This is a genomic window from Pseudomonas sp. GL-B-19 (assembly GCF_019956415.1).
GTDB lineage: Bacteria > Pseudomonadota > Gammaproteobacteria > Pseudomonadales > Pseudomonadaceae > Aquipseudomonas.
This window is the reverse complement of the sequence record NZ_JAHBDK010000075.1, coordinates 57,672-173,014: the sequence shown is the minus strand read 5'-3', so window position 1 is coordinate 173,014 and position 115,343 is coordinate 57,672. Positions and strand designations below refer to the sequence as shown.

The 115,343-nt window shown below is 59.8% G+C and carries 92 protein-coding genes (2 of these 92 cut by a window edge); 43 read left to right on the top strand and 49 right to left on the bottom strand.

Going from position 1 to position 115,343, the window contains the following annotated elements; genetic code table 11:
• The 3 genes from KGB06_RS25830 to gloB all read right to left on the bottom strand — a co-directional run.
• Positions 1-800 carry the beginning of an extracellular solute-binding protein gene (locus KGB06_RS25830; RefSeq protein WP_223520833.1) on the bottom strand. The gene continues 1,033 nt to the left of window position 1, outside the view, so 800 of the gene's 1,833 nt are visible here — the first part of the coding sequence; it begins with the start codon at positions 798-800; its stop codon lies beyond the left edge, outside the window.
• Between the two features lie 298 nt (positions 801-1,098).
• The gene (locus KGB06_RS25825; RefSeq protein WP_223520831.1) at positions 1,099-2,541 is read right to left on the bottom strand and encodes a transglycosylase SLT domain-containing protein; all 1,443 of its coding nucleotides are present in this window, start codon (positions 2,539-2,541) and stop codon (positions 1,099-1,101) included.
• 99 nt (positions 2,542-2,640) lie between these two features.
• Entirely contained in the window at positions 2,641-3,408 is a 768-nt protein-coding gene (gloB, locus tag KGB06_RS25820) for a hydroxyacylglutathione hydrolase (protein ID WP_223520828.1), read from the bottom strand.
• A 65-nt stretch (positions 3,409-3,473) separates the two neighbouring features.
• Here gloB and KGB06_RS25815 point away from each other — a divergent pair, with 65 nt between their 5' ends.
• The 5 genes from KGB06_RS25815 (at position 3,474) to KGB06_RS25795 (ending at position 8,918) form a co-directional block, all read left to right on the top strand.
• A complete protein-coding gene (locus KGB06_RS25815; protein WP_223520826.1) occupies positions 3,474-4,232 on the top strand; it encodes a methyltransferase domain-containing protein in 759 nt (252 codons plus the stop codon).
• 92 nt (positions 4,233-4,324) lie between these two features.
• Positions 4,325-4,777: a ribonuclease HI gene (gene rnhA / locus KGB06_RS25810; protein ID WP_008028618.1), complete on the top strand. Its 453-nt coding sequence runs from the start codon at positions 4,325-4,327 to the stop codon at positions 4,775-4,777.
• Between the two features lie 211 nt (positions 4,778-4,988).
• Positions 4,989-5,747 carry a DNA polymerase III subunit epsilon gene (gene dnaQ / locus KGB06_RS25805; protein ID WP_007944584.1) on the top strand — a complete coding sequence of 253 codons (759 nt, stop codon included), beginning with the start codon at positions 4,989-4,991 and terminating at the stop codon, positions 5,745-5,747.
• A gap of 286 nt (positions 5,748-6,033) precedes the next feature.
• A complete protein-coding gene (locus KGB06_RS25800) occupies positions 6,034-8,289 on the top strand; it encodes an arginine/lysine/ornithine decarboxylase (RefSeq protein ID WP_223520824.1) in 2,256 nt (751 codons plus the stop codon).
• Between the two features lie 14 nt (positions 8,290-8,303).
• Positions 8,304-8,918, top strand: coding sequence for a GNAT family N-acetyltransferase (locus KGB06_RS25795; RefSeq protein WP_223520821.1), 615 nt, complete (start codon positions 8,304-8,306; stop codon positions 8,916-8,918).
• Here the strand turns inward: KGB06_RS25795 and KGB06_RS25790 are convergent.
• A complete protein-coding gene (locus tag KGB06_RS25790; protein ID WP_223520819.1) occupies positions 8,884-9,777 on the bottom strand; it encodes a LysR family transcriptional regulator in 894 nt (297 codons plus the stop codon). The two genes, KGB06_RS25795 and KGB06_RS25790, sit on opposite strands and share 35 nt — an antisense overlap.
• An 88-nt stretch (positions 9,778-9,865) precedes the next feature.
• Positions 9,866-10,126: a hypothetical protein gene (locus KGB06_RS25785; protein WP_223520817.1), complete on the bottom strand. Its 261-nt coding sequence runs from the start codon at positions 10,124-10,126 to the stop codon at positions 9,866-9,868.
• A 176-nt stretch (positions 10,127-10,302) separates the two neighbouring features.
• On the opposite strand from KGB06_RS25785, the gene KGB06_RS25780 reads away from it, so the two are divergent.
• Positions 10,303-10,863 (top strand): NADPH-dependent FMN reductase, encoded by a 561-nt coding sequence (locus KGB06_RS25780; protein ID WP_223520816.1) that lies wholly within the window; start codon positions 10,303-10,305, stop codon positions 10,861-10,863.
• Between the two features lie 188 nt (positions 10,864-11,051).
• On the top strand, positions 11,052-12,335 hold the full coding sequence (locus tag KGB06_RS25775; RefSeq protein ID WP_223520814.1) for an arsenic transporter: 1,284 nt from the start codon (positions 11,052-11,054) through the stop codon (positions 12,333-12,335).
• A gap of 114 nt (positions 12,336-12,449) precedes the next feature.
• Here the strand turns inward: KGB06_RS25775 and KGB06_RS25770 are convergent, their stop codons facing one another.
• On the bottom strand, positions 12,450-13,400 hold the full coding sequence (locus KGB06_RS25770) for a DUF1853 family protein (RefSeq protein ID WP_223520812.1): 951 nt from the start codon (positions 13,398-13,400) through the stop codon (positions 12,450-12,452).
• 108 nt (positions 13,401-13,508) lie between these two features.
• Between KGB06_RS25770 and KGB06_RS25765 the strand changes: the two genes are divergently transcribed.
• The 9 genes from KGB06_RS25765 to KGB06_RS25725 all read left to right on the top strand — a co-directional run bounded on the left by KGB06_RS25765 (position 13,509) and on the right by KGB06_RS25725 (position 24,726).
• On the top strand, positions 13,509-14,399 hold the full coding sequence (locus tag KGB06_RS25765) for an NAD(+) kinase (protein WP_027923400.1): 891 nt from the start codon (positions 13,509-13,511) through the stop codon (positions 14,397-14,399).
• Positions 14,399-15,370 (top strand): metallophosphoesterase, encoded by a 972-nt coding sequence (locus tag KGB06_RS25760; RefSeq protein ID WP_223520810.1) that lies wholly within the window; start codon positions 14,399-14,401, stop codon positions 15,368-15,370. Before KGB06_RS25765 ends, KGB06_RS25760 begins: the two co-directional genes overlap by 1 nt.
• Positions 15,367-16,236, top strand: a complete 870-nt coding sequence (locus KGB06_RS25755; protein WP_223520808.1) for a rhomboid family intramembrane serine protease — start codon at positions 15,367-15,369, stop codon at positions 16,234-16,236. The genes KGB06_RS25760 and KGB06_RS25755 overlap by 4 nt, the downstream gene beginning before the upstream one ends.
• A gap of 34 nt (positions 16,237-16,270) precedes the next feature.
• On the top strand, positions 16,271-16,531 hold the full coding sequence (locus KGB06_RS25750; protein WP_223520806.1) for a YeaC family protein: 261 nt from the start codon (positions 16,271-16,273) through the stop codon (positions 16,529-16,531).
• Complete coding sequence (locus KGB06_RS25745) at positions 16,528-17,358, top strand: DUF2797 domain-containing protein (RefSeq protein WP_223520942.1); 831 nt, start codon at positions 16,528-16,530, stop codon at positions 17,356-17,358. The genes KGB06_RS25750 and KGB06_RS25745 overlap by 4 nt, the downstream gene beginning before the upstream one ends.
• A 10-nt stretch (positions 17,359-17,368) precedes the next feature.
• Complete coding sequence (pepN, locus tag KGB06_RS25740; RefSeq protein WP_223520804.1) at positions 17,369-20,041, top strand: aminopeptidase N; 2,673 nt, start codon at positions 17,369-17,371, stop codon at positions 20,039-20,041.
• Positions 20,042-20,568: 527 nt separating this feature from the next.
• Positions 20,569-20,796 (top strand): hypothetical protein, encoded by a 228-nt coding sequence (locus KGB06_RS25735; protein ID WP_223520802.1) that lies wholly within the window; start codon positions 20,569-20,571, stop codon positions 20,794-20,796.
• 476 nt (positions 20,797-21,272) lie between these two features.
• Positions 21,273-22,325 (top strand): WD40/YVTN/BNR-like repeat-containing protein, encoded by a 1,053-nt coding sequence (locus tag KGB06_RS25730; protein ID WP_223520801.1) that lies wholly within the window; start codon positions 21,273-21,275, stop codon positions 22,323-22,325.
• A 25-nt stretch (positions 22,326-22,350) separates the two neighbouring features.
• Positions 22,351-24,726 (top strand): efflux RND transporter permease subunit, encoded by a 2,376-nt coding sequence (locus KGB06_RS25725; RefSeq protein WP_033049038.1) that lies wholly within the window; start codon positions 22,351-22,353, stop codon positions 24,724-24,726.
• Positions 24,727-24,909: 183 nt separating this feature from the next.
• On the opposite strand, the gene KGB06_RS25720 is transcribed toward KGB06_RS25725, so the two are convergent.
• Complete coding sequence (locus KGB06_RS25720; protein WP_223520798.1) at positions 24,910-25,629, bottom strand: FadR/GntR family transcriptional regulator; 720 nt, start codon at positions 25,627-25,629, stop codon at positions 24,910-24,912.
• A gap of 189 nt (positions 25,630-25,818) precedes the next feature.
• On the bottom strand, positions 25,819-27,555 hold the full coding sequence (locus KGB06_RS25715) for an IlvD/Edd family dehydratase (RefSeq protein WP_223520796.1): 1,737 nt from the start codon (positions 27,553-27,555) through the stop codon (positions 25,819-25,821).
• A 193-nt stretch (positions 27,556-27,748) separates the two neighbouring features.
• Between KGB06_RS25715 and KGB06_RS25710 the strand changes: the two genes are divergently transcribed.
• From KGB06_RS25710 to KGB06_RS25675, 9 genes are all read left to right on the top strand, one after another.
• Positions 27,749-29,071: an MFS transporter gene (locus KGB06_RS25710; protein ID WP_223520793.1), complete on the top strand. Its 1,323-nt coding sequence runs from the start codon at positions 27,749-27,751 to the stop codon at positions 29,069-29,071.
• Positions 29,072-29,221: 150 nt separating this feature from the next.
• Positions 29,222-30,214: an AraD1 family protein gene (gene araD1, locus KGB06_RS25705; RefSeq protein WP_223520791.1), complete on the top strand. Its 993-nt coding sequence runs from the start codon at positions 29,222-29,224 to the stop codon at positions 30,212-30,214.
• Between the two features lie 10 nt (positions 30,215-30,224).
• The gene (locus KGB06_RS25700) at positions 30,225-31,805 is read left to right on the top strand and encodes an aldehyde dehydrogenase (NADP(+)) (protein ID WP_223520789.1); all 1,581 of its coding nucleotides are present in this window, start codon (positions 30,225-30,227) and stop codon (positions 31,803-31,805) included.
• Positions 31,806-32,009: 204 nt separating this feature from the next.
• Complete coding sequence (locus KGB06_RS25695) at positions 32,010-32,306, top strand: DUF5629 family protein (RefSeq protein WP_223520786.1); 297 nt, start codon at positions 32,010-32,012, stop codon at positions 32,304-32,306.
• Positions 32,307-32,343: 37 nt separating this feature from the next.
• A complete protein-coding gene (locus KGB06_RS25690) occupies positions 32,344-33,468 on the top strand; it encodes a lactonase family protein (protein WP_411741877.1) in 1,125 nt (374 codons plus the stop codon).
• A gap of 155 nt (positions 33,469-33,623) precedes the next feature.
• Positions 33,624-33,803, top strand: a complete 180-nt coding sequence (locus KGB06_RS25685; protein ID WP_223520781.1) for a hypothetical protein — start codon at positions 33,624-33,626, stop codon at positions 33,801-33,803.
• A gap of 210 nt (positions 33,804-34,013) precedes the next feature.
• A complete protein-coding gene (locus tag KGB06_RS29930; protein ID WP_263288417.1) occupies positions 34,014-34,139 on the top strand; it encodes a hypothetical protein in 126 nt (41 codons plus the stop codon).
• Between the two features lie 115 nt (positions 34,140-34,254).
• Positions 34,255-34,467, top strand: a complete 213-nt coding sequence (locus KGB06_RS25680; RefSeq protein ID WP_223520779.1) for a hypothetical protein — start codon at positions 34,255-34,257, stop codon at positions 34,465-34,467.
• Positions 34,464-34,721, top strand: a complete 258-nt coding sequence (locus tag KGB06_RS25675) for a hypothetical protein (protein WP_223520777.1) — start codon at positions 34,464-34,466, stop codon at positions 34,719-34,721. Before KGB06_RS25680 ends, KGB06_RS25675 begins: the two co-directional genes overlap by 4 nt.
• A gap of 178 nt (positions 34,722-34,899) precedes the next feature.
• Here the strand turns inward: KGB06_RS25675 and KGB06_RS25670 are convergent, their stop codons facing one another.
• From KGB06_RS25670 to KGB06_RS25625, 10 genes are all read right to left on the bottom strand, one after another.
• The gene (locus KGB06_RS25670; RefSeq protein WP_223520774.1) at positions 34,900-35,496 is read right to left on the bottom strand and encodes a glutathione S-transferase; all 597 of its coding nucleotides are present in this window, start codon (positions 35,494-35,496) and stop codon (positions 34,900-34,902) included.
• Positions 35,493-39,134, bottom strand: a complete 3,642-nt coding sequence (locus KGB06_RS25665; RefSeq protein ID WP_223520772.1) for an AAA family ATPase — start codon at positions 39,132-39,134, stop codon at positions 35,493-35,495. The genes KGB06_RS25670 and KGB06_RS25665 overlap by 4 nt, the downstream gene beginning before the upstream one ends.
• Positions 39,131-40,375, bottom strand: a complete 1,245-nt coding sequence (locus KGB06_RS25660) for an exonuclease SbcCD subunit D C-terminal domain-containing protein (protein ID WP_223520770.1) — start codon at positions 40,373-40,375, stop codon at positions 39,131-39,133. Before KGB06_RS25660 ends, KGB06_RS25665 begins: the two co-directional genes overlap by 4 nt.
• A 252-nt stretch (positions 40,376-40,627) precedes the next feature.
• Positions 40,628-42,268: a BatD family protein gene (locus KGB06_RS25655; RefSeq protein ID WP_223520767.1), complete on the bottom strand. Its 1,641-nt coding sequence runs from the start codon at positions 42,266-42,268 to the stop codon at positions 40,628-40,630.
• The gene (locus KGB06_RS25650; RefSeq protein WP_223520765.1) at positions 42,265-44,004 is read right to left on the bottom strand and encodes a VWA domain-containing protein; all 1,740 of its coding nucleotides are present in this window, start codon (positions 44,002-44,004) and stop codon (positions 42,265-42,267) included. The genes KGB06_RS25655 and KGB06_RS25650 overlap by 4 nt, the downstream gene beginning before the upstream one ends.
• Positions 44,001-45,080 carry a vWA domain-containing protein gene (locus tag KGB06_RS25645; protein WP_223520763.1) on the bottom strand — a complete coding sequence of 360 codons (1,080 nt, stop codon included), beginning with the start codon at positions 45,078-45,080 and terminating at the stop codon, positions 44,001-44,003. The genes KGB06_RS25650 and KGB06_RS25645 overlap by 4 nt, the downstream gene beginning before the upstream one ends.
• Positions 45,073-45,567 carry a DUF4381 domain-containing protein gene (locus KGB06_RS25640; RefSeq protein WP_223520760.1) on the bottom strand — a complete coding sequence of 165 codons (495 nt, stop codon included), beginning with the start codon at positions 45,565-45,567 and terminating at the stop codon, positions 45,073-45,075. Before KGB06_RS25640 ends, KGB06_RS25645 begins: the two co-directional genes overlap by 8 nt.
• Entirely contained in the window at positions 45,564-46,508 is a 945-nt protein-coding gene (locus KGB06_RS25635) for a DUF58 domain-containing protein (RefSeq protein ID WP_223520758.1), read from the bottom strand. The genes KGB06_RS25640 and KGB06_RS25635 overlap by 4 nt, the downstream gene beginning before the upstream one ends.
• Before the next feature lie 5 nt (positions 46,509-46,513).
• Positions 46,514-47,473 (bottom strand): AAA family ATPase, encoded by a 960-nt coding sequence (locus tag KGB06_RS25630; RefSeq protein WP_008150800.1) that lies wholly within the window; start codon positions 47,471-47,473, stop codon positions 46,514-46,516.
• A 286-nt stretch (positions 47,474-47,759) separates the two neighbouring features.
• Positions 47,760-48,113 (bottom strand): hypothetical protein, encoded by a 354-nt coding sequence (locus tag KGB06_RS25625; RefSeq protein ID WP_223520756.1) that lies wholly within the window; start codon positions 48,111-48,113, stop codon positions 47,760-47,762.
• Between the two features lie 503 nt (positions 48,114-48,616).
• Here KGB06_RS25625 and KGB06_RS25620 point away from each other — a divergent pair.
• Positions 48,617-53,518, top strand: coding sequence for an NAD-glutamate dehydrogenase (locus KGB06_RS25620; protein WP_223520754.1), 4,902 nt, complete (start codon positions 48,617-48,619; stop codon positions 53,516-53,518).
• Between the two features lie 192 nt (positions 53,519-53,710).
• Here KGB06_RS25620 and KGB06_RS25615 read toward each other — a convergent pair whose 3' ends face one another.
• The 4 genes from KGB06_RS25615 to KGB06_RS25600 form a co-directional block, all read right to left on the bottom strand.
• On the bottom strand, positions 53,711-54,421 hold the full coding sequence (locus KGB06_RS25615) for an ATPase (protein ID WP_223520752.1): 711 nt from the start codon (positions 54,419-54,421) through the stop codon (positions 53,711-53,713).
• A gap of 228 nt (positions 54,422-54,649) precedes the next feature.
• The gene (locus tag KGB06_RS25610) at positions 54,650-55,063 is read right to left on the bottom strand and encodes a cupin domain-containing protein (RefSeq protein ID WP_223520751.1); all 414 of its coding nucleotides are present in this window, start codon (positions 55,061-55,063) and stop codon (positions 54,650-54,652) included.
• A 118-nt stretch (positions 55,064-55,181) separates the two neighbouring features.
• Complete coding sequence (locus KGB06_RS25605; protein WP_223520749.1) at positions 55,182-55,475, bottom strand: antibiotic biosynthesis monooxygenase family protein; 294 nt, start codon at positions 55,473-55,475, stop codon at positions 55,182-55,184.
• Positions 55,476-55,598: 123 nt separating this feature from the next.
• A complete protein-coding gene (locus tag KGB06_RS25600; protein ID WP_223520747.1) occupies positions 55,599-57,032 on the bottom strand; it encodes a PLP-dependent aminotransferase family protein in 1,434 nt (477 codons plus the stop codon).
• A gap of 205 nt (positions 57,033-57,237) precedes the next feature.
• Between KGB06_RS25600 and KGB06_RS25595 the strand changes: the two genes are divergently transcribed.
• The 3 genes from KGB06_RS25595 (at position 57,238) to KGB06_RS25585 (ending at position 59,363) form a co-directional block, all read left to right on the top strand.
• Positions 57,238-57,678: a carboxymuconolactone decarboxylase family protein gene (locus KGB06_RS25595; protein WP_223520745.1), complete on the top strand. Its 441-nt coding sequence runs from the start codon at positions 57,238-57,240 to the stop codon at positions 57,676-57,678.
• A gap of 87 nt (positions 57,679-57,765) precedes the next feature.
• Positions 57,766-58,686, top strand: a complete 921-nt coding sequence (locus tag KGB06_RS25590; RefSeq protein WP_223520744.1) for a LysR family transcriptional regulator — start codon at positions 57,766-57,768, stop codon at positions 58,684-58,686.
• Positions 58,687-58,841: 155 nt separating this feature from the next.
• Positions 58,842-59,363 carry a GNAT family N-acetyltransferase gene (locus KGB06_RS25585; RefSeq protein ID WP_223520742.1) on the top strand — a complete coding sequence of 174 codons (522 nt, stop codon included), beginning with the start codon at positions 58,842-58,844 and terminating at the stop codon, positions 59,361-59,363.
• A 1-nt stretch (position 59,364) separates the two neighbouring features.
• On the opposite strand, the gene KGB06_RS25580 is transcribed toward KGB06_RS25585, so the two are convergent.
• From KGB06_RS25580 to KGB06_RS25570, 3 genes are all read right to left on the bottom strand, one after another.
• Positions 59,365-60,057 carry an aspartate/glutamate racemase family protein gene (locus KGB06_RS25580; protein ID WP_223520740.1) on the bottom strand — a complete coding sequence of 231 codons (693 nt, stop codon included), beginning with the start codon at positions 60,055-60,057 and terminating at the stop codon, positions 59,365-59,367.
• 100 nt (positions 60,058-60,157) lie between these two features.
• The gene (locus KGB06_RS25575) at positions 60,158-61,093 is read right to left on the bottom strand and encodes a halovibrin HvnC (RefSeq protein ID WP_223520738.1); all 936 of its coding nucleotides are present in this window, start codon (positions 61,091-61,093) and stop codon (positions 60,158-60,160) included.
• A gap of 98 nt (positions 61,094-61,191) precedes the next feature.
• Positions 61,192-62,544, bottom strand: a complete 1,353-nt coding sequence (locus KGB06_RS25570) for a hypothetical protein (protein ID WP_223520736.1) — start codon at positions 62,542-62,544, stop codon at positions 61,192-61,194.
• Positions 62,545-62,799: 255 nt separating this feature from the next.
• On the opposite strand from KGB06_RS25570, the gene KGB06_RS25565 reads away from it, so the two are divergent.
• Positions 62,800-63,309 carry a hypothetical protein gene (locus KGB06_RS25565; protein ID WP_223520734.1) on the top strand — a complete coding sequence of 170 codons (510 nt, stop codon included), beginning with the start codon at positions 62,800-62,802 and terminating at the stop codon, positions 63,307-63,309.
• Positions 63,310-63,443: 134 nt separating this feature from the next.
• Here KGB06_RS25565 and KGB06_RS25560 read toward each other — a convergent pair whose 3' ends face one another.
• Together KGB06_RS25560 and ccoN are read right to left on the bottom strand one after the other, a co-directional pair.
• Positions 63,444-63,665: a cbb3-type cytochrome c oxidase subunit 3 gene (locus tag KGB06_RS25560; RefSeq protein WP_223520732.1), complete on the bottom strand. Its 222-nt coding sequence runs from the start codon at positions 63,663-63,665 to the stop codon at positions 63,444-63,446.
• Between the two features lie 15 nt (positions 63,666-63,680).
• Positions 63,681-65,108, bottom strand: coding sequence for a cytochrome-c oxidase, cbb3-type subunit I (gene ccoN, locus KGB06_RS25555; protein WP_223520729.1), 1,428 nt, complete (start codon positions 65,106-65,108; stop codon positions 63,681-63,683).
• Positions 65,109-65,506: 398 nt separating this feature from the next.
• On the opposite strand from ccoN, the gene KGB06_RS25550 reads away from it, so the two are divergent.
• Together KGB06_RS25550 and KGB06_RS25545 are read left to right on the top strand one after the other, a co-directional pair.
• Complete coding sequence (locus tag KGB06_RS25550; RefSeq protein ID WP_223520727.1) at positions 65,507-67,180, top strand: nitrite/sulfite reductase; 1,674 nt, start codon at positions 65,507-65,509, stop codon at positions 67,178-67,180.
• A complete protein-coding gene (locus KGB06_RS25545) occupies positions 67,177-67,656 on the top strand; it encodes a DUF934 domain-containing protein (RefSeq protein ID WP_223520724.1) in 480 nt (159 codons plus the stop codon). The genes KGB06_RS25550 and KGB06_RS25545 overlap by 4 nt, the downstream gene beginning before the upstream one ends.
• A 153-nt stretch (positions 67,657-67,809) precedes the next feature.
• Here the strand turns inward: KGB06_RS25545 and KGB06_RS25540 are convergent, their stop codons facing one another.
• The 15 genes from KGB06_RS25540 to KGB06_RS25470 form a co-directional block, all read right to left on the bottom strand.
• Entirely contained in the window at positions 67,810-70,158 is a 2,349-nt protein-coding gene (locus KGB06_RS25540; RefSeq protein WP_223520722.1) for a tetratricopeptide repeat protein, read from the bottom strand.
• Positions 70,159-70,271: 113 nt separating this feature from the next.
• The gene (locus tag KGB06_RS25535) at positions 70,272-72,794 is read right to left on the bottom strand and encodes a fused MFS/spermidine synthase (protein ID WP_223520720.1); all 2,523 of its coding nucleotides are present in this window, start codon (positions 72,792-72,794) and stop codon (positions 70,272-70,274) included.
• A gap of 183 nt (positions 72,795-72,977) precedes the next feature.
• Positions 72,978-74,567 carry an arylsulfatase gene (locus KGB06_RS25530; protein WP_223520719.1) on the bottom strand — a complete coding sequence of 530 codons (1,590 nt, stop codon included), beginning with the start codon at positions 74,565-74,567 and terminating at the stop codon, positions 72,978-72,980.
• Between the two features lie 74 nt (positions 74,568-74,641).
• Positions 74,642-75,664, bottom strand: coding sequence for an HAD family hydrolase (locus KGB06_RS25525; protein WP_223520716.1), 1,023 nt, complete (start codon positions 75,662-75,664; stop codon positions 74,642-74,644).
• Complete coding sequence (locus KGB06_RS25520; protein ID WP_223520714.1) at positions 75,661-77,091, bottom strand: hypothetical protein; 1,431 nt, start codon at positions 77,089-77,091, stop codon at positions 75,661-75,663. Before KGB06_RS25520 ends, KGB06_RS25525 begins: the two co-directional genes overlap by 4 nt.
• Complete coding sequence (locus KGB06_RS25515) at positions 77,088-78,668, bottom strand: VWA domain-containing protein (RefSeq protein WP_223520712.1); 1,581 nt, start codon at positions 78,666-78,668, stop codon at positions 77,088-77,090. The genes KGB06_RS25520 and KGB06_RS25515 overlap by 4 nt, the downstream gene beginning before the upstream one ends.
• A gap of 1 nt (position 78,669) precedes the next feature.
• Positions 78,670-79,662 (bottom strand): vWA domain-containing protein, encoded by a 993-nt coding sequence (locus tag KGB06_RS25510; protein ID WP_223520710.1) that lies wholly within the window; start codon positions 79,660-79,662, stop codon positions 78,670-78,672.
• Positions 79,649-80,251, bottom strand: a complete 603-nt coding sequence (locus KGB06_RS25505; RefSeq protein WP_223520708.1) for a DUF4381 domain-containing protein — start codon at positions 80,249-80,251, stop codon at positions 79,649-79,651. Before KGB06_RS25505 ends, KGB06_RS25510 begins: the two co-directional genes overlap by 14 nt.
• Positions 80,248-81,177 carry a DUF58 domain-containing protein gene (locus KGB06_RS25500; RefSeq protein WP_223520706.1) on the bottom strand — a complete coding sequence of 310 codons (930 nt, stop codon included), beginning with the start codon at positions 81,175-81,177 and terminating at the stop codon, positions 80,248-80,250. Before KGB06_RS25500 ends, KGB06_RS25505 begins: the two co-directional genes overlap by 4 nt.
• 8 nt (positions 81,178-81,185) lie before the next feature.
• Positions 81,186-82,166, bottom strand: a complete 981-nt coding sequence (locus tag KGB06_RS25495) for an AAA family ATPase (RefSeq protein WP_223520704.1) — start codon at positions 82,164-82,166, stop codon at positions 81,186-81,188.
• A 71-nt stretch (positions 82,167-82,237) separates the two neighbouring features.
• Positions 82,238-83,185: a transporter gene (locus KGB06_RS25490; protein ID WP_223520702.1), complete on the bottom strand. Its 948-nt coding sequence runs from the start codon at positions 83,183-83,185 to the stop codon at positions 82,238-82,240.
• Between the two features lie 12 nt (positions 83,186-83,197).
• Positions 83,198-84,601 (bottom strand): DUF1254 domain-containing protein, encoded by a 1,404-nt coding sequence (locus KGB06_RS25485; RefSeq protein WP_223520700.1) that lies wholly within the window; start codon positions 84,599-84,601, stop codon positions 83,198-83,200.
• Between the two features lie 28 nt (positions 84,602-84,629).
• The gene (locus tag KGB06_RS25480; protein ID WP_223520699.1) at positions 84,630-86,081 is read right to left on the bottom strand and encodes a DUF1254 domain-containing protein; all 1,452 of its coding nucleotides are present in this window, start codon (positions 86,079-86,081) and stop codon (positions 84,630-84,632) included.
• Between the two features lie 9 nt (positions 86,082-86,090).
• Entirely contained in the window at positions 86,091-86,873 is a 783-nt protein-coding gene (locus tag KGB06_RS25475) for a hypothetical protein (protein WP_411741876.1), read from the bottom strand.
• Positions 86,874-87,234: 361 nt separating this feature from the next.
• Positions 87,235-87,660, bottom strand: coding sequence for a YciI family protein (locus KGB06_RS25470; RefSeq protein ID WP_223520695.1), 426 nt, complete (start codon positions 87,658-87,660; stop codon positions 87,235-87,237).
• A 320-nt stretch (positions 87,661-87,980) separates the two neighbouring features.
• Between KGB06_RS25470 and tpx the strand changes: the two genes are divergently transcribed.
• The 7 genes from tpx (at position 87,981) to KGB06_RS25435 (ending at position 101,085) form a co-directional block, all read left to right on the top strand.
• Complete coding sequence (gene tpx, locus KGB06_RS25465; RefSeq protein ID WP_223520692.1) at positions 87,981-88,481, top strand: thiol peroxidase; 501 nt, start codon at positions 87,981-87,983, stop codon at positions 88,479-88,481.
• A 179-nt stretch (positions 88,482-88,660) separates the two neighbouring features.
• A complete protein-coding gene (locus tag KGB06_RS25460; protein ID WP_223520690.1) occupies positions 88,661-89,977 on the top strand; it encodes an MdtA/MuxA family multidrug efflux RND transporter periplasmic adaptor subunit in 1,317 nt (438 codons plus the stop codon).
• Complete coding sequence (locus KGB06_RS25455) at positions 89,974-93,078, top strand: MdtB/MuxB family multidrug efflux RND transporter permease subunit (RefSeq protein WP_223520689.1); 3,105 nt, start codon at positions 89,974-89,976, stop codon at positions 93,076-93,078. The genes KGB06_RS25460 and KGB06_RS25455 overlap by 4 nt, the downstream gene beginning before the upstream one ends.
• Positions 93,075-96,182: an efflux RND transporter permease subunit gene (locus KGB06_RS25450; protein WP_223520686.1), complete on the top strand. Its 3,108-nt coding sequence runs from the start codon at positions 93,075-93,077 to the stop codon at positions 96,180-96,182. Before KGB06_RS25455 ends, KGB06_RS25450 begins: the two co-directional genes overlap by 4 nt.
• Positions 96,179-97,660 (top strand): efflux transporter outer membrane subunit, encoded by a 1,482-nt coding sequence (locus KGB06_RS25445; protein WP_223520685.1) that lies wholly within the window; start codon positions 96,179-96,181, stop codon positions 97,658-97,660. The genes KGB06_RS25450 and KGB06_RS25445 overlap by 4 nt, the downstream gene beginning before the upstream one ends.
• Before the next feature lie 319 nt (positions 97,661-97,979).
• Positions 97,980-100,061, top strand: coding sequence for a putative bifunctional diguanylate cyclase/phosphodiesterase (locus KGB06_RS25440; protein ID WP_223520683.1), 2,082 nt, complete (start codon positions 97,980-97,982; stop codon positions 100,059-100,061).
• A gap of 277 nt (positions 100,062-100,338) precedes the next feature.
• A complete protein-coding gene (locus tag KGB06_RS25435; RefSeq protein ID WP_223520682.1) occupies positions 100,339-101,085 on the top strand; it encodes an SDR family oxidoreductase in 747 nt (248 codons plus the stop codon).
• 127 nt (positions 101,086-101,212) lie between these two features.
• Here the strand turns inward: KGB06_RS25435 and mapR are convergent, their stop codons facing one another.
• The 3 genes from mapR to KGB06_RS25420 all read right to left on the bottom strand — a co-directional run bounded on the left by mapR (position 101,213) and on the right by KGB06_RS25420 (position 104,614).
• Positions 101,213-102,622 carry a GntR family transcriptional regulator MpaR gene (gene mapR, locus KGB06_RS25430; protein WP_223520680.1) on the bottom strand — a complete coding sequence of 470 codons (1,410 nt, stop codon included), beginning with the start codon at positions 102,620-102,622 and terminating at the stop codon, positions 101,213-101,215.
• Positions 102,623-102,754: 132 nt separating this feature from the next.
• Positions 102,755-104,185 (bottom strand): cytochrome c oxidase accessory protein CcoG, encoded by a 1,431-nt coding sequence (gene ccoG, locus KGB06_RS25425; protein WP_223520678.1) that lies wholly within the window; start codon positions 104,183-104,185, stop codon positions 102,755-102,757.
• Positions 104,186-104,380: 195 nt separating this feature from the next.
• Positions 104,381-104,614: a DUF3203 family protein gene (locus KGB06_RS25420; protein WP_223520676.1), complete on the bottom strand. Its 234-nt coding sequence runs from the start codon at positions 104,612-104,614 to the stop codon at positions 104,381-104,383.
• Positions 104,615-104,735: 121 nt separating this feature from the next.
• On the opposite strand from KGB06_RS25420, the gene KGB06_RS25415 reads away from it, so the two are divergent.
• Positions 104,736-105,236, top strand: a complete 501-nt coding sequence (locus tag KGB06_RS25415) for an MgtC/SapB family protein (RefSeq protein ID WP_223520674.1) — start codon at positions 104,736-104,738, stop codon at positions 105,234-105,236.
• Between the two features lie 98 nt (positions 105,237-105,334).
• On the opposite strand, the gene KGB06_RS25410 is transcribed toward KGB06_RS25415, so the two are convergent.
• Together KGB06_RS25410 and KGB06_RS25405 are read right to left on the bottom strand one after the other, a co-directional pair.
• Positions 105,335-105,544 carry a hypothetical protein gene (locus KGB06_RS25410; protein WP_223520671.1) on the bottom strand — a complete coding sequence of 70 codons (210 nt, stop codon included), beginning with the start codon at positions 105,542-105,544 and terminating at the stop codon, positions 105,335-105,337.
• A gap of 175 nt (positions 105,545-105,719) precedes the next feature.
• Positions 105,720-105,887 (bottom strand): hypothetical protein, encoded by a 168-nt coding sequence (locus KGB06_RS25405; protein WP_223520670.1) that lies wholly within the window; start codon positions 105,885-105,887, stop codon positions 105,720-105,722.
• A 196-nt stretch (positions 105,888-106,083) separates the two neighbouring features.
• On the opposite strand from KGB06_RS25405, the gene KGB06_RS25400 reads away from it, so the two are divergent.
• The 3 genes from KGB06_RS25400 to glgB all read left to right on the top strand — a co-directional run bounded on the left by KGB06_RS25400 (position 106,084) and on the right by glgB (position 113,785).
• The gene (locus KGB06_RS25400; protein WP_223520667.1) at positions 106,084-108,078 is read left to right on the top strand and encodes an alpha-1,4-glucan--maltose-1-phosphate maltosyltransferase; all 1,995 of its coding nucleotides are present in this window, start codon (positions 106,084-106,086) and stop codon (positions 108,076-108,078) included.
• A gap of 131 nt (positions 108,079-108,209) precedes the next feature.
• Complete coding sequence (gene treS, locus KGB06_RS25395) at positions 108,210-111,551, top strand: maltose alpha-D-glucosyltransferase (protein WP_223520665.1); 3,342 nt, start codon at positions 108,210-108,212, stop codon at positions 111,549-111,551.
• Between the two features lie 2 nt (positions 111,552-111,553).
• A complete protein-coding gene (gene glgB, locus KGB06_RS25390) occupies positions 111,554-113,785 on the top strand; it encodes a 1,4-alpha-glucan branching protein GlgB (RefSeq protein WP_223520662.1) in 2,232 nt (743 codons plus the stop codon).
• A gap of 126 nt (positions 113,786-113,911) precedes the next feature.
• Here the strand turns inward: glgB and KGB06_RS25385 are convergent, their stop codons facing one another.
• Positions 113,912-114,985 carry an autotransporter outer membrane beta-barrel domain-containing protein gene (locus KGB06_RS25385; protein WP_223520661.1) on the bottom strand — a complete coding sequence of 358 codons (1,074 nt, stop codon included), beginning with the start codon at positions 114,983-114,985 and terminating at the stop codon, positions 113,912-113,914.
• A gap of 313 nt (positions 114,986-115,298) precedes the next feature.
• Positions 115,299-115,343, bottom strand: partial view of an endonuclease/exonuclease/phosphatase family protein gene (locus KGB06_RS25380; protein ID WP_223520659.1) — the final stretch only. The gene runs 744 nt beyond the window's last position; 45 of the gene's 789 nt are visible here — the last part of the coding sequence; its start codon lies beyond the right edge, outside the window — the gene reads right to left on this strand; its stop codon occupies positions 115,299-115,301.

Below are 115,343 nucleotides of genomic sequence, written 5' to 3'. Positions count from 1 at the left end.
ACCTCCATGCGATCAACGTTGTACTTGCCGCGATTGACCGGCAGATCCTTGCCCCAGTAGTCCTTGACCCGCTCAAAAACAATCTGCCGCCCAGGCGTCACTGAGGTGATGCGATACGGCCCGCTGCCCAAGGGTGGCTCGAAGGTGGTCGCCTTGAAATCGCGGCCTTTCCAGTACTGCGCAGACATGACCGGCAATTCGCCCAAGCGCAGGATCAACAACGGGTTACCGGTGCGCTTGAAGACGAATCGAACTCGGTGCGGGTTGAGAATATCGACCCGCGCTACTTCCTGAAGATTGGTCCGGTACTGTGGATGACCTTCCTTGAGCAACAGACGGTAGGAGAACGCGACGTCCTTCGCAGTAATCGGCGAACCATCGTGGAACCGCGCTTCGGGGCGCAGGTTGAACACCACCCAACTGCGGTCCTCGCTGTATTCCACCGACTGGGCGATCAGGCCATAACTGGAGGTCGGCTCGTCGCCGGACGGCGCGTACTGGCCGGTGCCGACCATCAGCGGCTCATTCAGCTCATTGATCCCGTATTGCAGGAAATTCGGCGTCGAGACCGGGCTTGAGCCCTTGAAGGTATAAGGATTGAGCGTATCGAAGGTGCCAAACGCCATCACCCGCAAGGTGCCGCCCTTGGGCGCTTGCGGGTTGACCCAGTCAAAGTGGGTAAATCGGGCCGGGTACTTGAGCGTGCCGAACTGCGCATAACCGTGGCTTTCGCTGATCGTCGCGCTTGCGGGAGAGCTCAAGGCCAGGCTGATCAGGAGCAGAAGGAGGGGACGCTTCAAGTCAGAGATCCGATCCAGGCGGCTTGGGCTTTATGGTCCGTACAGTAACAGCTTGTATCGACAGGAAAAAGACAGGGGGTTAATGCACTGTTAATTGAGCTTGCGCGGCCCTTGTAGCAGCTGGCGAAGCCTGCGTTCGGCTGCGAAGCAGTCGCGTAATCAGGCAATGCGGTGTTTCAGGAAGACCGCAAACTCAGGTTTTACGACTGCTTCGCAGCCGAACGCAGGCTTCGCCAGCTGCTACAGGGGTTTTGGCAAGCTTCAGGCGAAAAAAAACCCCTGACATCAGGGGTTCTTTTTAGTGTGGCGAAGATACCGTCAGCACTTGCCCAGGCTTCAACGCCTTGCCGACACGCGGGTTCCAGCGTTTGAGATGCTGCATCTCGACATTGAAGCGCTTGGCGACGATGTACAACGAATCGCCTTGCTGAACCTTGTATTGGGTCTGTGGCTTCTTTTGGTCGGCTTTGCTGTTGGCGGCCACGACCGTGTTGACACGACCACTACCGCGCTTGGTGGTGTCATGGATCACCAGCTTCTGACCCGACTTGAGGTTCTTGCCGGTCAGCTTGTTCCAGCGCTGCAGGTCTTTGACGTCGACGCCATTGGCCTTGGCGATGGTGCCGAGGCTGTCGCCGCGTTTGACCCGGTAAGTGCGCTTGACGCTGGCGATTTGAGAGCCGTCTGCGCCTTCGAAGACTGGTTTGAGTGGCTTCTTGCTGATCAACTCTTCCGGACGCATGGTCGACAGGCTAGTGGTCAACAACTGCGCCTTGGACGTGGGCACCAGCAGATGCTGGGGGCCGTCAAGGGTGGTGCGCTGTTTGAACGCCGGGTTGAGCTGGAACAGTTCGTCTTCGTCGATGTTGGCCACCGCGGCAACTGTGGACAGGTCCATGCGCTGGTTGATTTCGACGACCTTGAAATACGGCTCGTTGGCGATCGGGTTGAGGTTCACGCCGTAGGCTTCGGGTGCCATTACCACTTGCGACAAGGCCAGCAGCTTGGGCACGTAGGCCTGGGTTTCCGACGGCAGTGGCAGGTTCCAGTAGTCGGTCGGCAGGCCGAGCCTTTCGTTACGCTCGATAGCGCGGCTGACCGTGCCTTCGCCGGCGTTGTAGGCGGCAAGGGCGAGCATCCAGTCACCGTTGAACATGTCGTGCAGGCGGGTCAGGTAATCCAGGGCTGCGGTGGTCGATGCAGTAATGTCGCGTCGGCCATCATAGGCACTGGTCTGGCGCAGGTTGTAGTAACGGCCGGTGGAAGGGATGAATTGCCAAAGACCCACCGCGTTGGCCCGGGAATAAGCCATCGGGTTGTAGGAGCTTTCAATCACTGGCAGCAACGCCAGTTCCAGCGGCATGTTGCGTTCTTCAAGGCGTTCGATGATGTAGTGAATGTACAGGCTACCGCGCTCGCCGGCGTTTTCGAGGAAGGACGGGTTACTGGCGAACCACAGTCGCTGTTGCTCGATGCGCGGGTTGACGCCCAGGCCGTCCTGTAACTGGAAGCCCAGGCGCATGCGCTCCCAGACGTCCTGTGCGGCAAGAGGGCTTGGCTTTTCACTGAGCCAAATGGGCTTCTGTTTGGCGCGGGCGGCGATATTCGGGGTATGTGTCGCGTCGGTCTGCGGCACATGGCTGGAACAACCCGCCAGAGTGGCGGACACAGCCACCGCTATGGCTTGAGCCAAGCGGGTCAATGCGTCTGAATTGATGACTTTACTAATAGATGACGACATTGGCTGGAAGTAAGTTCCGGGCAAAAATGTCGGTCGATTCTAGAAAGCGTCCCCCCTGCGGTCAACCATTCAGTATTTTCATTACAAAACGAAGACGGCTTAGAACGTATCTTTCCAAGCCCTTAAAGCAGAAAAAACCTTACTCGGTGCCCGGTTATCGGGGCCAATCCGTTCGTCCACTTTTTCTTTAACAGATGTTTCAGAAGCGCGTAAAAACGGGTTGGTGAGCTTTTCCAGGGCCAGCGTCGACGGCAAGGTCATGATCCCGGCTTCACGTTGCTGGGTTACTTTGGCCAGGCGAGCGGCGATTTCCGGATTGTCAGGCTCCACTGCGGCAGCAAATTTCAGGTTGCTCAGGGTGTATTCGTGGGTGCAATACACCAGCGTATCTTCCGGCAATGCGGCCAGGCGTGTCAGCGAGGTGTGCATTTGTTCGGGCGTGCCTTCGAACAACCGTCCGCAACCAGCGGCAAACAGGGTGTCACCGCAGAACAACAGGCCATGATGGTAATAGGCAATGTGCCCCAGGGTGTGACCGGGGACGGCGAAAACATCGAAGTCCCAGTCCAGCACGCTGACACGGTCGTTGTCCTTGAGCGCCACGTCCCGGCCCGGGATGGTTTCGCTGGCGGGGCCATAGACCTTCGCGTTAGTCGCTTTTTTCAGCCGCTCGACGCCGCCGACGTGGTCATGATGGTGGTGAGTGATCAGAATATCGCTCAATGCCCAACCCGGATGCGCTGCAAGCCAGGCCTGCACGGGGGCGGCATCACCCGGATCGACCACGGCGCAACGCTGGGTGCGGTGGTCTTGTAACAACCAGATGTAGTTGTCGGTGAAGGCGGGCAGGGCACTGATCTGTATCATCGTCGGATTCGCCAAGCGGAAAACAATGGTGCATCTTAGAACTTCCTGGCGCGTTGGAGAATGCAATGACCGATAAAGCGTTCGCTCAGGCTGACCCCGAGTGGCTGACATTGATCAGCGCGGCCCGTGAATGGCTGTCCGGCCCTATCGGGCAATTTTTGCTGGATGAAGAACGCCGCATGCTCGAAGACGAGTTGGGGCGCTTCTTCGGCGGTTATCTGGTGCATTACGGTCCGTCGGCCCAGACGCCGCCGTCGGCGCCCCAAGTGCAGCGCAATGTACGGCTCGGTGCGCCGTTGCCCGGTGTCGAAATCGTTTGTGAAGAACAGGCCTGGCCGTTGAGCGAGCACGCCGCAGACGTTGTGGTGTTGCAGCATGGGCTGGATTTCTGTCTGTCGCCCCATGGTTTGCTGCGCGAAGCGGCGAGTAGCGTGCGGCCCGGCGGGCATTTGCTGATCATCGGCATCAATCCGTGGAGCACTTGGGGCTTGCGCCATGTGTTCACCCATGACGCCATGCGCAAGGCGCGTTGCATTTCGCCGTCGCGCGTCGCCGACTGGCTGAACCTGCTGGGTTTCGCGCTGGAGAAACGCCGCTTCGGGTGCTATCGTCCGCCGCTTGCTTCACCCGCCTGGCAGGCCCGTCTGGCCGGTTGGGAGCGCAAGGCCGGCGACTGGCAACTGTCGGGCGGCGGTTTCTATTTATTGGTGGCACGCAAGATCGTGGTGGGCCTGCGTCCGCTACGTCAGGAACGGCGCGAACCGATGGGCAAGCTGATTCCCTTGCCGATGGCCAAGGTCAATCGTCGCCGCATCGATCCGTAATACCTTTTTAATATTCCCGGTCGGGTCAGTCCCGGCCTCGGGCATCGTCGATCTCTGATCGTCGAGCCACCGCATTTTCTGGATAGATTGGCATGAGCGATAGCGTAGAACTCTTCACCGACGGCGCCTGCAAAGGCAACCCTGGCCCTGGCGGCTGGGGCGCACTGCTGGTGTGCAAAGGCGTTGAAAAGGAATTGTGGGGCGGCGAAGCCAACACCACCAACAACCGCATGGAGCTGATGGGCGCTATTCGTGGCCTCGAAGAGCTCAAGCGCTCGTGCGACGTGCTGCTGGTGACCGACTCCCAGTACGTGATGAAAGGCATCAACGAATGGATGGACAACTGGAAGAAGCGCGGCTGGAAAACGGCGGCGAAAGAGCCGGTTAAAAATGCCGACTTGTGGAAGTTGCTGGATGAGCAGGTCAATCGCCACAACGTCACCTGGAAATGGGTGCGGGGGCACATCGGTCACCACGGTAACGAACGGGCAGACCAGTTGGCCAACCGGGGTGTGGATGAAGTGCGCGGGTATAAGCAGGCTTGATTTCAATAGGTCAGTTTGACCGAGGCGCAGCTATTCGCGAGCAGGTCGAATCGTCGCACCGTCGCTCCCACAGGGGATTTTCGAACAATGGAGATCCCGTGTGGGAGCGAGCCTGCTCGCGATGGCCGCGACTCGGTCTATCTGAATCACCCCGGCGAGCGTGTTAACATCGCCGCTTTTGCACGAATGACCCGTTGAGAGCTGAGCACTGATGGCCACCAGATCCGTTGTACTCGATACCGAAACCACCGGCATGCCGGTGACCGACGGCCACCGGATTATCGAAATCGGTTGTGTCGAGTTGATCGGTCGGCGCCTGACCGGCCGGCATTTTCACGTTTACCTGCAACCGGATCGCGAGAGTGACGAAGGCGCCATCGGCGTCCACGGCATCACCAACGAATTTCTGGTGGGCAAACCGCGTTTCACTGAAGTGGCCGATGAGTTCTTCGAGTTCATCAAAGGCGCGCAACTGATCATCCATAACGCGGCGTTCGACGTTGGCTTCATCAACAACGAATTCGCCCTGATGGGCCAGCACGATCGTGCGGACATCACGCAACACTGCTCGATCCTCGATACCTTGATGATGGCCCGGGAACGTCACCCGGGGCAGCGCAACAGCCTCGACGCCTTGTGCAAACGTTATGGCGTCGATAACTCGGGTCGAGAGCTGCACGGCGCTTTGCTCGACTCCGAAATTCTGGCTGACGTTTACCTGACCATGACCGGCGGCCAGACCAGCCTGTCGCTGGCCGGTAATGCGTCCGACGGTAATGGCTCCGGCGAAGGTGCGGATAACTCGGCCACCGAAATCCGCCGCTTGCCGGCCGACCGCACGCGCGCCCGCATCATCCGCGCCAGCGAAGATGACCTGGCCCAGCACGTGGCGCGTCTTGAAGCCATCGCGAAAGCCGCCGGCGCCCCGTCGCTGTGGCAGCAACTGGCGGATGCCAAGGCGCAGGCCTGAATCCGTAGCAGCTGTCGAGTACCGCGAGGCTGCGTCCGGCTGCGAAGCAGGCGTGAAACCAGACACTACGGTGTTTCAGGTATACCGCGTTCTCTGGGTTTACGACGGCTACGCAGCCGGACGCAGCCTCGCGGTGCTCGGCAGCTGCTACAGGTCGTGTTCGCTTGCGACATTAGCGTGCATCAATTGACCCACTTCAGGGCATCGGCACTCGCCACATCCGCATCAACCCTCTACCCTGAGGGTATTGGCAGGCTGCGGTCTGCCGCCTCAGGACACTGAGCCCATGTATAAAGATTTGAAGTTCCCGGTCCTGATCGTCCACCGCGACATCAAGGCCGACACCGTCGCCGGTGATCGCGTGCGGGGCATCGCCCGGGAGTTGGAGCAGGAAGGCTTCAGCATTGTTTCGGCGGTGGATTACACCGAAGGGCGGCTGGTCGCATCGACCCATCACGGCCTCTCTTGCATGTTGATTGCCGCTGAAGACGCCAGTACCGACTCGCATTTATTGCAAAACATGGCCGAGTTGATCGGCCTGGCGCGAGTGCGTGCGCCGGACCTGCCGATCTTCGCCCTCGGCGAACAAGTGACGCTGGAAAACGCGCCCGCCGATGCGATGGCCGAACTCAATCAGTTGCGCGGCATTCTTTATCTGTTCGAAGACACGGTGCCGTTCCTGGCCCGGCAAGTGGCCCGGGCCGCACGCAAGTACCTGGACTGTCTACTGCCACCGTTTTTCAAGGCGCTGGTGCAACACACCGCCGATTCCAATTATTCCTGGCACACACCTGGCCACGGCGGTGGCGTGGCGTACCACAAGAGCCCGGTCGGGCAGGCGTTTCACCAGTTTTTTGGGGAAAACACCCTGCGTTCGGATTTGTCCGTGTCGGTTCCCGAATTGGGTTCCTTGCTCGATCACACCGGTCCGCTGGCCGAAGCGGAAGCGCGAGCCGCGCGCAATTTCGGCGCCGATCACACCTTTTTCGTGATCAATGGCACCTCGACTGCCAACAAAATCGTCTGGCATTCGATGGTCGCCCGCGATGACCTCGTGCTGGTGGACCGCAACTGTCACAAGTCGGTGTTGCATTCGATCATCATGACCGGCGCGATCCCGTTGTACCTGTGCCCGGAGCGCAACGAACTGGGGATCATCGGCCCGATTCCGTTGAGCGAATTCAGCCGCGAGTCGATCCAGGCCAAGATCGACGCCAGCCCGCTGACCAAAGGTCTCGCGCCCAAGGTCAAATTAGCGGTCATCACCAACTCGACCTATGACGGCCTTTGCTACAACGCGGAGTTGATCAAGCAGAGCCTGGGCAACAGCGTCGAGGTGCTGCATTTCGACGAGGCCTGGTACGCCTACGCGGCGTTCCATGAGTTTTTCGCCGGGCGTTACGGTATGGGCACTACGCGCAGCGAAGACAGTCCACTGGTGTTCACCACGCATTCCACGCACAAGCTGTTGGCCGCGTTCAGTCAGGCCTCGATGATTCATGTTCAGGACGGTGGCGCACGGCAACTGGACCGCGACCGCTTCAACGAAGCGTTCATGATGCACATCTCCACGTCGCCCCAATACAGCATCATTGCGTCGCTGGACGTGGCCTCGGCGATGATGGAGGGTCCGTCCGGGCGTTCGCTATTGCAGGAGATGTTTGACGAGGCCCTGAGTTTTCGTCGCGCCCTGGCCAATTTGCGGCAGCACATTGCGGCGGATGACTGGTGGTTTTCCATCTGGCAGCCGCCGTCGGTGGAAGGCATCGATCGCGTGGTCACCGAAGACTGGCTGCTGCAACCCGATGCCGACTGGCACGGCTTTGGCGGCGTGACCGACGATTACGTGTTGCTCGATCCGATCAAAGTCACCCTGGTGATGCCCGGCCTGACCGCAGGCGGTGCGCTGAGTGAGCGCGGGATTCCGGCGGCCGTGGTCAGTAAATTTCTCTGGGAGCGCGGGTTGGTGGTCGAAAAGACCGGGCTGTATTCGTTCCTGGTGCTGTTCTCGATGGGCATCACCAAAGGCAAATGGAGCACGCTGTTGACCGAGTTGCTGGAGTTCAAGCGCAGCTACGATGCCAACGTCAGCCTGACAACTTGCCTGCCCTGTGTGGCGCAACCGAGCGTCGGGCGTTATCAAGGCATGGGCTTGCGCGATTTGTGCGATCAATTGCACGCCTGCTATCGCAGCAATGCCACGGCCAAACACCTCAAGCGCATGTACACCGAGCTGCCGGAAATCGTCATGAAGCCGGCCGACGCCTATGATCATTTGGTGCGGGGCGAGGTAGAGGCGGTGTCGATCGATGCGCTGGACGGGCGGATCGCTGCGGTGATGCTGGTTCCGTATCCGCCGGGCATTCCGTTGATCATGCCGGGCGAGCGGTTCACAGAGGCGACCCGGTCAATCATCGACTACCTTTCATTTGCACGCACGTTTGATAGCAGTTTCCCAGGATTCGTCGTCGATGTGCATGGCTTGCAACACGAAGACGAGGGCAATGGACGGCACTACACCGTCGATTGCATCAAGGAATGAGGACCTTTCCCAGTATGCAACCTGTCATTAATCCGAAGTACCCCGGCCTTTCGGTGCGTGTCGCCGATGACGGCTTCGCGGCCTATATCTGGGGCAGTGATTTCAGCTTTGAAGTCGCCGCCTATGGCGCTGCCGAAATGGGCAAACCGGTCGAGCAGTGGCCGATCACGCCGATCACCCCTTATCGAAAGTGTTACGGCATCGACCCTGAAGAGTTCAGCAGTTTTCGCGACGCCGCCGACAGTGCGATTTTCATGGCCTATCTCGATGATGAGCCCGTCGGCCATCTAGTGGTCAGCACCAACTGGAACGGCTTTGCCCATATCGACGAGCTGGCGGTGCATGCCCCGGCGCGGCACCATGGCGTGGCCAAAGCGCTGCTGGACGTGGCTCAGTTCTGGAGTCGCAAGAAAAAACTGCCGGGCATCATGCTCGAAACCCAGAACAACAACCTGGGCGCCTGTCGGCTTTATGAGCGGTGTGGTTATGTGATTGGCGGGATCGATCATCTACGCTATCGCGGGATCGATCCGAACACCGCCGAAGTGGCGCTGTTTTGGTATCGCTTGTTCTATAACTCGCCGGAAAACCCGCTCAGTTCGCGAGCATCGCCGCGGCTTGTTCCGTAATGATGTCCAGCAGTGTCTGAACGGCGGCGGATGGTTCGCCGTTTTTCAGGGTCAGGGCGTAGAGGCTGACCGGCACTGCCGGCGCCAGCGGGCAAACATCCAGTCCGCTGGATTTGGCGCCAAGGGCGGTAAACGGGTCGACAATCGCCAGGCCTTCACCGGCCTCGACCATGCTGCGCATCATTTGATGCGTCTGCACCCGGATATGCACGAGCGGGGCCGGGCGCAAGGCCTGCAATTTGTTCTCGAGTGCCGGGCTCAGCGGGTCGTGGCCTTCCAGGCCGACCATCGACTGGCCCGCCAGATCCTGCAACGAAATGTATTTCTGCTTGGGCTGCAGCCAGCCATGGGGCGCCAAGAGCTGGAGCTTGCCTTGGGCAATCATCTGGCAATGGATGTCGGCGTGGTCGGGATCCTGCAGGCTCAACCCCAGATCGCTTTCGCGCAACAACAGGGTTTTGATGATCTCGCGGGTCGGCTGGCTCAGCAGGCTGCAAGGTGCATCGGGCAGGCGTCGGCGCAGGACGGCGATGCTCTGAGGCAACAGTTGTTGGGCCAACGGCGGGGTGCAGATGATGCGCAGGGGCGGTGCCTGGTATTGCTTGAGGCTGGCAGCCAGGCGCTGAACGGGTTCAAGCGCTTCGTAGACGTGGGCGATTTCGACCTGTAGCTCCCGCGCTTCGCGGGTCGCCTGCAAGCGTCCGCGCACGCTGGAAAACAGCATGAAACCCAACTGACCCTCGGCCTCGCGCAAAATGCCTTCAACCTCGGCCACCGGCAACTGCAGCCATTCGGCAGCGGTGCCCAGGTGACCGGTCTGCACAAGCGCGTGGATCACTTCGATGTGGCGTAAACGCATGCGTGAAGTCCATGTTCGGCAGGTGAGGGAATCAGTGACTGAATCCTAACTCAAGTGCGCGCCCATGACTTGTGCTCATAACGCGGGGTTATGACGCGATGGTGGCTACTGGCACGCTGCCGACAAACGTGTCGGGTTCGCGCACGATGGTCACTTCCGATTGAACCAGCAGAAACTGGTTGTCATCCAGTTTCTTGATACGGTCGCCAATGGCCAGTTTGTAGGTGGTGACAGGCTCCGTGCTGCCGAAACCGTCTGCCGACGGGATGGATTCCTGGAACTCATGCACGGAATAAACGCGGCCTTCCGCATCTCTTGCGTGGAACTGACCGACAAGTACTGCTGCCATCTGTTTAGAACCTCTGGAGATAAATCACTCAAATTTCGGTTCTGTAGACCGTGCTTGGGCGAAGTAAGTTTTCCTGCAAGAAAAAAATAGTCAGGGGCAGTGAAATTCAACAGCCCGCTGGGTGATTCGTCATCTATAACTACAAGCTCTTCCATCGGACAGTCGAGACATCTTCCATGAGCAACGTCTATACGATCGCCGTAATAGTCGGCAGCTTGAGAAAGGCATCGATCAATCGCAAGGTGGCACTGGCGCTGGCCGACCTTGCTCCCGCGAATCTCAAACTTCAAATCGTCGAAATTGGTGACTTGCCACTCTACAACGAAGACATCGATGGCGCTTCACCGCCGGCAGCCTACAGCACTTTCCGACAACAAGTACGTTCATCCGACGCAGTGCTGTTCGTCACCCCGGAATACAACCGTTCGGTGCCGGCGCCTATGAAGAATGCCATCGACGTGGGATCGCGGCCGTATGGCCAGAGCGCATGGAGCGGCAAACCGGGCGCAATCATCAGTGCTTCGCCGGGTGCTGTCGGCGGGTTTGGCGCCAACCATCACTTGCGTCAGTCCATGGTATTTCTGGATGTGCCGTGCATGCAGCAGCCGGAAGCCTACCTCAGTGGTGCCGGTTCAGCGTTCGACGAGTCAGGAAAACCCTCAGAGTCGGTCAAACCGTTCTTGCAGAAATTCATCAACGCCTACGGCCAATGGGTCGAACAACACAAAAAGGCCTGACCCCCCCCTGTGGGAGCGAGCTTGCTCGCGAAAGCGGTGTATCAGTCAAATCAATGCCAACTGACATACCGCTTTCGCGAGCAGGCTCGCTCCCACAGGGATAATGGGGTGTGCAACACGTTTGCGCTTTACTCCGCTCGTGCATTGCGGCTGAATCGCGGTTTGTTTTTCGCTCAAGGTTGTTTTGCATGCTCATCGCTTCACTCATTTTCCTGCTGACCATCACGCTGGTGATCTGGCAACCCAAAGGCCTGGGCGTCGGTTGGAGTGCGGTGTTCGGCGCTGTGCTGGCGCTGATTTTCGGTGTGGTGCAGTTGAGCGACATCCCGATCGTATGGCAGATCATCTGGAACGCCACCGGCACGTTCGTGGCGCTGATCATCATCAGTCTGTTGCTGGACGAGGCGGGCTTCTTTGCCTGGGCCGCCTTGCATGTGGCGCGTTGGGGGCGGGGCAGCGGGCGTAAGCTGTTTGCTTATATGGTGCTGCTGGGGGCGTTGGTCTCGGCATTGTTCGCCAATGACGGAGCGGCGCTGATTCTGACTCCCATCGTTATTTCAATGCTGCTGGCACTGCGATTCTCCCCGGCAGCCACGCTGGCGTTCGTGATGGGCGCCGGTTTCATCGCCGACACTGCAAGCCTGCCGCTGGTGGTGTCGAACCTGGTGAACATTGTTTCCGCCGACTTCTTTCATATCACGTTCAACCGCTATGCGGCGGTCATGGTCCCGGTCAACCTGGTGAGCGTCGCGGCAACACTGGCGGTGTTGATGTGGTTCTTCCGTCGCGACATTCCCAAGGCTTACGACCCCGAGCAATTGGAGCTGCCGGCGACTGCGATACATGACAAGGCGACGTTTTTTGCTGGTTGGGTAGTGTTGGTGATCCTGCTCGTGGGTTGTTTTGCCCTGGAGCCGCTGGGTATTCCGATCAGCGCCATTTCTGCGGTGTGCGCCGCGTTGCTGTTGGGGATCGCCGCCCGGGGCCACAAGATTTCAACGCGCAAGGTGATGAAAGAAGCGCCGTGGCAGATCGTGATTTTTTCGCTGGGTATGTACCTGGTGGTGTATGGCCTGCGCAATGCCGGGTTGACTGGGTATCTGGCGGGTTGGCTGGACGGGTTTGCACATTACGGCGTGTGGGGCGCGGCCATGGGCACGGGGGTGCTGACGGCGATTCTGTCTTCGATGATGAACAATTTGCCGACGGTGCTGATCGGTTTGCTGTCGATCGATGCCAGTCAGGCCAATGGTGTGGTGAAGGAGGCGATGATTTATGCCAACGTCATCGGTAGCGATCTTGGGCCGAAAATCACGCCGATTGGCAGTCTGGCGACGTTGTTGTGGCTGCATGTGCTGGAACGCAAGAGCATCCGGATTGGGTGGGGGTATTACTTCAAGGTCGGGGTGGTGTTGACGGTGCCGGTATTGTTGGTGACGTTGGCGGCTTTGGCTGTGCGGTTATCTCTCTAGACCGAGTCGGCTTCATCGCGAGCAGGCTCACTCCTACACTGGATCTGCGCCATAAGGAGATCAAATGTAGGAGTGAGCCTGCTCGCGATAGGGCCGGCCCAGCCACCACAAATCTCAACCACTACCCGGCACATTCGGCCAAAGATCCGCCACCAGAAACAACCGTTCCGCTTCCTCCCATTCCCCATCGGTATTTTCGATCAGGCGAACCATCAACTGCGCCGGGGCCTGGGGTTCGAGGTCGTTCAGCCAGGCATTCAACTGTTCCGGGCTCCAGGTGTGCTCCGCAGGATAATGCGCCGGTGCCAGCCAGGCATGGCGGGGCAGGGGTTGCCAGCGACCGAAGGGGCGCTGCACGACAAAGTCCGCCCAGTCTTTCTGATGCAGCCAGCTACCGCGCAAATGCTGCGGATGCGCACCGCCGGGTGGCGCGGCGCGTCCCGGCCACGGATACAGCAGGTAACCGCCGAGCCACAAGTGTGCACTGAACTGCTGAATATCCAGGGCCGCCAGCACTTCGCGACTTTCGCCGCGGGCAGAAATGGGCAGTTGATGCAGAGCCAGGTGTGCCAGTTTGCGGTCCAGCCGATCATGACAACCGGGGCCGAGCCACTGAGCGGTGTCATGCCCGTCGCCATTTTGCGGCCCGAGATAGAGCTTGATCGCCAGTTCCAGGTGCTGCACGCCGTCGCGGTCACGCAGCAGCATGTCCAGTTCGCCCAGTGTGTGGCCTTCACGGCGGATCGGCAGGTTGGCGGCAATCAGCTCGATCCCCGGCGCGTGACGCACCGCGTACTGCCACAGGCGCTCGTAATACAGGCCCAGACGCCGGGTTCGGGCCTGGGACAGCCAGTGCAGCAAGTCGTAGCTGTCACGGTCCAGTTGCCGCAGCCAGCGCTCCAGGCGCTCAGGCTCTTGCACCCATTCGCTGCCGGTCAGGGGATGGCGTTGCGGCCACGGTGTATCGATGAGCATCGGCGGCGCGAGGATGACCCAAGCCAGGTCGCGCACTTCGGGGTGGCGCAACTGATGGGGCAACGAGAGCAAATCGGGAAATAGGATCATCTTGCGAGCATAGCCCTAAACATGAGTACACCCTTGTGGCTGAAAGGATTTTGTCTATCCCGCGCTTTCGCCCATAATCGTCTTTTTCGCCGTCCTCGCAGGAACCCCATGGAGCAATTTCGTAATATCGGCATCATCGGTCGCCTGGGCAGTTCTCAGGTGCTGGATACCGTCCGCCGACTGAAACGGTTTCTGCTCGATCGTCACTTGCACGTGATCCTCGAAGACACCATCGCCGAAGTCCTTCCCGGTCACGGCCTGCAAACCTCGTCACGCAAGATGCTCGGCGAAGTGTGTGACATGGTGATTGTGGTCGGCGGTGACGGCAGCCTGCTCGGCGCCGCCCGGGCGCTGGCCAAGCACAATATTCCGGTGCTCGGCATCAACCGTGGCAGCCTCGGTTTCCTGACCGATATTCGTCCTGACGAGCTGGAAGTCAAGGTCGCCGAAGTGCTCGACGGCCACTACCTGGTGGAAAACCGCTTTCTGCTGCAAGCCGAAGTCCGCCGTCACGCCGAGGCTATCGGTCAGGGCGATGCCCTCAATGACGTGGTGCTGCATCCCGGCAAATCGACGCGAATGATCGAATTCGAACTGTACATCGACGGCCAGTTCGTTTGCAGCCAGAAGGCCGACGGCCTGATCGTTGCGACGCCCACCGGTTCGACCGCCTACGCGCTGTCGGCGGGCGGACCGATCATGCATCCCAAGCTCGACGCTATTGTGATTGTGCCGATGTACCCCCATACCTTGTCGGGCAGGCCGATTGTGGTCGATGGCAACAGTGAGCTGAAAATCGTCGTGTCCAAAGATATGCAGATTTACCCGCAAGTCTCCTGTGACGGGCAGAACCACTTCACCTGCGCCCCCGGCGACACCATCACCATCAGCAAGAAAGCGCAGAAGCTGCGGCTGATTCATCCGCTTGACCACAACTACTATGAAGTCTGCCGGACCAAACTCGGATGGGGCAGTCGATTGGGTGGTGGAGGCGACTGATGCTCGATCCCGCGCGTAGCTACGACCTGATCGGTGACGTGCACGGTTGCGCTCTGACCCTTGAGCACTTGCTCGACCGGCTCGGTTATCAAAAACAACGTGGCGTCTGGCGGCATCCGTCGCGGATGGCCGTGTTTGTGGGCGACATCATTGATCGCGGCCCTCGCATTCGCGAGGCGCTGCACATCGTCCATGACATGGTCGAGGCCGGCCAGGCGCTGTGCATCATGGGCAATCATGAATTCAACGCACTGGGTTGGAGCACGCCAGCGCCACCGGGCAGCGGCAAGCAGTTCGTCCGGGAACACACGCCGCGCCATGCCCGATTGCTCGGTGAAACCCTGACCCAGTTCCAAGACCATCCCGGCGACTGGCATGACTTCCTTCAGTGGTTCTACGAGTTGCCACTGTTCGTTGACGCCGGCCGCTTCCGGGTGGTGCATGCCTGCTGGGATGCGGGCCTGATCGAACCATTGCGCAGGCTGTTCCCCAACGGCTGCGTCGATGAGCATTTCCTCCAGGCGTCGGCCGTGCCGGGCAGTTTCGCCTGCACCGTGTTCGACCGGCTGCTGCGCGGCACCGACATGCGCTTGCCCCATGGGCTGACCATGACCAGCGGTGACGGCCTGGTGCGCTCGTTCTTCCGTACCAAATTCTGGGAAGACGACCCGCAAACCTACGGAGACATCGTGTTCCAGCCTGACGCGTTGCCCGAACCCGTGGCGCAGACGCCCCTGACGTCCACGGAAAAAAACACCTTGCTGCGTTACGGCGTCGATGAACCGCTGTTGTTCGTCGGCCACTACTGGCGCAGCGGCAAACCGGTGCCGATACGCCCGAACCTGGCCTGCCTGGATTACAGCGCCGTGCTCTACGGCAAACTGGTCGCCTATCGGCTGGATCAGGAAACCCGGCTTGATCCAAATAAATTTGTCTGGGTCGATGTCGAACGGCCGGAGGTGCTGCAATGAGTGCTGTTGCTGTTTTGCGTCTGCCACTGGCGGTGGATTTGAGCGGGTTCGTCAAACTGCTGCAACGCATGCAGGTGCCGCATCGCGTCAGCGAAGAGTCGGGAGAACAGGTGCTCTGGGTGCCGGCCAACATCAGTCAGGACGTGCTTTCGCTGTACGAACGCTTTCCCGCCGGTGACCCCGATCAGCAGCTGGACATTCCGGCGGTGTTAACCATCCAGCGCCCCGGTTTCGTCGAGCAGCTGCGCTACGCCAAGGCGACAGCGCTGGTTTTGCTGCTGAGCATCCTCGTCGGCGCGGTGACGCTGCTGGGCGAGAATCTCGACACGATGCGCTGGCTGACCTTCCTCGATTTTCGCGTGGTTGGCGAGTACATCCATTTCGTGCCATTGGCTGACAGCCTGGCGGCGGGGCAGTGGTGGCGACTGATGACGCCGATGCTGATCCACTTCGGCATCCTGCATCTGGCCATGAACGGCATGTGGTATTGGGAGCTGGGCCGGCGCATCGAATCGCGCCAGGGCAGCATCAACCTGATTGGCCTGACGTTGCTGTTCAGCCTCGTTTCCAACTGCGCCCAGTATTATTTCAGCGGCCCGACCTTGTTCGGCGGGTTGTCCGGTGTGCTGTACGGCCTGCTCGGGCATTGCTGGATCTTCCAGCTGTTGGCGCCGAACCCGGCTTATCGCCTGCCGCGCGGCGTGCTGGTGATGATGCTGGTTTGGCTGGTGCTGTGCCTGTCCGGGCTGATCTCGATGATCGGCTTCGGTGAAATCGCCAACGCAGCCCATGTCAGCGGGTTACTCATCGGATGCTTCACCGGTTTGTTGGGTGGTTTGTACAACCGCCGTAAACTGGCCGCCTAAAACAGTTTATGTATTAAAGAGCGCGGAGACCTTGATGTCCTCTTTTAACGAAATGATCAAAAACATCACCCCCGATATCTACCAGAGCCTGAAACTGGCGGTGGAAATCGGTAAATGGGCGGACGGTAACAAGCTCACCGCCGAGCAACGCGAACTGTCGCTGCAAGCGATGATCGCCTGGGAAATCCAGAACCTGCCCGAAGAAGAGCGCACCGGTTACATGGGGCCGCAGGAATGCAGTTCGAAGTCGATCAGCGTGCCGAACATCCTGTTCAAGTCGGAAGCCATCCATTGATCGAGATTGGCCGTGGTGCAATCAGCAAAATGTCGGCCCGCCTTGACGGGTCTGACGTGCAGTACGCGTTTCGTCTGGGCGACCTTGAGGTGCCGGTCAATCCAATGATCGGCACCACCGTGCGCCTGGAATACCTGGGGGCGATTCATTGCACCCATTGTGGACGCAAGACCAAAACCAGTTTCAGCCAGGGCTATTGCTACCCGTGCATGACCAAACTGGCGCAGTGCGACATCTGCATCATGAGCCCGGAGCGTTGCCACTTTGACGCCGGCACTTGCCGTGAGCCGGAGTGGGGCCAGACGTTTTGCATGACCGATCACATCGTCTATCTGTCCAACTCGTCGGGGGTGAAAGTCGGGATTACCCGCGCCACCCAGCTGCCGACCCGCTGGATCGATCAAGGCGCCCGTCAGGCGTTGCCGATCGTGCGGGTGTCGACCCGTCAGCAGTCAGGTTTCGTCGAGGACCTGTTTCGCAGCCAGGTGGCGGACAAGACCAACTGGCGTGCCTTGCTCAAGGGCGAAGCGGCATCGGTCAATCTGGCCGAGGTTCGCGACCAGTTGTTCGACAGTTGCGCCGAGGGCCTGCAAACCTTGCAGGAACGATTTGGACTACAAGCAATTCAGACGATTACCGACGTAGAAACCCTTGAGATCTGCTATCCGGTCGAGCAATACCCGGCCAAAATCGTCAGCTTCAACCTGGACAAGAATCCGATTGCCGAAGGCACGCTGCTGGGGGTCAAGGGCCAATACCTGATCTTCGACACCGGCGTGATCAATATTCGTAAATACACGGCTTATCAGCTCGCCGTGCATCAGTAAGGACTCCAGCATGCGCACCGAACAACCGAAGATGATTTACCTGAAAGACTATCAGGCGCCCGAGTACCTGATCGACGAGACGCACCTGACCTTCGAGTTGTTCGAGGACCACAGCCTGGTCCATGCGCAACTGGTGATGCGCCGCAATCCCGAGCGCGGCCCGGGTTTGCCGCCGCTGGTGCTGGACGGTCAGCAACTGGAGCTGCTGTCGGTCACCCTGGCCGACCGCGAGCTGAGCGAAAGCGACGATCAATTGACGGGCTATCAATTAACAGAGCAGCACCTGACCCTGCACCCGGCCAGCACCACGTTCACGGTCGACACCAGCGTCAAGATCCACCCGGAAACCAACACCGCGCTGGAAGGCTTGTACAAATCCAGCGGCATGTTCTGCACCCAGTGCGAGGCCGAAGGCTTCCGCAAGATCACCTATTACCTCGACCGCCCGGACGTGATGAGCAAGTTCACCACCACGGTCGTCGCAGAGCAGCATAGCTATCCGGTGCTGCTGTCCAACGGCAACCCGATTGCCAGCGGCCCCGGCGAAGATGGCCGGCACTGGGCGACCTGGGAAGACCCGTTCATGAAACCGGCGTACCTGTTCGCGCTGGTGGCCGGTGATTTGTGGTGCGTCGAAGACACCTTCACCACCATGACCGAGCGTTCCGTGGCATTGCGCATTTACGTCGAGCCGGAAAACATCGACAAGTGCCAGCACGCCATGAACAGCCTGAAGAAGTCGATGCGCTGGGATGAAGAGGTCTACGGCCGCGAGTACGACCTGGACATCTTCATGATCGTCGCGGTCAATGACTTCAACATGGGCGCCATGGAGAACAAGGGCCTCAACATCTTCAACTCCAGCGCCGTGCTGGCCCGCGCCGAAACCGCCACCGACGCCGCGCACCAGCGTGTCGAAGCCATCGTCGCCCACGAATACTTCCACAACTGGTCGGGCAACCGCGTGACCTGCCGCGACTGGTTCCAGCTGTCGCTCAAGGAAGGCTTCACGGTGTTCCGCGATGCCGGGTTCTCCTCGGACATGAACTCGGCCACGGTCAAGCGCATCCAGGACGTGGCCTACCTGCGCACGCACCAGTTCGCCGAAGACGCAGGTCCCATGGCCCACGCCGTGCGGCCGGACAGTTTTATCGAGATTTCCAACTTCTACACCCTGACGGTGTACGAAAAGGGCTCGGAAGTGGTCGGCATGATCCACACCTTGCTCGGGGCCGAAGGCTTCCGCAAAGGCAGTGACCTGTATTTCGACCGCCACGACGGCCAGGCTGTAACCTGCGACGACTTCATCAAAGCGATGGAAGATGCCAACGGTGTCGACCTGACCCAGTTCAAGCGCTGGTACAGCCAGGCGGGTACGCCGCGGTTGGCGGTGAGCGAGTTTTACGATGCTGCGGCGAAAACCTACAGCCTGACGTTCCGTCAAAGCTGCCCGGCAACCCCGGACAAGGTTGAAAAACTGCCGTTTGTGATTCCTGTTGAGTTGGGCCTGCTGGACTCCAAAGGCGCGGCGATTGCCTTGCGTCTGTCCGGCGAAGCCAGCGCTCAGGGCACGTCGCGGGTAATTTCGGTGACCGAAGCTGAGCAAACCTTCACCTTCGTCGACATCGCTGAACAACCGCTGCCTTCACTGCTGCGTGGTTTCTCGGCGCCAGTCAAACTGAGCTTCCCGTACAACCGCGATCAACTGATGTTCCTGATGCAGCATGACAGCGACGGTTTCAACCGTTGGGATGCCGGTCAGCAACTGTCGGTGCAAGTGTTGCAAGAGCTGATTGCCCAGCATCAGGCAGGTGAAACCCTGGTGCTGGATCAGCGCCTGATTTCTGCCCTGCGCACCGTGCTGTCGGACGAGACGCTGGATCAGGCCATGGTCGCGGAAATGCTTTCGCTACCGGGCGAGGCCTATCTGACCGAAATCAGCGAAGTGGCTGACGTCGATGCGATTCACATCGCGCGCGAGTTTGCTCGCAAGCAACTGGCAGACGAATTGTTCGAAGCGTTGTGGCTGCGTTATCAGGCCAATCGCGAACTGTCGAAGAAAACCCCTTACGTGGCCGAGGCCGAGCACTTCGCTCGTCGCGCGTTGCAGAACATTGCGCTGTCGTACCTGATGCTCAGCGGGAAACCGCAAGTGTTGGCGGCGACGCTTGAGCAATTCGAAACCAGCGACAACATGACCGAGCGCCTGACCGCGCTGGCGGTGTTGGTCAATTCGCCGTTTGAAGCAGAGAAAGCCAAGGCGCTGGCGAGTTTTGCCGAGCACTTCAAGGACAATCCGCTGGTCATGGATCAGTGGTTCAGTGTTCAAGCGGGCAGCACGTTGCCGGGTGGTCTGGAGCGGGTGCGTCAGTTGATGCAGCATTCGGCGTTCAACATGAAGAATCCGAACAAGGTTCGCGCGCTGGTCGGTGCGTTTGCCGGGCAGAACCTGATCAACTTCCATGCCGCTGATGGCTCGGGGTATCGCTTCCTCGCGGATCTGGTGATTGAGTTGAACGGGTTCAATCCGCAGATCGCTTCCCGGCAGTTGGCGCCGCTGACGCGCTGGCGCAAATACGACGACGCGCGTCAGGCGCTGATGAAAGGCGAGCTGGAGCGGATACGTGCTTCGGGTCAGCTGTCCAGCGATGTGTTTGAAGTGGTCAGCAAAAGCCTGGCCTGAGTCTGACGTTTCTCCCGCAGGGTTCGCTCGAACCCTGTGGGACTGGCTTGTTTGCGATGGCGGCCTTCCACCTGTAGGAGCTGGCTTGTCGGATCGCCGCATCGCAGCGAAGGCGGCCTGACAGCCGACCATTCTCTTCCTTGGTGTACATATCCATTCCTGCGGTAACGGCCGCTAATGGTTTCGCTCTTACAGCGAGTCCCTTTTGGCAAACGCCCGGAGTGCCGGCCCAGCCAAAAGGAACCAAAAGGTCTCGCCCCGAGCGTCCGGCCCCTCGCCTGGGCTCGGCGTACCTTCGCTCCGGTATCCATCCGGGGACACTGCCCTCCGGTCTGCTTCGCTACGACCTACATGCAGCGTGTTCGACTGCGTCGAACGGCGCTACGCGCCACTCCCCGGATGAACACCTCCACTCAGCCTCCCGAAGGGGCGGGTGAATCAAGGTCAAGAGCTGCAGGCGAGCTAACGCTCGGCCTGATGAGTGGTGAAAAGCAAGGGCGGTACACCGATCTACTGTAGGAGCTGGCTTGCCAGCGAAGGCGGCCTGCCAACCGACCAGCTTCTTGCAGATGCATCCATTCCCTGTGGGAGCGAGCCTGCTCGCGAAGCTTTTGCCGTTGCCTTTGCCTTTGCCTTTGGCTTTGGCTTTGGCTTTGGCTTTGGCTTTTGATCTTGATCTTGATCTTGATCTGTTTTTGATCTTTCGCCCCTTCGGCAGGCCGAGCGTAGGTGTTCATCAGGGGGTAGGCGCGTAGCGCCGTGCGGCGAAGCCGCACACATCGAGAGGAGGTCGTAGCGAAGCAGACCGTAGGCGATGCCCCCTGATGGACACCGTAGCGAGGGAACACTGAGCCTTAGCGAAGTGCCGTACGCCGGGGCGAAGCCTTTTGCTTACTTTTCGGCGTTTGGAAAAGTGAGTCGCTGTAAGAGCGAAACCATAAGCCGCCGTTACCGCAGAAACGGATATGTACTCTAACCACCAACCAGAGAAGCCCCAATCACCCCACCTAATACCCAATCATTCAGCCAAACCGCATATCTCTCAGGTTAACAAAACATAACGTGGCGTCGATTGTCAGACCTTTCCAAACCCCGATAGGATAAGCCAGCTTCCGAAGGGGCTCTAGATTGCGCGTTTCAGGACCAAGCTCCAAAACAGCCAATCACAACGAGCCACCTTACGGCGCCCTGAAAGGTTGAACGACCTAACAATAATAATGGGGGAAGGTCTATGAGTGAGCCTGTCATGGGTGTGGGTATCTGCCGCCCGCCGGCATTACGCAAAATCGCGTTGCTGGCTACAGCGCTCTCGCTGTTGGGCTGTGCCGTGTTGTCGGCACCTGTGCTGGCCGCTGCCGCGCCAGCATCCGATGCTGTTTATTCCATTGAGTCTGCCAAGGCTGCCAAAAGCCTGATGCTTGATGTCGTTCACGCCGGCAAACGCCTGGTGGCGGTCGGCGATCGCGGGCACATTCTGTATTCCGATGACCAGGGTACGACCTGGGTTCAAGCCAAGGTGCCATCCCGGGCACTGCTGACGTCGGTGTTTTTTGTCGATGACAAACACGGCTGGGCCGTCGGCCATGACGCACAGATCCTCGCGAGTGAGGACGGTGGCGTCACCTGGACCAAACAATTCGACGATTTGAAACGCGAAGCGCCGCTGCTCGACGTCTGGTTCAAGGACGCCAACAACGGCTATGCCGTGGGTGCATATGGCGCGCTGCTGGAAACCACCGACGGCGGCAAGCATTGGGAAGACGCCAGCGACCGCCTGGACAACGAGGACCAGTTCCACCTCAATGGCATCGCATCGGTCAAGGATGCCGGGCTGTTCATCGTTGGCGAGCAGGGCAGCATGTTCCGCTCGGCCGATTGGGGGCAGACCTGGGAGAAACTCGAAGGCCCGTACGAAGGCTCGCTCTTCGGTGTCATCGGCACGGCGCAAGCCAATACGCTGCTGGCTTACGGCCTGCGCGGCAATCTCTACCGCTCCACGGATTTCGGCAGCACCTGGGAACAGGTCGAGCTGAAAGCCGCTCGCGGCGCACTGGAGTTCGGGCTGTCTGGCGCAACGCTGCTCGACGATGGTTCCATCGTGATCGTCGGCAACGGCGGCTCAGTGATACGCAGCAACGACAATGGCGAAACCTTCAGCGTGTTCAACCGTCCGGATCGCATTTCCGTATCGGCAGTGACGGCGGCGGGCAACGGCAATCTGATTCTGGCAGGACAGGGCGGCGTTCGCGCTACTTCGCCAACCGGCTCAGAGCTGGGCAAATAATAAGAAGGGCGGAGCTATGACATCGATGACAAGCCATCACCAAGACAAGGCGACGTTTCTTGAGCGCCTGATTTTCAACAACCGCCCGGCGGTGATCTTCATCTGCCTGCTGGTCAGTATTTTCCTGTTCTGGCAGGCGACGCTGATCCGGCCGTCCACCAGTTTCGAAAAAATGATCCCGCTCGATCATCCGTTCATTCAAAAGATGATGGAGCACCGCAACGATCTGGCGAACCTGGGCAACACGGTGCGGATCTCGGTGGAAGCCACTGACGGCGATATCTTTTCCAAGGAATACATGGAGACCCTGCGTCAGATCAACGACGAGGTGTTCTACATTTCCGGCGTCGACCGTTCCGGCCTCAAGTCGCTATGGAGCCCGAGCGTGCGCTGGACCGAGGTGACGGAGGAGGGCTTCGCCGGTGGTGAAGTGATCCCGCAGAGCTACAACGGCTCCCAGCAAAGCCTCGATCTGCTGCGCAACAACGTCCTCAAGTCCGGGCAAGTCGGACGTCTGGTGGCCAACGATTTCAAGTCGAGCATTGTCGATATCCCGCTGCTGGAGTCCTACCCGGACCCGCAGGACCAGGGCAAGTTGCTGGCGCTGGACTACCGCAAGTTCTCCCACGAGCTGGAAGAAAAAATCCGCGACAAGTTTGAAAAACAGAACCCTAACGTGCAGATCCATATCGTCGGTTTCGCCAAGAAAGTCGGCGACCTGATCGATGGTCTGGTCATGGTGGTGATGTTCTTCGGTGTCGCCTTCGTTATTACGCTGATTCTGTTGTACTGGTTCACCAACTGCATGCGCAGCACCGTGGCGGTACTCAGTACCACGTTGGTGGCGGTGATCTGGCAGCTTGGGTTGATGCACTTCTTTGGTTTCGGGCTGGATCCGTACTCGATGCTCGTGCCGTTCCTGATCTTCGCCATCGGTATTTCCCACGGCGTACAGAAGATCAACGGTATCGCCTTGCAGTCCAGTGAGGCCGACAACGCGCTGACCGCTGCGCGACGCACGTTCCGTCAGCTGTTCCTGCCGGGGATGATTGCGATCCTTGCGGATGCGGTGGGTTTCATCACGCTGCTGATCATCGACATTGGCGTGATCCATGAACTGGCCATCGGCGCGTCCATCGGCGTGGCGGTAATCGTGTTCACCAACCTGATCCTGCTGCCGGTGGCGATTTCCTACGTCGGTATCAGCAAACGCGCAGTGGAACGCAGCAAAAAGGATGCAACCCGCGAACACCCGTTCTGGCGCCTGCTGTCGAACTTTGCCAGCGCGAAAGTCGCACCGGTGTCGATCGTCCTGGCCTTGCTGGCCTTCGGTGGCGGTCTCTGGTACAGCCAGAACCTGAAAATCGGCGACCTCGATCAAGGTGCTCCAGAGTTGCGTCCGGACTCGCGCTACAACAAGGACAACAACTTCATCATCAGCAACTACTCCACCAGTTCCGATGTGTTGGTGGTGATGGTCAAGACCAAGGCTGAAGGCTGCTCACGCTATGAAGCCATGGCGCCGATCGACGAGCTGATGTGGAAGATGCAGAACACCGAGGGCGTGCAGTCGGCGATTTCCCTGGTGACCGTGTCCAAGCAGATGATCAAGGGCATGAACGAGGGCAACCTGAAATGGGAAACCCTGTCGCGTAACCCGGATGTGCTGAACAACTCCATCTCCCGTGCTGATGGCCTGTACAACAACAGTTGCTCCCTGGCGCCGGTGCTGGTGTTCCTCAACGATCACAAGGCGGCGACGCTCGATCGCGCGGTACATGCGGTGCAGGAATTCGCCAAGGAGAACAACAAGGACGGCCTGGAATTCATCCTCGCGGCTGGTAACGCCGGGATCGAAGCGGCCACCAACGAGGTGATCAAGGAATCCGAGCTGACCATCCTGATCCTCGTCTACATCTGTGTCGCGACCATGTGCATGATCACCTTCCGTTCGTGGGCGGCGACCTTGTGCATCGTATTGCCGCTGGTGCTGACCTCGGTACTGGGCAACGCCTTGATGGCGTTCATGGGCATCGGCGTGAAAGTCGCGACGCTGCCGGTGGTGGCGCTGGGTGTGGGGATTGGCGTGGACTACGGCATCTACATCTACAGCCGTCTGGAAAGTTTCCTGCGTGCTGGTCTGCCGTTGCAGGAAGCCTATTACCAGACGCTGAAATCCACCGGTAAAGCGGTGCTGTTCACCGGTTTGTGCCTGGCCATCGGTGTGTGCACCTGGATCTTCTCGGCCATCAAGTTCCAGGCCGACATGGGCCTGATGCTGACCTTCATGCTGCTCTGGAACATGTTCGGCGCGCTGTGGCTGCTGCCTGCGCTGGCGCGGTTCCTGATCAAGCCGGAGAAACTGGCAGGACAGAAGGGCAACTCGCTGTTCGCTCACTGATTCTTGCCTGAAATAAAAAAGCCGCAACCCAGGTTGCGGCTTTTTTATATCCCGAATTCAACACTCCCCCTGTAGGAGCAGAGCTTGCTCGCGATGGCGGCAGAATATTCAATATCTATGTTGACTGACACTCCGCCATCGCGAGCAAGCTCTGCTCCTACAGGGAATTTGGATTGTGTTGGGTCAGTTGGGATCGCTGCCCAGCACCACATTCAACGCACTACGCGCATCATCCAGTTGCACCAGCGTCGCGTGCCGTGCGCCGAGCGGATCGCGGTTCTCGATGGCTGTGAGGATTGCTTTGTGTCGAGGCAGCGCCAGTTCATGCAGGTTCGGCCGTTGGTTGGAATGCTTCAACGCTTCGGCTATCGCCACCGACAGCATGTTGCACAGGTTGGCCAGCAAGTCGTTGTGGGTTGCATCGGCGATCCGGCTGTGGAAATCCAGATCAGGTTGCAGTAAGGCTTCCGGCGTCGGCGCGGCCTCCATGCGCTGGTAGGCTTCGCCAATGGACGCGATGTCCGCCTCCGTGGCGAACTGTGCGGCCAATGCGGCGACGGCGGGCTCGATGATGCTGCGCACACTGGTCAACAGGTCGAAAAACTCATTCTGCGGGCTGCTTTGCATCAACCAGTGCAAAACGTCCGGGTCAAGCATGTGCCACTCTTTGCGCTGCTTGACCACCGTGCCGACGCGCGGACGGCAATACACCAGGCCCTTGGCGACCAATACTCGGGTGGCTTCGCGCAGCACCGGGCGGCTGACTGCGTACTCCTCACACAGCAGGGCCTCGGCGGGCAGCTTGTCACATGGCTTGAAACGCCCGGAAACAATCTGCATGCCCAGTTCCTGGACTATGCGCGAGTGCATGCTTTTACGGTCGGACGGTTTGCGGTAATCCATGGGGAGCGGCGCGGTCCTGTGCGAGGGTATGTCGCGCATGATAACAGGCGCGGGCACGGTCCTGAATCAGATGAAGAACCAATGTGTAGGAGTGAGCCTGCTCGCGATGACGGTCTAACATCCAACATCCATGTTGACTGACAGTCCGTCATCGCGAGCAGGCTCGCTCCCACAGGGGGATTGGTGGAGTTAGTGAGAGTGGCGCGGGACTTCAGCACCGCGGCAGCCGACCAGGAAGTCGAAATCGCAGCCCTGATCCGCCTGCAGCACATGGTCGATGTACAGCTGACGATAGCCGCCCAGGATCATTTGCTGTGGTGGCTGCAGATCCGCCATGCGTGCCGCCAGTTCAGCATCCGGGATATCCAGGTGCAAACGCCCGTTGGCACAGTCCAGCTCAATCCAGTCACCTTCTTTCACGGCGGCCAACGGTCCGCCCGCTGCCGCTTCCGGCGCGACGTGCAGAACCACGGTGCCATAAGCGGTGCCGCTCATGCGTGCGTCAGAGATACGCACCATGTCGGTCACGCCTTGGGCGAGCAGCTTGGCCGGCAAACCCATGTTGCCGACTTCGGCCATGCCCGGATAACCCTTGGGACCGCAGTTCTTCATCACCAGAATCGAGTTGGCGTCCACGTCCAGCTCCGGATCGTTGATCCGTGCCTTGTACATGTCGAAGTTCTCGAACACCACGGCCCGGCCGCGATGCTGCATCAATTCAGCCGTGGCGGCGGACGGTTTGAGCACCGCGCCAAGTGGCGCCAGGTTGCCGCGCAACACGCAGATGCCGCCATCGGCGCGGATCGGGTTGTCGAGGGTTCGGATCACCTCGTCCTGACCGTAAATCGGCGCGTCTTTGGTGTTCTCGCCGAGGGTCTTGCCGTTAACGGTCAAGGCATTCGGGTTCGGGATCAGGTTGGCTTCACCGAGACGACGCAATACCGCTGGCAAACCACCGGCGTAGTAGAACTCCTCCATCAGGAAACGCCCGGACGGTTGCAGGTCGACGATGGTCGGCATGCCGCGACCGATGCGGGTCCAGTCGTCCAGCTCCAGGTCCACGCCAATACGGCCGGCGATGGCTTTCAAGTGGATCACGGCGTTGGTCGAACCGCCAATCGCGGCGTTAACGCGGATGGCGTTTTCGAAAGCTTCCTTGGTGAGAATTTTCGACAGTTTCAGATCTTCGCGAACCATCTCCACCGCGCGCATGCCGGACATGTGCGCCAACACGTAACGCCGCGCATCAACCGCTGGAATCGCCGCGTTGTGGGGCAGGGAAGTGCCCAGTGCTTCAGCCATGCAGGCCATGGTCGATGCGGTGCCCATGGTGTTGCAGGTGCCGGCCGAGCGGGACATGCCGCCCTCGGCCGCGAGGAAATCGTCAATGGTGATGGTGCCGGCTTTCACTTGCTCGCTGAGCTGCCAAACCACGGTGCCGGAACCGATGTCCTGGCCTTTGTGTTTACCGTTGAGCATCGGTCCGCCGGTGACGACGATCGCCGGGACGTCACAACTGGCCGCGCCCATCAGCAGTGCCGGGGTGGTTTTGTCGCAACCGGTCAGCAGCACCACGCCATCAATCGGGTTGCCGCGAATCGCTTCTTCGACGTCCATGCTCGTCAGGTTGCGGGTGAACATGGCGGTCGGGCGCAGGTTCGATTCGCCGTTGGAGAACACCGGAAATTCCACAGGGAACCCACCGGCCTCGATCACCCCGCGTTTGACGTGCTCCGCGATCTGGCGGAAATGCGCGTTGCACGGGGTCAGTTCCGACCAGGTGTTGCAGATGCCGATGATTGGCTTGCCCTGGAACTGGTGGTCGGCGATGCCCTGATTCTTCATCCAGCTGCGGTACATGAAGCCGTTCTTGTCGGCGGTGCCAAACCATTGGGCGGAGCGCAGGCTGGGTTTCTTATCAGACATGATCGATTCTCTTATTGTATGACTATTCAGTTAAATCAGAGGCCTAACATAGGCGTAAATTCCTCTGTTTGGAAGTGTTGTTGGGTAATTAGTATTACTATATAGTCGTTTTCAACGGAGGGATGGCCCTGGCGATTTTCTGCGAGAGGCGTCTCCCGAGGTTCTATAACAACAACAATCGGAGACCGATCTCATGAGCCAGGAACTGCGGCTTATTCGTCGCATCACACTGAAACTGATTCCCTTCCTGATCCTGCTGTACCTGATCGCCTATGTGGATCGCTCCGCTGTAGGCTTCGCGAAACTGCACATGGGCGCTGACATCGGCCTCGGAGACGCCGCTTACGGCCTGGGTGCCGGGTTGTTCTTCATTGGTTATTTCCTGTTTGAAATCCCCAGCAACCTGATGCTCGACCGTTTCGGCGCGCGACGCTGGTTTGCGCGGATCATGGTCACCTGGGGCGCCATCACCATCGGCATGGCCTTCGTTCAGGGGCCGCAAAGCTTCTACGTGATGCGCTTTTTGCTCGGTGCGGCGGAAGCCGGTTTCTTCCCGGGCGTTCTGTACTACATCACCCAGTGGTTCCCGATTCGCCATCGCGGCAAGATCCTCGGTCTGTTCATTCTTTCCCAACCCATCGCGATGATGATTACCGGCCCGGTGTCCGGCGGCTTGCTCGGCATGGACGGCACCCTCGGATTGCACGGCTGGCAGTGGCTGTTCATCGTCATCGGTACGCCAGCGATCCTGCTGACCTGGCCTGTGTTGCGTTACCTGCCTGATGGCCCGCAACAAGTGAAGTGGATGGACCAGGCCGAAAAAGACTGGCTCTCTGGCGAACTGAAAAAGGACCTTGCGGAATACGGTCAGACCCGTCACGGCAATCCGTTGCACGCGCTCAAAGACAAGCGTGTGTTGCTGCTGGCGCTGTTTTACCTGCCTGTGACGTTGAGCATTTATGGCTTGGGTCTGTGGTTGCCGACGCTGATCAAGCAGTTTGGCGGCACCGATCTGGTGACCGGTTTCGTTTCCGCGGTGCCGTACATTTTCGGGATCGTCGGTTTGCTGATCATTCCGCGCAGTTCCGACCGTTTGAATGACCGCTACGGTCACCTCGCCGTGCTGTATGTACTGGGTGCCATTGGCCTGTTCCTCAGCGCCTGGCTGACGGTGCCGGTGCTGCAACTGGCGGCCCTGTGCCTGGTGGCGTTTGCTCTGTTTTCCTGCACCGCGGTGTTCTGGACGTTGCCGGGTCGGTTCTTTGCCGGGGCCAGTGCGGCAGCCGGCATCGCCTTGATCAACTCGGTGGGCAACCTCGGCGGTTACATCGGTCCGTTCGTGATTGGTGCGCTGAAGGAATACACCGGCAACCTGGCTTCTGGGCTGTATTTCTTGTCCGGTGTGATGGTGTTCGGGCTGCTGCTGACGGGCGTGGTTTATCGGTTGCTGGAGCGCAAACACGTGCTGCCGGCGGATCAGTTTGCGGCCAGCGCGCGTGGCGCCACCCGCACCTGAATCTCAGGGTTAACACCGATCAACTGTGGGAGTGAGCCTGCTCGCGATGAGGCCATCACATTCAACATTGATGGCGACTGACACACCGCTATCGCGAGCAGGCTCACTCCTACAGGGATCGGTGGTGTTTCGAATCAACAGGAGAAAATCATGCGTTTGGTTCAATTCGAATTGAGTAACGGCGAGCGCCGCGTTGGCGTTGTTGAGGACGGTCTGGTGCAGGAAGTGCAGGACGCGCATACCGTTCGTGACCTGGCATTGGCGGCGATCGAGGCGGGCACGAATCTGGAGCAGCAGGTGAAAGTCCTGGGCCTGGGCATCAGCCACGACTATGCCGAACTGTTGGCCACGTTACGCATCCTGCCGCCGCTGGATCACCCGGATCCGGCGCACATGCTGGTCAGCGGCACCGGCCTGACCCACTTGGGCAGCGCCTCGGCACGGGACAAGATGCATCAACACGCCGGTGACGAAGCGGCAATGACCGACACCATGCGCATCTTCAAATGGGGAGTGGAGGGCGGCAAACCGGCAGCAGGGCAGGCCGGCGTACAACCGGAATGGTTCTACAAGGGTGACGGCAGCATCGTCGTTCGGCCGGGCAAGCCGTTCCCGCTGCCGCCCTTCGCCGAAGATGCCGGCGAAGAGCCGGAGCTCAGCGGCCTCTACGTCATTGGCCACGATGGCAAGCCTTATCGCCTCGGTTATGCGGTCGGCAACGAGTTCTCCGATCACGTCATGGAGCGTAAAAACTACTTGTACCTGGCGCACTCCAAACTGCGCAGTTGCAGCTACGGCCCGGAACTTCGGGTCGGCGAATTGCCGCAACACCTGGCCGGCACCAGCCGCATCCTGCGGGACGGAGAAGTGCTGTGGCAGAACGAGTTTCTCAGCGGCGAGGCCAACATGTGCCACAGCCTGGAAAACCTTGAGTACCACCATTTCAAATACAGCCAGTTCCTGCGTCCCGGGGACGTGCACATTCATTTCTTCGGCACCGCGACCTTGTCCTTCGCCGATGGCATCCGCACCCAACCGGGAGACGTTTTCGAGATCAGCCAGACCGAGTTCGGCGCGCCGTTGATCAACGGCATTGCGCCGGCTGAAGCGGCGTTCCTGCCTGGCACCGTCGGCACCCTTTAAGGAGATAGGCATGACCCGGATTCTTGGACACAACTACATCGGCGGCCAGCGCAGCGCCGCCGGTTCGCTCAAACTTCAGAGCGTCGACGCCAGCACCGGCGAAGGGTTACCGCATGATTTCTTCCAGGCAACCCCGGAAGAAGTGGACGCCGCCGCCAAGGCCGCCGCTACGGCCTACCCGGCCTATCGCAGCTTGAGCGCGGAACGCCGTGCCCAATTTCTCGATGCGATAGCCGATGAGCTCGACGCGTTGGGTGACGAGTTCGTCGCCGTGGTCTGCCGCGAAACCGCGCTGCCGGCTGGCCGCATTCAAGGCGAGCGCGGTCGCACCAGCGGCCAGATGCGCTTGTTCGCCAAAGTGCTGCGTCGCGGTGACTTCTATGGTGCCCGCATTGATCGGGCGCTACCGGACCGCACGCCGCTGTCGCGTCCGGACTTGCGCCAATACCGCATCGGCCTCGGCCCGGTGGCGGTGTTTGGTGCCAGCAACTTTCCCTTGGCGTTCTCGACGGCTGGGGGCGATACCGCTTCGGCCCTGGCGGCCGGTTGCCCGGTGGTGTTCAAGGCTCACGGAGGTCACATGGCAACGGCCGAATGGGTGGCTGACGCGATCCTCCGTGCCGGGGGAAAAACCGGCATGCCGGCGGGTGTGTTCAACATGATCTACGGTGGCGGGGTCGGCGAAGCGCTGGTCAAGCACCCGGCGATTCAGGCCGTGGGCTTTACCGGCTCGCTGAAGGGCGGGCGTGCCTTGTGCGACATGGCCGCGGCACGTGCACAGCCGATCCCGGTGTTCGCCGAAATGTCGAGCATCAACCCCGTGATTGTATTGCCGCAGGCGTTGCAGAGCAGGGTTGAGTCAATCGCCCGTGACCTGACCGCGTCGGTGGTTCAAGGCTGTGGTCAGTTCTGTACCAATCCCGGGCTGGTGATCGGGATTCGTTCAGCGCAGTTTAGTGCGTTCGTGCAGCAGGTCGCCGGGCTGATCAATGATCAGCCGGCGCAAACCATGCTCAATGCCGGGACCTTGAGCAGCTATGGCAAAGGCCTGGAAAAACTCCTCGCGCATTCCGGCATCACGCACCTGGCAGGCAACGCGCAACAGGGTAAACAGGCTCAGCCACAGTTGTTCAAGGCTGACGTCAGCCTGTTGCTCAACAGAGATGAAGTCTTGCAGGAAGAGGTGTTCGGCCCGACAACGGTGGTGGTGGAAGTGGCTGATCAGGCGCAACTCACTGCGGCGCTGAACGGGCTTCATGGGCAGCTGACGGCGACGATCATTGGCGATCCGGCGGACTTTGAACAGTTTGGCGAATTGACGGCTTTGCTGGAGCAAAAGGTCGGGCGGATTCTGCTCAATGGTTATCCGACCGGCGTGGAAGTCTGCGATTCGATGGTCCACGGTGGGCCATACCCGGCGACGTCCGACGCGCGCGGTACGTCGGTGGGCACCTTGGCGATTGACCGCTTCCTGCGCCCGGTGTGCTTCCAGAACTACCCGGATAATCTGCTGCCGGACGCGTTGAAGAATGGCAATCCGCTGCGCATCCAGCGCTTGGTGGATGGACAGCCCTCGCGCGAAGCCCTCTAACGGTTAAACACAAATCCCCCCTGTGGGAGCGAGCCTGCTCGCGAAAGCGGAGTATCAGCCACCATTGATGTTGGATGTGATGGCCTCTTCGCGAGCAGGCTCGCTCCCACATGGGCTCGGTGTTGTGTGTGGGGGTGAGGTCAGCACTGGGCCGCCCACACATTGAGTTATCATTGCATCTTTCCCATTCAAAGATTGATCGCCATGACTACCGAAGCCGTTACCTTGCTTAACACCCTCGAACACTGCGACATGGTGGAAATCGACGGGTTGCACGCGTTCGAATTCGCCCTCGATGAAGACGACAACCTGCACATCGAGTGCATGGATGGGCGAGCGGCCAAGCACTGGGAGTTCACCCCGGCGCAGATTCAGGCATCCTCCTTCGACCCAACCCTGCAAAGCTGGTTGATCACCGGCGATTCCGGCGAGCACCGCTTGGTGTGCCTGACCGCTATCGGTGGTCATGACGACGAGGACGATGAGCTTGAGGGGGCGTAATCTCTGGCCGCTGTTGATCGCCGGTAGTGTCGGCGCGATGGGCGTTCAGGCTGCCTTGGCCGACGATTATCAGTTGCTGGTGGGTTCCTACACGGCGGGTCAGAGTCAGGGGATTTATCGTCTGAACTTCGACAGTTCGACCGGGCAGATCAACGCCAGGCCACTGCAAGTGGTGCAAAGCGAAAACCCGTCCTGGCTGACTGTGTCCAAGGACCAGCGTTACCTGTTCGTGGTCAATGAAAACGGCCCGGGTCAGAAAGATCCGGTCGGGCGTGTCAGCAGTTATGCGATTGATTCCAAGACCCATGAGTTGAGCCTGATCAATCAGGTCCAGAGCCTGGGCAACGAGCCAACGCATTCGAGCCTCAGCGGCGATGGCCGTCATCTGTTTGTCAGCAACTATTCGGTGGCTGAAGATCCGGGCGGCACCCTCGCGGTGTTGCCGGTGGGCGCTGAAGGCAAACTTGAAAACGTCGAGCAGATGAGCAGTCATCCAGCGAGTCGGGTCAACCCTGAGCGGCAGATGTCGGCACACGTGCACTCGACGGTCTCCTCACCAGACGGCCGCTACGTGTTCTCCAATGATTTGGGGGCAGACAAGGTCTTTGTCTACCTCTTCGACCCCAAGGCCAATCCGGATCTGCCGTTGACGCCCGCCACACCGGCGTCCGTGCAGTTGCCGCCGGGCAGCGGGCCGCGTCATTTACTGTTCAGTGCCGACGGCAAGCATGTTTGGCTGACCATGGAAATGAGTGCGCAGGTGGCAGTGTTCGATTACCAGAATGGCAAGCTTGAGCAAACGCAACTGGTCGACCTGGCGGCGGGCCAGCCTGCGTCCGATAAAGCGGCGGCAGCACTGCATGCTTCGGCGGATGGCAAGTTCCTCTACGTCAGCAACCGTGGCACCGCCAATCAATTGTTGGTGTTTGCCATTGATCCCGCGACCGGCCACCTCAAGGAGCTGCAACGACGTTCCGTGGAAGGGGACCATCCGCGCGAGTTCAGCCTCGATCCCAGTGGCAAGTTCGTGCTGATTGCCAACCAGAAGAGCAACCAGGTTGTCGTCGTCGAACGTGACGCCAAGACCGGTCTGCTGGGTAAAACCGTGCAGAAACTGCCAATGGACGCGCCGAGCGACCTCAAGTTTCTGCTGCGTCAATAGGCCGCAGGCCCCGGTTGATGGGGCCTGCATCCTTGTATTAATGACGCTGATATCTGCTAATGCTACAAAGGATTTCAGGCGAGAACACTCGAAGGTTAAGTTTGCTTCACGGCCCCACCGGGCAAGCAAGCCAACTGAATGCGAGGAATACCGCCATGAACTTCAATCTCTTCTCTGTCATTGCTGCTTCTGCAATCTCTGCCTCCGTTGCTCTGCCAGCCAGTGCCAACGTCGAAATCAGCGACAAAAAATCCCACGCCCAGAGCTACACCCAGAAATACCTGCAACAGAGTGCCAATTTCTACGCCGCTCTGGATCACAAAACCCAAGCCTGAAATACAAGCCCTGCACCTTTTATGCAGGAGTGAAGTCACTTGCGTCGATCAAGCTGAACAGCTTCGAGAAACCTGAGTGATGTCGCTCCTGCATAACGCGTTTACGACAGCATCACATTGCCATCAACTCCCGACTTGATAACACATGGCCGCGAGTTTAGATTTGGCGCTCGGTTTTTGATTCCAATTCTAATAACAAGGATCGACAACATGGCGATGCGCGTGGCAGTGGTTCTTCTTTTTCTGTATTCCACCCCCCTACTTTCGGATGCCCAGCCCGTTCCAGACGAGCCGGACGCGGCCCGCGAGCGCATGATGAGTTTTATCGAAGACTGAAATAGACTGGCTTAATGATCAACGAAGCTGATGGTCACTATGGATATCCCTGAGTGGTTAGCCCAGCTTTTTTGATTGATTCTGTGGGCATCGAAACATGCCCACGGAGAACACCATGGCCAGCTCAATCCTCACTTCTGCCAAACACGGCGCCTACCTGGCCATCGGTCTTTACGTGATCCTGGTGTTGGTCGTCAGCCTTTCGGCTCAAACGCACCGCACCGTAGAAGCACCGATTGAGGTCGCTTATCCCGGCATCCAGTTCGAACACCGCGCCCAAAACGCGGGGGGCGAGCACGTAGAACTGGCGGGAGTGGTCGGGGCATGAAAGGGCGCAGACTCTGGGTGATTGCGTTCCTGGCGTTCATCACCAACGGCTCTTCGTTGCTGGGCATCGGGCAGGGTTCGGCGGGTTCCGTGGCCCGATCCATAGAAGCCAATCACAACCTCGCACGCAATATTGAAACGCAGAAGGCGCTGGCGCTGCTGGCGGGCAATCCACCGATCAAACGTCAGTCCGATTTCTTCGGGCCGTTCCATGTGGATTGTTCGGTGTTGAAGATGTGTGAAGTGTTTGCCTGATGCATCGTGCGACGCAACCTTGTAGCAGCTGGCGAAGCCTGCGTCCGATTGCGAAGCAGTCGTAAATTCTGCTTACATGGTTTGTCTGATGTACCGCATGTGCTGATTTTGCGACTGCTGCGCCCGAGCGCGGACCGGCCGACGCAGGCTTCGCCAGCTGCTACAGGGATCGATGCAGTTACTTCTTCATTACGCCAGTAAACAAGTCCGACTCCAGAAACCGCTGCAACCAGCCCTGCAACCGCACGTAAGGCGTCTGCGCGAACCACTCGCGATCGACATGCGCAAACTGCCGCACGAACGGCATCAGCGCTATGTCTGCCAGACTTGGATGCGCCGCCAGCAAGTAGTCGCGCCCCTCCAGTAACTCATCAAGCTGGCGCAAAAACACCTCACCGTCGGCCCGATAAACCTCCATCGGTTGTTCGGGATAACGTTCGGCGTATTTGTAGCGATTCAAATGTACTTTGAAGGTCTGATCGTTCGACTCAATCAGGGCCGCAATGCGCGCTTGTCCGGCGGGATCATCCTTGAGCAACCAGTCCTGCGGATCATTTTGTGCTAACGCCCATTGCATGATTGCCAGGCTTTCATCAATGACCCGGCCATCAGCGCTCAGCACCGGTACCGTGCCTTTACTCGACAACGCCAGCATCTCTGCGGGTTTAGCCTTGAGGCTGACTTCGACGATGTTCACCGGTACGCCGGAGTAGCGCAGCGCCATCCGCGCGCGCATGGCGTACGGGCAGCGGCGGAAGGAATACAGCGTATTCATTTCACCTCCAGGGTACTCAGGCCATTGCCCTGACGACGAACCTGAATCTGCACCGGAATCCGTTCATGCATTTCCTGCACATGGGAAATCACCGCCACTTTGCGGCCCTGAGCCTGCAAGCCGTCCAGCGCGTCCATGGCCAGTTGCAGGGATTCCGGATCGAGGCTGCCGAAGCCCTCGTCGATGAACAGCGATTCGATTTTCAGCGTGCTCGACGCCATCGAAGCCAGGCCCAAGGCCAGTGCCAGAGACACCAGGAACGTCTCGCCGCCAGACAGCGAATGCACCGAACGCAGTTCATCGCCCATCTCGGTGTCCATCACCAGTAACCCCAGCATGCTGCCGCCGCGTTTCAACCGATAACGGCGCACCAGTTGCCGCAACTGTACGTTGGCGTGGTGCACCAACAGATCGAGGTTGTAGGCCTGGGCGATCTTGCGGAACGTATCGCCGGTGGCCGAACCGATCAATGCATTCAAACGCGCCCAGCGTTGGTACTCGGTGTAGGCGTCGGCGATCTGTTGGGCCAGGGCTTGATTGGCGTTTTGCCGGCGCTGATCCTCGGTCTGCTCGGCGCGCAGTTCGGCGCAGCGGTGTTCACTGGCGGAAGACAGGTTTTGCAGTTCGGTCAGTGCGGTGGCCAGTTGTTCGGCATCGAGATTACCGTTGTGCTGTGCCTGGTGGCTGAGCAGGCGCTTATCCCGCTCCTGCAACAAGACCTTGTTCTGTTCGATGGCTTTTTCGCTGTGTTGCAATTGCTGGCGCAGTTCGCTGAGCTGTTGATCGTCGACGCTGAGCAACGCGTCCAGACCGCCGTCATCCAGCTCGGGATGCTGCGCGCGCCAATCACCAATCTTGCTGCTCAACTCGCGGTCTTCGGCTTCCATTGCCTGCGCGCGTTCCTGCCGGGCCTTGAGTTCGGCCGCCAGTTGCACCAGGCGCGTGCGTACGGTTTGCAGTTCCTGATTGGCCGTCGATTCGGCAGTGCGTGCCTGTTCGACGGCGTGATCGAGTTGCTGCTGCCATTGCTCGGCACTGGTGTGTTCGCCCAACAATTGAGCCAGTGTTTGCTGACTGGCCTGCTGTTGCTCGGCGAGGGCATCGAACTGCTGTCGGGCGGCATCCAGTTGTTGAACGCGTGTCTGTTGACGGTCCTGTTCTTTCTCCAGCGCCTGCTGACGTTGCAGCTGTTCGCTGAGTTCATCGCGTTGCTGGTCGAGTTGCTCCAGGCGCTGGGTAATCTGCTGGTCGAGCTGCATGAACGTCGCGGCGGGCTCGTTGCGCAATGCCTCCAGCGTCTCGGTCGGGAGCAGGGTGCTGAACGCGGTCAGTTCTTCATCCAGACGCTGACGGTCGCTGCTCAACTCGCGTTGCTGGTTGGTCAGGTGCTGCGCCGCCTGCTGGCTTGCGGTCTCGGCACTGCGCAGTTGTTGCTGAAGGCGCGCGGCGTCCTGTTGCAAGGTCAGCAGGGCGGTTTGCCGCTGCTCGTCCTGGCTGATGCTCTGGTTCAACTGATTGTTTTGCTGCGTCAGCCAGGCATCGCGTTTGTTCGCGTCCTGAGTCATTAATTGCGTCGACAATGGATGCGCTTCGAGGCTTGGCGTCAGGGCTTGTTGCTGGGTGGCGAGTTGCTCTTGCTGCTGTAACAGCTCTTTTTGCTGAGCGATCAAGCCGCCGACTTCTGCACGCAGATCAGTGAGTTTTTCCTTCAACTGGTCGACGGCTTTCTGCGCGTTGGCCTGCTCGCTTTCGTCATGGCGACCGAGGCTTTGCAGCAGCGCTTCCGGCTGATGATAGGGATGGTCGGGGCTGCCACAAACCGGACACGGCTGATCGTCCTGTAACTGCTCACGCAATTCTTCGACGCTGGCGCTGCGGGCCAGACGCTGACGTTCCAGCAGTTCGCGGGTAATGGTCAGGGTCTGTTCGGCGATGGTCAGTTCGTTCTTGGTTTTTACCCCGTCCTGGGTCAGGCGATCGCGTTCTTGCTGAGCGCCCAGCTGGCGTTGTTGAAGCTCCGCGCCGCGGTGGTCCAGTTCCAGCTGACTGGCCCACAGCCGTGTCAGTTCTTCGAAAGCCCGTAGTTGCTTGCGGTTGTCCTGCAACAGATTGCCGAGCAGCTGGATTTGTTCAGCCACGGCTTCAGGTTCGGCGCCGGCCTCTTTGTAGAGCACTTCCAGCTGCTGTTTTTGCGAGGCCAGCGCTTCGGCTGCGCCTGTTGCACTTTGCTCCAGGGCCGCCAGTTCGGCCTGGCCTTTGTTCAAGCGATTGCCGATCAACATCAGCTGTTGCAGGCGATCGCGATAGGCGTTCCACGCCTCGCTCAGCGGTGCCAGAGGCGTGCTGTATTCGAGCTCCCCGGCGATGCGTTGCAGACGTTCGGCAACCTGTTTTTGCTGATCAAGCAAACCTTGAATCGTGCTCTGACCCTGAGTGCAGGCCAGTTCTGCTTGCTGCTTGAGATCGGCGCTGAGGCTGGTGTCTTTGACCAGACGGGCGAGGGTGCTTTGAGCTTCAAAGGCCTGGCGTAGCAACGGCGCACTGTGGGTGTGCTGGTTTTGCGCTTCGGTCAGCGCGGTATGGGCGCTGCTCAGGCTCTGTCCGAGTTGAGTCTGGCGCTCGGTGAGTTCCTGTTGCTGTTGCGTGTGTTGTTGAATCTGCGCAGCCAGCGGCGTGAGCTGAGCGGTGAGTTCAGTTTTGCGGGCGAACTGATGCCGTTGCGGGGCCAACTGCTCCAGGCGCGTCAGTTTCAGGCGTTCACCGACCAGACTGTCCCAATGCTGCTGCGCGCTGTTCAGTTGTTCAGTGGCGCTCAGTTGCTCGTCCTGCAACTGGCGCAGGTCTTTGAGCCAGGTGTGTTGCAGCTCAAGCTGTTTGAGTTGCGCCTGCTGAGTTTTCAGTTGCTGCTGCGCCTCATTGAAGCGCTCATCCAGTTCGGCGCGGGCTTCGGGAGATAGCGGCGTCACGCCGGTGGCCTGGTCCTGCAACAGCTTGTGGGTTTCACGCGCCTCTTTGGTCTTGTCGAACGCGCGGCGACCGAGCTGGGTATAGAGCGCGGTGTCGGTGAGCTTTTCCAGCAATTCGCTGCGTTCGTTGTCGTTGGCCTTGAGGAAGGCACTGAATTCGCTCTGGGCGAGCAACACGGCGCGGGTGAACTGCTCGAAGTTCAAGCCCAGTACGGATTCGAGCTGGGTTTTGAACTCGACTTTCTGGCTGGCCAGCAGTTGATCCTGATCGATGTCGCGCAAGCTCTGGCGACTGGCTTGCAGCTTGCCGCCGGCTTTCTCCCGGGCGCGGTTGGCTTCCCAGCGAGCGCGGTAACGACGGCCGTCAATGCCAACGAAATCCACTTCGGCATAGCCTTCACCCGTGCCACGTCGCAACAGCGTACGGGGGTCGCCGGTGCTGATTTCGCCATCGGCGTCCGGCGCTTTCGCGGACACTTGAGCATTGCTCAGACGGGGCACGGCGCCAAAAAGTGCCAGGCACAAGGCATCAAGCAAAGTGCTTTTACCGGCACCGGTGGGTCCGGTGATTGCGAATAGACCAGCGCTGGCCAACGGTTCGGCCGTGAAGTCGATCTCAAAGGGCCCGGCCAGGGAGGCGAGGTTTTTCAGGCGGATCGCGAGAATCTTCATGGCTGTTCGCTCTCCATCTGCACGTCCTGTAACAGCTCGGCAAAGTCCTTCAGCGTTTGCTCATCGACCTCACTGCCATAGCTGTCCTGCCAGGCGCGGCTGAACAATTCCTGAGGCGTTAGCTGGTCCAGTTCGACCAGACTGGTGCCGTCATCGACGCCCTCGCGGCTGCCATTGCCGGCATATTCGGCGGCGATACGCACCAGACGCACGGCTTTGCCTTGCAGGGTGGTTTCTACCTGGTGACGCAGGTCGGGTTGCGGCTCGTCCAGGCGCACCCGGACTTCCAGCCATGGCTGGCGCTGGATGTCGGCGAGCAAATCAATGTTGGGCAGGTCAGCCAGTTGCAGGAGGATTTCCGCCAGCGGCGCCGGGCCGATGCGTTGCAGGTTGACTGCCCGTGGAATCAGCTTCGGCTCGACGCTGACCAGGGTTTCGCCATCGAGGGTGATGTCGAGAATCTGATGCTGATAGCCGATCTCGGAAAACGACAGCGGAATCGGTGAGCCGCTGTAGCGGATGCGCTCCTCGCCGTTGACCTTCTGCGGCTTGTGCAAATGGCCGAGGGCAACGTAACTGATGCTTGGCCCGAACAGGCTGGCGGGCAGGGCCTCGGCGTTGCCGATGATCAGGCTGCGCTCGGAATCTTCCGACACCGAACCGCCGGCCATGTGCGCGTGGCTGATCGCAATCAACGCCTGGCCGGGTTTGCGTTTGGCGTTGGCCGCTTCGATCAGCCATTCGTGAACCTGGCCAATCCCGCGCAAATAGTTGTCGCCCAACTGCGCGCCGGTGACTTCGGCAGGGCGCAGGAACGGCAGCGCCAGGCACCAGCCGACAATCTCACCGCTGTCATCGGGCAACGGCAGCAACAGGCGCTCGGCATCCAGTTGACCGTCATCCAGCCACAGCACCCGACCGAGCGCATGGGTGCGCAAGCGGCGCATCAATGGCGCGGGCAATTCGATCCGTGAGCCGGAGTCGTGGTTGCCGGCGATCATCACGATGGTCAGCAAGGGCTGCTGCTCGTGGGCGCTGACGATGAAATCGTAGAGGCGTTCCTGGGCTTTGACCGGCGGGTTGACCGTGTCGAAGATATCGCCGGCGATCAACAGCACATCGGGCTGGTCCAGCTTCAGCTGGCGCAACAGCCATTCAAGAAAACAGGCGTGCTCGAAATCGCGTTCCTGGCCGTGCAGATTCTGCCCAAGGTGCCAGTCGGAGGTGTGGAACAGACGCAAGGCGTACTCCGTTGGAAGTAAGGTGATGGCCGCGGGGGGAATGATGGCGGCTAAAGGGGAGGGAGTTTACTGGCAAACACACCTGATGTGGCGACGCACTCTTTGTAGCAGCAGACGAAGCCTGCGTCCGACTGCGCAGCAGTCGTAAATCCTGCATACGCTGTTTGTCTGATACACCGCATGTATTGATTTTGCGACTGCTGCGCAGTCGGACGCAGCCTCGCAGGCTCGGCAGCTGCTACAGGGCGGTGATTATTTGGGATAAAGCGGCGGCAACCCGCTATCACCCACCAGGTCCTGAACCCGCTCGGCAATCGGGATCGCCTTGATCGCGCGCCACAGTTCTTCGCCTTGCCAGTGCTGGCCGGTTTCGCTGTAGAGTGCGCCGTTCAAGCCGTCCAGCGCATCAGACAAGGGCACGAAACGGGCGGCCATGTCGGCCAGGGTTTCCGGCTGTTGACGGGCCCAGGCGTCGAGCGCCTGGCGGGTGGCGTGTGAATCATTCGCCAGGCAGGCGCGTTTGAGGTCGTCGAGGACGGTGCGCGGGCTCGGACCAGTCTGCGCAGCACGCAGGATCGCCGGTTGCCAGCGGGCACGCCACCAGAGGCCGAAGCCCAGCAGGGTGGTGCAGGCGAGGATCAGCGTGCTGAGTTTCCAGCGCCGCAGGGTTTCGCTGTCGGCAGCGGAATTGACTTGAGGTATCCCGGCCGGTGTATCGACGACCATGCTCGGGTTGTTGGCGACTTGCAGGGTACGCGCCGGCAGGCTGCTGTGTTCCAGATGATCTTCGAACGTGTTCCACCAGACCACTTCGACCGCCGGCAACTCGATTGCACCGCTGCGGGTGGGAACGAGGGCTTCGCGGTCTTCGCGACTGCCGATCAGCCCACGTTCGCTGCTCTGGTTGTTCATTACCGGTTGATCCGGATAGCGCCGCAAGCCATTGACGTCGGTGGCCGGCAGCGGCGGCAGTTGCGAACTGGACAGGCCTTCCACCTTGAGGATCAGGCTGCGGGTCAGCGAGTCGCCCACTTGTGCGTGGTCCGGCTCCGGGTTCCAGCTTTCGCTCAGCGTCACGCTGCGGGCCGGCAGCCAGGGCAGGTCGGCAGGGTAGGTGATGGGTTTGGCTTTGACCGACAGCAAAATGGGCGTGGAGCTGACGCGCATCAGTTTCCCGGATTTCGGCGCTTGGGCCGCAGCGTCCTGCGCGGGCTGGGTGTCGACCAGAGTGGCACTGAAGATCTGCGCCGGAATGGCCAGTTCGCCACTGTGTTGCGGATAGATCGCGTAGCGCATTTCGATCACGCCATGGCGCAGACCGTTGATGACTTTTTCGTAGGTGCGCGACTCACCCAGTTGTTCGATACGCGCGTCAGGCACCTGCAAAGGGGTCAGGCTGCTGTCGTCGTACAGCGACACGGAATGGTAGATGCGCAAGGTCAGGACCGCCTGGGCCTGCACGTACACACTGGTCTGATCGAGGCTGGTGTCAATAAATACCGGGGCCAGTTTGGTCGCGGTGTCCTGGCTTTCGCTCTCGACCACTTGCACCGTGATGGGCTGGCTCTGCACCTCGCCCAGTTGCAATGACGGAATCGTCACGCTGCCGTTTGCCTTGGGCAGCAAGGTAATGATCCAGCGCGTGGTCGCGCGGTTTTCGCCACTGAGGGTGTTCAACTGGTTGACCTGGCGGGTACCGCGCACTTCGAACAGCGGCTCCAGTGGCGTCAGATCCGGCTTGCCAAACTGCGTCACGTCGCTGGTTTCCAGGGTCAGTTCGACCGTCTCGCCGGAGTTCAGGCGGCTGCGATCGACACTGGCCACCAGCGCCGACGCCTGGGCCTGAACGGCGCAGAACAGCAGGGCAAGCATGAAGAGGGTGAAGCGGGTCATCGAGTTTTTCCCTGATCCTGATGTTGTTGCTGTTCGTACCAGAATTTGCGCCTGAGCAGTTCACCTGGATCATCCGGGATCTTGCGCAGCCATTGCTCCAGCGCCTGACGCTGTTCGCCTTCAATCGTGCCGCTGGCCGGGCGCCGCGGTGGCCTGGTGCTTTGCTCGTCTGCCAACTCGCTGCCCGGGACTTCATTGGTACCCGGTTTTGGCGGCGCTGTGGCCTGTTGCTGGGCGTCCTGTGTGGCTTGCTGGGCATCGGTTTTCGGTTCGCCGTCGCTCGTCGGTTGCGTGGCCGCTCCGGGCGACTGTTCCTGTTCGGCGTTCTGCGCCTCGCTGTCGTCGGTGGAATCCGGCTCAACCGGCGGCGGGGTGTGTTTCTGCTTGAGCAGACTTTCCACCAGCGCTTTGTTGGTCAGGGCCGGGCGCAAATCGGGTTGAAGTTCCAACGCTTGTTCGTAGGCATCCAGCGCGGCTTCCAGCTCCCCGCTTTTCGCCAGGGCATTGCCACGATTGTAGTGGGCGTGGGCGTCACTGCCTTGGGCGAACCGCTGGGCGGCGCCACTGTAGTCGCCGGCTTGATACAGCGCCACACCTTGCCATTGTGGGTCCTGGAAATACTGCGCAGCCCTGGCCGGGTGGTCTCGCTTGAGCAAGTGCAGGCCCCTTTGATCAGGGCGCAGCCACAAGTCTTCGAAGTCGAAGGCGTAACTTGGTTGCGGCAGCACCCACAGCAACGGCAGGCAGAACAACCAGCCGCGGCGCCCGGCACACGCAGCCAGCAGCAATAGCGGCAGCAACAGCCAGTAGCCCTGGTCGGCCCACGTGTCGAGGCGCAAGGTTTGCCCGTCGTTACGCAACGTGCGCGGGCCATCGAGCAGGCCGAGCGCGCGCAGGTCGGCATCGTCCAGTTGCGCCTGGCGATAGCGTCCGCCGAGATCGTGGGCAAAGGCTTTAAGGCTTGAGTTGTCCAGACGCGGCACCAGAATCGCGCCTTCATTGTCCTTGAGGAAGCTGCCGTCTTCCTGAGCAACCGGCGCACCCTCGTCAGTGCCGATGCCAAGCATCAAAAATTGCGTCGAATGCCCATCCAGTACCTGACGGATGCCTTGGCGCTCTTGCTCGGTCAGGGTGGAGCCGATCAGCAGAATCCGGCCATCGCCCAAAGCGGCCTGATTGAGCAAGGCAAGTGCCTTGTTCACCGCGAGATCAGCCCGATGCCCGGTCTCAGGCATCAGCGAAGGTTTCAGCGCATCCAGCAGGTTGCCACTGGTCGAGAGGTCATCCGACAACGGCACCAACGTGTGTGCGCTGCCGGAGTAAACGACGATGGCCGTCTGCGAGTCGCTGCGCACTTGCAGCAGGTCAAACAGCTTGCGCCGCGCCTGTTCCAGCCGATTCGGCACCACGTCGGTGGCGAGCATTTCCGGGGTCAGTTCAAGCACCACGACCAGTGGATCGGCAGGCTTCTGACTGGCCTGTTCGACCCGTTGCCAGCTCGGCCCCAGCAGCGCCAGGACGGTCAGCACCCAGGCCAACCCGAGTACGACCCATGGCAGCTTGCTGTCGCGTCCGTTACCGCCACTGAGCAAGGCGGCGTGAAAGGCGGGCGGCAGAATCATCTGCCAGCGCCCGGCCCGCTTTTGCCGGTGCCAGAGTTGCCACAGCAACCAGCCCAGCACAGGCAACAGCAACAGCCACCAGGGGCGGAACCAGAAAGGCCAGAGCACGCTCATCGGCGTCTCCGCAGGCGCAGGCGTTTGAGTCGCTGGCGCCAGTCAGGCAGGGGCGATTGCAAGTACAGATCCTTGGTGAACAGACGATGCAGCGGATTATCCGGCCAGCGCTCGCGCACCACCAACAGCATGCTCAACAGCAGCGCCAACGCCAGCGGCCAGTGATACAACGCCTGGGCCGGACGGGCCTGGGTGGGTTGTTGCGTGACCGGCTCTAGTGTGTCGAGGGTGTCCTTGATGGTTTGCAGTTCGTTGCCATCATGGGCGCGGAAATACTGACCGCCGGTGGCTTCAGCGATGGCTTTGAGCGCCGGTTCGTCGAGGTCCAGGCTCGGGTTGACGCCGAGAAAGCCCAGCGTGCCACTTTCCTCCGGGTTGGCCCCAACGCCGATAGGGTAGATTTTCACCCCTTCGTTAGCCGCCAGGCGCGCAGCGGTCAACGGGTCGATTTCGCCGCCGTTGTTGGCGCCGTCCGTGACCAGAATCAGCACACGGCTCTGGGCCGGACGCAGGCGCAGGCGTTTAAGGGCCAGGCCGATGGCATCGCCGATGGCGGTGTTCTTGCCGGCGATGCCGATCCGCGCTTCGTCGAGCCAGACCCTTACGGTGTGCCGGTCGAAGGTCAGCGGCGCTTGCAGGTACGCCTGACTGCCGAACAGGATCAGGCCGACCCGATCGCCATCGCGGCTTTCCAGGAAGTCACCGAGCAAATGTTGCACGAGGCTCAAACGGCTGACGTCCTCGTCCTGCCACTTCATGTCGGGAAAATCCATCGAGCCGGACACGTCTACCGCTACCAGCAAATCGCGGCCACTGGCCGCAATCGGCAGCGGCTCACCCAGCCATTGCGGGCGCGCGGCGGCGATCAACAGCAACAGCCAAAGTAGTATGAACGGTGCCTGCTGGCGCCAGGCCGGCAGGTTTGCCCGGGCGCGGCGGCGGGTCAGGCCTTCGAGGTCATTCAGGAACGTGACTTTGAGCGCCGGCTCGCCACTGTCGGCCATCGGCAACAGTACGCGCATCAACCACGGCAAGGGCAGCAAGGCAAACATCCACGGCCAGGCAAACTCAAACATGTTTGCGAATCCAGGTGTCGACGGCTTGGGTCAGGCCCGCGATGGCCTTGTCGTCGAGTTTGCATTCGGGTTTGTAGGCGCCTTCAACCAGGACCATCCAGCGTGTCAGGCCGGCAGCGGGACAGCGGTTGTCGAGAAACGCCAGCCATTTGCGTCCGTTGAGTGTGTGGCTCTGGCTGTAAGGGTAATGATTGCGACACAGGCGTTTGAGCAACCCATTGAGCTGCTGCAACCAGGCGCCGGCCGGTGCGCCGTCGTAGGGTTTAGGCATCCGCGCCAGTTCGGCCAGCGCAGCGACGCGCACCGGGTCCAGCGGCTGTTCGGCGCGAACGATAGGGCGTTTGCGTGCCATCAAGTGTCGCATCCGCCACAGGCCAAAGCCGATCAGCGGCAGCAATAACAGCAACAACCACCAGCCCGGCGCAGGAGGCCAGAATTCGATGGGGGGTGGGGTAATCAGCGGCTGCAGTTGATCGAGACTGCTCATCGACCTTTCCCCGGTTTTTGTGGGTTCAGGTACTCGCGCAGTTGCTCGACCATCTCGCTCTGGGTGCTCAATGGCATCAGTAATACGCGTAGTTTTTGGGCAAGCAATTCCCAGCGTGCGATGCGTGCTTCTGCTTGCGCGCGATAGGTCTGGCGCAGGTCGAAATTCAGGGTGTCGAGTTCCAGTTGCGCGCCACGTTCGGCAAATCGCAGCAAGCCGGCGGCGGGCAGGGCGTGATCCAGTGGATCGGACACGGGTAGCAGCAACAGGTCGCAATGACGCGACAGCAGGCTCAACTGTTGCTCGGCGCCCTCGCTCAAGGCGCGCTCGTCGCAGATCACGATCGCCAGGCTACCGGGGCGCAGCACTTCCCGGGCGCGCCGCAGGGCAATGCCGAAGGCGTCGCGGTCCGTTTCGCTTTCGGTGTGCAGCGACTGATTGACCCGCACCAGACGGTTGAGCAATTGCAGCAGGCTTTGTTTACTACGGCGGGGTTTGATCTCGTAGTGCTCATTGTCGCCAAACACCAGTCCGCCGACCCGATCGTTATGGCCGAGCGCCGCCCAGCCAATCAGGCTCGCGGCCTGGGCGGCGAGCACCGACTTGAACATCAGTCCCGAGCCGAAGAACAGACGACGGCTTTGCTCGACCATGATGAAAATCGGCCGCTCACGCTCTTCATGGAACAGTTTGGTGTGGGGTTCCTGGGTGCGGGCGGTGACGCGCCAATCGATGCTTCGCACGTCATCACCGGCCTGATAGACCCGTACCTGATCGAAGTCCACTCCGCGCCCGCGCAGTTTGGAGTGGTGCAGGCCGATCAGCGGGCTGCGCTGGCTCGGCGTGGAGAACAATTGCACTTCACGCACGCGATGGCGCATCTCGATCAGTTCGGCGAGGCTGACACGGATGCCCGGTTCGGCTGGCAGGATGGCGTTCATCGGGGTCAAGCGACGGCTACGACGTCGAGAATCCGCTGGACCACCCGGTCCTGATCGATGCCAGCGGCTTCGGCTTCAAAGGACAGAATGATGCGGTGGCGCAGCACGTCGAACAACACCGCTTGAATGTCTTCCGGGCTGACGAAGTCGCGACCGGCCAGCCAGGCGTGGGCCCGCGCGCAGCGGTCGAGGGCAATCGAACCGCGCGGGCTGGCGCCATAGGCGATCCACTCGGCCATCTCCGGGTCGAACTTGGCCGGTGTGCGTGTGGCCATGACCAGTTGCACCAGGTATTCCTCCACGGCGTCGGCCATGTACAAGCCGAGGATTTCCTTGCGCGCGGCGAAAATCGCCTGCTGGCTGACCCTGCGCTCGGGTTTGGTTTCGCCGTTCAACGCTTCACCACGGGCCTGTTGCAGGATTCGCCGTTCGACGGCGGCATCAGGGAAGCCGATTTTTACATGCATCAGAAAGCGGTCGAGTTGGGCTTCGGGCAGCGGATAGGTGCCTTCCTGCTCGATGGGGTTTTGCGTGGCCATTACCAAAAACAGCGGCGACAGCTCGTAAGTGCTGCGCCCGACGCTGACCTGGCGCTCGCCCATGGCTTCCAGCAATGCGGACTGAACCTTGGCCGGGGCACGGTTGATTTCGTCCGCCAGCACCAGGTTGTGGAAAATCGGGCCTTGCTGGAACACGAAACTGCCGGTTTCCGGCCGATAGATTTCGGTGCCGGTAATGTCTGCGGGCAGCAGGTCAGGGGTGAACTGAATGCGGTGGAACTGTGCTTCGATCCCTTCGGCAAGCTCTTTGATGGCCTTGGTCTTGGCCAGGCCCGGGGCGCCCTCGACCAGCATGTGGCCGTCGGCAAGCAACGCGATGAGCAAGCGCTCGATGAGTTTTTCCTGGCCGAGAATCTGCGTTGAAAGAAAGGTTCGCAGCGCGAGCAGCGCTTCACGATGTTCCATCGATGACTGTTCCTGGAGAAGGTGGCCGAAGGCGTTCGAATAACGCCTGGGCTGGGGGCGTTACTTTAATCCATCGCGGGGGGCGGCGACTAACGGCATTTTGTGCAAAGTGCGGGAAATGATTGGCGAAACTTTACGAAGTTTGCAGGGCGGGGGGGCGGACGTTGAGCTCTCTGGCCTCATCGCGAGCAGGCTCGCTCCCACAGGTGACCGGGTTGTTTCATGAAAATGCAATCAAATGTGGGAGCGAGCCTGCTCGCGAAGGGGCCGGCACAGGCGCTGAGATTCAGAGCTGGCTTACATAGGTACCAGTCCCCTTGAGAATGTTCTGCAAGGTTTCTTCCACTTCTGCCAAATCACCCGCATCCGTGTTGTGAATGATTTCCAAAGAATCATCCCCATTCAGCGCATCCACATCCGCCGCGGCGATTTCAATCAGCAGGCGGGTAGGGCTGAGGGTGACTTTCACGCCGTCCAGCGTCGAAGGTTCGTCGTCGAGGGTGATTTCCAGTTCGTCCTCGTCCGGGTAGCGGGTCATCAGGAACATATCGCCCTGATCGCTGTGGCAGCAGAGCATGGCCATGTTGTCTTCCTCGTCATCGCAAGGGTTCACAATCAAGAGGGCGGTGGTCATTTGCATGGGGAATTCCTGGCTCGACGAGCATGGTGAAGACGAACAAAACACAATTCTGCCAGCACAAGGGAATTTCTGCTCGGTTGAGTGTCAGAGGAGGGGCGCGGACGCTTAGAGTGTTACTGGTCATTTCTGGTACGCGGGTGCCGGAAAACCGGGGATAAAACGCCCGTTTTTGCCCACGGCTGCTAGTGTTGTTCGAGGCGCGTGCCGCCAGTAGCGTACCGATGACCGAATATGTCGCAGCACCGCAAGCATGGGCCTTGCCGCACTCGTTAAGCTGCGCAACGGATGAGCACCTGTAAAGGCATTGCGCTGCACGCAGTTCAGTCGCTTTTGCAGATGCCCATTCATGGAAGGTGAATGTGACCCGAGTGTCTCGTCCAGCTTCACCCACCTGTCCCCCTGTTTCCTCTGCCCGAGAATCAGGAGCAGGGTGACGGATCGCCCCGAAAGGGGTTTTGCACGCGACGCTTCCATCAATAACAAGCCCAAGCGGAGTACCACAGATGGCGTTCTTCACCGCAGCCAGCAAAGCCGACTTCCAGCACCAACTGCAAGCGGCACTGGCACAGCACATCAGTGAACAGGCACTGCCACAAGTGGCGTTGTTCGCTGAACAATTCTTCGGCATCATTTCCCTGGACGAGCTGACCCAACGTCGGTTGTCCGACCTCGCCGGCTGCACCCTTTCTGCGTGGCGCCTGCTTGAGCGCTTCGATCACGCGCAACCGCAAGTGCGCGTCTACAACCCTGATTACGAACGCCACGGCTGGCAGTCGACCCACACCGCGGTCGAAGTGCTGCACCACGACCTGCCATTCCTGGTGGACTCGGTGCGTACCGAGCTGAACCGTCGCGGCTACAGCATTCATACCCTGCAAACCACTGTGCTGAGCGTTCGTCGCGGCAGCAAAGGCGAGTTGCTGGAAATCCTGCCCAAAGGCACCCAGGGCGAAGGCATTCTTCAAGAATCGCTGATGTACCTGGAAATCGACCGTTGCGCCAACACGGCCGAGCTCAATGTCCTGAGCAAAGAGCTGGAACAGGTCCTCGGTGAAGTCCGCGTCGCGGTCGCCGATTTCGAGCCGATGAAAACCAAGGTCCAGGAAATCCTCACTGGCCTGGATAACAGTCAGTTTGCGGTCGACCCTGAAGAAAAAGCCGAAATCAAAAGCTTCCTGGAATGGCTGGTGGGTAACCACTTCACGTTCCTGGGCTACGAAGAGTTCGTGGTTCGCGATGAAGCCGACGGCGGCCACATCGTCTACGACCAGGATTCCTTCCTCGGCCTGACCAAATTGCTGCGCACCGGCCTGACCTACGATGACCTGCGCATCGAAGACTACGCCGTGAATTACCTGCGCGAACCGACCCTGTTGTCGTTCGCCAAGGCCGCGCACCCAAGCCGTGTACACCGTCCGGCTTACCCGGATTACGTGTCGATCCGTGAAATCGATGCTCACGGCAACGTCATCAAGGAATGCCGTTTCATGGGCCTGTACACCTCATCGGTGTATGGCGAGAGCGTGCGGGTTATTCCGTACATCCGCCGCAAGGTCGAAGAAATCGAACGCCGTTCCGGCTTCCAGGCCAAGGCTCACCTGGGCAAGGAACTGGCGCAGGTGGTCGAAGTGCTGCCGCGCGATGACCTGTTCCAGACCCCGGTCGACGAACTGTTCAGCACCGTGATGTCGATCGTGCAGATCCAGGAACGCAATAAGATCCGCGTGTTCCTGCGCAAAGACCCGTACGGCCGTTTCTGCTACTGCCTGGCTTACGTGCCACGCGACATCTACTCCACCGAAGTGCGCCAGAAAATCCAGCAAGTGCTGATGGATCGCCTGAAAGCCTCGGATTGCGAGTTCTGGACATTCTTCTCCGAGTCCGTGCTGGCCCGCGTGCAACTGATCCTGCGCGTCGACCCGAAAAACCGCCTCGACATCGACCCGGTTCTGCTGGAAAAAGAAGTGGTTCAGGCTTGCCGCAGCTGGCAGGACGACTACGCCAGTCTGGTAGTGGAAAGCTTCGGCGAAGCCCACGGCACCAATGTGCTGGCCGACTTTCCGAAAGGCTTCCCGGCCGGTTACCGTGAGCGTTTCGCCGCCCACTCGGCGGTGGTCGACATGCAACACCTGCTGAGCCTGAACGAAAAAAATCCATTGGTGATGAGTTTCTATCAGCCACTGGGTCAGGTGTCCGGCCAGCGCATGCTGCACTGCAAGCTGTACCACGCCGATACGCCGCTGGCGCTGTCCGACGTGTTGCCGATCCTGGAAAACCTGGGCCTGCGCGTGCTGGGTGAATTCCCGTATCGCCTGCGCCACACTAATGGCCGAGAGTTCTGGATTCACGACTTCGCGTTCACCGCTGCTGAAGGCCTGGAACTCGACATTCAGCAACTCAACGACACCTTGCAGGACGCGTTCGTCCACATCGTGCGTGGCGATGCCGAGAACGATGCGTTCAACCGCCTGGTGCTGACCGCCGGCCTGCCGTGGCGCGATGTGGCGCTGCTGCGTGCTTATGCGCGCTACATGAAGCAGATTCGTCTGGGCTTCGACCTGGGCTACATCGCCAGCACCCTGAACAACCACACCGACATCGCTCGCGAGTTGACCCGGTTGTTCAAAACCCGTTTCTATCTGGCACGCAAGCTGTCCGACGACGACCTGGAAGACAAGCAGCAACGTCTGGAACACGCGATTCTGAGCGCACTGGACGACGTCCAGGTGCTGAACGAAGACCGCATCCTGCGTCGCTACCTGGACCTGATCAAGGCCACCCTGCGCACCAACTTCTATCAGACTGACGCCAACGGCCATAACAAGTCGTACTTCAGCTTCAAGTTCAACCCGCACCAGATTCCAGAGCTGCCGAAGCCAGTACCGAAGTTCGAAATCTTCGTTTACTCGCCTCGCGTCGAAGGCGTGCACCTGCGCTTCGGCAACGTGGCGCGTGGCGGTCTGCGCTGGTCCGACCGTGAAGAAGACTACCGCACCGAAGTCCTGGGCCTGGTAAAAGCCCAACAAGTGAAGAACTCGGTCATCGTGCCAGTCGGCGCGAAGGGCGGCTTCCTGCCGCGTCGCCTGCCACTGGGCGGCAGCCGTGACGAGATCGCGGCCGAGGGCATCGCCTGCTACCGCATCTTCATTTCGGGCCTGTTGGACATCACCGACAACCTGAAAGACGGCGCGCTGGTTCCGCCGGCCAACGTCGTGCGTCATGACGACGATGACCCGTACCTGGTCGTTGCTGCGGATAAGGGCACTGCGACCTTCTCCGACATCGCCAACGGTATCGCCATCGATTACGGCTTCTGGCTGGGTGACGCGTTCGCTTCCGGCGGTTCCGCCGGTTACGACCACAAGAAAATGGGCATCACCGCCAAGGGCGCGTGGGTTGGCGTTCAACGTCACTTCCGCGAACGCGGCATCAATGTCCAGAAAGACAGCATCACCGTGGTCGGTGTCGGCGACATGGCCGGTGACGTATTCGGTAACGGTCTGTTGATGTCCGAGACGCTGCAACTGGTGGCTGCGTTCAACCACCTGCACATCTTCATCGACCCGAATCCGGAGCCGGCGAACAGCTTCGCCGAGCGTCAGCGCCTGTTCGACCTGCCGCGTTCGGCCTGGTCGGATTACGACACCAGCATCATGTCCGAAGGCGGCGGGATCTTCTCCCGTAGCGCGAAGAGCATTGCCATCTCCGAGCAGATGAAAGAGCGCTTCGACATTCAGGCCGACAAACTGACCCCGACCGAACTGCTCAATGCCTTGCTCAAGGCACCAGTAGACCTGTTGTGGAACGGCGGTATCGGTACGTACGTCAAAGCCAGCAGCGAAAGCCACGCCGATGTCGGCGACAAGGCCAACGATGCACTGCGCGTGAACGGCAACGAACTGCGCTGCAAAGTCGTGGGCGAGGGCGGTAACCTCGGTATGACCCAACTGGGTCGTGTCGAATTCGGTCTCAATGGCGGCGGTTCCAACACCGACTTCATCGACAACGCCGGTGGCGTTGACTGCTCCGACCACGAAGTAAACATCAAGATCCTGCTGAACGAAGTGGTTCACGCCGGTGACATGACCGACAAGCAACGTAACCAGTTGCTGGCGAGCATGACCGACGAAGTCGGCAATCTGGTGCTGGGCAACAACTACAAGCAGACTCAGGCCCTGTCCCTGGCAGCGCGTCGTGCCTTGCCGCGTATCGCTGAATACAAGCGCCTGATGAACGATCTGGAAGGCCGTGGCAAGCTGGATCGCGCCATCGAGTTCTTGCCCGCGGAAGAAGCGATCAACGAGCGCATTGCGACAGGCCACGGCCTGACCCGTGCAGAGCTCTCGGTGCTGATCTCCTACAGCAAGATCGACCTCAAGGAGCAGTTGCTTAACTCCCTGGTGCCGGATGACGACTACCTGACCCGTGACATGGAAACCGCTTTCCCGCCGACCCTGGTGAGCAAGTTCTCCGAAGCCATGCGCCGTCACCGTCTGAAGCGCGAAATCGTCAGCACCCAGATCGCCAACGACCTGGTCAACCACATGGGCATCACCTTCGTTCAACGACTCAAAGAGTCGACCGGCATGAGCCCGGCGAATGTTGCGGGTGCGTATGTAATAGTTCGGGATATCTTCCACCTCCCGCACTGGTTCCGGCAGATAGAGGCCCTGGATTACCAGGTTTCCGCTGACGTGCAACTGGAGCTGATGGACGAGCTGATGCGTCTGGGCCGCCGAGCCACGCGCTGGTTCCTGCGCAGCCGTCGCAACGAGCAGAATGCGGCTCGTGACGTCGCGCACTTCGGTCCACATCTGGCAGCGCTGGGCCTCAAGCTCGACGAACTGCTGGAAGGCCCGACTCGCGAAGGCTGGCAGACCCGCTATCAGGCCTACGTCGCGGCTGGCGTACCTGAGTTGCTGGCGCGCATGGTTGCAGGCACCACTCACCTGTACACCTTGCTGCCGATCATCGAAGCGTCGGACGTTACCGGTCAGAACGCAGCAGACGTCGCGAAGGCTTACTTCGCCGTTGGTAGCGCGCTGGACATCACCTGGTACCTGCAACAGATCAGCGCTCTGCCGGTTGAAAACAACTGGCAAGCCCTGGCCCGTGAAGCGTTCCGTGATGACGTCGACTGGCAGCAACGTGCGATCACCATCTCCGTCCTGCAACAGGGCGACGGCACTCAGGACGTGGAAACACGCCTGGCGCTGTGGATGGAAGAGCACGAAGGCATGATCGAACGCTGGCGCGCCATGCTGGTGGAACTCCGTGCCGCCAGCGGTACGGACTACGCCATGTACGCGGTGGCCAACCGCGAACTGCTGGACCTGGCGTTGAGCGGGCAAGCGGTGGTGACTGCCATTGCACCTGTCAGCGAAGAGCTGGAGCCGGCGGCCTGATCAGGCGCTGAATGAAAAAGCCCCGCATGGCGACATGCGGGGCTTTTTTTTGTCTGATGGTTATTGGGTGTCTGTTCAGGCCCCATCGCGGGCAAGTCGGATCGCCGCACCGCCGTTCCTACAGTGGGATGTGTTCCAACTGTAGGAACGGCGGTGCGGCGATCCGACTTGCCCGCGATGGGGCCATTAGCCTTAATACAACTTTCCGCTGGTTTTATTATCAATAATCGCTACTTTGTCTGCCGGCTTGGTCAATAAATTGCTGAGCGACTGGTCAAACTTTTGCAGTGCTCTAACTTGCACATTCTGTTGCTCGTTAATATCCGCCACTATCTTTGGGCTCGGTTCAAAGTCCGCCCAAAGAGGGCTCACCGTTTTGGCGTCATGCCCTTGTGCGGTGCCAATGTAATTCAAGTTGGCGTCATAGAAATCTGCACTGACGTGAGCCTCTAAATCCGAACTGCGCGAGGTCATCAATTGGCTGCGGCTGTCGACAATGGCGGTCACATCCGGTTTCGCAGCCTTGAGGCTTTGCATGTCCGGGTACACCGTGACCGAGCCGAACTGGCGCTGCAACGATGCTTTGACCCAATCCACGGCGAGGTCGGGGTTGGAGGTTGTCACGAAGGCGTCATGAATCGACTGAACCAACAGGCTCTGGCCGAAACCGGTGCCAGCGTTGGCTCGATAGTCCTGGAGGTAGGCGCGATTGGTTTGGGTGTTTTGACTGTAGACAATGCCCAGCGAGACGTTACTGCCATTCGGAATGAGCGTGGCATTGCTGCGGCCAACGGGCTCGGTAAAGATGCCCTCCAGAGAAGATACAGCGCTCGGCGCGGTGGGGATCGAGCAGCCTGTTAAAACAACGGTCATCGTCAGGGTACTGGCAAGCGCAAGTTTCATGGTGTTACTCCCGTGAAACATCTTGTGTCGGAAAGTTAGTGTGCCGGTGTTCTCCAGCGGTAAATCCAGACTAAACCTGTCTTTGCTGAATTAAATAGCAAAAATGCGCGCTTCTCGGGAGGTGAATAGTTTTATTGGGTTTAAACAGGGGCGGTTGATTACGTAGAGAAATAAAAAGGCCCGAAATCGAAGTTCGAGCCGTTTTATTTATAGCTGTACGTACAGGTATCAGTTTTCCAATGGGATCAACACTTTTTCATCCGGAGACAACACCATAAACACCAGCAGTTTGGCAGGCTGGGTGGCACTGGCGTTTTTTGACACCAAGTGTTCCGATCCCGCCGGTTCATACCAGTATTGGCCGGCCTTGTAAGTGACGGGTTGTTCACCTTTGACCTGGGAAATAATCTCCCCGGATATCACGTAGGCCATGGCGGTGCCTTCGTGTTTGTGGGCAATGGACGATTGCCCGGGCTCGTAATCGACTTCGATCATCAACGCCTTTTTGCCGGGCACATTTTTCAGCATCTGATCCTGCAGCACCGTGACCTTTTCAGAAGGGCCTTCATGAGCAATGGCAGCAGCCGAAATGGTCAGGGCGAGGGCAGCGAGCGGGGCAGCAAGGAAACGCAACGTTTTCATGGGTCATTACCTGCGGTGGTTATCGTCAGGAGCAACGATAGTCCGCAGGGTAGGGCAATCAAACAGCCAATATTCGGGAAGCTTGGGGGACCAATCCTACACCGCAATGTTGGGCGTTTTAGCGGATCGGGAAGCTGTTGAAATCCACAGCATTCGCCAATTGATTGTCGATCAGGCCGATAAAGCCCTGGACCTCAGGGCAATTGAAATGCTGCCGCATGGCCGCTTCCGATTGCCAGTGGGCGCTGACGGTCCAGCGGTTGGTGTCCTCGGGGCAACGGTCGACCATATAGGAGTCGCAGCCCGGTAGTTCGCGCAGGGTTTCGACAATCTTTTGCAGTTGCTTACCCAGCTCATCCGAGCGGCCGGGGGCAGCCTGCACCTGTACGGTATTAATCACTTCGTTGGACATTGCTCACGCTCCTGAATCAGGCCGGACGAATCCTGCTCATTGAGGGATAACGCTTAGGCAGGATAGGCCTGCTTCCCCGGACCGCCAATAGCCAAACGCCCGGTAAAGCCGCAGACCAATCCGTCAGGCCACCTGCTGCAGAATGTCGCGCATACGGTCCAGAGCGGTGTCGATGTCCAGGGTTTCAATGGCGCCAAAACCCAGCAACAGCCCGGCCTGCGGCGCTTGCTGGAAGTAAAAGGCTTCGATGGAATAGAGCCCGACCTCCACCTTTTTGGCCAACTCGATTACCAATGGGAGATCGATAGGCACTTTGCACATCACTACCAGGTGGAACCCGGCCGTGGTGGGCACCGGCTCGAACCATGGCGAAAGGTCGCCCGCCATGCGCGCCAGAATCCGTTCGCGACGCCCGGCATAGATCGTGTGGCAGCGGCGGATGTGCTTGAGCAGGCAGCCTTCGGCGATGAATTTGGCCAGCGCCCACTGTGGCAGTGTGGAGGTGTGCAGGTCGGTGAGTTGCTTGGCGCGGATCACCGCTTCGAGAATCGCCGGGGGCAAAATCGCATAGCCGAGGCGCAACTCCGGCAGCAAGGTTTTCGAGAAAGTCCCGACGTACGCGACGACCCCGCGCTCATCCATGCTTTGCAGCGAATCGGCAGGGCGGCACTCGTAGCGAAATTCGCTGTCGTAATCGTCCTCGATGATGATTGCGCCCAGTTCATAAGCCCGTTCCAGCAGCGCTACCCGGCGTTCCTGGCTCATCGGCAGGCCGAGCGGGAACTGATGGGACGGTGTGACGTAAATCAGCCGCGTGCCGAGGGGGATTTGGTCTACCTGAATGCCTTCGGCATCCACCGGTACACCGATCACCGTGGCGCCGTGCGAACCAAACAACAGGCGTGCCGGCGGGTAGCCAGGGTCTTCCATGGCGACAATGCTGCCGGGGTGGGTCATCACCCGGGAAATCAGGTCCAGCGCCTGTTGCGCGCCATTGCACACCACCACGTCCTCGTCCTGGCAAATGACCCCGCGGGAAAACGCGATATGCCGGGCGATGGCATTGCGCAGCGCCGGCAGGCCTTCGGGCAGGCTGTAGAGGCCTTTTGAGCCCGCCATCTGGCGCAAGGCGTGGGACGTGCAGCGACGCCAGTCATCCTGCGGGAATTGGCCCTTGCTGACGGCGCCGCCAATGAAGTCATAGCGCAACGACCCTTCCAGTGTCGGATGACGCAGGAACACCGGCAGATTGCGCCAGGATTCGATGACCTCAAAACTCGCCAGCTCGGAATGGCTTTGTTTACGGGTGATTTTGGACGGCCGGGCATTCACGTAGGTGCCTTTGCCGATCACACCAATGAGGAAGTTTTCGTAGGTCAGTTGCGAGTACGTGTCGGAAATGGTCTTGCGCGAAATTCCCAGTTGTTCGGCCAGCAAGCGGCTGGGCGGCAGCTGTGTCCCGGCGGCCAGGCGCCCGGATTCGATGGCGCTGCGCAGTTGGTTGTACAACTGGCCTGCCAGGTCCTTGCGGCCGTTGATGACAACATGAAGTTCCATACCGGCGGGGCTCCTGCTGCGGTTGTGGCGCGTGTGCGTCGCGCCAGATTACCTGCAAGAGTGGCTGTGCAGAAGTTGCGTGGGCCAAAAACCTCAGATTGGTCTGTTGCCGAATGGTCCCGGGCTTTTTCGTTGAATTGGCACTGTAACGTACGTGCATCACCGCCTAACGTGGAGGTCACTATTCGATCCCTGAGGTCGCCCCATGAGTTCCCGCCTGGATTACTACAGCGCTTCGCCAAAAGCGATGAAAGCGATGATTGCCATGGAAGCCTTGACCAGCAACCTCAGTATCGAACCCGCGCTGCTGCACCTGATCAAGATCCGCGCCTCGCAGCTCAATGGCTGCGCTTTCTGCACCGACATGCATTCGGTGGATGCACGACGCCTCGGCGAGACCGACCGGCGCCTGTACTCGATCGTCGTGTGGCGCGACAGCGGCTTTTTCAACCCGCGCGAGCGCGCTGCGCTGGCCTGGACCGAAGCCGTGACGCTGCTTGCCGAAAGCCACGTGCCGGATGACGTGTTCGCACTGGCCCGGGAGCAATTCAGTGAAGCGGAGCTGGTCGATTTGACGATTGCCGTGACCACCATCAACAGCTGGAATCGACTGGCGGTGAGTTTTCGGCAAACCCCTGGCGGCTGAATCGATTATCCGCGCCCAGTGTCACGTCAGGTTCATAAACACTGCGCAGGATGAGGGTTTCAAGGACAGATCGACAAGGAGTCATTGATGTCATTCATGGAATCCACTTGCGCTGCCGGTATCGATCCGGTGCTGGCGCAGTCCTTCCGGGTGAGCGCCCGTTGCGGGAGCTTCATGCAGGCCGCTCGCAGCCTCAATCTCAAATCCACGCAGTTACGCAAACACTTGGCGCAGCTCGAGGCGCAATTGCAATGTTCGCTGTTCAATCATCAGGACAATGGCCTGGCCCTGAGTCGTGAAGGGTTGGCGCTTCAGGCGCAACTGATCGCGTTGGCCCATGAGCGCGATGCGCCGGTGATTGAGCAACCGCTGATTCGCCTGGCGGTGGCCGAGTCGATCCTGCACGACATTTTCGGTCGTGACCTGATCGCGTTGTTGCGCCGCAATGCCAGCGTGCGGCTGGACATCATTACTCTCGACAGTGAGCTGAGCCTGCAAGCGATCAGCGCCGATGTAGTGCTGTGGCTGGCCGGCACTGATTCGCCACTGCCGGGGCCGAGTTTTGCAGTGAGCGAACCGCAACGCCTGGCACGTCTGGAGTATCTGCCGCACATCGCCAAGCGCTATTCGCGAGTCGCGGCCCGGCCAGACAGCCTCGACGACCTGGCCGACTTCATGTTGGTGCAATGGCAGCATGATCGTCAGGTCGAGAGCTTTCGGACGTGGAATAGCGTGGTGGATCAGCGTTTGGCCGGCGTGGTGCAATTGCACTCCTATGCGCTAATGCTGGAGATGATCCGTTGCAGCGCCTGCATCGGGCTGTTACCGCGTTACATGAGCCAATTCGACCGAGAGCTGATTGCGTTGCCCGGACTGTTCGACCAGCCGATGCAACGTCAGGTGTGGATGGCAGTGAATGCCGAATCACAAGGGCAGGCCGGTGTGCAGATGATCGTTGAGCTAATCCATAACACCTTCAATGAACGCCGGGAGTGGTTCGAGAGCTGAACGCGGTCAAACTGTAGGAGCGAGCCTGCTCGCGATAGCGGACTGACATTCAAAATAGATGTCGACTGATACACCGCTATCGCGAGCAGGCTCACTCCTACAGGAGATAGCGTTGTAGAGTGAGCGACCATATGTGCATCAAGGATGAATCACCCATGCCCGCCACTGACCCCGTCATCACCCTCGAACGTTTCAACGAATCCCACATCGATGGCATCACGGCGCTCTACAACGACCCGGCGATTACCCGTCAGGTGCTGCAAATGCCGTTTCAGTCCACCGAAGTCTGGCGCAAACGCCTGGCAGCGGATAACGAACACGTGGTGCAACTGGTCGCCCTGCATCAGGGCACGGTCATCGGCAACATTGGCCTGGAGCAGTTCTCGCGGATCCGCCGCAGCCATGCCGGCAACCTTGGCATGGGCGTCGCGGTGGCGTGGCAGGGCAAAGGCGTGGGTTCGACATTGCTGGCGGCAGCGCTGGACATCGCCGACAACTGGATGAACCTGCAACGTGTGGAGCTCTCGGTGTACGCCGACAACGAAGCGGCCATCGGTCTCTACCGAAAATTCGGTTTCGAGACCGAAGGCCTGTTTCGCGATTACGCCGTGCGTGACGGCCGACTGGTCGATGCCTTGAGCATGGCGCGTCTGCGTCACACGCTTAACGCCGATTGACTCAGTCGCCCAGTGCGAACGCCACCGCCGCCTGCGCATGCAGTTCGGTGGTGTCGAGCAAGGGCAGGGCGCTGTGTTCGGGTTTGATCAGCAGGCCGATTTCCGTGCAGCCAAGGATGATCGCCTGGGCGCCTCGCTGGGCCAGCGACTCGATCACCTGCTGATAGACCTTGCGCGACGCCTCGCTGATTACCCCGACGCACAACTCGTCGTAGATGATCCGGTGCACCGCCTGGCGTTCCTCGGCTTCAGGCACCAACACGGTCAACCCCATCGTGCTCAGGCGATCCTTGAGAAAATCCTGTTCCATGGTGAACGCGGTTCCGAGCAAACCCACCTTCAACGCACCGGCATCCACGGCTGCCTGGCCGGTCGGGTCGGCGATGTGCAGGAACGGAATAGTGATCGCAGCCTGAATCTGCCCGGCCACCTTGTGCATGGTGTTGGTACACAGCACCACACACTCGGCGCCGCCAGCTTCCAGTCGTCGCGCCGCATTCACCAGAATCGCCGCCGCATCGTCCCAACGCCCGGCATGCTGGGCTTGTTCGACAGGCCCGAAGTCGACACTGAACATGAGCAACTGCGCCGAACGCAACGGCCCGAGCCGGTCACGAACCTGCTGGTTGATGAGGCGATAGTACTCGGCGCTGGACTCCCAGCTCATGCCGCCGATAAGGCCGATGGTGCGCATGGAACACTCCCTTTGTTATCGCCTGTATTGACGTTGCAGGCGGGCAGGAGAGTTTCGAATTCTTTCGCCAAGCGTGCCAGTGATAAATGCACTGGATCGTTCATTGCGTCACTGCCTGATCCGCTGCGACATAATGAAAGGTGGCTGTCCCCGTGGGGCTATTCGCGGGGGGCAGGCGGATAATGGGGACCACAATTTTGGGGTTGGTCGAGTTGTAGAAATCCCGTTGGTTGTATTGCGCGTCGGCGAGTGGTTGCGGGTCTGTACCGCCGTAAACGTAAAAGAACGCCATGATCGGAAGCGTATTGGGGCGCCCGGATGTCCAGGTTTTGATGATGACTTCGTTATGCCCGTTGAACCCCTGAGTACCCAATAGGGTTTTTGCCCGAAGGGATTGATAAAATGCCGGGCCTGCCAAGGCATTGCGATCATCGGTAATGTCGAAACCGCATTGGCGCAGATTTGGATTGCCGCCAGGTGTATTCCACACAGCCAGCCATTGTTCTGCCGTGGTCACGCCCGCGCCTTGGCAAAGTTGACTCTGAGCAGGATAGTCGCGATGGGGAACGCAGACGGATGTTTCACTTCGGTGCCACGTCCATCCATCCATGGGGTAAGAACACAGATAGTCCAGATCTGTTTTGTCAGTCGGTGCCTCGAATATGGGGTACAGGATATAACCGTTGCCATAGCCCCATGCCAATCGACCAAAATTCGCATCGGCCCGTAGATAAGAAAAGGAAACACCGCCGCTTTTAATGGATGTAGGGCTTGGGTCCCAGACTTTATAGGTATTGGCGGGGTCTTTTACCGTCACTCTCAATGTGACGCCAGCACACAGGAAAGCAGGTTGAGAGTTGGAGTTGTTGCAGTTTGCTACTGTTCTGCCATAAAGCGTCGTTAGTTGATTCGCAATAGCGGGCCCATTTTGAGTATTTCCCCCGCTGAGCCCACCGACTACATCGGTTTGGGGGTGATCGATTTGGCTGCAACCCGCTACCAATGCGAATAGAAAAAATCCAATTAATTTTCGCATGACAAAACTCCCTGTCGATTGGCGGGTAGTGACCTTGGTTGAGTGATCTGTTTTGGGGTTCGGTGAACCTGACTAAATCTGCCGTAATAGCCACTCGGCTATAAAGCGACTCTTAAACACCATGAAAAAATTATGGGGTCATTGGTGTCTGTTTTTCTCAGGGTGTAATTGAATATCACGTCAAACCCACGATTCTCCGTTAGCCATGCCTGTAAGACCGGAAGATTGGTATAAGAGGGTTGTGTAATAGTGACTTCTTCACCATATCGAGTCACTCGTCCGAACAGCGCGAGGCGCACTTTATAACTCCCCTCCAACGCCGGGTAATAAGTCCTGAGATTAAGTTTATCCGTGGACAGAGTGGGTTCTGGAAGATGGTGTTTCTGCCCGGTGATTTGAATGCCCAGCGTTTTGGATGGCAGGTCCTCAGTGGTGCCCGGTAACCGGACGGTGTAACTGATCTGCGCACGGGTGCTGATGCAATCAACAACTTCCAGCCTGGGGACTCGAAAGATCAGCGTCTGACCCACATAGGAGACCGTTTGAATCTCACTGCCATAGGTCGAGTTGCGGCCGAGCCAATAGACTTTGACGGTTTGTCCGCGAGCCGAACCTGGGAAATCGACTTCGACCGTTGCAAACGGGGCCTCATAGAAGTCTTTTTCAAAGTTTAATACGGTGCCGTTCTGTTCCTTGGCTTCCAGCACTCTGGGCGGTTTCAGATCCAGAACCGGTTGTCGGATGTGCACGTCTATGTGAGTGGTGGGTGACCAGATCGCCTGCGGTCCTGATGAATTTCCGATTTGATCCACGACTCGGAAGCGCATTGGAAATTGAGAATTATCAGTTTTGAACGCCTCTGCAAAAAGCTTCAACACGATTGTGCCGGCAGCGGCTTGTGCCGCTGTCACTGTATGAAGGACCGTGTGGCCATCACAATCGAGCGTGATTTTGTCGTGCGCTCGCATGTAAACGTAATTCAGTTTGACCTCTACCCCTTCGGCAACGCGATTGGCATCCAGACCTTTGGCGATGACATCCGCGGGAAGTGTCATGATCAGGTTGGGATTGTCCCCGGTCCCCGTCACTTCGCCACCGGAGCGAGGCGTGTTGAAGAGAACGACCAGGTCCTCCGAGGTTTCCGGGTCCTGACTGATCCGTTTGACCCTCAAACGGATCCGGTTGATACCGTCCTGCAAGCGGGCGACTGGTAGAAACAGTGAGAACCTTTTGTTTTCTTCACCCGACTTAATGGTTTTGTCGGCAACGGGTGTGGATTCGTTATTCAGCAGCAACTCTGCAGTGTCGAACTCACTCATGTTGAGCCAAGGATCGACCACTGCTTCAGCGTCGGAAAGCCGTATGCCACCCTCGGGATTGCCCGCATGAATGACCGGCGTCGCCCACGGCAGTATGGTTACTTTTTCTATCTTTAAAATCTGGCTACTCATGAAGTGCGGTCCTTTGCTGACGGCAGTGGGCTTTCTCGTTACGTCGACTGCCTGATCATCAGACACCTGATAGGTGAGTGTCGGCTACTGTCACATCTGACAGGTCGAAGGGAATTGCCCCCTAAAAGGTAACCACTCGTCGTTTTCACTCGCCTTTCAATGGGCGCAGCCACCTGGCAGCTTTGTCGTACGTCGGCGGCCGTCATCTGCCATGATGAAAGTCCGCAGCACCGCTCCAACGAAAGGAACACCGCAATGGACGACGTACAACAACTGGGCGAGATGCTTCGCCACTACGCAGAAAGCGAAGCGCACAAGAAGCAAACGTTCGAGTCGCAATCGGCCGTGTGGGCAACGCGTATCAGTGAGCTGTTCGATCAGATCCAGCACTGGCTGGAACCGGTCCAGGCGCCGAATCTGCTGGAGGTGAGCCGCGAGGCGTATGTCGCTTCAGGGCCGAGCGTGCCGGTCGAAACGTCGACGTTCAAGACCGAGAAACTGTCCATTATGATTGCTGGCAAGCCAGTGGAGTTCGTGCCGGACGTGATGGGCGCGGGCGGTCAGATTTCATTGGCGGTGATGGGGCTGACGGCCGCGCGCTATGGCAGCGTTTCGCTGGTTTGCCTGCCGCCGTCGAGTAGCTGGCAGTGGCGCAAGACCAATGGCTTGAAAGACCCGGACACCTTCGCGTTCGATGCGAACTTTCTGGCGCAGCAGTTGCAAAGCCTGATCCCCCGCGATCGCGGCCAGGTTCTCCCGGATTGACCCAAAACCCTGTAGGAGCCGAGCTTGCTCGCGAAGCGGTGTGTCATTCAACATCAATGGTGACTGACACACCGCTTTCGTCGGAACGCCGCCCGGAGCAAGCTCGGCTCCTACATTATTGGATAGGTGGTGGGTCAGATGTCGAGGTTGCCCCAACCCGGTTTGACCTCTTCCGGCGCCACTGCTTTTACCGTTTTCCCGGTGGCCAGTTCGACCCGCCGCGCCACCTCGGGGTCATCCGCAAACGGAATCAAACTGGCATCCTCCAGACTCACCGTTGTCTGCCGCTTCAGGCAATATTCAACCCCCAGCCAAAATCCCGACACAGCCATCACATTCAATAGCATTTCAAACATTCCAGGCTCCTTGCCTCAGGCAATCTGCACTTCACGTTCAGCCATCGCCACGTCCGCAACCCTCACCGTGCGCCAGGTGTTGTAGGCCATCAACAACATGCCACTGAGGAAGAACACCCCGCCGGCAAAGCGCACCACATACCCCGGATGGCTGGCCTGCAAGGCTTCAACGAACGAATACGTCAGCGTGCCGTCATCGTTGATTGCGCGCCACATCAGGCCCTGAGTGATGCCGTTGACCCACATCGAGGCGATGTACAACACCGTGCCAATGGTCGCCAGCCAGAAATGTGCGTTGATCAGGCCGATGCTGTGCATCTGCTCGCGGCCAAAGACTTTTGGCACCATGTGGTAGACCGCTCCGAACGTGATCATCGCCACCCAGCCCAACGCGCCGGCGTGCACATGGCCGATAGTCCAGTCGGTGTAGTGGGAGAGGGCGTTGACCGTCTTGATCGCCATCATCGGCCCTTCGAACGTCGACATCCCATAGAAGGCCAGCGACAACACCAAAAACCTCAGGATCGGGTCGGTGCGCAACTTATGCCAGGCCCCCGAGAGCGTCATCATCCCGTTGATCATTCCGCCCCAGCTCGGCGCGAGCAGGATCAGCGACATCGCCATGCCCAGTGACTGTGCCCAGTCTGGCAACGCGGTGTAATGCAGGTGGTGCGGGCCGGCCCAGATGTACAGGGTAATCAACGCCCAAAAATGCACGATGGACAGGCGATAGGAATACACCGGTCGTCCGACCTGTTTCGGCACAAAGTAATACATCATTCCGAGGAATCCGGTGGTCAGGAAGAAACCGACCGCGTTGTGCCCGTACCACCACTGGACCATGGCGTCGGTTGCCCCGGAATACACCGGATAGGACTTGAACCAGCCCACCGGGATCGACAGGTGATTGACCACGTGCAGCATTGCGATCACGACGATGAACGCGCCGAAGAACCAGTTACCGACGTAAATGTGTTTGGTCTTGCGTTGCACCACGGTGGTGAAGAACACAATGGCGTACGCGACCCAGACCACCGTCATCCACACCGCGCCGGTGAATTCGATTTCGGCGTATTCCTTGGTGGTGGTGTATCCCAGCGGCAGGGTGATCAGCATGATCACAATTACCGATTGCCAGCCCCAAAAGGTAAACGCGGCCAGAGTGTCGGAGTACAGCCGCACCTGGCAGGTGCGCTGCACGGCGTAGTAACTGGCAGCGAACTGCGCGCTGCCGGCAAAGCCGAAAATCACCAGGCTGGTGTGCAACGGGCGCAAGCGGCCGAACGTGGTCCACGGCAAGTCGAGGTTCATTTCGGGCCATACCAGTTGCGAGGCGATCCACACCCCCATCGCCATCCCCACGACACCCCAGACAATGGTTGCCACGACGAATTGGCGGACGACCTTGTAGTTATAGGCCTGTCCGATTGTTGCTGTGCTCATGGTCAATGCTTCCACGGTTGCAAAGTCTTGCACTGTAGAAACCCCGTCGAAAACAAAACAGACTCAGGAAAACTTCATTTATGCGGATCAGATTTGAGGCAACCCTGCGGCCATCTGCCACATCCTGATACGGTTTTTTAGCGCGCAGGTGAATCTGTAACGCGCTGCGCCGCAGGTCCATAGTCCCCCTCACAAGCACCGCCAACCCCCTGTAGCAGCTATCGAGCACCGCGAGGCAGCGTTCGGCTGCGAAGCAGTCGTGAAATCAAGCGACACGGTGAGTCGGATGAACCGGGGAACACAGGGTTGACGACTGCTTCGCAGCCGAACGCTGCCTCGCGGTGCTCGACAGCTGCTACAGGGGCAGAGCGTGCGATCCATCCTGATGAGGTAGCCACATGTATCAGTACGATGACTATGACCGGGCCCTGGTCTTCGAGCGGGTTGCGCAGTTTCGCGATCAGGTCGAACGTTTCCTGGCAGGCGAGTTGAGCGACGAAGAGTTTCTGCCGTTGCGATTGCAGAACGGCCTGTACCTGCAAAAACACGCCTACATGCTGCGCGTGGCGATTCCCTATGGCACGTTGAGCGCCACGCAAATGCGCACGCTGGCCAGCATCGCGCGGGACTACGACCGTGGCTATGGTCACTTCACCACGCGGCAGAACATGCAGTTCAACTGGATCGAACTGGCTCAGGTGCCGGACATCCTCGAACGCCTGGCCGAGGTCGAGATGCACGCGATCCAGACCTCTGGTAACTGCGTGCGCAACATCACCACGGAAGCGTTCGCCGGTGTCGCGGCGGACGAACTGCTGGACCCGCGCCCGCTCGCCGAAATCCTGCGACAGTGGTCGACCATCAACCCGGAGTTCCTGTTCCTGCCACGCAAGTTCAAAATCGCCATCTGCTCGGCGAAACAGGACCGCGCAGCGATCATGATGCATGACATCGGTTTGTACCTTTATCGCGATGACCTTGGGCAGATGCTGTTGCGGGTGATCGTCGGTGGCGGCCTGGGGCGCACGCCGATCCTCGGTTTGCAGATTCGCGAGGGCTTGCCGTGGCAACATTTGCTGTCTTACGTCGAGGCGGTGCTGCGGGTCTACAACCGCCACGGTCGACGGGACAACAAGTACAAGGCGCGAATCAAGATTCTGGTCAGAGCTTTGGGTATCGAAGCCTTCGCCAAGGAAGTGGAGGAAGAATGGCAACACCTCAAGGACGGCCCGGCGCAGTTGACCGAAGTCGAATATGAGCGCGTTGCCAGTGCCTTTGTGCCGCCCGATTACCGTTCACTGTCCGACACCGACCTGGCGTTTGGCACACGCCTGACAGACAACCCGGCTTTCGCCCGTTGGGTTGCGCGGAACGTTCAGCCGCACAAGGTGGCGGGTTACACCAGTGTGGTGCTGTCGACCAAACCGGGCATTGCCTCGCCACCGGGCGATGTAACGGCCGATCAAATGATGGCCGTGGCCGAGTGGTCCGAGCAGTTTGGTTTTGGTGAGATTCGAATCGCCCATGAACAGAACATCGTGCTGCCGGACGTGCCCAAGGCCGATCTCTACGCGTTGTGGTGCCTGGCGTGTGAGCAAGGTCTGGGCTGCGCCAACGTTGGTTTACTCACCGACATCATCGCGTGCCCCGGTGGCGACTTTTGCGCACTGGCCAACGCCAAGTCGATCCCGATAGCCCACGCCATTCAAGCACGTTTCGAAGATCTGGATTACCTCCACGACCTGGGCGACATCAGCCTGAACATATCGGGCTGCATGAATGCCTGTGGTCATCACCACATTGGCAACATCGGCATTCTGGGTGTCGATAAAAACGGCAGCGAGTGGTACCAGATCACCCTCGGCGGCAGCCAGGGCAAGAACAGTGCACTGGGCAAGGTTATCGGTCCGTCTTTCAGCGCCGCCGAAGTGCCCGGCGTTATCGAGCAAATCGTTCAGACCTTCGTCAGCTACCGCGAGAGCGAAGAACTGTTCGTCGACACCTTGCAACGCATTGGTCTGGAACCGTTCAAGGAACAGGTGTATCCGCAGGTGCTGGAGGTGTCGGCATGAACAATGTGCTGGCGCTGGAGCAGGGGGTGGCGTGGATTGTTACCGATGATCCGTGGCGGCTGGTCAGGAACGAGGAAGATGAGTTGCCCGCCAGTTCTCTGATTGTGCCGCTGGCCCGCTGGCTGCAAAATCCTGCACGGCATGCGGTGTGGCTAGGCCCGGACGATGAGGTGGAAAGCCTCAAGCCGTGGTTGCTAACACTGTCGTTGATTGCCCTGGATTTCCCGAGTTTTCGTGATGGTCGCGCCTACAGTCAGGCGTACTTGCTGCGCACTCGACTGGGCTGGACGGGTGAACTGCGCGCGGTCGGTGATGTGCTGCGCGATCAACTCAGCCACATGCGCCAATGCGGTTTCGACAGCTTTGCGGTGCGCGAGGACAAATCTGCTGAAGATGCGTTGAAGGGGTTGGCAGGGATGAGCGTCTTGTATGGGCGTTCGGTGATCGAGCCGCGACCGTTGTTCAGACGACGCTGAAATACCGTTTAGCAGCCGCCGAAGCCCCTGTAGGAGCCGAGCTTGCTCCGGGCGGCGTTCCGACGAAAGCGGTGTGTCATTCAACATCAATGGTGACTGACACACCGCCATCGCGAGCAAGCTCGGCTCCTACAGGTTTCTGCTGTTATTCCGTTATTTCAGCGCCGGATCGCCCATGTTCATTTTCTTCCAACCCTGCAGCAGCACCTGCGCTTTCGGTTCCTGCCCATTGCCCAGGTAGTATTGGATCAACGTCAGCCGCGCATTGCGGTTGACCGGCTGTACTTTGAGCAACTGCTCCAGCACTTCGCAGGCCTCTTCAACTTTGCCGCTGTCATGCAACGCCACCGCCAGCACGTAGCTGTACTGGCCGTTTTGCGGTTCCAGCTGCGCAGCTTTGCGTAATGCCGACATGGCCTGGTCCGATTTGCCCGCACGTACCAGCGACAAGCCCTGGGTGTACTGCAACAGCGCGGCGTCCGGGTGGTCTTTCAAACCTTGTGCCAGCAGCGCCTGTGCCTCCTGGCGTTGGCCATTGGCTTCCAGCCATTGCACCAGCGACACCAGCGCCGGGTAGAAATCCGGGTCGCGCTTGAGGGCCGTGCGCAGGTACTTTTCGACCTCGTCATTACGGCCACTGGCCTGATAGAACATGGCCAGGTTGAGGTTGGCTTCGGCCCGCTCCAGCAGGCTCATCTGTGCCGCTTCGTACTCGGCGATGGCCGCATTCCAGCTCGCCTGGGCGCTGCCCAAGCCCGTGCTGGCGACACTCAGCAGGTCCCGGGCCGCGGCGATCCGCACAGCCATCACCGGATCGGTCAGCAATGGCGTCAACAGCGGCGCACGCTCGGGTGGCGGCAGGAGCGCGCTGATGGCCCTCACGGCACTTTCACGCACCTGTGGCGCCGGGTTGCCCAAGTCCTTGGTGGCCAGTTTCAACGCCTGCTCACTCGGGTACAGCGCCAACTCGGCCAGCAAGGTTGCCCGCTGAATCGCCGGCAAATTGCTGCGTTGCAGCTGCTCGTACAAGGCTTGTGCCGCACCGGGTTGGCCGTTTCGAACCAGCCACAGGCTTTCGTCATAACGCGCGGCCTGTAAGGTTGGCGCGCTGTTCCAAAATTTGAACTGCTCGGTGACCTTGTCGCCGTCCTTGCCCTGGTGGCAGGTGAGGCAGGCGTCCGGCGTGCCGAGTTTTTTCGCCCGCTCCGGGTTGGGAATACTGAAACTGTGGTCATGCCGGAAGTCGTTGCCCATGTAGAACTTGCCGGGCATATGGCAATCCACGCACTGCGAACCCGGTTGGCCCATGGTGTGGCGAGTGTGTTCGATGGCGTCGTAGTTTTTCGCTTGCAGGCCTTTGCCATTGACGCCTTCCACCGAAGTTTTGCCCGCCGTGTTGTGGCATTGCAGGCAAACGCCGTTGCCTGGCGCCTTGAGCTCGTTGCTGTGCGGGTTATGGCAGTTGCTGCAGCGCACACCTTTGTCGAACATTTTGCTTTGGGCGAAGGAGCCGTGTTCAAACACTTCGTCCTTGATCTTGCCGTCCAGCGCATACAACTCGCGGGTCAGGGCGCTTGGCAAGTAGTCATCCATCAGGCGTTTGCCGGGGGTGTAGCCATCGCTCAGCGGTGCACGGCGCGAATGGCAGCGGGCACAGGTCTCGAGTTCGACAGTCGCGTTCTTGTCCTTGAGGTCGACGGCAAAACCGGCATGAATCAAATCACCTTTTTTCGCCGTCCATTCCAGGTGATTGGAAGCCGGGCCGTGGCATGCCTGGCAGCCGACACCGAGGCTGTTCCATTGGCTGTCGAAGGTGTTTTTGGCAGCATCGTAATTGCGTTTGTAACCCGTGGTATGGCACTCGACGCACATGAAGTTGGCGTTCTGGCTTGGCTTGCTCCAGTGCAACGGGTTCTTGAAGTTCACGCCCTGGCCCGCGTAGAGGTGGAACCAGCGGTGTTTTTCGGTATCCCAGGCCACGCCCAAAGGTTGCAAGCGACCTTCGCCGACCTCGATCAGGTATTGCTGCAACGGCGCGATGCCGAAGGTATAAGCCACCTTGAAGTCGGCGTTCTTGCCGTCGATGCCCGGTGTGTTGACCCAGAAAGCGTCGCCCTTGCGCGAGAAAACGGTGGTTTCGTTTTCGGCTTTGAAGGTGACGTTATTGAAGTCACCGAGCATCGTCTCGGCATTGGCTTCTTGCATCGCCAATTGGTGATGGGAACCTTGCCAGTCCTTGACCTGCTCGCTGTGGCAGCCCTGGCATTGTTGCTCATCGACCATCTTCGCCGGCGCCATCGTGACCGGTTGAGGTTTGGCCGGTTGCGCGGCAGGGGCGTTGACGGGCACGGGTTTCAGCGGTGCCGGTGTACTGCTGAACAGAAACCAGCCGATAGCAATGACCGCCAACAGCAATGCACTGATGGTCACAGGAAAAAGGTAACGATTGATCAGGTTCGGTTGCGAATCACGGTTTGCTGAGTTGTTTTTATGCTTCGGCATTGCGACTTCCGTAGTCCAGGTGCGTTTGCCTTAAGGCGCGCGATCAATCTGAGTGCAGCTTTGACGGATGCCGGGCATCTGTCAAATGAGGGTTGTGAAAAGGTCCTCGAGTCTTACTCCCCGCCACCCACAAACCAGCGGTAATACGGGTTGCCGCCATCGCCCATCATCACCTCACGGATATCCTTGGCCCATGCGTCCCGGTCTCCGTCATACGCGTGCAGGCTCGCCCGATAGAACTGCATCAGGCGTTGTTGATGGGCATTCATGCGGTCGGTGAACCCGGCATCGGCGTTCAGCAGCGGCGCTGGCTGGCGCAAGTCCAGCAGGGCCGGTAGCACGCGGCTGATTTCCTTGGCGCGCAACCAAGGGGCGTATTCGATACGTGGCTGATCATCGGTGACCGGCAGCGCATCGGCGGCGAAACGTTCCAGGCCGGCGCGGTCGGTCACCCACGTGGCGAGCAACGCAGCGGCTGAGCCGATGCCCACATCCTGCAGGGTGCTGCGAACGCTTTCCTGCTGGAAGCGCTGGCTGATTTTCGCGGCGTCCAGTTCGATCGGCTCCATCGAGCCCACCAGCAGCATTTCGTGGAACTCGCTGGTCCACAACGTCGCGTAGGGGAAGACGTCGAGGAAGCTGCGCACCAGCGAGCGCGAATCGTCGATGTTCTGGGTTGGCAGCGGCAACCATTGCGCGACCAGGCCTTTTTTCTCCAGGCGACTGGCGGCCAGTTGGTAAAAGTCACGGGAATAAAGATTCACCACGCCGGCAGCGGAGGGCGGTGGCGGTTCGAGGGTGATCAGGTCGTAGTTTTGCTGGCTGCGCAGCAGTTCCTGGCGACCGTCGCGCAGGCGGACATCCACCGTCGGGTCGGTGGCGGCATTGAAGTTGCCTTTGAACAACGGCGCGGCTTTGACCACTGACGGCAGCAATTCGGCGACGACGCGATGTTCCAGCCCCGGATAGCGGGTCAGGGCGCCTGCGGTGATGCCAGTGCCGAAACCGATCACCAGCGCCGAGCGCGGTTCGCCGTTATGGATCAGCAGCGGCAATAGCGCCTGAATCCGCATGTAGCGCAGCGATGGCATGGCGTCACCGGTGTTCGACACACCCTGGATATACAGGCGCTGGAAGGTCTTCTGCCCCTTGCCCTGCGTGACCACAGCCACCGTGCCGCCGCGTCCTTCTTCATAGAATGCCAACGTGCCGTTGCGGGCGCCGGGCAGCAGATTGGCGAGTTTATCGGCCGGAGTAAAAACGGCTACAACCACCGACAACAGGCCAAGGGCGACCACGGCTTGGCGCCGGCCTTTTTTGACGTGATGCCCCTTGCGCACCGAGAAATAGCCGATCCCGGCAGCAACAATAGCCAGCAGCCCCAAGGTACGCACCAGCCCCAGCAACGGGATCAATAAAAACCCACAGAGCATCACGCCGATAATCCCGCCCAAGGTGTTGAACGCCACCACCGCGCCGACGTCCCGACCGACCCGTTCAGGACCGACGCTCAACCGCAGGGCCAACGGGAACGCCGCCCCCAGCAGCAAGGTTGGGACAAACACGATGCTCAACGCCGCCACGGCAAACCGTGCGCTCATGCCCAGCAGCTCGCTACCGCCCACGGCCAGCGCCACCATTTCGGCCTGGGATTGTAAAAACACCAGCCAGCGCCCGAGAAAGGCGACCTCCAGCAGCGCGATCAGACCGGCACCGGCAATCAGCAAGCCAAACACGCCCCAAGGATCACGAATGCGATCAACCCGACGGGCCAGCAGGGCGCTGCCGAGGAACAAACCCGTGAGGTACGTCGCCAACACCACGGCAAACGCATAGGTGCGCGTGCTCATGAATTGCACGATGGATTGCGACCAGACCACTTCGTAGCCCAGTGCCACACCGCCAGCGATGGAATAGAGCCACAGCGCCAGACGATCCGGCGCGGTTGCCGCGTGGTGTTTGACCGCAGCTTCGACCGGCACCGGGCGGTGGCGTTGAAACCACAAGGCACCGACGGCGGCCAGCAAGTTCAGCATCGCGGCGGCGAGGGCACTGCCACGCACGCCGAGGGTGGCGATCAGCACGAAGGCTGCGAGCAGGGTGCCGGCAATCGCGCCAGCCGTGTTCGCGGCATAGAGTTGGCCGCCAGCCTTGCCCAAGTGTTGCGGGTCGCTGGCCAGTGAACGAACCAGCACCGGCAGCGTGCCACCCATCAACAGCGCGGGAATGCCCACCAGTGCAAATGGCAACACCCAGGCCAGCAACCCGACGTGCTGCTCCAGCCAGGCGAATGGACTGGCGGCCATGCTCATCGCAAACGTCGCACCGACACCCAGCACCGCCACCAGCACTTCCAGCCCCGCATACAGCAGGACCGGCTGCTTCAAGCGATCAGCCCAACGCCCGAACAGCAAACCACCCAAAGCCAATCCGGCAAAAAATGCGCTGATGCCGGTGGTGATCGCATACACCTCGACGCCGACCACCAGCGACAACTGCTTGATCCACAGCACCTGGTACACCAGCGCAGCAGCGCCGGAGACGAACAGCAGCAGGGCAGGAATCAGCAGGGCCGGGGACGCTGCGCTGTGAGGGGCGGGTATGGCCGACGAGTTGCTGGCGACACGTGAAGACATTGCGGGTTGCCTTGTTCCAATTCAAAAAACCAGTGACCGTACAGGCCTCATCGCGAGCAGGCTCGCTCCCACAGGGGATTGCATTCCAAATGTGGGAGCGAGCCTGCTCGCGAAGGGGTCAACGCGGTCTCAAGCCAAAAATAGGGCCGCTCGCCGATGAGGGCGAGCGGCGGTCACGCGATCTTACTGTGCAGCCGGTGCAGCTTTCATTTTTTCAGCGATTTTTGCATCTACCGCAGCGCGGATCTGGTCAACACTGAAGCTGGCCGGTTTCTGGCTTGGTGGATATTCGATAAAGGTCTGGAGGAACACCGCTGCTTTACCAGTGGCTACGGCCGCCAGATAAACGTTTTTGGTTAACCAATCATAATACTGATCGGAAACCACATCGGCGCGTTCATACGGGTCCATTCTCAGGTTGAAGATTTTTGGCACCCGCAGGCACACAAACGGCTCACTCCACACCTTGAAACCGCCTGGCGCGCGTTGTTCGCAGAACACCGCTTTCCAGTTGTCGAAACGCATCGACACCAGCATGCCGTCGTCATTGAAGTAGTAGAACTCCTTGCGCTCGCCCTTAGGCTGTTGGCCGGTCAGATAAGGCAGTTGGTTGTAGCCGTCCAGGTGCACCTTGAAGTTGGTGCCACCCGATACCGGCGCCCAGCCTTTGAGCAGCTTGTCCTTCACATCGGCATCGCCCGCCGCGGCCAGCAGCGTCGGGAACCAGTCCAGGCCCGAGAACATTTCGTTGGAGACTTCACCGGCCTTGATCTTGCCTGGCCAACGCACAATCGCCGGCACCCGGTAGGCGCCTTCCCAGTTGGAGTTCTTCTCGTTGCGGAACGGCGTGGTTGCCGCGTCCGGCCAGGAGAACTGGTTCGGCCCGTTGTCAGTGGTGTAGACAACGATGGTGTTGTCGGCGACTTTCAGGTCATCAATGGTTTTCAGCAGTTTGCCGACGTCGCCGTCGTGCTCAAGCATGCCGTCTGCATAGTCGTTGCCGGGCATGCCGCTCTGGCCCTTCATCGACTCGCGCACATGGGTGAACAAGTGCATGCGGGTGGTGTTCATCCAGACGAAGAACGGTTTGTCCGCCTTGACCTGTTTCTCGATGAAACCTATCGCCGCTGCCGTGGTTTCGTCGTCGATGGTTTCCATGCGCTTGGTGGTCAACGCGCCGGTGTCTTCGATCTTGCCGTCGGCAAAGCTGTGGATCACGCCACGGGGGGCGTAGGACTTGAGGAACGCAGGGTCGTCCTTGGGCCAATACGGACGTTCCGGTTCTTCTTCAGCGTTGAGGTGATAGAGGTTGCCAAAGAATTCGTCGAAACCGTGGTTGGTCGGCAGGTATTCGTCCTTGTCGCCCAAGTGGTTCTTGCCAAACTGGCCGGTCGCATAACCCATGGACTTGAGTGCCTGGGCGATGGTGATATCGCGTTTTTGCAGACCCACTGGTGCACCGGGCGCGCCAACTTTCGACAGGCCGGTACGCAGCGGCGTCTGCCCCGTGATGAACGACGACCGTCCTGCCGTGCAGCTGTTCTCCGCGTAATAGTCGGTGAACATCATGCCTTCTTTGGCAATCCGGTCGATGTTCGGCGTCTTGTACCCGACCACGCCCATGGAATAGGCGCTGATGTTGGTCTGGCCAATGTCATCGCCGAAGATCACCAGAATGTTTGGTTTTTCAGCAGCCCCGGCAGTTGCCGAAATCGCCATGACCGAGGCTGCCACGAGGGCGAGTTTCGGTAGCCACTTGTGTATGCGAGTCATCCGACTTGCTCCTTTTGCTTACTTGCGTCGCCTGATGCGACAAACGTTTATTGCGGTCCTGCGTTACGCTTTTTTTACTGCACTTGCTCGGGGGTGGCGGAATCGTAAGGGTAGATCCGCCGCCATTCGGCGGCCATGTCGACGACAGTCCAGCCACGGGAATTTGCTTCGTCCAGCGCCTTGTCCAGGCGGCCGATGTCTGACTTGCGGTCATAGGCCCATTCGCGTTTTGCGTCGGTGTGATGCACCAGTCCCATGAATCGTTTACCCGGTCCTGCGGCGGTCCATTGCAGCATCTGCAAGTCGCCGTCGGAGTTGCCGAAGGCGAAGATCGGCCGCTTGCCGATGACAGCATCGATGCTTTCCGGCTTGCCCGGGCCGTCGTCGTTGTGGGCCAGTTTCGGGGTGCGCAGGATCGAGGTTTGGCCGTCCGTGTACTGGAAGGCTGTGACAAACGTAGTACCGATTACTTGTTCCGGTGGAACACCGTAGACCTTCTCGGCGAATGCGCGCATGAACCCGGTGTCACCACCGGAAACGATGAAGGTCTTGAAGTCCTGGCTGCGCAGGTAGTCGAGCAATTCCAGCATTGGCTGGAACACCATTTCAGTGAACAGCTTGCCGGTCTTCGGGTGTCTGGCCTGACTCAGCCAGGTCTTGGCGTAGTCATCGAACGCTTCGGTGGTCATGCCGGTGTGGGTCGCACCAAAAATTTTCATCAGGCCTTCCAGGCCGGAAGCCGCCAGCGCCTTGTGATCGTTTTCCAGTACGGCCTGGAACGGCTGGGTGGTTTTCCATTCCGGGTGTTGCGGCGCCGTGCGTTTGACTTCTTCGAGGGCAAACAGCAATTCGAAGTACATTGGCTGCTCGCTCCACAAGGTGCCGTCGTTGTCGAACACTGCGATGCGGTCTTCGGGTTTGACGAAGTCCTTGCTGGATTGATCGGTGACGGCCTGGACGAACTCGATGATGTGTTTTTTCGACGGGCCATCGTTCCACGAGGGCAGCGGTTCGGCAGCTTGCGCAAGCAACGGCAGGGCCAGCGCGAACAGCAGTGTCAGCCCGAAGCGGTGACGGATCGATAGCGGGTTCGTCATGGGAAGTCCTTCTCGTGGGCAGGGTTTAATGGACTTAATGCTGAAGCGGCCTTGGTATGGCGCTGTTCAGCCTGACTATGCAGCGTAGCCAAGGAACGCTTGAGTTCGCGCAACGCTTGCTCTTCGGTTGGCGCACGGCCATAGCAGGCGCGCAGAAAATCTTGCAGCCGAGGGCTGAGAGAGCTCAATTTCAGGCCCAAGTGGCTGCGTCTGAGCCACAGGTACAAGGCGCTCAGTTGGGCGGGCTTGCCGTCGATTTGCCGCGCAATCTGCCGCCAGGCGTAGTCGGCGGACTCCAGCCACGCCGCGTGCCGGGCGTGGCGGCGGGCCTGTGCGGTGAGGTAGGCGCGATGCACGAACGGACGGGCGAACCAGACAAACAGCGCCACCACCATCAGCAGCGCCGAAAGCCCCAGCCAGTGCCCGGAAAGGTGCACACGACTTTGCTGGCCGAGTTTTTTCAGGTCGTCAGCAATCGAGAAAACCGGCGTGTAAGCGCTGTTGACCGTGGCCTCGAAGCTCACCGCCGGGACTTGTGCGGTGCGGGTTTGCAGGCTACTGGCGTCCCACCATTTCAGCTCGATGGCCGGCAGGCTGTAACGGCCTTCGGTGTCGATGCGGTACGTCACCGTGTCGATGCGCTGGCCGCCGTTGAAGTTGCCTCGGCCATCATCCAGATTGCTGATTTGCGGGTTCTTCGGGTAACGGCTCAAACCGTTGATATCGCCCATCGCGGGTGTCGGCAGCGACATGGCCATGGCGTTGTCAGCCTGCAAGTTCAGCTGACGGGTGATGCTGTCACCGACCTTCAATGGCGTTGCGCAATTGAGGACTTTTTGGGTGAGGCGCAGACCTTGCGCCACCAGCACCGGTTCGCCGGGTTTGAACCCCGGTGGTTGCGTAGCGGTGAAGTGCAACGGCTGGCTTTGCGCGCTTAGTGGGGCGCTGGCCTGGCCCGGTGTGGCCTGCACGGTCAGCGGCGGGATGTCGAAACCCTGCGCCAGATTCGGGGTGATCCGGTAGGTGTAGCGCATGCCGTTGAAGGATTTACCGTCGAGGCTCTGATTGATGTGCTCGGCGTGGCCGTCCGGTGGCAGCACCAGGGCGCCGGGCAGTTTCAGGTCGGGCAGTGTCGGTGCATCGGTGAACCAGCTGTCGGTGAGGACGTCGAGTTGCAGTTCCACAAGGCCGCCGACCATGACTGAGGTGGCGGGTTGCAGGTGGGTCAGGACTCGGAGGTCGGGTTCGGCTGCCAGGGCTGCGGTGGTGAACAGGCAGAGGAGTAGGCCTGTGAGTTTGATGGGGACTGGGCGGACGCCTTCGCGGGCAAGTCGGATCGCCGCACCGCCGGCTCCTACAGGGATTTGTGGTGTGTGCGGATTTAATGTGGGAGCTAGCCTGCTAGCGATGGCCATCACTCGGTTCATGGTCTGGCCCCCGCCTGATCCTGCAAACTGAATTTCTGCTTCAGGAACTTCGCCGGCGAAGTGCTCAGGTTCTGCAACCACACCTCATCCGACACGGCCTGTTCGGTTTCTACCGGTTTGCTCTGGCCCTTGCCCGGTGCCTTGTCCATTTTGATTTCGTCAGGCTTGGCCTCGGGCGTGTTTTGCTCGGCGCTGTCGGTGTCTTTCTGCAACGCGATCGCCAACGCCAGGTTGGCGGTGGCCTCCGGAAATTGCGGTTGTAACTTCAGTGCCTGGGTATACGCGGCAATCGCCTGATCAAACTTGAAGCGGCGCACGTAAATATTGCCCAGGTAGAAATACGCCTGGGGTGTTTCCAGTCGCGCAAAACTGGCCAGTGCCAGGTCGAAATCCGCCGCGTTATAGGCGGCGATGCCTTTCCAGTACGGATCGACAAAATGTGCGGCGGCCTGCGGGAAATGCTGGTGTTCGAAGGCCCAGCGGCCTTGCTGATCGGGGGTGAAGAACGCATCGGTCAAGGCGTTGGCTTCGGCGCTGGTCGGCTGAAAACCGATACTCAGCGCCAGCAGCAAACCCGCCATCCAGTTCAGGCTCCAGCCCTTGCGCACGCTGAAAAACGCGAGCAGCAGTAACGGCCAGCACAGCCAGTAACCGGCGTCTTTCCAATGCAATTCGCGCTGTTCATCGCTGGCACTCTGGAAATGCTGCTGGGCGTGCAGTTCAACCCAGTCCAGATCGTCGTTATTCAGTGTCAGGCTACCCAGCGGTGCGTCCACGGCTGAAGCCAATTGCTTGAGCGCTGCCTGATCAAAACTGCCGAGCACCGGGCGACCGTTGCTGTCGGTGCGTGGCTGGCCGCTGGCGTCGTGGAGGATGCCGCCATCTTCGCTGCCGACTGCGAGGATCAGCACTTGCAGCGCGCTGTCCTCTAGTTGCTTGTCCAGCCCGGTGAGTTGCGAAGTGTCGGCGCCGTCGGTGATCAGCAACAGCGTGCCCGGGGTTTTCTCGGCGGCCAGCAAGTGTTTGGCTTGCTCGATCACTGCGCCGACGTTTTTCCCTTGTTTGGCGATCAGGTCGGTGCTCAGGGCTTGAATGAACGTATCCAGCAAGGCCGGATCTTCGGTGGGCGGCAACACCAGGTGCGCGCTGCCAGCGTAGGCGATCAGTGCATTGCGCGCACCGGCGCGGCGCTGAATCAGGTCATGCAGCTTGTGCTTGGCCGCCTCTAGACGACTCGGCGGCACGTCGTTGGCGTCCATAGACGGCGACAGGTCAATGGCGATGATCAGCGGCGCACGGTTTTCCAGGAAGTCCGGACGGTCCTGTTCCCAGGTCGGGCCCGCGGCGGCGACTGCACCCAGAATCAACACGGCACAGACCAGATGCACCGGTCGCAAGCGTTGTTGATCCTGCGGGGTGATCAGCAGGTGCGGCAGCAAGTGCTCGGCAATGTTGCTGCGCAAGCGCCGTTGCAAGTCGCGGCTGCGGCGCCAGAGTATCGGCAGCAATGCGGCGAACGGCACGAGTAATAGCCAGAACGGGCGCAGGAAGTGGAAGTCGCTGAAATTGATCTCCATCTCAAGCCTCCTGCCGCTCACGCGCGAGTGTCAGGTGCGGGCGGAGCAGGGCGCCCAGGTGATACAGCGCCAGCAGGGCGACGGCGGTGCCGAGCGGCCACCAGAACAGGTCTTTCTTCGGTTGATGGCTGAGGGTTTTCACCTGATGCGGGGTCAGCGTGTCGAGGGTGCTGTAGACCTGATCCAGCGCGCTGCGGTCTTCGGCGCGGAAGAACTTGCCGCCGGTGGTTTCGGCGATCTGTTGTAAGCCTTGCAGGTTGACCTTGGCTTCGCCTTCGGCGGTCGGGTCGCCAATGCCGATGGTGTGAATCACCACACCTTTGGCGGCGGCCATTTGTGCCGCGTGATCCGGAGTGATGGCGCTGCTGGTGTCGTTGCCGTCGGTCAGCAGGATCAGCACTTTCTCTGGTTCGTGGGCTTGCTCGAGCAGTTTCAGGCTCAAGCCGATCGCATCGCCGATGGCAGTGTTGGGGCCGGCCATGCCGATACCGGTGTCGTCCAGCAGCAGCGACAGGCTGGCGTGATCCAGAGTCAGCGGCGCTTGAGGATAGGCGCCGCTGCCAAACACGATCAGACCCAGCCGATCGTCCTTACGCTTGTCGATGAAGCCATGTACCACTTCCTTGACGGCTGCCAGACGATTGATCTTCTGGCCGTTGGCATCGGTGAAGTCGGTGGTTTCCATGGACTGGGAAATGTCGATGGCGAGCATCAGGTCGCGCACCGGTTGTTGGCGTTCGATGGGTTTTTCGACGAACACCGGGCGCGCGGCGGCCAGCAGCACCAGCGCCCAGACCAACAGGTTCAAGGCGAGCTGCCAGCGATTGTTACGGGTCCCGGCCTGGCTCGGTGCTTGACCGACCGCGCGGCTCATGGCACTGAAAAACGGCACACGCACGGCGCTGCGGGCTTCGCGGTAATCGGGCAGGAAACGGTAGCCGAACCACGGCAACGGCAACAGGATCAACAGCCACGGGTAATCAAGCTGCCACATGATGACGCTCCACCCAGAGTTTGCAGGTGTTGAACAGTTGCTCGCGCTTGTCGCTTGGCAACGCTAGTAGCGTGGCGTCAGGTGCATAGGCCAATTGAGCCAGTTGCTGGCTGAAGTCGACGGGTAATGGTTGCGTACTGTGCCGCACCAAAAATGCCTGCCAGTCCTCACCCCCAAGCGCACCCACATCCCCCTGTAGGAGCTGGCTTGCCAGCGAAGGGGCCCTAACATTCACCATTGATATCGCCTGAACGGACGCCTTCGCGGGCAAGTCGGATCGCCGCACCGCCGCTCCTACAGGGATTGCATTCCAAGGCATCGAGAGGGCGACTCGTTTGAGCAGTTCCGGGAGCTCGCGCAATGCGTCGACTTGATTGTCACTGGCCTGCAACTCAGCCAACCGCACCAGCGCCTCCCGCCGATACCGATCCCGTCGCCACTGCCAGTACCGTCGTGCGCTGATCAGTAAAACAGCGATTACCAGCAAACCAGGCAACACCCACCAACCCCACGTCTGCGGCGCATAGCTGACCGACGCCGGCAGCGCTATTTCCTTGAGTTGATCGATGCTCGGAATGTTCGGGTTCATCGGCGCCCCCTTCCGAGTTCAGCTCGCAACTGTTCCTGCGCATCCGTCGCAGTGCTAAACATCATCAACGGCACCTGACTACGACGCAGTAACGTCGCGACATCCTTGAGCCGGCCACTGAGGAAATCACCCAGCGGTTGATGCACGCTGCGCTGTTCGACGGCCAGTTCCACTTGCAACTGGCCTTGAGTAATCAGCAAGCGACCATTTTTCGGCAGGTTCAGTGCTAGCGGGTCATACACCTGCATGGCAATCACATCGTTGTGCGCCGCCAATTGCCGCATCAATTGCAGCGTGCGCTCACCGGCACCGGCAAAGTCGCTGACGATGCAGATCAAATGATCGTGCCCGGCCAGCGCCAGGCAATGCTGCAACACCTTGTCGAGCTGGTCTTCGCCTTCAGCGTCGGGGTTGGCGGCGTTCAGTTGCTGGTTCTGCTCGGCAATCCGGCTGCACAGCGCTTCGATGCGTTTGCGGCTGCGCAGCGGGGCGATGCTGTCGATGCGCTGATCGTTAAACACCAGACCGCCGACGCGATCACCGGCGTTGAACACCATCCACGCCGCCAGCGCACCCAGTTCGGCGGCGATGGCCGATTTGAAACTGCGTTGCGAGCCGAAGAACATCGACATGCGCTGATCCACCAGAATCAACGCCGGGCGATCACGCTCTTCGGTGAAGGTGCGCACCACCGGTTTGCCGGTGCGCAGCGAGGCGCGCCAGTCGAGGTGACGCAGGTCGTCCCCCGGCTGGTAGCGGCGCAACTCGTCGAAATTCAGCCCACGGCCGCGCAGACGCGAAGCATGGTTGCCGGCGAGGATGCTGCCTTGCGGCTGCCGCGCCAGAAAACTCAAGTCACGGGCCTTGAACTCCAGTGCCATCAAGTGGGTGAGAGAGACATAGACCAGGCCGTCGGTGCTCTTCATGTTCAACCTCAGGCCGGGATCGCAACCTTGTCGAGCAGGCGATCAAGCACCTGATCCGCCGTCACACCGTCAGCCACTGCGTCGTAACTCAGTTGCAAGCGATGACGCAGCACCGGATGGACCACGGCGCGCACGTTGTCTGGCGAAACAAAATCCTGCCCCAGCAACCAGGCATCGGCGCGGGCGCAACGGTCCAGACCGATGCCGCCGCGGGGGCTGGCGCCAATGGCGATCCATCGACCCAGGTCGGCGTCGTAATCGGCCGGGTGACGCGTGGCGTTGATCAGGTCGATCAGGTAACGATCGATGGCCGGGGACACGTGAATCGCGCTGACTTCGCGACGCGCGGCGAAAATCACGTCCTGCGACAACGCGAAGCCCTGGATCGGAGCGGTCTTGGCGCCCAAGGCCTGTTCTTCGTCTCGCAGCAGGCGCAGCACCTGACTTTCGTTTTCCGCACTCGGGTAATCGAGCAGAACCTTCATCAAAAACCGGTCCATCTGCGCTTCCGGCAGGGGGTAGGTGCCTTCCTGTTCAATCGGGTTCTGGGTGGCAACCACGATGAACAGCTCCGGCAACACATGGCTGTTGCCGGCCACGGTGATTTGCCGTTCTTCCATGGCTTCCAGCAACGCAGCCTGGACCTTCGCCGGGGCGCGGTTGATTTCATCCGCCAGGATCAGGTTGCCGAACAACGGGCCGGGCTGGAACTGGATCTGGTTCTTGCCGTCGATCTGGTGCAAAACCTCGGCGCCGGTGATGTCCGACGGCAGCAGGTCCGGGGTGAACTGGATGCGGCTCATCTTCGCGTCCAGGTGCCTGGCCAGCGCCTTCACCGTGCGGGTCTTGGCCAGCCCCGGCAAACTTTCCAGCAGCAAATGCCCGTTGGCCAGCAGCCCGAGCAGAATCTGCCGGATCACTTGATCCTGCCCCAGCACGCTTTCGGCGATGCTGGCTTGCAGGGCGTTGAGGTCATTGAGTGCAGTCATGGCTGATCCCTGAGTCAAAACATGAAGGCCGGAATGAAGGGAATGAACCGGTGGCCATCCCTGGGCACTCCTCAGAAAAACGCTAACGTCAGGTTGACGCTGACACCGTTGCCTTCCGGGCGATTTTTGGTGTCGAACTCCGGCACCCACCGCGCGTTGATGCTGGCCTGGGCATCGTTGAACTTGCCGGCCCAGCCGATCGTCGGGCCGGCCCCCACCGAGCGGCCGCGGAAGCCGCTGGTGGCACCACTGCCCGAGTCGTCGGTGACCTGCTGGACGTAGCCAGCCACCATGCCGGCATTCCAGCCGTTGCCGAAGCCGTGGGTCCACAGCGCATCGAGGGTAAAAATGTTGCCGTCCTGATAATCCGTGGCTTCATTCTCGGTGTAGATTTCCAGCCCGCTGGACAGGGTGAACTCGCCACCCTTGCCGTCCAGATGGGTGAAGGCCACGGTGGGCATGAAGGTGTACGTATTCTGGCCGGCGTTCGCCAGGCGATTCTCGTTGTAGGCACCGGTTGGCACATAAATGGGCAGCGAGAGCGAGAAATGGTTGACCTCGTCGACGTGGTAACCCGCCGCAATCGGCGTCACCAGCATGTCGGCGAACTGGGTCGCGGTGTCATTGCTTCCCAGGGTCCTGCCACGGGGGCCGGTGACACTGGCGGTGATGTCGGTGTACTGCACTGGCACGCCGATGGCCGAGGCGTAGTTCCAGCTGCCCTTGCCGGTGTCCCAGATATGGGTGAAGTTGGCCATGGTGTAGGACACTTTAACGTCCAGCCCGGTACTGACGGCGCCGGCGATCGGCACTTGGGCTTTGCCCTTGAGTTGGCCGTCGTACCAGATGCTGGTCAGGGACATGACCCAGCCGGCTTCCGGCGGCACGATCCCGGCGTTGGAAAATACCTGTTGCCCGGTGATCGGTCGCCCGACACCGCCCTCGGCCGCGAGGGCCAACGGGTTTGCGCCGACGACACACAGCGCCAGTAAAGGACGTACTACAAAAGGCCTGACCATGACTGACTCCGCTTACTGTTGTTGTGAATAGACCGGCGTCAGCAGCGGCATTTTCCACTGGCCGCTGGTGACTTCCGGTTTTGGCAGGTACAAGCGCAAGACCCCGTAGAACGGGCCTTTCGGCGCTGGCAGCCAGTTGTTTTGCAGCTCTTTGGCCGGGGCCTTGTTCTGCACGTACAGGGTCAGGCCACCGTCGGCGTCGAGCTTGAGGTCGGACAGCATCCGCGAGTTGATCAGGTAGCGATTCAGCGGGTTGGCCACCAGCAACTTGTTCTTGCCGTCGTACATCGTCAGCGACCAGAACGCGTCGGCCGGGGGCAGGGCGCCCTTGTCGAAATGCAGGGTGTAATCGTGCTTCGAAGCGTCGGCCGGTTGGCCGTCCTTGTCGACGAAGTAGCCGATGTAGTTCGCTTCTTCAGCGGAGTTGCCAAAGATCCCCATGTTGGCGCCGGCGTAGCGGTACAGGTAATTGCCTTTTAGGTGATCGCGGGTACCGAAGAAGTCGCCGCTGGTGACCTGATGAGTGTCAACCTTGTCCTTCTTGAACTGCGCGAACTCAGCTTTGGCGTCGCTGATCCCGTCTTCCAGCGCCTGGCGCTGGTCAGGTGTGAGCTCTTGCAATTGGAACGGCTTGCCGGCTTCGATGCCGATCTTGGCGAAGCGGGCGAGCAGGTCTTTTTCCGAGTCCTGCGCCGGGGCGAACGCCAGCATGAAGTTCAGGTAGCGGAACAGGTCCGGGGTGTCGCTCATGGTCGGCGTCGGTTTTGGCCAGGCAATCTTCGGCGCCGCCGGCGGGGCTTTCTGTTTGTCGTAGTGGCTCAGGGTTTCAACCTTGTAGCCTTTCTGGATCTGCTTGACCTTGGCCAGGTCCTTTTCATCGAACAATTGCGTGCGATACAGCGCGTAGGCAATGTTGCTTTCGCTGCGCACCAGGCGGTCTATTTCCAGCGGTTGCTGACCTTGCCAGTTCGGCCCGGCAATCATGAAGTGACCGCCGTTGTTGCCTGTACTGCGGGTGCCCAGGTACGCAAAATTCTGCGTGTACGCATCAATCAACTGCACCGAGTAATAACGGTGTTCTTCAATGGGTGGCAGGGTCAGCACCAACGGTTCGGCGCGTAAATCCATCCAGACAAACGAGTAGGGCGTGTCGGCGTTCGGCGTGATGAAGGCGGTGTCCTTGGCGGTGAACGCTTTGGCAGTGTTGCCGATCTGGTTCAGCGGCGCCTTGAAGTTCGGGCTCTTTTTATCGATGGCCTGGGTGTAGAGCGTCTTGTACATCTCCACCACCGGGAAGCCGTACAAGTAAGCCTCTTTGGCGATGCCGCGAGCTTCTTCGGGTGTGGCGGTGAAGTCGGCCCAGGCGCTGGTGCTCAGCGAGAATGCGAGTGCGGTGAGCAACATGCGGTTTTTCATAAAGCTTCCTTATTGAGTCCTTTGGGCGTCATTCCACAGCCGTGATGTCGTCGAGCTTCCAGCTTTTGTCGAAGTAAGCTTCGGTCGGTGCGTACAGGCGGAAATAACTGAACCAGTGTTTGCCCGGTACGGTTTGCACCCAATTGTTCTCGACGCCTTCTGGCGCGGTCGGACCAAAGTACAAGTCCACGGAACCGTCTTCATTCTTTTTCAGGTCCTGACGGGACGACAGGTCGGCCTTGCGCTGGGGGTTGTCTATCAGGCAACGGCTGTCGGTGTCGTAGACCGTCATCGACCAGAACTGCCTGGCCGGGGGATTGGCGCCGACGTGCAGGCGATAGTTCTTGCTGCCATCGAGCCAGTTGCCTTTGTTGTCGGTGTAAGCGCCAAGGTACGTCTGGCCCAGCCCCGGGGTTTTCGAGACCATGCCTTTGGTGTTGGTGACCGCTTCGTAGAACCAGGCGCTGCGTTCCCACAACTGGTCGTAATAGGCGACGCGCTGTGACGGTTCGGCGATGTTCAGCACGGTGTCCCACTGGCGGTCCGGCCAGAATTGCGCGCCGGGGAAACGCTTGGCGAAGGTGTTGGTCTTGGCGATCAGTTCACCGACCTGCGCACCTTGTTCCAGTGCCTTGCGCTGGTTGTCGTTGGGGTTGAACGGTTTGTCTTTCTCGATGCCGAGGCTGGCGAGCATGGCCATGTAGAAACGGTCACGTTCATTGACCGGTTCTTTCTGGATGATCTGGTGCAGGCGCTCCCAATACGCCAGCCCGCGCGGCTGAGTACCGGACCAGGGTTTGCCACCGGGGGTAAGCAATCTGGTTTTGCTCGGCTCATTGCGCTGGGCGTACGGGTACATCTTGAAGTGCTCGACCAGTGCCTTGCCTTTGGCCGGGTCCGGATCGAGGACGCGGAAGCCGACCAGCACGTTCATGGTCTCCGATTTGGCCAGGTAGTACTTGCCCGCGTCGGCCGGTGGCTCGGCGCCCGGGGGCAGGACCAGGTATTTGCCGCCCTTGCCCTTGTCCGGGCCGGTCTGGCCCATGTCGATGATCGCGCGTTGCCAGAAATCACCGATCCCGCCCGCGGTCGGTCCAGGTGGCAATTCGATTACCAGCGGGCCGGTTTCATTCAGGTCGACAAAGCCGAGGATGTACGGCGTGGTGGCGTTGGCGGTGATAACACCCAGTTTGTCTTCGTAACTGTTGAGCACCATCAAGTCGCCATTGCGCGCACCGAGCTTGTCGCGAAACTCTTCCTGCCACTGCGCGTAGGACACCAGCGGCAGCGCCCAGAGATAGCTCTGGGTGGCTTGCTGGAAATCCAGCTCGGCGTAGAGTTTGGCGATCGACTCATGGGCTGGCAGTTCGCCTTCCATCGCGATCTTGCCAATCCGCGTATCAAGATCCTGGGCGCCAACGCCGCAGCTGACAAACATGGTCATCAAGCTGAAACCGGCTGCGCGAATTGCACTGCGCATACAAACTCCTTATGTACCGAAAGTGACGTTGATCCCGGCGAACAGTGTGAACTGAGGCACGCCATCGCCTTTGCGTTCAACCGTCCACTGTGGCTCGATGAATGCGTTAAGAATATTGGTCCCGGACTTCCACACCTTACCGCCACCGAAACCGATCGGGATGTAATGGGTGTTGTTTTTCAGATCGAATGTCCAGATGCCCGTCGAGCGCAGGTACCAGCCCTTGTCCAGGTTGTGCATGAGGAAGGGTTGCAGCGTTGCGGTTTCGACATGCGCGCGGTCGTGGTCGCCAGCGAAAGAACTTTGATACTGCACCAGCGCACCCAGCAGGCCGCGAGGTGAGGCGTCGATGGCAACGGCCGCCAGGCCTGCCTGCCACTTGCCGGTGCCTAACTCGTCCTGTTCGGCAGTCGGCGCAGTAATTTGCGGGCCAATGCCCAACTGCACGCCTTCGGTCTTGAGTATGAAGATGTCGAACAGGTTCAAATCGCCAATGCCGGTGCTGTAGCCGCTGTGGGGATCGGGGCGGGTGCTGATCGGCAGGGTCGCGCGCAGCAGTTGTGGAGTGCCTATGAAGTCATTCGGTGCCATCGGCAAGGTGCCGCGCAGCAGTGCGTCGTTGGTGTGGACGTTGGTGTCGTAAAGCTTGGGGGTGTAGTAATCCTGAAGGTTGGCGCCAGGGGCCAGGCTCAGCGGGTTGTTACTTTTGTTGGCTACGTCGGCGTTATCGGCGAACGCGCAAACGACAGGCGCAATCCATGCCGCCATCAGCAACAAAGCGTTTTTTCCCATACTGACTGACATGATTCCCCGATTCCCTGGTGGCTCGTTAGACGACTCGGCACTTCCCGGCCGTTAATGCGTAATCTCTTTCCGATCAAGTTGTAGGAAAGAGTGAAGCTAACAGCTAACCATGACTTAACCAATCGAGGGAATAAGTTATTTCGTTATGTGTGCAAATTCTCGTTATTTTTGTGTACTAAAAAGTTAATACGAATCATGTGGTTACCAACTAAACCTGTTGTTAAATCGGAACAAGTCGTCAGCTGAGCCCTGTGGGAGCGAGCCTGCTCGCGATCAGGTTGCCTCGGTCAATTAGACTCACCGCGTAAGCGTTCATCGCGAGCAGGCTCACTCCCACATTGGGTAGTGTTCAGTGTTTTTTTGCCTGTGCGCGAATCCGATCTTCCTGCTCGCGCAATTCCGGTGTGAACTCGGCACCGAAATCCTCTGCCTCAAACACCTGACGAATCTCGATCTCGGCCTCGGTGCCCGGCATCGGGTTGGGGCATCGCTTGACCCAGTCGATCGCTTCCTGTTTCGACTTCACCTGCCAGATCCAGTAACCGGCAATCAGCTCTTTGGTTTCGGCAAACGGGCCGTCGATGACGGTACGTTTGTCCCCTGAAAAGCGCACGCGTGCACCTTTGCTGCTGGGGTGCAGGCCTTCGCCTTCGATCATGATGCCGGCTTTGACCAGTTCTTCGTTGTAGTTGCCCATGGCGGTCAGCAGTTCGTTGCTGGGCATCACGCCGGCTTCGGAATCCTGGCTGGCTTTGACAATGATCATGAATCGCATGGTGTTATCTCCGCTGGAGGTGAGGGGATTCACTACATGGTCGAATGGCGACAAGCCAAATCGACAGCACTTCAAAGATTTTTGAGCAGCGCAAACCCTGTGGGAGCGAGCCTGCTCGCGATAGCGGTCTGCCAGGCTAATCAAAACTGAATGTCAAATCGCTATCGCGAGCAGGCTCGCTCCCACAGGTGGACGGTGTTGATTGACAGTTGGCGGCAACACTTCACGATTTGTATCTGGTCATAGGTCGCCGGGCCATTTCGTGGTTAACTTTGACCTCTTCGAGATTCTTTACATCAACGTTCAGAAGGACTCCGTTCATGGCTCAAGTCACTCTTAAAGGCAACCCGGTTCAAGTCAATGGCCAATTGCCTCAAGCCGGCTCCAAGGCGCCAGCCTTTTCCCTGGTTGCCGGCAATCTGTCCGACGTGACCCTGGCGAACTTCGCCGGCAAGCGCAAAGTGCTGAACATCTTCCCAAGCATTGACACCCCGACCTGCGCGACCTCGGTTCGCACGTTCAACGCCCAGGCCAACGATGTCGCCAACACGGTTGTGCTGTGCATCTCCGCTGATCTGCCGTTCGCCCAAGCACGCTTCTGCGGTGCCGAAGGCCTGGAAAACGTGCAGAACCTGTCGACCCTGCGCGGCGCCGAGTTTATCGAGAACTACGGCGTTGCCATCGCTGACGGCCCGCTCAAAGGCCTGACCGCCCGTGCTGTCGTGGTGCTGGACGAAAACGACAACGTGCTGCACAGCGAACTGGTCAAGGAAATCGCTGAAGAGCCGAACTACGAAGCAGCGCTCGCCGTTCTGAAATAAGCGCAGCCTTTACAATTGTTAACGGCCTGGCCCTGTCCAGGCCGTTTTCATTTGTGCTTCAGTGTCTTAGACAAAATTCCTGATACGTAAGCCGAAGGTAAATTGCCGGTAAAGCCGCTTTGCTTAATGCCCGCCAGTGCTTATCGTTCAGCCACATGTAAAACAAGCCCACGCGCCCAATGGTTGATCATTCAATGCAATCCTCCGCTTCTCGTAGTCCTCGTCGCTGGCTTCTCGGCCTGCTTGTCCTGTTGGTCATCGCTGGCGTGTGCTGGAAATACTGGCCCACCGGTGCTGCTCACACGGAGGGTGCAGGGCAGAAAGCCGTGGCCGGGCGTAGCGGCAAGACGGGGGGGATGCGCCCGGGTTTCGGCGGGGCGACCGGCCCGGTGCCCGTGCGCGTGGCGCCTGCGGTCAAGGGGGACTTCCCTCTGTACTACAAGGCGCTCGGGACCGTCACCGCACTGAACACCATTAATGTGCGCAGCCGTGTCGGCGGTGAACTGATCAAGATTTCCTTTGAAGAAGGGCAGATGGTCAAGGCTGGCGATCTGCTGGCTGAAATCGACCCGCGTCCGTACCAGAACGCCTTGCTCCAGGCTGAAGGCACCTTGCTGCAGAATCAGGCGCAACTGAAAAACGCCCAGGTCGATGTCGAGCGTTATCGCGGGCTGTACAAAGAGGACAGTATCGCCAAGCAAACCCTGGACACCGCCGAAGCCTTGGTCGGTCAGTACCTGGGCACCGTCAAGACCAATCAGGCAGCGGTCAACGACGCCAAGCTCAATCTCGAATTCACCAAAATCCGCGCGCCGATTACCGGGCGTGTCGGCCTGCGCCAGCTCGACGTCGGCAACCTGGTCGCCGCCAACGACACCACAGCGCTGGCAATCATCACCCAGACCCAGCCGATCAGCGTGGCCTTCACCTTGCCGGAAAACAGCCTCGACGTGGTGCTGGCCCGCTATCGGACCGGCGCTAAACTGCCCGCCGAAGCCTGGGACCGTAGCGACACCAAATTGCAGGCCACCGGCGTGTTGCAGAGCCTGGACAACCAGATCGACGTCACCACCGGCACCCTGAAATTCAAGGCGCGCTACGAGAACCGCGATCAAACGCTGTTCCCCAATCAGTTCGTCAACGTTCACTTACTGGCTGACACCCTCAAGGGCGTGGTGCTCGCGCCGTCGGCGGCCATTCAGTTCGGCACCAACGGCACCTTCGTCTATGCGCTGGACGGCGACAAGAAGGTCACCATCCGTCAGTTGAAAGTCGGCGCCAGCGACGGGCTCAACACCGTGGTCACCGAAGGCCTGGCCCCCGGGGACCGTGTGGTGCTGGAAGGCACTGACCGCTTGAAGGAGGGCAGCGACGTCGAAGTGGTCAATGCCCCCCAGGACGTGCCGACTACCCCGACCGGGCACCTGCAAGGTAAACCGGCAGCGGATGCATCGGAGCCGGCGGCCGCCGACAAGGCGAAAAAGGGCGGCGCATGAACATCTCGCGGCTGTTCATCCTTCGCCCGGTCGCCACGACCCTGAGCATGCTGGCCATTGTGCTGGCCGGTTTGATCGCCTATCGGTTGCTGCCGGTGTCGGCGTTGCCTCAGGTCGATTACCCGACGATTCGCGTCATGACGCTCTATCCCGGCGCCAGCCCGGATGTCATGACCAGCGCGGTCACGGCGCCACTGGAGCGTCAGTTCGGGCAAATGCCCGGCCTGACCCAGATGGCGTCGACCAGTTCGGGCGGCGCGTCGGTGCTGACCCTGCGCTTCAGCCTCGACATCAACATGGACGTCGCCGAACAGCAGGTGCAAGCCGCGATCAACGCCGCGACCAACTTGCTGCCCAAGGACTTGCCGGCGCCGCCGGTGTACAACAAGGTCAACCCGGCGGACACCCCGGTGCTGACCCTGGCGATTACCTCGAAAACCATGTTGCTGCCCAAACTCAATGACCTGGTCGACACGCGCATGGCGCAGAAAATCGCCCAGATCAGCGGCGTTGGCATGGTCAGCATTGCCGGTGGCCAGCGTCAGGCGGTGCGGATCAAGGTCAATCCCGAGGCCCTGGCGGCCAATGGCCTGAACCTGTCGGATGTGCGCACACTGATCGGCGCCTCCAACGTCAACCAGCCCAAAGGCAACTTCGATGGCCCGACCCGGGTGTCGATGCTCGACGCAAACGATCAACTGACTTCGCCCAAGGACTACGCCAACCTGATCCTGGCATACGCCAACGGCGCGCCGTTGCGCCTCAAGGATGTCGCGCAAATCGTCGACGGCGCTGAAAACGAACGTCTGGCGGCATGGGCCAATGAAAACCAGGCGGTGCTGCTGAACATTCAGCGTCAGCCGGGTGCCAACGTCATTGAAGTGGTCGACCGGATCAAGGCGTTGCTGCCGAGCATCACCGACAACCTGCCGGCCGGCCTCGACGTCACGGTACTCACCGACCGCACCCAAACCATTCGCGCCTCGGTCAAAGACGTGCAGCATGAATTGCTGATCGCCATCGCATTGGTGGTGATGGTCACGTTCCTGTTTCTGCGCCGCGCCAGCGCCACGATCATTCCATCGGTTGCCGTGCCGCTGTCGTTGATCGGCACCTTTGGCGTGATGTACCTCGCCGGCTTCTCGGTCAATAACCTGACCCTGATGGCCCTGACTATCGCCACCGGTTTTGTGGTGGACGATGCGATCGTGATGCTGGAGAACATTTCCCGGTTTATCGAAGAGGGCGACAGCCCGTTGAATGCCGCGCTCAAGGGCGCCAAGCAGATCGGTTTCACTCTGATTTCCCTGACCCTGTCGCTGATCGCGGTATTGATTCCGCTGCTGTTCATGGCGGACGTGGTCGGGCGTTTGTTCCGCGAGTTCGCGATCACGCTGGCGGTGGCGATTCTGATTTCGCTGGTGGTGTCCCTGACGCTGACGCCGATGATGTGCGCGCGTTTGCTCAAGCGTGAACCCAAGGCAGCAGAGCAGGGCCGTTTCTACCGGGCCAGCGGCGCGTGGATTGACTGGATGATCGCGGCCTACGGGCGCAAATTGCAGTGGGTACTCAAGCACCAGCCGCTGACGTTGCTGGTGGCCGTCGGCACGCTGGCGTTGACCGTGGTTCTTTACCTGGCGGTGCCCAAGGGTTTCTTTCCGGTGCAGGACACCGGAGTGATCCAGGGCATTTCCGAGGCGCCGCAGTCGATTTCCTTCGCGGCGATGAGCGAGCGTCAGCAAGAGTTGGCCAAGGTTATCCTCGCCGACCCGGCGGTGGAAAGCCTGTCGTCCTACATTGGTGTGGACGGTGACAACGCGACGCTGAACAGCGGTCGCCTGTTGATCAACCTCAAGTCCCACAGCAACCGTGACCTGAGCGCAACCGAAGTCATTGCCCGCTTGCAACCGGAGCTGGACAAGCTGGTCGGCATCCGCCTGTTCATGCAGCCGGTGCAGGACCTGACCATCGAAGACCGTGTCAGCCGCACGCAATACCAGTTCAGTATGTCGTCGCCAGACGCCGAACTGCTGAGCCTGTGGAGCAATCGTCTGGTCGATGCGCTGGCCCAACGGCCAGAACTGACCGACGTTGCCAGCGATCTGCAGGACAAGGGTTTGCAGGTCTATCTGGTGATCGACCGCGATGCCGCTTCACGGGTCGGGGTCTCGGTGTCAAACATCACCGATGCGCTGTACGACGCGTTCGGTCAGCGGCAGATTTCGACCATCTACACCCAGGCCAGCCAGTACCGAGTGGTCCTGCAATCGCAGTCCGGGGAGAAGATCGGCCCGGATGCGTTGAATCAGATTCACGTGAAAACCACCGACGGCGGGCAAGTGCGCCTGTCGAGCCTGGCGCACATGGAGGAGCGTCAGGCGCAACTGGCAATCACCCACATCGGCCAGTTCCCGGCGGTGATGATGTCCTTCAACCTGGCACCGGGTGTGGCGCTGGGGCATGCGGTCGAGATCATCGATCAGGTGCAGAAAGACATCGGCATGCCGATTGGTGTGCAGACACAGTTCCAGGGCGCGGCCGAAGCTTTCCAGGCGTCGCTGTCGAGCACCTTGCTGCTGATTCTGGCGGCGGTGGTCACCATGTATATCGTGCTCGGCGTGCTGTACGAGAGCTACATCCACCCGATCACCATTCTATCGACCTTGCCTTCGGCGGCGGTCGGCGCGCTGCTGGCGTTGATCCTGAGCGGCAATGACCTGGGCATGATCGCGATTATCGGCATTATTTTGCTGATCGGTATCGTGAAAAAGAACGCGATCATGATGATCGACTTCGCCCTCGACGCTGAGCGCAATCAGGGGGTGGACCCGGAAACGGCGATCTATCAGGCGGCACTGTTGCGCTTCCGGCCGATTCTGATGACCACCCTGGCCGCGTTGTTCGGCGCCGTGCCGCTGATGCTGGCCACCGGTTCTGGCGCGGAACTGCGTCAGCCGTTGGGGCTGGTGATGGTCGGTGGTTTGCTGGTGAGTCAGGTGCTGACCTTGTTCACCACGCCCGTCATCTACTTGTACTTCGACCGGCTCGGTCGGCGCTGGGGCCACAAGACTGAAGCCGTGGACGCGGTAGAGCAGCCATGAACCTGTCCGGACCTTTCATCAAGCGCCCGGTCGCGACGATGTTACTGAGCCTGGCGATCATGCTGCTGGGCGGCGTGAGCTTCGGCCTGTTGCCGGTGTCGCCATTGCCGCAGATGGATTTCCCGGTGATCGTGGTCCAGGCCAGCCTGCCCGGCGCGAGCCCGGAAGTCATGGCCTCGACCGTGGCCACACCGCTGGAACGATCCTTCGGCACCATCGCCGGGGTCAACACCATGAGCAGCCGCTCCAGCCAGGGTTCGACCCGGGTGATCCTGCAATTTGACCTCGATCGCGATATCAACGGCGCCGCCCGGGAAGTGCAAGCCGCTATCAACGCCTCGCGCAACCTGCTGCCGAGCGGGATGCGCAGCATGCCGACCTACAAAAAGGTCAACCCGTCCCAGGCGCCGATCATGGTGTTATCGCTGACCTCGGACGTGCTGGAAAAGGGCCAGCTCTACGATCTGGCCTCGACGATCCTGTCTCAGAGCCTGTCGCAAGTGCAGGGCGTGGGCGAAGTGCAGATCGGCGGCAGTTCGTTGCCGGCGGTGCGTATCGAGCTTGAGCCGCAAGCACTTAATCAGTACGGCGTGGCCCTGGACGATGTGCGCAACACCATCGCCAATGCCAACGTGCGCCGGCCCAAGGGCTCGGTCGAAGACGGCGAGCGGTTGTGGCAGGTCCAGGCCAACGATCAACTGGAAAAGGCCAAGGATTACGAGTCGCTGATCATCCACTACAACGGCGGCGCAGCCCTGCGCCTCAAGGATGTGGCCAAGGTCAGCGACGGCGTCGAGGACCGTTACAACAGCGGCTTCTTCAACGACGACGCGGCGGTGTTGCTGGTGATCAACCGGGCGGCGGGCGCCAACATCATCGAGACGGTCAATGAGATCAAGGCGCAGCTGCCGGCGTTGCAGGCGGTGCTGCCGGCCAGCGTCAAGCTGAACCTGGCAATGGACCGTTCGCCGGTGATCAAGGCGACCTTGCACGAAGCGGAAATGACCCTGCTGATCGCCGTGACGCTGGTGATTCTGGTGGTGTTCCTGTTCCTCGGTAACTTCCGCGCGTCGCTGATTCCAACGCTGGCGGTACCGGTGTCGCTGGTGGGCACCTTTGCGGTGATGTACCTCTACGGTTTCTCGCTGAACAACCTGTCGCTGATGGCGCTGATCCTGGCCACCGGGCTGGTGGTCGACGACGCCATCGTGGTGCTGGAGAACATCTCCCGGCACATCGACGAAGGCGTGCCGCCGATGAAAGCCGCGTACCTCGGCGCTCAGGAAGTCGGCTTTACCTTGCTCTCGATGAACGTCTCGCTGGTGGCGGTTTTCCTGTCGATCCTGTTCATGGGCGGGATTATTGAAAGCCTGTTCCGCGAGTTTTCCATCACCCTGGCCGCGTCCATTGTGGTGTCGCTGGTGGTCTCGCTGACCCTGACGCCGATGCTCTGCGCCCGTTGGCTGAAGCCGCATACGCCGGGTCAGGAAAACCGCTTGCAGCGCTGGAGCCAGTGCGCCAACGACTGGATGGTCGGCAAGTACGCGACCAGCCTCGACTGGGTATTGCGCCACCGTCGACTGACCTTGCTCAGCCTGTTCGTGACGATTGGCGTTAACATTGCGTTGTATGTGGTTGTTCCTAAAACATTTTTACCGCAGCAAGATACCGGTCAGCTGATTGGTTTCGTGCGCGGGGACGACGGTCTGTCGTTCAACGTGATGCAGCCGAAAATGGAAACCTTTCGCCGTGCCGTGCTCAAGGACGACGCAGTGGAAAGCGTCGCGGGGTTCATTGGCGGCACCAACGGCACCAACAATGCCTTCATGCTGGTGCGCCTGAAGCCGATCAAGCAACGCAACATTTCCGCGCAGAAAGTCATCGAACGCCTGCGCAAGGAAATGCCCAAGGTTCCTGGCGCACAACTGATGCTGATGGCGGACCAGGACCTGCAATTTGGCGGCGGCCGCGAACAGACTTCGTCGCAGTATTCCTACATCCTGCAAAGCGGTGACCTGGGTGCGTTGCGTGAGTGGTACCCGAAGGTGGTCGCCGCGCTCAAGGCGTTGCCGGAGTTGACGGCGGTTGACGCCCGGGAAGGTCGGGGTGCCCAGCAGGTGACGCTGATTGTCGATCGCGATCAGGCCAAACGCCTGGGTGTGGACATGGACATGGTCACCTCGGTGCTGAACAACGCCTACAGCCAGCGGCAGATTTCGACGATTTACGACAGCCTCAACCAATATCAGGTGGTGATGGAAGTCGACCCGAAATACGCCCAGGACCCGGTTACGCTCAAGCAAGTGCAAGTGATCACTGCCGACGGTGCGCGGATTCCGTTGTCGACCATCGCGCACTACGAAGCCAGCCTGGAAAACGATCGGGTCAGCCACGAAGGCCAGTTTGCCTCCGAAAGCCTGTCGTTTGACATGGCCGAAGGGGTGACGGTGGAGCAGGGCACAGCGGCCATCGAACGGGCGATAGCCAAACTCGGTTTGCCCGAAGAGGTGATCGCGAAAATGGCCGGCACCGCCGATGCGTTCGCCGCGATGCAAAAAAGCCAGCCATGGATGATTCTCGGCGCGCTGCTGGCGGTTTATCTGGTGTTGGGTGTGCTGTATGAAAGCTACATCCATCCGTTGACCATTCTGTCGACTTTGCCATCGGCCGGGGTCGGTGCGTTGCTGTCGATCTATGTGCTGGGCGGCGAGTTCAGCCTGATCTCGTTGCTCGGGCTGTTCTTGCTGATCGGCGTGGTGAAGAAAAACGCCATTCTGATGATCGACCTCGCGCTGCAACTCGAACGCCATCAAGGCCTGGCGCCGTTGGAGTCGATTCGCAGTGCCTGTTTGCAACGTTTGCGCCCCATTCTGATGACCACCCTGGCGGCGATCCTCGGAGCCTTGCCGTTGCTGCTGAGCCGTGCCGAAGGTGCGGAAATGCGACAGCCACTGGGCCTGACCATCATCGGCGGGCTGATCTTCAGCCAGGTGTTGACCCTTTACACCACGCCGGTGGTTTACCTTTATCTCGACAAACTGCGCCATCGCTTCAATAAATGGCGTGGTGTGCGTTCCGATGCTGCTTTGGAAACTCCGCTATGACTGACCGTTCGCTTATCCATCTGGCCTTCCCGCTGGCCGCCGCCCGAGGCTCGCGCCTGCTGAGCCTGGCGCTGTGCGTGGCGATGCTCAGCGCTTGCGCTGTCGGCCCGGACTATCAGCGCCCGCAAGCTGCCGCGCCGGGGCAATACAAGGAAGCGGCAGGCTGGCGTCAGGCCAGCCCGAGCGACTCCCTGGCGCGCGGTGCCTGGTGGGAGCTGTATGGCGATCGGCAGCTCAATGGCCTGATCGAACAACTCAACCGGTCCAACCAGACCGTGGCCCAGTCCGAGGCGCAATACCGTCAGGCCCAAGCACTGGTGCGCAGTGCGCGGGGTGCGTTTTTTCCGACGGTGGATCTGACCGTTGGCAAAAACCGCTCCAGCCAGGGCACCGGCAGCAGCAACTCGAGCCTGACCAGCTCCTCCAGCGGAATTCGTGACACCTACACCGCCCAGGCCGGGGTCAGCTGGGAAGCGGACGTGTGGGGCAAACTGCGCCGGGGCCTTGAAGCCGACACCGCCAACGCCCAGGCAAGCTTTGCCGACCTGGCCGCGATGCGCCTGAGTCAGCAGTCCGAACTGGTGCAGAACTACCTGCAGTTGCGGGTGATCGACGGACAGAAACGCTTGCTGGAAGCGACGGTCGAGGCTTATCAGCGCTCGCTGACCATGACCGAAAACCAATACCGCGCCGGTGTTTCCGGGCGGGACGCGGTGGCGCAGGCGCAGACCCAACTCAAAAGCACGCAAGCCGACATGGTTGACCTGATCTGGCAGCGCGCACAGTTCGAGAACGCCATCGCCGTGTTGATCGGGCTGCCCCCGGCCGAGTTCAGCCTGGCGGAAACCAACACCATCCCGACGTTGCCCGAGGTGCCGGTGGGATTGCCTTCGCAGTTGTTGGAACGTCGCCCTGACATCGCTTCCGCCGAGCGTTCGGTGATCGCGGCCAACGCCAACATTGGTGTGGCCAAGGCCGCCTACTACCCGGATTTCACCTTGAGCATGAACGGCGGATATAGCAGCAGCACCTATTCCAACTGGATCAGCGTGCCCAACCGCTTCTGGTCGGTCGGGCCACAAATGGCCATGACCTTGTTTGATGGCGGCCAGCGTTCGGCAGAAGTCGATCGTAGCGAAGCGGCTTACGACGAGACGGTGGCCAAGTACCGCCAGACCGTGCTCGACGGTTTCCGCGAAGTGGAAAACTTCCTGGTGCAGCTCAAGGTGCTGGAAGATGAAGCCGGCGTGCGCCAAGAAGCACTGGAGGCGGCACGTATCTCGTTGCGCCTGACTCAAAACCAGTACAAGGCCGGTTTGATTGCGTATCTGGACGTGGTGGTGGTTCAAGCCACGGCATTGAGTAACGAGCGCAGCGTGCTGGATCTTCAGCAGAGCCGGTTGATTGCCAGCGTTCAGCTGATTGCCGCGTTGGGCGGCGGATGGGACGGTGCGTTGCAGGTCAGCGAAAACCAATAACCAGCACCGGCCCCTGTAGCAGCTGACGAGCAGCGCGAGGCTGCGTTCGGCAGCGAAGCTGTCGTAAAACCTGAAAACGCGGTCTTCCTGAAAGACCACGTCACCTGATTTCACGACAGTTTCGCTGCCAGACGCAGCCTCGCGCTGCTCGACAGCTGCTACGGGGAATGTACGGATCGCAGGGGATCAAACAAGCGTTTCATCGGCTTGATGGCCATTTGCTTATTTTGTCAGTGCGTTCTTTTGCGCAATCAGTACAATCGCCCGCATTTGCCCCCCGAGTAAGAACGCTCTACGGCGGGCGCTCACGAGAAGTCTCATGCTGATCGGTAGCTATTCACCCACCCTGGTTATCATTTCACTCTGTGTCGCGATTCTCGCTTCCTATACCGCGCTTGACCTCACCGGGCGCATTGCCACGGCCAAAGGCTGCACGGTGCATTTGTGGACGGCGGGCGGTGCTTTTGCCATGGGCATTGGGGTGTGGTCGATGCACTTCATCGGCATGCTTGCGTTCAAATTGCCGATTGATCTGGGTTACGACCTCACCATCACGTTGCTGTCGCTGCTGACTGCGATCCTATCTTGCGGCTTTGCCCTGTGGCTGGTCAGCCAGCCACGGTTACCGGCCTGGCAACTGGCGTTTGGCGCGCTGGTGATGGGCGCCGGGATCAGTGCGATGCACTACACCGGCATGGCCGCCCTGCGCATGCAGCCGGGCATCGATTACGACCCGACGCTGGTTGGCACCTCGCTGCTGATCGCCGTGGGCGCTTCGGGAGCGGCACTCTGGATTGCCTTCCGCCTGCGACAGCGCTCGCCGCATGTCACCCTGTTTCGGTGCGGTGCGGCGGTGATCATGGGCATCGCTATCGTCGGCATGCACTACACCAGCATGGCGGCTGCGCGTTTTCCGGACGGCAGTTTCTGTGGTGCGGCTGTCAGCGGCTTGAGCGGTAAAGGCCTGGACAATCTGGTGCTGATCACCACGCTGGCGGTACTGAGCATCGCCTTGCTGACGTCGGTGCTGGATGCGCGTCTGGAAGCGCGCACCGCTGACCTCGCGCGTTCACTCACCGAGGCCAACCGCGAACTGACGCAACTGGCCTTGCACGACCCCCTGACCGGATTGCCCAATCGCGTACTGCTGGCCGATCGCATCGAACAGGCAATGTCCAAGGTGCAGGAGCAGGGCGGCTGTTTTGCGCTGATGTTCATCGATCTGGACGGTTTCAAACCGGTCAATGACGCATTTGGCCACCAAATGGGCGATCAGTTGTTGCGTGAAGTCGCGGTGCGCCTGCGTGAGGATTTACGCTGTCAAGACACGTTGGCGCGCATCGGTGGCGATGAGTTTGTCCTGCTGGTGCGGCTCGCCGAGCCGGATGATGCGTTGAGCCTGGCTGCGCGTCAGGTGGGGTTGATCGCACGCTCGTTCCGGGTGGCTGAACATGACCTGCAGATTTCTGCCAGCGTCGGCATCGCGCTGTATCCGGGCAATGGACAGACCGCCCAGGACTTGCTGATGAACGCTGACGCGGCGATGTACCACGCCAAGGGTTCCGGGAAAAACGGCTACAGCTTCTTCGATGCCTCGATGAACAGCAACGCGCGCAAGCAGCTGCAATTGCTGCAAGACCTGCGAAATGCGCTCGATCAGGAACAGTTCAGCCTCTATTACCAGCCCAAATTTGACGCGAACAATGGCCAGCCGGTGGGCGCCGAAGCGCTGCTGCGTTGGGAGCACCCGACGCGGGGCATGATGCTGCCAGACACGTTTATCGACATCGCGGAAAAGACCGGGCTGATCATTCCTATCGGCGAGTGGGTGCTCAACGAAGCGTGCCGGCAGATGCGCGAATGGTATGTGCAGGGCTACACCGATTGGCGGATCGCAGTGAACCTGTCGGCGTTGCAGTTCTGCCATGCCGGCCTGGTTCAAAGCGTGGCCAAGGCCCTGAGCACCCATCGGCTGCCGGCCAATAGCCTGACCCTGGAAATCACCGAAACCACCGCCATGAGCGACGCCGATGCGAGCATGACGGTGCTGCAGGAGCTCTCGGCCATGGGCGTCGACCTGTCCATCGATGATTTCGGGACTGGCTATTCGAGCTTGATGTACCTCAAGCGCCTGCCGGCCAATGAGTTGAAGATCGACCGGGGTTTCGTCCGCGACCTGGAACACGACAGCGACGACGCCGCCATTGTCTCGGCGATCGTCGCACTCGGTCAGGCGCTGGGCTTGCGGATCGTCGCCGAAGGCGTCGAAACCGGTGTGCAGCAGGACTTTCTGACCAAACTGGGGTGTGATTCGTTGCAGGGCTATCTGTTGGGGCACCCACTGCCGGCCGAACGCTTCATGCTGGACATACATCGCGCAGAACAATTGGCAATAGCCTGAAAATCCCCGCTGGACGTAGCAGCTGACGAGCAGCGCGAGGCTGCGTCCGGCTGCGCAGCAGTCGTAAAACCTGCGCACGCAGTCTTTCTGAAACACCGCGCTGCCTGAATTCACGACAGCTTCGCTGCCGAACGCAGCCTCGCGCTGCTCGACAGCTGCTACGGGTGGCCGTTTGGAGGTGTTGGTCGTATCTGTTGATGTGAGCCCATGCAAAAGCCGGCAATGGCAGTTATTCTTGACCCAGACTGCTTACGCTTGGAATGGGGGGAACGCTCGCATGGACAAAGTCATCGTCATCACCGGTGGCGGCCGCGGTATTGGTGCCGCCACCGCCCTGTTGGCCGCTGAACAGGGCTATCGGATCTGTATCAACTACCAGTCTGACGAATCCGCCGCGGAACGCGTGCTGGAGCAAGTTCGTGCACTGGGCGCTCAAGCCATCGCGGTGCGCGCCGATGTCAGCATCGAAGATGAAGTGATCGCTCTGTTCCACCGCGTGGACACCGAACTGGGTCGGGTCACGGCGCTGGTGAACAACGCCGGCACCGTCGGGCACAAGTCCCGGGTCGACGAAATGTCCGAATTCCGTATTCTCAAAATCCTCAAGACCAACGTCCTGGCGCCGATCCTCTGTGCCAAGCACGCGATCCTGCGCATGTCGCCCAAACATGGCGGGCAGGGTGGCAGCATCGTCAACGTGTCGTCGGTGGCCTCGCGTTTGGGCTCGCCCAACGAATATGTGGATTACGCCGCGTCAAAAGGTGCGCTGGACAGCTTCACCATTGGTTTGTCCAAGGAAGTGGCGGGCGAGGGTATTCGTGTCAACGCCGTGCGGCCGGGGTTTATTTTCACCGACTTCCATGCGCTGAGCGGGGATCCGGATCGGGTCAGCAAGCTTGAATCGGCGATACCGATGGCGCGGGGTGGGCGACCGGATGAAGTGGCGGAGGCGATCGTGTGGTTGCTGTCGGACAAGGCTTCTTATGCGACCGGGACTTTTGTCGATCTGGGTGGTGGGCGGTAAATTTCAGAATTCGTATTGCCGGCTGAGGCCTCTTCGCGAGCAGGCTCGCTCCCACAGTGAATCTTCAGTGGTCACAAAACCTGTGGGAGCGAGCCTGCTCGCGAATAGACCAGACGACATCACACCCTCAGAACGACCGCACAATCCGCCCCAATGTCTCCATCGCCTTCTCCGAATCCTCGGTCCACGGGCTGCCGTAATTCAACCGAATACAGTTGCGAAACCGCTGCGTCGGCGAAAAGATCGGCCCCGGCGCAATGCTGATGCCCTGCGCCAAGGCCATCTGGAACAACTTCAGCGAATCCATCTGCGGCGGCAGTTCCAGCCACAAAAAGTAGCCGCCGGCCGGTTGACTGACGCGCGTCTGTGCCGGGAAGTAGCGGGCGATGGCGGCGAGCATTGCGCTTTGCTGTTCTTCGAGGGCGTAACGCAATTTGCGCAAATGCCGGTCGTAACCGCCGTGTTGCAGGTAGTCGGCAATGGCCGCTTGCGCCGGCATTGAGGCGCAGAGCGAGGTCATGAGTTTCAGGCGTTCGATCTTCTGTGCGTAACGCCCGGCGGCCACCCAGCCGATGCGATAACCGGGGGCCAGGCTCTTGGCGAACGAACCGCAGTGCATCACCAACCCTTCTGTATCAAACGCCTTGGCCGGTTTCGGCGCCTGTTGCCCGTAATACAACTCGGCGTAGACGTCGTCTTCGATCAGCGGCACCTGATGGCGGCGCAGTAACGCCACCAGTTCCTGCTTTTTCGCCTCGGGCATGGTCGCGCCCATCGGGTTCTGGAAGCTGGTCATGCACCAGCAGACTTTGATCGGATGACGCTCCAGCGTCTGGGCCAGTACCCCCAGGTCAATGCCGTCCCGCGGGTGCACCGGGATCTCGACGGCCTTGAGTTTCAGCCGTTCCAGAATTTGCAGGCAGGCGTAAAACGCTGGCGCTTCAATGGCCACCAGGTCACCGGGTTCCGTGACCGCTTGCAGGCACAGGTTCAAGGCTTCCAGGGCGCCGTTGGTGATCAGCAGTTCTTCCATCGGCAGCATCAGCCCGCCGACCATGTAGCGCAGGGCGATTTGCCGACGCAGTTGCGGGTTGCCCGGCGACATGTCGGTGACGACCATGCGCGGGTCCATGTCCCGGGCCGCGCTGGCCAACGAGCGGGACAGGCGCTGCAACGGGAACAGGGTCGGGCTGGGGAAGGCCGAGCCGAACGGGACGGTGTTCGGGTCCTTGATCGAGTCGAGCACCGAGAACACCAACTCGCTGACGTCGACTTCGGTGGACTCGTTGACCTGGCTGCTGATCACCGGCTCCGAGAACGGGCTCGGCGCGTGGACGTTGACGAAGTAGCCGGAGCGCGGCCGGGCGCGGATCAGGCCACGGCGTTCGAGCAGGTAGTAGGCCTGGAACACCGTGGACGGGCTCACACCATAGGTCTGACTGGCGTAGCGCACCGATGGCACGCGCTGGCCGGGGCCGAGGACGCCGGAGCGGATCAGTTCAGCGATGTCGTCGGCGAATTTTTCGTAGCGTTTCATCGAGTGCCTGGATTTGATTTCAGTCAGAAAAATCGAGGTGACTTCATCGCGAGCAGGCTCACTCCCATAGGTATTGCGGTGTCCTTGTGGGAGCGAGCCTACTCGCGAATGGTGCCACCGCAGTCTAAGGGATCAACGGTTCATCGGCGCAACAAACCGGCTCTTGGCCTCGCTGTAGATGTCCGGCTCATCGCTGTCGACAATCTTGAACGTGATCGTCTGCGAGCCGCTGCTCGGCCGTTCCGTGGTCATCGCCACTGACACCGGCACATCGACAATCTCGCCGGGCGCCAGGCTCAGCTGCGTCTTGCCTTGCAACTGGAAGCCGTCGCCCTCCACCAGACTCAAACGATAGTCCTGGCGCAGCTGGGTTTTGTTGATGATTTTGAGGCTGTAGATGTTTTCGATCTGGCCCTGGCTGTTTTCGCGGAACAGGCCACGGTCCTTGCTGACGTCCAGCGACACCATTGGCCGTTCCACCAGTGCGAGGGCGAGGGCGCCGATCATCACCAACAGCACTGCCGTATAACCCATAAGCCGTGGTCGCAGCAGGCGAGTCTTGCCACCCTGCAATTGATGCTCCGAGGTGTAGCTGATCAGCCCGCGGGCATAGGCCATTTTGTCCATGATCGAGTCACAGGCGTCGATGCACGCGGCGCAACCGATGCATTCCATCTGCAAACCGTCGCGGATGTCGATGCCGGTCGGGCAGACCTGCACGCACAGCTGACAGTCGATGCAATCGCCCAGGCCGACTTCGGCCGGTTTCACTTCGCGTTTACGCGCGCCTCGGTTCTCGCCACGGGCCGCGTCATAGGAAATGGTCAGGGTGTCTTTGTCGAACATCACGCTTTGAAACCGCGCATAGGGGCACATGTGCATGCACACCGCTTCACGCAGCCAGCCGGCGTTGATGTACGTGGCGCCGGTAAAGAACAGCACCCAAAACAGACTGACACCGCCCATTTGCCAGGTCAGCAACTCTTCGGCCAGCGGCCGGATCGGCGTGAAGTAGCCGACAAAGGTCAGGCCGGTGAGCAGGCTGATCGCCAGCCACAGCGTGTGCTTGGCCGAACGCCGCAGCAGTTTGTTCAAGCCCCACGGCGCGGCTTGCAGCTTGATGCGCTGGTTACGCTCGCCTTCGGTGATTTTCTCGCACCACATGAAGATCCAGGTCCAGGAACTCTGCGGGCAGGTGTAACCGCACCAGACCCGGCCGGCGAACACAGTGATCGCAAACAGGCCGAACGCAGCGATGATCAACAGCGCCGAAAGCAGGATGAAATCCTGCGGCCAGAAGGTCGCGCCAAAGATGTGGAATTTACTTTCGGAAAGGTCCCAGAGCACCGCCTGGCGGTCGCCCCAGTTCAGCCACACGGTGCCGAAGAACAGCAAAAACAGAAAACCCGCACCGCTCAGCCGCAAGGTGCGGAACAGGCCGGTGAAGCTGCGGGTGTGGATCAGGTTGTCGCTGGACTTGGCCTTCATCTTCGGTCGCGAAGGCTCAAATGTCTGTACCGCAGGCGTGCTTTCAACTAATCGGACGGGGATTCTATCGCTCATGGTCTGTCGCTCATCAGCCTCCATCAGGCCAGCGCACTATGAGCGTCGATCTGTTTGCATAACAGACTCAGGTATTGCAATAAAAAGCGGATCAGATGAGCGCTGATCCGCTGCCTGCGACAACTTGAAGCAGCTGCGCCGGCGGGACGCAAACGCCTATATCACGCCTGTGCAGGTCTTGTTGATCAGCGTCAGTCAAATCACCGAATCACTGTCCGTGGCCTTCAAATGCCGGCGACCGTCGACTGCGCCTGCTACGGTCAATGCGTCGGCTTCTGCTTCGGTGATGTAGATACGTTGGCCGTCGAGGTCCACCGCTGACATGGCTTTTTCCGAGTCAGTGATGATAGTGACGTCAGGGCACAGGCGAATTTCTTCGCCGTTTTCGGTGGTGAAGAAGCAGGTCTCATTTTCGATGCGCACGCTCATGGCGAGGTCCTGTTTTCTGCGAATACGTAAGCGTTAGGACGCACTCAATGGCCATCGTTCGGTGCAACCGATTAATGGTCGGCGCGGTCCATCCTTTAACAACGCGCACAAGGACAACAGCATGAACGCCTGGTGGCATGAGGTTTGGGTGACGCTGCAAGCGGAGTTCGCCGATATCGGTGATGCGTCCCAATTGACGCGCATCACCGTGCGCCTGCTGATGGCAGCCGTGTTGGGCGGCATCCTCGGTTTCGAGCGAGAGCACAAGGGCAAGGCCGCCGGAGTCCGCACTCACATGCTGGTGGCGCTGGGGGCAGCGCTGTTTGTGCTGGTGCCGCAAATGTCCGGTGCGCAAGCCGACGCGATGAGCCGGGTGGTGCAGGGTGTTATCGCCGGGATCGGTTTTCTCGGCGCCGGGACTATTCTTAAAAACACCGAGGGCGATGAGGGCCACGTCAAAGGCCTGACCACCGCCGCCGGGTTGTGGATGACCGCCGCCATCGGCGTGTCGGCCGGGCTGGGGCGGGAGGCAACGGCGGTGTTCAGTACGCTGCTGGCGTTAGCGATTTTCAGTGTGATGCCGAGGATCGTGCGACTGATCGACAAAGATCACGCCCCTTAAATCAGGGATTTACATCATGTGTGCAGGTTGTTCGACAGTCTAAGCCGTGCTTTTTGCTCTTCGTTTCTGAGAGCTCATGTTGGCTGTAGTCGTACTCACTATGAAGCAGATGATTCTCCAGATCCTTGAGGATCGAGCTTTTGATGGATTGTTCGGGAAGCACGTGTTTGGTATGGAAATGAAGAATTTCGTAATTGAATATTTTCAAAGTGAGGCCAGCCGCCGGTCATTTGTTCACGGTTGAACGCTTTTCTCTTTGCGTTCGGACTTTCTGTGAAACCGTTGATGCGGAAAAATATTGTTTTCATGGCTGACCACACTCAAAGCTGACGATGTGGTGGTTTTGTAAAGTACGCGCGGTGGTCTCGTAAAGTGTCGGAGGGGACAGAACGCCACTTAAGGACCGGTACTACGCATTTTTAGGAATAGTCTTTCGTTTTTTTTGAGAGCTTCCGCACAAAGGATGGGAGCGATCAACTGTAGTCATTCCGGATTCACAATGATCGGCGGCATCGTAGTGGATGGATCTTCCCGTGCTGGCGGAGTGGTTCCCGGCGGGTCTTCTTCGGGCACGGGTTCCGGCTCGGTCGGTGGAATGACCGGGCTGTCGATGTTCGGATCAGGCGTTTCGGCAGGGATTGGAATACTCATTATCAAGCCTCCAGTGGCACATGGCGTAAGTCGTGCTTAAGTGAATTGACCTCCCTGAGCGTGAATTGATTCCCCGCGACCGCTTGGGCAATTCCCTCTGAACTTTTAGCCCGCCCGGTGGTTCCCAACCTAAGTGAATCTATTCAGGGAACACCCGGTACAAGAGCGTCCATGGGGCGTAAAGGAGAGATGCTCGATGACTGCTGAAAAACCGACAGAGCTCAATTACAACCCTCACATGCCGCTGTCGCAGGCTTTATTACTGCCGCGAATCGCGATTGAAAACACCCAGCCGACCCTTGATGGCGGTCAGTTCGCCGTCAAATCCGTCGTGGGCCAGGACGTGGTGGTGACCAGCAAAGTGTTTGCGGACGGTCACGACAAACTGGCCGTGCGGGTGCGCTGGCGGGCCGAGGGCGATGACATCTGGCAAAGCGAAGTCATGGCGGACGTGGGCAATAACGGCTGGCAAGGCCAGTTCCGTGTCGAGCGTCAGGGTCGCTATCTGTTCTGTATCGAAGCCTGGATCGATCAGTTCGCCAGCTTCTGTTATGAACTGGAGAAGAAGCACGCCGCGCGTATCCCCGTCAGTCTGGAATTGCAGGAAGGACGCACTCAGGTCCAGCAGGCGGCTGAGCGCAGCGAAGGGGCGTTGAGTGAACAACTGACGGCGCTGCACCATGAGTTGTCCGGTTTGCTCGAAAACGAGCAGGTGGCACTGTTTCTGCACCAACGTAGCGCCGAGCTGATGGCGCAGGTGAATCATCACGCGTATGTGAGCCTGAGCCCGGAGTACCCGCTGGATGTTGAGCGGGAGCTGGCGCAGTTCGCCAGTTGGTATGAACTGTTTCCGCGCTCGATCACTGATGATCCGGCCCGTCATGGCACGTTCAATGATGTGCATGAGCGGTTGCCGATGATTCAGGACATGGGGTTCGACGTCCTGTATTTTCCGCCGATCCATCCGATCGGCCGAAGTTTCCGCAAAGGTCCGAACAATTCCCTGACCGCCGGTCCCGAAGATCACGGTAGCCCCTATGCGATCGGCAGCGAAGAGGGCGGGCATGAGGCGATTCACTCGCAACTCGGCACCCGCGAAGACTTTCGCCGCCTGGTCGCCACGGCGGCGGACTACGGGATTGAAATCGCCCTCGATTTTGCCATTCAGTGTTCCCAGGACCACCCATGGCTGCAACAGCACCCGGGCTGGTTCAACTGGCGCCCGGACGGCACGATCAAATACGCCGAGAACCCGCCGAAAAAATACCAGGACATCGTCAACGTCGACTTCTACGCCACCGAGGCCATTCCGAGCCTGTGGGTCGAACTGCGCGACATCGTGGTCGGTTGGGTCGAAGAGGGCGTGAAGATCTTTCGCGTCGACAACCCGCACACCAAACCGCTGCCGTTCTGGCAGTGGCTGATTGCCGATGTGCGCGCCCTGTATCCGGAGGTGATCTTCCTCGCCGAAGCCTTTACCACGCCAGCGATGATGGCGCGTCTGGGCAAGGTCGGTTATTCGCAGAGCTACACCTATTTCACCTGGCGTAACACCAAGCATGAGCTGGCGACGTATTTCACCGAGCTCAATGAATCGCCGTGGCGTGAATGCTACCGGCCGAACTTCTTCGTCAATACGCCGGACATCAACCCGTTCTTTCTGCATGAGTCCGGGCGCGCGGGCTTTCTGATCCGTGCGGCGCTGGCGACCATGGGCTCTGGCCTGTGGGGTATGTACTCGGGCTTTGAACTCTGTGAGTCGGCGCCGATACCGGGCAAAGAGGAATACCTCGACTCCGAGAAGTACGAGATTCGCCCACGGGATTTCAACGCGCCGGGCAACATCATTGCCGAGATCGCGCAGCTCAATCGGATCCGCCGGCAGAACCCGGCCCTGCACACGCATTTGGGGCTGAAGGTTTACAACGCGTGGAACGACAACATTCTGTATTTCGGCAAACGCAGCGCCGACGGCAGCAACTTTATTCTGGTGGCCGTTAGTCTCGATCCGCATAACGTCCAGGAAGCTAATTTCGAATTGCCGTTATGGGAAATGGGCTTGCCCGACGACGCCAGCACCCAGGGCGAAGACTTGATGAACGGCCACCGCTGGACCTGGCATGGCAAGTACCAGTTCATGCGAATTGACCCGGCGTATCAACCGTTCGGCATTTGGCGGATTACTGTTTAACACGATCGTCCCCACGCTCTGCGTGGGAATGCAGCCCGGGACGCTCCGCGTCCCCTCCAGAGCCGAACGCGGAGCGTCCGTAGAGGCATTCCCACGCAGAGCGTGGGAACGATCATCAACAGGAGTTTCAAATGGCGAAGAAACCCAAAGCAGCCACCTTCATCAAAGACCCGCTCTGGTACAAGGACGCAGTGATCTACCAGGTTCACGTCAAGTCGTTTTTCGACTCCAACAACGACGGAATCGGCGACTTTCCCGGCCTGATCGCCAAGCTCGATTACATCGCCGACCTCGGCGTGAATACCATCTGGCTGTTGCCGTTCTACCCCTCGCCACGCCGTGACGATGGCTACGACATCGCCGAGTACCGTGGCGTGCACGCCGATTACGGCACGATGGCCGACGCCAAGCGCTTCATTGCCGAGGCGCACAAGCGTGGCCTGCGGGTGATTACCGAGCTGGTCATCAATCACACTTCGGACCAGCACGCCTGGTTCCAGCGTGCGCGCAAAGCCAAGCCCGGCTCGGCGGCGCGGGACTTCTACGTCTGGTCCGATGACGATCAGAAGTACGACGGCACGCGCATCATCTTTCTCGACACCGAAAAATCCAACTGGACCTGGGACCCGGTGGCCGGCCAATACTTCTGGCACCGTTTCTACTCCCACCAGCCCGACCTGAACTTCGATAACCCGCAGGTCATGAAAGCCGTGCTCTCGGTCATGCGCTACTGGCTCGACATGGGCATCGACGGTTTGCGGCTGGACGCCATCCCGTACCTGATCGAACGTGACGGCACCAACAACGAAAACCTCCCCGAGACCCATGACGTCCTCAAGCAGATCCGCGCCGAGATCGACGCCAATTACCCGGACCGCATGCTGCTGGCCGAGGCCAATCAATGGCCGGAAGACACGCAACTGTACTTTGGTGACACCGACAAAAAGGGCTTGAACGGCGACGAGTGCCACATGGCCTTTCACTTTCCGTTGATGCCGCGCATGTACATGGCGCTGGCCCAGGAGGATCGCTTCCCGATCACCGACATCCTGCGTCAGACCCCGGAGATCCCGGCCAATTGTCAGTGGGCGATTTTCCTGCGCAATCACGATGAACTGACCCTGGAAATGGTCACCGACAAAGAGCGCGACTACCTGTGGAATTACTACGCGGCCGACCGTCGGGCGCGGATCAACCTGGGGATTCGCCGCCGACTGGCGCCCTTGGTGGAGCGTGATCGGCGTCGCGTGGAGCTGCTCAACAGCTTGCTGCTGTCGATGCCCGGCACGCCGACGCTGTACTACGGCGATGAAATCGGCATGGGCGACAACATCTACCTCGGTGACCGCGATGGTGTGCGCACGCCGATGCAGTGGTCGATTGACCGCAACGGTGGCTTTTCCCGCGCTGATCCGGCCAGCCTGGTGCTGCCACCGATCATGGACCCGCAATACGGCTACCTGTCGGTCAACGTCGAAACCCAGGCCGGCGATCCGCATTCGCTGCTCAACTGGACCCGGCGCATGCTTGCCGTGCGCAAACAGTCCAAGGCGTTCGGTCGAGGAACGCTGAAAATGCTTTCGCCGAGCAACCGCCGAATTCTGGCCTACACCCGTGAATTCACCGGGGCCGATGGCAAACACGAAATCATCCTGTGCGTGGCCAACGTCTCGCGCAGTGCACAAGCGGCGGAACTCGACCTGTCGGCGTACGTCGGCATGGTGCCGGTGGAGATGCTCGGCGGTAACGCCTTCCCGCCGATTGGCCAGTTGAATTTCCTCCTGACCCTGGCGCCTTACGGCTTCTATTGGTTCGGGCTCGCGGCGGAAAACCAGATGCCGAGCTGGCATGTGGAGCCGGCGCAAAGCCTGCCGGACTTCACCACGCTGGTGTTGAAGCACCGCATGGAAGAGCTGCTCGAAACGCCGTCCCGTGGCACGCTGGAGCAGGGCATTCTGCCGACCTGGCTGCAGAATCGCCGCTGGTTTGCCGGCAAGGACGCGGCCATTGAGCAGGTCAACCTGGCCTACGGCGTGCGCTTCGGCGATCCGCTGCACCCGGTGCTGTTGAGCGAAATTGAAGTCACCAGCGCAGGCCAGACTCACCGCTACCAGCTGCCATTCGGCTTTATTCCGGAAGATCAGGTCGGCGCCGCGTTGCCACAGCAATTGGCCTTGTCGCGGGTGCGCCGTGGACGTCAGGTGGGTTTGATCACCGATGCCTTCAGCCTCGAACCTTTTATTCATGCCGTGTTGCAAGGCATGCAGAACGACACCGTGCTGCCATCGAGCGCGGGCGACATCCGTTTCGAGCCCACGGCAGAACTGGCGAAACTGGGGCTGACGCAGGAGTCACCGGTGCGTTATCTGTCCGCCGAGCAATCCAACAGTTCGGTGGTGATCGGCAACAGCCTGGTGCTCAAACTGATCCGCAAACTCGCCTCGGGCGTGCACCCGGAACTGGAAATGAGCGCGTACCTGACCCGCGCCGGGTTCCGCAATATTTCGCCGCTGCTGGGCTCGGTGGTTCGCCGCGACGAGCAAGGCGAGGACACCTTGTTGATGATCGCTCAGGGCTATTTGAGCAATCAGGGCGATGCCTGGGAATGGACCCAGAACAACCTCGAACGCGCGCTGCGAGACGAGTTGGCCGATGCCATGTCCGAGCAGGAACAGCACTACAACGCACTCGGTGAGTTGAAGGATTTTGCCGGCATGCTCGGCCAGCGTCTGGGGGAAATGCACCAGGTACTGGCCGCTCCGACCAAGTCCCCGGACTTCACCTCGCAAGTCACCACTCAGAAAGAGGCGCAGGCCTCGGCCAAGGACGTGGCGGCGCAGCTGGAGCACGCACTGAAGTTGCTCAAGCAGCATCAAAACGAACTGAGCCCGGCGGACCAGACCTTGGTCAGTCGTTTACAGGACCACAAAAAAGCCATCCTCAGCCATGTGCAGGAACTCGGTAAGAAAGCCGCCGGTGGCTTGCGCATCCGCGTTCATGGCGACTTGCACCTGGGCCAGGTGCTGGTGATCAAGGGCGATGCCTACCTGATCGATTTCGAGGGCGAACCGGCGCGGCCGCTGCGTGAACGGCGGGGCAAGCACAGCCCGTACAAGGACGTCAGCGGGGTGTTGCGTTCTTTCGATTACGCCGCCGCGATGACGATCAATGTGCATAACGTCGACAACACGCCCGAGGCCCAGGCTGCCCGTCAGCGGGTCGCCGAACGCTACCTTTTTGAGGCAAAACAGGCATTTGTTGACGCTTATCGGCTGGCGGCAGCTAGTCTTGCTCATGCGTGGCAAGATCCGGAGGGCGAGGACGCCGCGCTGGCGTTGTTCGGACTGGAGAAGGCGGCCTATGAAGTGGCGTATGAGGCGGAAAATCGACCCACTTGGCTGCCGGTGCCTCTGCACGGCTTGTATGGATTATTGAGTGGGCTTAAACCCTTTTCCGAACTTGGTGGAGAGTAGTCATGAGTTTCTCGAACAAGGAACAGGGTCACGCTAAAGAGGCGTTGCTACCCAGAACGCGGGACATCGATGCGTTGGTGCGCGCCGAACATCACGACCCTTTTGCAATTCTGGGGCCCCATGGCGATGGCGCCGACGGGCAGTTCATTCGAGCCTATTTGCCTGACGCGTTGAGCGTGCAGGTGTTGGCCAGAGACTCCGGGGAAGAACTCGGCAAACTGGAGGCCACACAGACACCTGGGCTGTTTGTCGGGCACTTCGAACGGGCCCGGCCGTATCTGCTGCGCACCCGTTGGGCCGGCGGCGAACAAATCAGCGAAGACCCCTACAGCTTTGGCCCGCTGCTCGGTGAGATGGACTTGTACCTGTTCGCCGAAGGCAATCACCGCGACCTGAGCAGTTGCCTCGGCGCTCAGCTGAAGACGGTCGAGGGTGTCGACGGCGTGCGTTTTGCCGTGTGGGCACCCAACGCCAAACGCGTGTCGGTGGTGGGTGATTTCAACAACTGGGACGGTCGCCGCCATCCGATGCGTCTGCGCCATCCGACCGGGGTCTGGGAGCTGTTCATCCCGCGCCTGCGAGCAGGGGAAGCCTACAAATACGAAATCCTCGGTACTCACGGCATTTTGCCGCTTAAAGCTGATCCGATGGCGCTGGCCACCACCTTGCCGCCGGACACCGCCTCTAAAGTCACCTCACCGCTGACCATCGACTGGCAGGATCAGGCGTGGATGCAATCGCGTGGCGAACGTCAGCGACCGACCGCACCGCTGTCGATCTACGAATTGCACGCCGGTTCCTGGCAATGCGAGCTGGACGATCTGGGCGAAGTCGCCCGCCAGTACACCTGGCCCGAGTTGGCTGAGCGCCTGATTCCGTATGTGAAGGATTTGGGTTTCACCCACATCGAACTGATGCCGATCATGGAGCACCCGTTCGGCGGCTCGTGGGGTTATCAATTGCTTTCGCAATTCGCCCCGAGCGCCCGTTACGGTTCACCGGATGACTTTGCCGCGTTCGTCAACGCCTGCCACCAGGCGGAAATCGGCGTGATTCTCGATTGGGTTCCAGCGCATTTCCCGACCGATATCCACGGCCTGGCACAATTCGACGGCACGGCGCTGTACGAATATGGCAACCCGCTGGAAGGTTTTCATCAGGACTGGGACACGCTGATCTACAACCTGGGCCGCACCGAAGTGCACGGTTACATGCTGGCCTCGGGGTTGCACTGGCTCAAGCATTTTCACGTCGATGGCCTGCGCGTCGATGCCGTGGCATCGATGCTCTACCGCGATTACTCGCGCAAGGCCGGCGAATGGGTGCCGAACCGCCATGGCGGTCGGGAAAACCTCGAAGCCATCGACTTTTTGCGTCACCTCAACGACGTGGTGGCGCTGGAGGCGCCCGGTGCGCTGGTCATCGCCGAAGAGTCCACGGCGTGGCCGGGTGTCAGTCAGAGCACGCAACAGGGCGGTTTGGGTTTTGCCTACAAATGGAACATGGGCTGGATGCACGATTCGCTGCATTACATTCAGCAGGATCCGGTGTACCGCGCCCATCACCACAACGAACTGAGTTTTGGCCTGGTGTACGCCTGGTCCGAGCGTTTCATCCTGCCGATTTCCCACGATGAAGTGGTCCATGGCAAGCATTCGCTGATCGACAAAATGCCCGGCGACCGCTGGCAGAAGTTTGCCAATTTGCGCGCCTACTTGAGCTTCATGTGGACGCACCCTGGCAAGAAGCTGTTGTTCATGGGCTGCGAATTCGGCCAGTGGCGCGAGTGGAATCACGATCAGCAACTGGACTGGTACTTGCTGCAATACCCCGAACACAAAGGGGTGCAGAAACTGGTCGGTGACCTCAATCGGCTGTACCGCGAAGAACCGGCGCTGCATGAGCAGGATGATGCCCCGCAAGGCTTCCAGTGGCTGATCGGCGACGATGCGATCAACAGCGTTTACGCGTGGTTGCGCTGGAGCAAGGAGGGCCGGCCGGTATTGGTCGTGGCCAACTTCACCCCGGTGCCGCGCGAGGGTTATCGCGTCGGCGTACCGTTTGCAGGGCGCTGGACCGAGGTGATCAACAGCGATGCGGCGATGTATGCCGGTTCCAACTATGGCAACAGTGGCGGGGCGTTGACCGAGGAGGCACCGAGCCATGGGCAGGCGCTTTCGCTGGTTCTGAATCTGCCACCGCTGGGGGTGTTGATCTTGCGGCCGGAGGGTTGAGCCAAGACCGAGTCGCTGTCATCGCGGGCAAGCCATGCTCCTACAATTGGAATGCATTCCTCTGTAGGAGCATGGCTTGCCAGCGAAGGGGCCGGCCCAATCAACACATATCTTCAAGACAAAACCTCACCACCGCATCCTCACCCCCAAACTCCCAATCAACCCATTCAAATCATTGTCATCCACGTCACTGCTGTAATCCGCACTGATATACACACTCACCGCAGGCGTGACCCTGGCCACCAGCCCCAACCCCACTTCAACCGTCGATGAATTGCGACTGCTACTGATCTTGTCGACCTGGTCGAGGGTCACGGTGTTGCCGGTGTTCACGGTGCGCCACAAGTTAGTCCGCACGTAGGGTTCGACACCCAGGCCATTGAAGTCGTAATTACCTTTCAATCGGGCGCCGACCCGTCCGCTCCACGACGTCAGGTCGCTCGATGACGCATTGCCCGAGCCAGCATAGGGCGTATCCAGCGAAATGCGCTGACTAATCAACTGCGCCTGGGGTTCGACCACCCAGTTCTCGCTCAGGCCAATCGGGAAACCGCCTTCCACCGACAATGTCATCGCCGTGCCTTCAGTTGCCTGCCGAGCGCCCTGGTGGTTACGGCTAAAGCCGTTGACCCGACCACCGCTGGCGGTCAAATCCACATGCCAGCCTTGAGGGCCGGTCAGGCTCCAGTAAGCGCCGAGGCTTTGGCCTTGGAGATTGAGGGTGTCGTGGGCGGGGTTGGCCAACGCTGGATGGGTCAGCAAGCCGTTGCCATTGCCTTGTAAATGGGTGGTGCCGCCGATCAGCCCGACCTTGTGGGTATGACCACTACCGCTTTGCAAGGTGAGGATCGCCGGACCTTTGAATTCTGTGGTGCCAGGGATCGAAGATTCCAGTGACAGGTAGTCGGTCTGCGCTTGTCGCGACGGTTTACCGTACACCTGGTCCCAGGCTGAAGGCGCTTCGTCTTCGATGGTCAGGTGTGAGCTTGTTGTATCGGACGCGGCGCTGAAGTGGCCGGGGTAGGCGGCAGTGATGCTCGTGGTTGGCAAGGTTAAGGCCGGAACATCCTGGCGATACCACGGAGCGGTTTCTTCTTCCGTCGGTCCCGCCTGGGCCTCGAGGGTCGAGCACAGCAAGATAGAGCTGGTGACAGTGCAAAAAGTGACTTTGATCTCTTGTTGGGAGAATGACGTTTTCATGGGGGTCTACCTTGCAATCGCATGGGGTCTCTCGCTATGGCGTCTCTCCTACCCCGAATGAGGGGCGGCCGAATGAATGGGGCAAGCCTATGGGCGCCCGTATTGGCGGGTGTCTGGGGGTGCCCCCTGATGGTACTTCGGGGGTAGTAAAGTGAAGCTAAGAAGACTGCTGACAGTGCGTCAAGAAGATGATTGATAAGTGGTACTGGTATTTTTGGTGTGTCAAATGACTGATTTACGGCGCTGATCTAAGTGCTTGTTTGTTCGAGGACGCGTCAAAAAAACCGCGATCCAGAGCCTTTTGACTCGTTTGCTAGAGGTGCACTTCGACGGCCAACGGCAAATGATCCGACAAGTG

What these genes read in the sequence shown, in the direction of transcription:
- KGB06_RS25725 (WP_033049038.1), top strand. Translation starts at nt 22,351, where the DNA reads ATGACAAGCCATCACCAAGACAAGGCGACGTTTCTTGAGCGCCTGATT.
- KGB06_RS25645 (WP_223520763.1), bottom strand. Translation starts at nt 45,080, where the DNA reads ATGTTTGAGTTTGCCTGGCCGTGGATGTTTGCCTTGCTGCCCTTGCCG.
- KGB06_RS29930 (WP_263288417.1), top strand. Translation starts at nt 34,014, where the DNA reads ATGGCGATGCGCGTGGCAGTGGTTCTTCTTTTTCTGTATTCCACCCCC.
- KGB06_RS25640 (WP_223520760.1), bottom strand. Translation starts at nt 45,567, where the DNA reads ATGAGCAGTCTCGATCAACTGCAGCCGCTGATTACCCCACCCCCCATC.
- KGB06_RS25525 (WP_223520716.1), bottom strand. Translation starts at nt 75,664, where the DNA reads ATGACGAACCCGCTATCGATCCGTCACCGCTTCGGGCTGACACTGCTG.
- KGB06_RS25700 (WP_223520789.1), top strand. Translation starts at nt 30,225, where the DNA reads ATGACCCGGATTCTTGGACACAACTACATCGGCGGCCAGCGCAGCGCC.
- KGB06_RS25580 (WP_223520740.1), bottom strand. Translation starts at nt 60,057, where the DNA reads ATGCGCACCATCGGCCTTATCGGCGGCATGAGCTGGGAGTCCAGCGCC.
- KGB06_RS25480 (WP_223520699.1), bottom strand. Translation starts at nt 86,081, where the DNA reads ATGCGCAGTGCAATTCGCGCAGCCGGTTTCAGCTTGATGACCATGTTT.
- KGB06_RS25495 (WP_223520704.1), bottom strand. Translation starts at nt 82,166, where the DNA reads ATGACTGCACTCAATGACCTCAACGCCCTGCAAGCCAGCATCGCCGAA.
- KGB06_RS25825 (WP_223520831.1), bottom strand. Translation starts at nt 2,541, where the DNA reads ATGTCGTCATCTATTAGTAAAGTCATCAATTCAGACGCATTGACCCGC.
- KGB06_RS25795 (WP_223520821.1), top strand. Translation starts at nt 8,304, where the DNA reads ATGCAACCTGTCATTAATCCGAAGTACCCCGGCCTTTCGGTGCGTGTC.
- KGB06_RS25760 (WP_223520810.1), top strand. Translation starts at nt 14,399, where the DNA reads ATGCTCGATCCCGCGCGTAGCTACGACCTGATCGGTGACGTGCACGGT.
- KGB06_RS25440 (WP_223520683.1), top strand. Translation starts at nt 97,980, where the DNA reads ATGCTGATCGGTAGCTATTCACCCACCCTGGTTATCATTTCACTCTGT.
- KGB06_RS25650 (WP_223520765.1), bottom strand. Translation starts at nt 44,004, where the DNA reads ATGAGCGTGCTCTGGCCTTTCTGGTTCCGCCCCTGGTGGCTGTTGCTG.
- KGB06_RS25800 (WP_223520824.1), top strand. Translation starts at nt 6,034, where the DNA reads ATGTATAAAGATTTGAAGTTCCCGGTCCTGATCGTCCACCGCGACATC.
- KGB06_RS25470 (WP_223520695.1), bottom strand. Translation starts at nt 87,660, where the DNA reads ATGCGATTCATGATCATTGTCAAAGCCAGCCAGGATTCCGAAGCCGGC.
- KGB06_RS25670 (WP_223520774.1), bottom strand. Translation starts at nt 35,496, where the DNA reads ATGAATACGCTGTATTCCTTCCGCCGCTGCCCGTACGCCATGCGCGCG.
- KGB06_RS25505 (WP_223520708.1), bottom strand. Translation starts at nt 80,251, where the DNA reads ATGAACCCGAACATTCCGAGCATCGATCAACTCAAGGAAATAGCGCTG.
- KGB06_RS25595 (WP_223520745.1), top strand. Translation starts at nt 57,238, where the DNA reads ATGAGTTCCCGCCTGGATTACTACAGCGCTTCGCCAAAAGCGATGAAA.
- KGB06_RS25685 (WP_223520781.1), top strand. Translation starts at nt 33,624, where the DNA reads ATGAACTTCAATCTCTTCTCTGTCATTGCTGCTTCTGCAATCTCTGCC.
- KGB06_RS25415 (WP_223520674.1), top strand. Translation starts at nt 104,736, where the DNA reads ATGAACGCCTGGTGGCATGAGGTTTGGGTGACGCTGCAAGCGGAGTTC.
- KGB06_RS25535 (WP_223520720.1), bottom strand. Translation starts at nt 72,794, where the DNA reads ATGTCTTCACGTGTCGCCAGCAACTCGTCGGCCATACCCGCCCCTCAC.
- dnaQ (WP_007944584.1), top strand. Translation starts at nt 4,989, where the DNA reads ATGGCCACCAGATCCGTTGTACTCGATACCGAAACCACCGGCATGCCG.
- KGB06_RS25605 (WP_223520749.1), bottom strand. Translation starts at nt 55,475, where the DNA reads ATGTCCAACGAAGTGATTAATACCGTACAGGTGCAGGCTGCCCCCGGC.
- KGB06_RS25710 (WP_223520793.1), top strand. Translation starts at nt 27,749, where the DNA reads ATGAGCCAGGAACTGCGGCTTATTCGTCGCATCACACTGAAACTGATT.
- KGB06_RS25560 (WP_223520732.1), bottom strand. Translation starts at nt 63,665, where the DNA reads ATGTTTGAAATGCTATTGAATGTGATGGCTGTGTCGGGATTTTGGCTG.
- KGB06_RS25550 (WP_223520727.1), top strand. Translation starts at nt 65,507, where the DNA reads ATGTATCAGTACGATGACTATGACCGGGCCCTGGTCTTCGAGCGGGTT.
- ccoN (WP_223520729.1), bottom strand. Translation starts at nt 65,108, where the DNA reads ATGAGCACAGCAACAATCGGACAGGCCTATAACTACAAGGTCGTCCGC.
- gloB (WP_223520828.1), bottom strand. Translation starts at nt 3,408, where the DNA reads ATGATACAGATCAGTGCCCTGCCCGCCTTCACCGACAACTACATCTGG.
- KGB06_RS25625 (WP_223520756.1), bottom strand. Translation starts at nt 48,113, where the DNA reads ATGCAAATGACCACCGCCCTCTTGATTGTGAACCCTTGCGATGACGAG.
- KGB06_RS25400 (WP_223520667.1), top strand. Translation starts at nt 106,084, where the DNA reads ATGACTGCTGAAAAACCGACAGAGCTCAATTACAACCCTCACATGCCG.
- treS (WP_223520665.1), top strand. Translation starts at nt 108,210, where the DNA reads ATGGCGAAGAAACCCAAAGCAGCCACCTTCATCAAAGACCCGCTCTGG.
- KGB06_RS25815 (WP_223520826.1), top strand. Translation starts at nt 3,474, where the DNA reads ATGACCGATAAAGCGTTCGCTCAGGCTGACCCCGAGTGGCTGACATTG.
- KGB06_RS25680 (WP_223520779.1), top strand. Translation starts at nt 34,255, where the DNA reads ATGGCCAGCTCAATCCTCACTTCTGCCAAACACGGCGCCTACCTGGCC.
- KGB06_RS25515 (WP_223520712.1), bottom strand. Translation starts at nt 78,668, where the DNA reads ATGGAGATCAATTTCAGCGACTTCCACTTCCTGCGCCCGTTCTGGCTA.
- araD1 (WP_223520791.1), top strand. Translation starts at nt 29,222, where the DNA reads ATGCGTTTGGTTCAATTCGAATTGAGTAACGGCGAGCGCCGCGTTGGC.
- ccoG (WP_223520678.1), bottom strand. Translation starts at nt 104,185, where the DNA reads ATGAGCGATAGAATCCCCGTCCGATTAGTTGAAAGCACGCCTGCGGTA.
- KGB06_RS25630 (WP_008150800.1), bottom strand. Translation starts at nt 47,473, where the DNA reads ATGGAACATCGTGAAGCGCTGCTCGCGCTGCGAACCTTTCTTTCAACG.
- KGB06_RS25730 (WP_223520801.1), top strand. Translation starts at nt 21,273, where the DNA reads ATGAGTGAGCCTGTCATGGGTGTGGGTATCTGCCGCCCGCCGGCATTA.
- KGB06_RS25655 (WP_223520767.1), bottom strand. Translation starts at nt 42,268, where the DNA reads ATGACCCGCTTCACCCTCTTCATGCTTGCCCTGCTGTTCTGCGCCGTT.
- KGB06_RS25585 (WP_223520742.1), top strand. Translation starts at nt 58,842, where the DNA reads ATGCCCGCCACTGACCCCGTCATCACCCTCGAACGTTTCAACGAATCC.
- KGB06_RS25485 (WP_223520700.1), bottom strand. Translation starts at nt 84,601, where the DNA reads ATGAAAAACCGCATGTTGCTCACCGCACTCGCATTCTCGCTGAGCACC.
- KGB06_RS25785 (WP_223520817.1), bottom strand. Translation starts at nt 10,126, where the DNA reads ATGGCAGCAGTACTTGTCGGTCAGTTCCACGCAAGAGATGCGGAAGGC.
- KGB06_RS25405 (WP_223520670.1), bottom strand. Translation starts at nt 105,887, where the DNA reads ATGAGTATTCCAATCCCTGCCGAAACGCCTGATCCGAACATCGACAGC.
- KGB06_RS25460 (WP_223520690.1), top strand. Translation starts at nt 88,661, where the DNA reads ATGGTTGATCATTCAATGCAATCCTCCGCTTCTCGTAGTCCTCGTCGC.
- rnhA (WP_008028618.1), top strand. Translation starts at nt 4,325, where the DNA reads ATGAGCGATAGCGTAGAACTCTTCACCGACGGCGCCTGCAAAGGCAAC.
- tpx (WP_223520692.1), top strand. Translation starts at nt 87,981, where the DNA reads ATGGCTCAAGTCACTCTTAAAGGCAACCCGGTTCAAGTCAATGGCCAA.
- KGB06_RS25410 (WP_223520671.1), bottom strand. Translation starts at nt 105,544, where the DNA reads ATGAAAACAATATTTTTCCGCATCAACGGTTTCACAGAAAGTCCGAAC.
- KGB06_RS25695 (WP_223520786.1), top strand. Translation starts at nt 32,010, where the DNA reads ATGACTACCGAAGCCGTTACCTTGCTTAACACCCTCGAACACTGCGAC.
- KGB06_RS25715 (WP_223520796.1), bottom strand. Translation starts at nt 27,555, where the DNA reads ATGTCTGATAAGAAACCCAGCCTGCGCTCCGCCCAATGGTTTGGCACC.
- KGB06_RS25590 (WP_223520744.1), top strand. Translation starts at nt 57,766, where the DNA reads ATGTCATTCATGGAATCCACTTGCGCTGCCGGTATCGATCCGGTGCTG.
- KGB06_RS25620 (WP_223520754.1), top strand. Translation starts at nt 48,617, where the DNA reads ATGGCGTTCTTCACCGCAGCCAGCAAAGCCGACTTCCAGCACCAACTG.
- glgB (WP_223520662.1), top strand. Translation starts at nt 111,554, where the DNA reads ATGAGTTTCTCGAACAAGGAACAGGGTCACGCTAAAGAGGCGTTGCTA.
- KGB06_RS25545 (WP_223520724.1), top strand. Translation starts at nt 67,177, where the DNA reads ATGAACAATGTGCTGGCGCTGGAGCAGGGGGTGGCGTGGATTGTTACC.
- KGB06_RS25450 (WP_223520686.1), top strand. Translation starts at nt 93,075, where the DNA reads ATGAACCTGTCCGGACCTTTCATCAAGCGCCCGGTCGCGACGATGTTA.
- KGB06_RS25665 (WP_223520772.1), bottom strand. Translation starts at nt 39,134, where the DNA reads ATGAAGATTCTCGCGATCCGCCTGAAAAACCTCGCCTCCCTGGCCGGG.
- mapR (WP_223520680.1), bottom strand. Translation starts at nt 102,622, where the DNA reads ATGAAACGCTACGAAAAATTCGCCGACGACATCGCTGAACTGATCCGC.
- KGB06_RS25475 (WP_411741876.1), bottom strand. Translation starts at nt 86,873, where the DNA reads ATGGGAAAAAACGCTTTGTTGCTGATGGCGGCATGGATTGCGCCTGTC.
- KGB06_RS25765 (WP_027923400.1), top strand. Translation starts at nt 13,509, where the DNA reads ATGGAGCAATTTCGTAATATCGGCATCATCGGTCGCCTGGGCAGTTCT.
- KGB06_RS25775 (WP_223520814.1), top strand. Translation starts at nt 11,052, where the DNA reads ATGCTCATCGCTTCACTCATTTTCCTGCTGACCATCACGCTGGTGATC.
- KGB06_RS25755 (WP_223520808.1), top strand. Translation starts at nt 15,367, where the DNA reads ATGAGTGCTGTTGCTGTTTTGCGTCTGCCACTGGCGGTGGATTTGAGC.
- KGB06_RS25575 (WP_223520738.1), bottom strand. Translation starts at nt 61,093, where the DNA reads ATGCGAAAATTAATTGGATTTTTTCTATTCGCATTGGTAGCGGGTTGC.
- KGB06_RS25385 (WP_223520661.1), bottom strand. Translation starts at nt 114,985, where the DNA reads ATGAAAACGTCATTCTCCCAACAAGAGATCAAAGTCACTTTTTGCACT.
- KGB06_RS25750 (WP_223520806.1), top strand. Translation starts at nt 16,271, where the DNA reads ATGTCCTCTTTTAACGAAATGATCAAAAACATCACCCCCGATATCTAC.
- KGB06_RS25675 (WP_223520777.1), top strand. Translation starts at nt 34,464, where the DNA reads ATGAAAGGGCGCAGACTCTGGGTGATTGCGTTCCTGGCGTTCATCACC.
- KGB06_RS25530 (WP_223520719.1), bottom strand. Translation starts at nt 74,567, where the DNA reads ATGACTCGCATACACAAGTGGCTACCGAAACTCGCCCTCGTGGCAGCC.
- KGB06_RS25540 (WP_223520722.1), bottom strand. Translation starts at nt 70,158, where the DNA reads ATGCCGAAGCATAAAAACAACTCAGCAAACCGTGATTCGCAACCGAAC.
- KGB06_RS25455 (WP_223520689.1), top strand. Translation starts at nt 89,974, where the DNA reads ATGAACATCTCGCGGCTGTTCATCCTTCGCCCGGTCGCCACGACCCTG.
- KGB06_RS25420 (WP_223520676.1), bottom strand. Translation starts at nt 104,614, where the DNA reads ATGAGCGTGCGCATCGAAAATGAGACCTGCTTCTTCACCACCGAAAAC.
- KGB06_RS25615 (WP_223520752.1), bottom strand. Translation starts at nt 54,421, where the DNA reads ATGAAACTTGCGCTTGCCAGTACCCTGACGATGACCGTTGTTTTAACA.
- KGB06_RS25790 (WP_223520819.1), bottom strand. Translation starts at nt 9,777, where the DNA reads ATGCGTTTACGCCACATCGAAGTGATCCACGCGCTTGTGCAGACCGGT.
- pepN (WP_223520804.1), top strand. Translation starts at nt 17,369, where the DNA reads ATGCGCACCGAACAACCGAAGATGATTTACCTGAAAGACTATCAGGCG.
- KGB06_RS25600 (WP_223520747.1), bottom strand. Translation starts at nt 57,032, where the DNA reads ATGGAACTTCATGTTGTCATCAACGGCCGCAAGGACCTGGCAGGCCAG.
- KGB06_RS25510 (WP_223520710.1), bottom strand. Translation starts at nt 79,662, where the DNA reads ATGTGGCAGCTTGATTACCCGTGGCTGTTGATCCTGTTGCCGTTGCCG.
- KGB06_RS25635 (WP_223520758.1), bottom strand. Translation starts at nt 46,508, where the DNA reads ATGAACGCCATCCTGCCAGCCGAACCGGGCATCCGTGTCAGCCTCGCC.
- KGB06_RS25435 (WP_223520682.1), top strand. Translation starts at nt 100,339, where the DNA reads ATGGACAAAGTCATCGTCATCACCGGTGGCGGCCGCGGTATTGGTGCC.
- KGB06_RS25445 (WP_223520685.1), top strand. Translation starts at nt 96,179, where the DNA reads ATGACTGACCGTTCGCTTATCCATCTGGCCTTCCCGCTGGCCGCCGCC.
- KGB06_RS25500 (WP_223520706.1), bottom strand. Translation starts at nt 81,177, where the DNA reads ATGAAGAGCACCGACGGCCTGGTCTATGTCTCTCTCACCCACTTGATG.
- KGB06_RS25570 (WP_223520736.1), bottom strand. Translation starts at nt 62,544, where the DNA reads ATGAGTAGCCAGATTTTAAAGATAGAAAAAGTAACCATACTGCCGTGG.
- KGB06_RS25770 (WP_223520812.1), bottom strand. Translation starts at nt 13,400, where the DNA reads ATGATCCTATTTCCCGATTTGCTCTCGTTGCCCCATCAGTTGCGCCAC.
- KGB06_RS25490 (WP_223520702.1), bottom strand. Translation starts at nt 83,185, where the DNA reads ATGGTCAGGCCTTTTGTAGTACGTCCTTTACTGGCGCTGTGTGTCGTC.
- KGB06_RS25610 (WP_223520751.1), bottom strand. Translation starts at nt 55,063, where the DNA reads ATGAAAACGTTGCGTTTCCTTGCTGCCCCGCTCGCTGCCCTCGCCCTG.
- KGB06_RS25690 (WP_411741877.1), top strand. Translation starts at nt 32,344, where the DNA reads ATGGGCGTTCAGGCTGCCTTGGCCGACGATTATCAGTTGCTGGTGGGT.
- KGB06_RS25565 (WP_223520734.1), top strand. Translation starts at nt 62,800, where the DNA reads ATGGACGACGTACAACAACTGGGCGAGATGCTTCGCCACTACGCAGAA.
- KGB06_RS25520 (WP_223520714.1), bottom strand. Translation starts at nt 77,091, where the DNA reads ATGAACCGAGTGATGGCCATCGCTAGCAGGCTAGCTCCCACATTAAAT.
- KGB06_RS25720 (WP_223520798.1), bottom strand. Translation starts at nt 25,629, where the DNA reads ATGGATTACCGCAAACCGTCCGACCGTAAAAGCATGCACTCGCGCATA.
- KGB06_RS25780 (WP_223520816.1), top strand. Translation starts at nt 10,303, where the DNA reads ATGAGCAACGTCTATACGATCGCCGTAATAGTCGGCAGCTTGAGAAAG.